At 56.0% G+C, this 115,343-nt stretch carries 96 protein-coding genes, 1 tRNA gene and 1 pseudogene (1 of these 98 cut by a window edge); 56 read left to right on the plus strand and 42 right to left on the minus strand.

Going from position 1 to position 115,343, the window contains the following annotated elements; all coding sequences use genetic code 11:
• The 9 genes from rpsT to ACFPDR_RS15285 form a co-directional block, all read right to left on the minus strand.
• Positions 1-248, minus strand: the 5' portion of a protein-coding gene (gene rpsT, locus ACFPDR_RS15245; protein ID WP_009455654.1) for a 30S ribosomal protein S20. Its footprint begins 16 nt before the window's first position; only the first 248 of its 264 coding nucleotides appear in the window; it begins with the start codon at positions 246-248; its stop codon lies off the left edge, out of view.
• A 56-nt stretch (positions 249-304) separates the two neighbouring features.
• Complete coding sequence (gene murJ / locus ACFPDR_RS15250) at positions 305-1,858, minus strand: murein biosynthesis integral membrane protein MurJ (protein ID WP_321386527.1); 1,554 nt, start codon at positions 1,856-1,858, stop codon at positions 305-307.
• An 18-nt stretch (positions 1,859-1,876) separates the two neighbouring features.
• The gene (locus ACFPDR_RS15255; RefSeq protein ID WP_060186008.1) at positions 1,877-2,641 is read right to left on the minus strand and encodes a 3-hydroxyacyl-CoA dehydrogenase; all 765 of its coding nucleotides are present in this window, start codon (positions 2,639-2,641) and stop codon (positions 1,877-1,879) included.
• Positions 2,642-2,704: 63 nt separating this feature from the next.
• Positions 2,705-3,361 (minus strand): adenylate kinase, encoded by a 657-nt coding sequence (adk, locus tag ACFPDR_RS15260; RefSeq protein WP_035268201.1) that lies wholly within the window; start codon positions 3,359-3,361, stop codon positions 2,705-2,707.
• A 102-nt stretch (positions 3,362-3,463) separates the two neighbouring features.
• Positions 3,464-4,228 carry a 3-deoxy-manno-octulosonate cytidylyltransferase gene (kdsB, locus tag ACFPDR_RS15265; protein ID WP_321386529.1) on the minus strand — a complete coding sequence of 255 codons (765 nt, stop codon included), beginning with the start codon at positions 4,226-4,228 and terminating at the stop codon, positions 3,464-3,466.
• A gap of 1 nt (position 4,229) precedes the next feature.
• Positions 4,230-4,415, minus strand: a complete 186-nt coding sequence (locus ACFPDR_RS15270; protein WP_009455665.1) for a Trm112 family protein — start codon at positions 4,413-4,415, stop codon at positions 4,230-4,232.
• Complete coding sequence (gene lpxK, locus ACFPDR_RS15275; RefSeq protein ID WP_060186005.1) at positions 4,415-5,494, minus strand: tetraacyldisaccharide 4'-kinase; 1,080 nt, start codon at positions 5,492-5,494, stop codon at positions 4,415-4,417. Before lpxK ends, ACFPDR_RS15270 begins: the two co-directional genes overlap by 1 nt.
• A complete protein-coding gene (locus ACFPDR_RS15280; RefSeq protein ID WP_026482901.1) occupies positions 5,491-5,895 on the minus strand; it encodes an ExbD/TolR family protein in 405 nt (134 codons plus the stop codon). Before ACFPDR_RS15280 ends, lpxK begins: the two co-directional genes overlap by 4 nt.
• Positions 5,895-6,500, minus strand: a complete 606-nt coding sequence (locus tag ACFPDR_RS15285; RefSeq protein WP_376911392.1) for a MotA/TolQ/ExbB proton channel family protein — start codon at positions 6,498-6,500, stop codon at positions 5,895-5,897. The genes ACFPDR_RS15280 and ACFPDR_RS15285 overlap by 1 nt, the downstream gene beginning before the upstream one ends.
• A gap of 425 nt (positions 6,501-6,925) precedes the next feature.
• Here ACFPDR_RS15285 and xseA point away from each other — a divergent pair, with 425 nt between their 5' ends.
• Positions 6,926-8,272, plus strand: a complete 1,347-nt coding sequence (gene xseA, locus ACFPDR_RS15290) for an exodeoxyribonuclease VII large subunit (RefSeq protein WP_239055459.1) — start codon at positions 6,926-6,928, stop codon at positions 8,270-8,272.
• Between the two features lie 54 nt (positions 8,273-8,326).
• Positions 8,327-8,905, plus strand: a complete 579-nt coding sequence (gene sodB, locus ACFPDR_RS15295) for a superoxide dismutase [Fe] (RefSeq protein WP_009455685.1) — start codon at positions 8,327-8,329, stop codon at positions 8,903-8,905.
• Between the two features lie 138 nt (positions 8,906-9,043).
• On the opposite strand, the gene bfr is transcribed toward sodB, so the two are convergent.
• The gene (bfr, locus tag ACFPDR_RS15300; RefSeq protein WP_035268187.1) at positions 9,044-9,508 is read right to left on the minus strand and encodes a bacterioferritin; all 465 of its coding nucleotides are present in this window, start codon (positions 9,506-9,508) and stop codon (positions 9,044-9,046) included.
• A gap of 254 nt (positions 9,509-9,762) precedes the next feature.
• Here bfr and ACFPDR_RS15305 point away from each other — a divergent pair, with 254 nt between their 5' ends.
• Both ACFPDR_RS15305 and pcaF read left to right on the plus strand, forming a co-directional pair.
• Positions 9,763-10,584, plus strand: a complete 822-nt coding sequence (locus ACFPDR_RS15305; RefSeq protein ID WP_115635103.1) for an acid phosphatase — start codon at positions 9,763-9,765, stop codon at positions 10,582-10,584.
• A gap of 383 nt (positions 10,585-10,967) precedes the next feature.
• A complete protein-coding gene (gene pcaF, locus ACFPDR_RS15310) occupies positions 10,968-12,173 on the plus strand; it encodes a 3-oxoadipyl-CoA thiolase (protein ID WP_009455691.1) in 1,206 nt (401 codons plus the stop codon).
• Here pcaF and ACFPDR_RS15315 read toward each other — a convergent pair whose 3' ends face one another.
• A complete protein-coding gene (locus tag ACFPDR_RS15315; RefSeq protein WP_115635105.1) occupies positions 12,174-12,644 on the minus strand; it encodes a DUF192 domain-containing protein in 471 nt (156 codons plus the stop codon). It lies immediately after the preceding gene.
• Between the two features lie 46 nt (positions 12,645-12,690).
• A complete protein-coding gene (locus tag ACFPDR_RS15320) occupies positions 12,691-12,936 on the minus strand; it encodes a cold-shock protein (RefSeq protein ID WP_003801483.1) in 246 nt (81 codons plus the stop codon).
• A gap of 166 nt (positions 12,937-13,102) precedes the next feature.
• Here ACFPDR_RS15320 and clpS point away from each other — a divergent pair, with 166 nt between their 5' ends.
• The 11 genes from clpS to ACFPDR_RS15375 all read left to right on the plus strand — a co-directional run bounded on the left by clpS (position 13,103) and on the right by ACFPDR_RS15375 (position 28,311).
• Entirely contained in the window at positions 13,103-13,426 is a 324-nt protein-coding gene (gene clpS, locus ACFPDR_RS15325; protein WP_026482895.1) for an ATP-dependent Clp protease adapter ClpS, read from the plus strand.
• Positions 13,427-13,519: 93 nt separating this feature from the next.
• The gene (gene clpA, locus ACFPDR_RS15330) at positions 13,520-15,841 is read left to right on the plus strand and encodes an ATP-dependent Clp protease ATP-binding subunit ClpA (protein ID WP_035268183.1); all 2,322 of its coding nucleotides are present in this window, start codon (positions 13,520-13,522) and stop codon (positions 15,839-15,841) included.
• Positions 15,842-15,934: 93 nt separating this feature from the next.
• Complete coding sequence (locus ACFPDR_RS15335) at positions 15,935-17,134, plus strand: paraquat-inducible protein A (RefSeq protein WP_115635107.1); 1,200 nt, start codon at positions 15,935-15,937, stop codon at positions 17,132-17,134.
• A 10-nt stretch (positions 17,135-17,144) separates the two neighbouring features.
• Positions 17,145-18,797 carry an intermembrane transport protein PqiB gene (locus tag ACFPDR_RS15340; protein ID WP_115635109.1) on the plus strand — a complete coding sequence of 551 codons (1,653 nt, stop codon included), beginning with the start codon at positions 17,145-17,147 and terminating at the stop codon, positions 18,795-18,797.
• Positions 18,794-19,408 carry a PqiC family protein gene (locus tag ACFPDR_RS15345; protein ID WP_088452572.1) on the plus strand — a complete coding sequence of 205 codons (615 nt, stop codon included), beginning with the start codon at positions 18,794-18,796 and terminating at the stop codon, positions 19,406-19,408. Before ACFPDR_RS15340 ends, ACFPDR_RS15345 begins: the two co-directional genes overlap by 4 nt.
• 111 nt (positions 19,409-19,519) lie before the next feature.
• Entirely contained in the window at positions 19,520-23,293 is a 3,774-nt protein-coding gene (gene putA, locus ACFPDR_RS15350) for a trifunctional transcriptional regulator/proline dehydrogenase/L-glutamate gamma-semialdehyde dehydrogenase (protein ID WP_302356430.1), read from the plus strand.
• A 129-nt stretch (positions 23,294-23,422) separates the two neighbouring features.
• Positions 23,423-24,580, plus strand: a complete 1,158-nt coding sequence (locus ACFPDR_RS15355) for a branched-chain amino acid ABC transporter substrate-binding protein (protein WP_009455707.1) — start codon at positions 23,423-23,425, stop codon at positions 24,578-24,580.
• 128 nt (positions 24,581-24,708) lie between these two features.
• Positions 24,709-25,641 carry a branched-chain amino acid ABC transporter permease gene (locus tag ACFPDR_RS15360; protein WP_021446749.1) on the plus strand — a complete coding sequence of 311 codons (933 nt, stop codon included), beginning with the start codon at positions 24,709-24,711 and terminating at the stop codon, positions 25,639-25,641.
• Positions 25,638-26,744: an ABC transporter permease subunit gene (locus ACFPDR_RS15365; protein ID WP_021446748.1), complete on the plus strand. Its 1,107-nt coding sequence runs from the start codon at positions 25,638-25,640 to the stop codon at positions 26,742-26,744. Before ACFPDR_RS15360 ends, ACFPDR_RS15365 begins: the two co-directional genes overlap by 4 nt.
• A complete protein-coding gene (locus tag ACFPDR_RS15370) occupies positions 26,741-27,577 on the plus strand; it encodes an ABC transporter ATP-binding protein (RefSeq protein ID WP_009455710.1) in 837 nt (278 codons plus the stop codon). The genes ACFPDR_RS15365 and ACFPDR_RS15370 overlap by 4 nt, the downstream gene beginning before the upstream one ends.
• The gene (locus ACFPDR_RS15375; RefSeq protein WP_021446747.1) at positions 27,574-28,311 is read left to right on the plus strand and encodes an ABC transporter ATP-binding protein; all 738 of its coding nucleotides are present in this window, start codon (positions 27,574-27,576) and stop codon (positions 28,309-28,311) included. The genes ACFPDR_RS15370 and ACFPDR_RS15375 overlap by 4 nt, the downstream gene beginning before the upstream one ends.
• A 261-nt stretch (positions 28,312-28,572) precedes the next feature.
• On the opposite strand, the gene ACFPDR_RS15380 is transcribed toward ACFPDR_RS15375, so the two are convergent.
• A complete protein-coding gene (locus tag ACFPDR_RS15380) occupies positions 28,573-31,293 on the minus strand; it encodes an AAA family ATPase (RefSeq protein WP_376911394.1) in 2,721 nt (906 codons plus the stop codon).
• A gap of 504 nt (positions 31,294-31,797) precedes the next feature.
• Here ACFPDR_RS15380 and ACFPDR_RS15385 point away from each other — a divergent pair.
• From ACFPDR_RS15385 to ACFPDR_RS15395, 3 genes are all read left to right on the plus strand, one after another.
• A complete protein-coding gene (locus tag ACFPDR_RS15385; protein ID WP_376911396.1) occupies positions 31,798-32,115 on the plus strand; it encodes an SDR family NAD(P)-dependent oxidoreductase in 318 nt (105 codons plus the stop codon).
• Positions 32,116-32,420: 305 nt separating this feature from the next.
• Positions 32,421-32,498, plus strand: coding sequence for a hypothetical protein (locus tag ACFPDR_RS15390; protein WP_376911541.1), 78 nt, complete (start codon positions 32,421-32,423; stop codon positions 32,496-32,498).
• 32 nt (positions 32,499-32,530) lie between these two features.
• A complete protein-coding gene (locus ACFPDR_RS15395) occupies positions 32,531-33,175 on the plus strand; it encodes a DJ-1/PfpI family protein (RefSeq protein WP_376911397.1) in 645 nt (214 codons plus the stop codon).
• Between the two features lie 119 nt (positions 33,176-33,294).
• Here the strand turns inward: ACFPDR_RS15395 and rlmF are convergent, their stop codons facing one another.
• From rlmF to ACFPDR_RS15425, 6 genes are all read right to left on the minus strand, one after another.
• Complete coding sequence (rlmF, locus tag ACFPDR_RS15400; RefSeq protein ID WP_376911398.1) at positions 33,295-34,290, minus strand: 23S rRNA (adenine(1618)-N(6))-methyltransferase RlmF; 996 nt, start codon at positions 34,288-34,290, stop codon at positions 33,295-33,297.
• Between the two features lie 134 nt (positions 34,291-34,424).
• A complete protein-coding gene (gene dut / locus ACFPDR_RS15405; RefSeq protein WP_376911399.1) occupies positions 34,425-34,886 on the minus strand; it encodes a dUTP diphosphatase in 462 nt (153 codons plus the stop codon).
• A gap of 73 nt (positions 34,887-34,959) precedes the next feature.
• Positions 34,960-36,144, minus strand: coding sequence for a bifunctional phosphopantothenoylcysteine decarboxylase/phosphopantothenate--cysteine ligase CoaBC (gene coaBC / locus ACFPDR_RS15410; RefSeq protein WP_376911401.1), 1,185 nt, complete (start codon positions 36,142-36,144; stop codon positions 34,960-34,962).
• Between the two features lie 20 nt (positions 36,145-36,164).
• On the minus strand, positions 36,165-36,698 hold the full coding sequence (gene lspA, locus ACFPDR_RS15415) for a signal peptidase II (protein WP_035268158.1): 534 nt from the start codon (positions 36,696-36,698) through the stop codon (positions 36,165-36,167).
• A complete protein-coding gene (gene ileS, locus ACFPDR_RS15420; RefSeq protein ID WP_376911403.1) occupies positions 36,691-39,531 on the minus strand; it encodes an isoleucine--tRNA ligase in 2,841 nt (946 codons plus the stop codon). Before ileS ends, lspA begins: the two co-directional genes overlap by 8 nt.
• On the minus strand, positions 39,521-40,486 hold the full coding sequence (locus ACFPDR_RS15425) for a bifunctional riboflavin kinase/FAD synthetase (RefSeq protein WP_083053755.1): 966 nt from the start codon (positions 40,484-40,486) through the stop codon (positions 39,521-39,523). The genes ileS and ACFPDR_RS15425 overlap by 11 nt, the downstream gene beginning before the upstream one ends.
• Before the next feature lie 49 nt (positions 40,487-40,535).
• Here ACFPDR_RS15425 and purN point away from each other — a divergent pair, with 49 nt between their 5' ends.
• The 6 genes from purN (at position 40,536) to ACFPDR_RS15455 (ending at position 48,224) form a co-directional block, all read left to right on the plus strand.
• A complete protein-coding gene (gene purN, locus ACFPDR_RS15430) occupies positions 40,536-41,192 on the plus strand; it encodes a phosphoribosylglycinamide formyltransferase (protein WP_026482878.1) in 657 nt (218 codons plus the stop codon).
• A 173-nt stretch (positions 41,193-41,365) separates the two neighbouring features.
• The gene (locus ACFPDR_RS15435) at positions 41,366-42,631 is read left to right on the plus strand and encodes an RsmB/NOP family class I SAM-dependent RNA methyltransferase (RefSeq protein ID WP_045931823.1); all 1,266 of its coding nucleotides are present in this window, start codon (positions 41,366-41,368) and stop codon (positions 42,629-42,631) included.
• Positions 42,632-42,732: 101 nt separating this feature from the next.
• Positions 42,733-43,959 carry a fatty acid desaturase gene (locus ACFPDR_RS15440; RefSeq protein ID WP_026482877.1) on the plus strand — a complete coding sequence of 409 codons (1,227 nt, stop codon included), beginning with the start codon at positions 42,733-42,735 and terminating at the stop codon, positions 43,957-43,959.
• Entirely contained in the window at positions 43,956-46,250 is a 2,295-nt protein-coding gene (locus ACFPDR_RS15445; protein WP_060185991.1) for a UvrD-helicase domain-containing protein, read from the plus strand. The genes ACFPDR_RS15440 and ACFPDR_RS15445 overlap by 4 nt, the downstream gene beginning before the upstream one ends.
• A gap of 391 nt (positions 46,251-46,641) precedes the next feature.
• Positions 46,642-47,862 (plus strand): sulfite oxidase, encoded by a 1,221-nt coding sequence (locus tag ACFPDR_RS15450; RefSeq protein ID WP_170978564.1) that lies wholly within the window; start codon positions 46,642-46,644, stop codon positions 47,860-47,862.
• A gap of 53 nt (positions 47,863-47,915) precedes the next feature.
• Positions 47,916-48,224 (plus strand): c-type cytochrome, encoded by a 309-nt coding sequence (locus ACFPDR_RS15455; protein WP_052159170.1) that lies wholly within the window; start codon positions 47,916-47,918, stop codon positions 48,222-48,224.
• Positions 48,225-48,247: 23 nt separating this feature from the next.
• Here the strand turns inward: ACFPDR_RS15455 and ACFPDR_RS15460 are convergent, their stop codons facing one another.
• The 3 genes from ACFPDR_RS15460 to ACFPDR_RS15470 form a co-directional block, all read right to left on the minus strand.
• Complete coding sequence (locus ACFPDR_RS15460) at positions 48,248-50,149, minus strand: alkaline phosphatase family protein (protein ID WP_376911404.1); 1,902 nt, start codon at positions 50,147-50,149, stop codon at positions 48,248-48,250.
• 123 nt (positions 50,150-50,272) lie between these two features.
• Positions 50,273-50,650 carry a hypothetical protein gene (locus tag ACFPDR_RS15465; protein ID WP_321291441.1) on the minus strand — a complete coding sequence of 126 codons (378 nt, stop codon included), beginning with the start codon at positions 50,648-50,650 and terminating at the stop codon, positions 50,273-50,275.
• A 23-nt stretch (positions 50,651-50,673) separates the two neighbouring features.
• Entirely contained in the window at positions 50,674-51,321 is a 648-nt protein-coding gene (locus tag ACFPDR_RS15470) for a TetR/AcrR family transcriptional regulator C-terminal domain-containing protein (protein WP_376911405.1), read from the minus strand.
• A gap of 98 nt (positions 51,322-51,419) precedes the next feature.
• On the opposite strand from ACFPDR_RS15470, the gene ACFPDR_RS15475 reads away from it, so the two are divergent.
• Genes ACFPDR_RS15475 through ACFPDR_RS15485 form a run of 3 tightly spaced genes read left to right on the plus strand, consistent with a single transcriptional unit; the run spans position 51,420 to position 54,517 of the window.
• Entirely contained in the window at positions 51,420-52,562 is a 1,143-nt protein-coding gene (locus ACFPDR_RS15475; RefSeq protein ID WP_060185989.1) for an HlyD family secretion protein, read from the plus strand.
• 2 nt (positions 52,563-52,564) lie between these two features.
• Complete coding sequence (locus tag ACFPDR_RS15480) at positions 52,565-54,091, plus strand: MFS transporter (RefSeq protein ID WP_376911406.1); 1,527 nt, start codon at positions 52,565-52,567, stop codon at positions 54,089-54,091.
• A gap of 42 nt (positions 54,092-54,133) precedes the next feature.
• Positions 54,134-54,517 carry a DUF4148 domain-containing protein gene (locus tag ACFPDR_RS15485; RefSeq protein WP_251196247.1) on the plus strand — a complete coding sequence of 128 codons (384 nt, stop codon included), beginning with the start codon at positions 54,134-54,136 and terminating at the stop codon, positions 54,515-54,517.
• 117 nt (positions 54,518-54,634) lie between these two features.
• On the opposite strand, the gene ACFPDR_RS15490 is transcribed toward ACFPDR_RS15485, so the two are convergent.
• Complete coding sequence (locus ACFPDR_RS15490; protein ID WP_203144852.1) at positions 54,635-55,849, minus strand: arabinose transporter; 1,215 nt, start codon at positions 55,847-55,849, stop codon at positions 54,635-54,637.
• 85 nt (positions 55,850-55,934) lie between these two features.
• On the opposite strand from ACFPDR_RS15490, the gene ACFPDR_RS15495 reads away from it, so the two are divergent.
• The gene (locus ACFPDR_RS15495; RefSeq protein WP_137430897.1) at positions 55,935-56,576 is read left to right on the plus strand and encodes a TetR/AcrR family transcriptional regulator; all 642 of its coding nucleotides are present in this window, start codon (positions 55,935-55,937) and stop codon (positions 56,574-56,576) included.
• 343 nt (positions 56,577-56,919) lie between these two features.
• Here ACFPDR_RS15495 and ACFPDR_RS15500 read toward each other — a convergent pair whose 3' ends face one another.
• The 4 genes from ACFPDR_RS15500 to dapD are packed head-to-tail and all read right to left on the minus strand — an operon-like array spanning position 56,920 to position 61,716.
• Positions 56,920-58,845, minus strand: a complete 1,926-nt coding sequence (locus ACFPDR_RS15500; protein ID WP_374697995.1) for an ABC-F family ATP-binding cassette domain-containing protein — start codon at positions 58,843-58,845, stop codon at positions 56,920-56,922.
• A complete protein-coding gene (gene prmB / locus ACFPDR_RS15505) occupies positions 58,842-59,765 on the minus strand; it encodes a 50S ribosomal protein L3 N(5)-glutamine methyltransferase (protein ID WP_060185985.1) in 924 nt (307 codons plus the stop codon). Before prmB ends, ACFPDR_RS15500 begins: the two co-directional genes overlap by 4 nt.
• Positions 59,759-60,895 (minus strand): succinyl-diaminopimelate desuccinylase, encoded by a 1,137-nt coding sequence (dapE, locus tag ACFPDR_RS15510; RefSeq protein WP_035268144.1) that lies wholly within the window; start codon positions 60,893-60,895, stop codon positions 59,759-59,761. The genes prmB and dapE overlap by 7 nt, the downstream gene beginning before the upstream one ends.
• A 2-nt stretch (positions 60,896-60,897) precedes the next feature.
• The gene (dapD, locus tag ACFPDR_RS15515) at positions 60,898-61,716 is read right to left on the minus strand and encodes a 2,3,4,5-tetrahydropyridine-2,6-dicarboxylate N-succinyltransferase (RefSeq protein ID WP_026482863.1); all 819 of its coding nucleotides are present in this window, start codon (positions 61,714-61,716) and stop codon (positions 60,898-60,900) included.
• Positions 61,717-62,584: 868 nt separating this feature from the next.
• Between dapD and ACFPDR_RS15520 the strand changes: the two genes are divergently transcribed.
• Positions 62,585-63,490: a hypothetical protein gene (locus tag ACFPDR_RS15520; protein WP_009455739.1), complete on the plus strand. Its 906-nt coding sequence runs from the start codon at positions 62,585-62,587 to the stop codon at positions 63,488-63,490.
• Between the two features lie 120 nt (positions 63,491-63,610).
• On the opposite strand, the gene ACFPDR_RS15525 is transcribed toward ACFPDR_RS15520, so the two are convergent.
• Positions 63,611-64,378: an AraC family transcriptional regulator gene (locus ACFPDR_RS15525; RefSeq protein ID WP_376911407.1), complete on the minus strand. Its 768-nt coding sequence runs from the start codon at positions 64,376-64,378 to the stop codon at positions 63,611-63,613.
• 106 nt (positions 64,379-64,484) lie between these two features.
• Between ACFPDR_RS15525 and ACFPDR_RS15530 the strand changes: the two genes are divergently transcribed.
• The 3 genes and pseudogenes from ACFPDR_RS15530 to ACFPDR_RS15540 all read left to right on the plus strand — a co-directional run bounded on the left by ACFPDR_RS15530 (position 64,485) and on the right by ACFPDR_RS15540 (position 67,232).
• On the plus strand, positions 64,485-65,291 hold the full coding sequence (locus ACFPDR_RS15530) for a sulfite exporter TauE/SafE family protein (protein WP_376911408.1): 807 nt from the start codon (positions 64,485-64,487) through the stop codon (positions 65,289-65,291).
• Between the two features lie 153 nt (positions 65,292-65,444).
• A pseudogene (locus ACFPDR_RS15535) lies at positions 65,445-66,299 on the plus strand (SLC13 family permease); the annotation flags it as partial.
• A 90-nt stretch (positions 66,300-66,389) separates the two neighbouring features.
• Entirely contained in the window at positions 66,390-67,232 is an 843-nt protein-coding gene (locus tag ACFPDR_RS15540) for an SLC13 family permease (RefSeq protein ID WP_376911543.1), read from the plus strand.
• A 96-nt stretch (positions 67,233-67,328) separates the two neighbouring features.
• Here the strand turns inward: ACFPDR_RS15540 and ACFPDR_RS15545 are convergent, their stop codons facing one another.
• Positions 67,329-67,667 (minus strand): DUF202 domain-containing protein, encoded by a 339-nt coding sequence (locus tag ACFPDR_RS15545; RefSeq protein ID WP_230940604.1) that lies wholly within the window; start codon positions 67,665-67,667, stop codon positions 67,329-67,331.
• A gap of 350 nt (positions 67,668-68,017) precedes the next feature.
• On the opposite strand from ACFPDR_RS15545, the gene ACFPDR_RS15550 reads away from it, so the two are divergent.
• Positions 68,018-68,416, plus strand: a complete 399-nt coding sequence (locus tag ACFPDR_RS15550) for a DUF1090 domain-containing protein (protein WP_009455758.1) — start codon at positions 68,018-68,020, stop codon at positions 68,414-68,416.
• 186 nt (positions 68,417-68,602) lie between these two features.
• Positions 68,603-69,526, plus strand: coding sequence for a DNA/RNA non-specific endonuclease (locus tag ACFPDR_RS15555; RefSeq protein WP_376911410.1), 924 nt, complete (start codon positions 68,603-68,605; stop codon positions 69,524-69,526).
• A 34-nt stretch (positions 69,527-69,560) separates the two neighbouring features.
• On the opposite strand, the gene ACFPDR_RS15560 is transcribed toward ACFPDR_RS15555, so the two are convergent.
• Positions 69,561-69,986, minus strand: coding sequence for a hypothetical protein (locus tag ACFPDR_RS15560; RefSeq protein ID WP_376911411.1), 426 nt, complete (start codon positions 69,984-69,986; stop codon positions 69,561-69,563).
• A gap of 131 nt (positions 69,987-70,117) precedes the next feature.
• Here ACFPDR_RS15560 and ACFPDR_RS15565 point away from each other — a divergent pair, with 131 nt between their 5' ends.
• The 3 genes from ACFPDR_RS15565 to ACFPDR_RS15575 all read left to right on the plus strand — a co-directional run bounded on the left by ACFPDR_RS15565 (position 70,118) and on the right by ACFPDR_RS15575 (position 72,289).
• A complete protein-coding gene (locus ACFPDR_RS15565; protein WP_009455761.1) occupies positions 70,118-70,360 on the plus strand; it encodes a hypothetical protein in 243 nt (80 codons plus the stop codon).
• Between the two features lie 104 nt (positions 70,361-70,464).
• Positions 70,465-71,373, plus strand: a complete 909-nt coding sequence (locus tag ACFPDR_RS15570; protein WP_376911545.1) for an arsenic resistance protein — start codon at positions 70,465-70,467, stop codon at positions 71,371-71,373.
• 379 nt (positions 71,374-71,752) lie between these two features.
• Positions 71,753-72,289 (plus strand): AmiS/UreI family transporter, encoded by a 537-nt coding sequence (locus tag ACFPDR_RS15575; RefSeq protein ID WP_026482851.1) that lies wholly within the window; start codon positions 71,753-71,755, stop codon positions 72,287-72,289.
• Between the two features lie 161 nt (positions 72,290-72,450).
• On the opposite strand, the gene soxR is transcribed toward ACFPDR_RS15575, so the two are convergent.
• The gene (gene soxR / locus ACFPDR_RS15580; protein ID WP_035268132.1) at positions 72,451-72,939 is read right to left on the minus strand and encodes a redox-sensitive transcriptional activator SoxR; all 489 of its coding nucleotides are present in this window, start codon (positions 72,937-72,939) and stop codon (positions 72,451-72,453) included.
• 113 nt (positions 72,940-73,052) lie between these two features.
• Between soxR and ACFPDR_RS15585 the strand changes: the two genes are divergently transcribed.
• Both ACFPDR_RS15585 and ACFPDR_RS15590 read left to right on the plus strand, forming a co-directional pair.
• A complete protein-coding gene (locus tag ACFPDR_RS15585; protein ID WP_376911412.1) occupies positions 73,053-74,486 on the plus strand; it encodes an MFS transporter in 1,434 nt (477 codons plus the stop codon).
• Between the two features lie 808 nt (positions 74,487-75,294).
• Positions 75,295-75,423: a hypothetical protein gene (locus ACFPDR_RS15590; RefSeq protein ID WP_268380419.1), complete on the plus strand. Its 129-nt coding sequence runs from the start codon at positions 75,295-75,297 to the stop codon at positions 75,421-75,423.
• Between the two features lie 527 nt (positions 75,424-75,950).
• On the opposite strand, the gene ACFPDR_RS15595 is transcribed toward ACFPDR_RS15590, so the two are convergent.
• Both ACFPDR_RS15595 and ACFPDR_RS15600 read right to left on the minus strand, forming a co-directional pair.
• Positions 75,951-76,035 (minus strand) — tRNA-Leu (locus tag ACFPDR_RS15595).
• A gap of 123 nt (positions 76,036-76,158) precedes the next feature.
• On the minus strand, positions 76,159-77,370 hold the full coding sequence (locus ACFPDR_RS15600) for a CaiB/BaiF CoA transferase family protein (RefSeq protein WP_376911414.1): 1,212 nt from the start codon (positions 77,368-77,370) through the stop codon (positions 76,159-76,161).
• Between the two features lie 173 nt (positions 77,371-77,543).
• Between ACFPDR_RS15600 and tig the strand changes: the two genes are divergently transcribed.
• The 4 genes from tig (at position 77,544) to lon (ending at position 83,648) form a co-directional block, all read left to right on the plus strand.
• Positions 77,544-78,854: a trigger factor gene (gene tig, locus ACFPDR_RS15605; RefSeq protein WP_009459092.1), complete on the plus strand. Its 1,311-nt coding sequence runs from the start codon at positions 77,544-77,546 to the stop codon at positions 78,852-78,854.
• The gene (gene clpP, locus ACFPDR_RS15610; RefSeq protein ID WP_021446711.1) at positions 78,854-79,507 is read left to right on the plus strand and encodes an ATP-dependent Clp endopeptidase proteolytic subunit ClpP; all 654 of its coding nucleotides are present in this window, start codon (positions 78,854-78,856) and stop codon (positions 79,505-79,507) included. Before tig ends, clpP begins: the two co-directional genes overlap by 1 nt.
• A 100-nt stretch (positions 79,508-79,607) precedes the next feature.
• Positions 79,608-80,909: an ATP-dependent Clp protease ATP-binding subunit ClpX gene (gene clpX, locus ACFPDR_RS15615; protein ID WP_009459099.1), complete on the plus strand. Its 1,302-nt coding sequence runs from the start codon at positions 79,608-79,610 to the stop codon at positions 80,907-80,909.
• A 273-nt stretch (positions 80,910-81,182) separates the two neighbouring features.
• Positions 81,183-83,648 (plus strand): endopeptidase La, encoded by a 2,466-nt coding sequence (gene lon, locus ACFPDR_RS15620; protein WP_009459101.1) that lies wholly within the window; start codon positions 81,183-81,185, stop codon positions 83,646-83,648.
• Positions 83,649-83,961: 313 nt separating this feature from the next.
• Here the strand turns inward: lon and lexA are convergent, their stop codons facing one another.
• From lexA to ACFPDR_RS15635, 3 genes are all read right to left on the minus strand, one after another.
• Entirely contained in the window at positions 83,962-84,621 is a 660-nt protein-coding gene (lexA, locus tag ACFPDR_RS15625) for a transcriptional repressor LexA (RefSeq protein WP_376911417.1), read from the minus strand.
• A 105-nt stretch (positions 84,622-84,726) separates the two neighbouring features.
• Positions 84,727-85,287: a GNAT family N-acetyltransferase gene (locus tag ACFPDR_RS15630; protein WP_371477278.1), complete on the minus strand. Its 561-nt coding sequence runs from the start codon at positions 85,285-85,287 to the stop codon at positions 84,727-84,729.
• A 71-nt stretch (positions 85,288-85,358) separates the two neighbouring features.
• Positions 85,359-86,561, minus strand: coding sequence for an amino acid aminotransferase (locus ACFPDR_RS15635; RefSeq protein WP_009459106.1), 1,203 nt, complete (start codon positions 86,559-86,561; stop codon positions 85,359-85,361).
• An 84-nt stretch (positions 86,562-86,645) separates the two neighbouring features.
• Here ACFPDR_RS15635 and uvrB point away from each other — a divergent pair, with 84 nt between their 5' ends.
• From uvrB to ACFPDR_RS15675, 8 genes are all read left to right on the plus strand, one after another.
• Positions 86,646-88,667, plus strand: coding sequence for an excinuclease ABC subunit UvrB (uvrB, locus tag ACFPDR_RS15640; RefSeq protein ID WP_371477275.1), 2,022 nt, complete (start codon positions 86,646-86,648; stop codon positions 88,665-88,667).
• Positions 88,668-88,964: 297 nt separating this feature from the next.
• Entirely contained in the window at positions 88,965-89,456 is a 492-nt protein-coding gene (locus tag ACFPDR_RS15645) for a low molecular weight protein-tyrosine-phosphatase (protein ID WP_026482840.1), read from the plus strand.
• 141 nt (positions 89,457-89,597) lie between these two features.
• Complete coding sequence (gene iscR / locus ACFPDR_RS15650; RefSeq protein ID WP_021446710.1) at positions 89,598-90,074, plus strand: Fe-S cluster assembly transcriptional regulator IscR; 477 nt, start codon at positions 89,598-89,600, stop codon at positions 90,072-90,074.
• A gap of 33 nt (positions 90,075-90,107) precedes the next feature.
• On the plus strand, positions 90,108-91,301 hold the full coding sequence (locus ACFPDR_RS15655; RefSeq protein ID WP_035268115.1) for an IscS subfamily cysteine desulfurase: 1,194 nt from the start codon (positions 90,108-90,110) through the stop codon (positions 91,299-91,301).
• Positions 91,298-91,681 carry an iron-sulfur cluster assembly scaffold protein gene (locus ACFPDR_RS15660; protein WP_371477273.1) on the plus strand — a complete coding sequence of 128 codons (384 nt, stop codon included), beginning with the start codon at positions 91,298-91,300 and terminating at the stop codon, positions 91,679-91,681. Before ACFPDR_RS15655 ends, ACFPDR_RS15660 begins: the two co-directional genes overlap by 4 nt.
• A gap of 54 nt (positions 91,682-91,735) precedes the next feature.
• Entirely contained in the window at positions 91,736-92,059 is a 324-nt protein-coding gene (locus ACFPDR_RS15665; protein ID WP_003801383.1) for a HesB/IscA family protein, read from the plus strand.
• Positions 92,060-92,065: 6 nt separating this feature from the next.
• Entirely contained in the window at positions 92,066-92,944 is an 879-nt protein-coding gene (locus tag ACFPDR_RS15670) for a methylglyoxal synthase (protein WP_026482837.1), read from the plus strand.
• A 289-nt stretch (positions 92,945-93,233) separates the two neighbouring features.
• Positions 93,234-94,250 carry a Bug family tripartite tricarboxylate transporter substrate binding protein gene (locus ACFPDR_RS15675; RefSeq protein ID WP_376911422.1) on the plus strand — a complete coding sequence of 339 codons (1,017 nt, stop codon included), beginning with the start codon at positions 93,234-93,236 and terminating at the stop codon, positions 94,248-94,250.
• Positions 94,251-94,453: 203 nt separating this feature from the next.
• Here ACFPDR_RS15675 and lysS read toward each other — a convergent pair whose 3' ends face one another.
• From lysS to infA, 5 genes are all read right to left on the minus strand, one after another.
• Positions 94,454-95,977, minus strand: coding sequence for a lysine--tRNA ligase (gene lysS, locus ACFPDR_RS15680; RefSeq protein ID WP_035268111.1), 1,524 nt, complete (start codon positions 95,975-95,977; stop codon positions 94,454-94,456).
• 11 nt (positions 95,978-95,988) lie between these two features.
• Entirely contained in the window at positions 95,989-96,726 is a 738-nt protein-coding gene (locus tag ACFPDR_RS15685) for an SDR family NAD(P)-dependent oxidoreductase (protein WP_026482834.1), read from the minus strand.
• Position 96,727: 1 nt separating this feature from the next.
• A protein-coding gene (prfB, locus tag ACFPDR_RS15690) for a peptide chain release factor 2 (RefSeq protein WP_115635138.1) occupies positions 96,728-97,832 on the minus strand; the annotation gives its coding sequence in 2 pieces (ribosomal slippage) (positions 96,728-97,750 and positions 97,752-97,832; 1,104 coding nt in all).
• A gap of 111 nt (positions 97,833-97,943) precedes the next feature.
• The gene (locus ACFPDR_RS15695) at positions 97,944-99,653 is read right to left on the minus strand and encodes a methyl-accepting chemotaxis protein (protein ID WP_376911425.1); all 1,710 of its coding nucleotides are present in this window, start codon (positions 99,651-99,653) and stop codon (positions 97,944-97,946) included.
• A gap of 111 nt (positions 99,654-99,764) precedes the next feature.
• Entirely contained in the window at positions 99,765-100,037 is a 273-nt protein-coding gene (gene infA / locus ACFPDR_RS15700) for a translation initiation factor IF-1 (RefSeq protein WP_009458008.1), read from the minus strand.
• A 694-nt stretch (positions 100,038-100,731) separates the two neighbouring features.
• Between infA and ACFPDR_RS15705 the strand changes: the two genes are divergently transcribed.
• Positions 100,732-101,643, plus strand: coding sequence for a DMT family transporter (locus ACFPDR_RS15705; protein ID WP_021446707.1), 912 nt, complete (start codon positions 100,732-100,734; stop codon positions 101,641-101,643).
• Between the two features lie 120 nt (positions 101,644-101,763).
• Here ACFPDR_RS15705 and ACFPDR_RS15710 read toward each other — a convergent pair whose 3' ends face one another.
• A complete protein-coding gene (locus ACFPDR_RS15710) occupies positions 101,764-102,696 on the minus strand; it encodes a bile acid:sodium symporter family protein (RefSeq protein ID WP_376911427.1) in 933 nt (310 codons plus the stop codon).
• A 347-nt stretch (positions 102,697-103,043) separates the two neighbouring features.
• On the opposite strand from ACFPDR_RS15710, the gene ACFPDR_RS15715 reads away from it, so the two are divergent.
• The 4 genes from ACFPDR_RS15715 (at position 103,044) to ACFPDR_RS15730 (ending at position 115,091) form a co-directional block, all read left to right on the plus strand.
• Entirely contained in the window at positions 103,044-103,967 is a 924-nt protein-coding gene (locus ACFPDR_RS15715) for a DMT family transporter (RefSeq protein WP_060185972.1), read from the plus strand.
• Between the two features lie 149 nt (positions 103,968-104,116).
• On the plus strand, positions 104,117-105,820 hold the full coding sequence (locus ACFPDR_RS15720) for a ShlB/FhaC/HecB family hemolysin secretion/activation protein (RefSeq protein WP_060185971.1): 1,704 nt from the start codon (positions 104,117-104,119) through the stop codon (positions 105,818-105,820).
• A 47-nt stretch (positions 105,821-105,867) separates the two neighbouring features.
• Positions 105,868-114,663: a hemagglutinin repeat-containing protein gene (locus tag ACFPDR_RS15725; RefSeq protein ID WP_239055491.1), complete on the plus strand. Its 8,796-nt coding sequence runs from the start codon at positions 105,868-105,870 to the stop codon at positions 114,661-114,663.
• Complete coding sequence (locus tag ACFPDR_RS15730; RefSeq protein WP_060185969.1) at positions 114,660-115,091, plus strand: hypothetical protein; 432 nt, start codon at positions 114,660-114,662, stop codon at positions 115,089-115,091. Before ACFPDR_RS15725 ends, ACFPDR_RS15730 begins: the two co-directional genes overlap by 4 nt.
• The last annotated feature ends 252 nt before the right edge of the window (positions 115,092-115,343 follow it).

Consider the following 115,343-nt stretch of genomic DNA (forward strand, 5'->3'; position numbering starts at 1 on the left):
ATAGCAGCAGACAGGCGGCTCTTGTGGCGGGCAGCCTTGTTCTTGTGAATGATGTTCTTGTCGGCAACGCGATCAATGATGCTGGTCGCTTTGCGGAATACTTCGTTAGCAGCGGTTTTGTCACCGGCTTCGATAGCCTGGCGAACGCGCTTGATAGCGGTACGCAGCATGGAACGGATGCTGGCGTTGTGTTTGTTGCGAGCCACTGCTTGGCGGGCGCGCTTGCGTGCTTGTGCGGAATTAGCCATTTTTAATAAAGCCTAAGTTTTAAAGTTTAATCGGCAAAGACAATTATTCTAGGATACTAAGCCCGCTTTGTAAAGTAAGAGGGGCGAATGCCTACGATAAACAACATGCCGAAATAGGAAATGCCGCTGGCAAGCAACACGCCGCCCAGATACAGCACACGCAGCAGGGGCGTGGCTCCCAGGCTGATCCAGTCGATATAACGGTCAGCCAGCAAGAGGACGGCGGCCAGAGCAGCCAGGGCAGGAATAATCTTCAGGAAAAAACGTAACCAGTCATGATTGGGCTGGTAAATGCCGCGCTTTCGCAGCATGACCAGCAAGGTCAGCGCATTGACGGTGGCACCCAGGCCAATCGACAAGGCCAGCCCGGCATGGGCAAACGTGGGCACCAGTACCAGGTTAAAGAGCTGGGTAATGATCAGGACGGCAATGGCAATGCGCACCGGTGTACGAATATCCTGGCGGGCGTAAAAGCCGGGGGCCAGAATCTTGATGGCCAGCAGGCCCACCAGGCCAACCGAATAGGCACCGACTGCCAATTTGGTCTGGGCAACATCAGCGGCAGCAAACGCACCGTAGTGAAACAGGGTGGCGACCAGGCCGTCGGACAGCAAGGCCATGCCCAGGGCGGCAGGCAGGCCCAGCAGCAGGACCAGGCGCAGGCCCCAGTCCAGCAAGCCGCTGTAATTCTTGTCGTCCTTGCCGGCATGGGCGGCCGACAGCTTGGGCAGCAAGACCGTGCCCAGTGCCACACCTAGCAGGGCAGTGGGGAACTCCATAAGACGGTCGGCAAAGGACAGCCAGGTCACGCTGCCGGACTGCAACCAGGTGGCGATATTGGTATTGATCAGCAGGGAAATCTGCGCAACAGAAACGCCCAGAATGGCGGGCAGCATCTGTTTAAGAATGCGCTGCACGATAGGGTCGCGGCGCGCTTCACCCAGTCGTAGCGAGAATCGTGGCAACAGGCCCAGACGGGCCAATGCGCTCCATTGCACCAGCAATTGGGCCAGACCGCCCACCATCACCCCAACGGCCAGGGCGTAAATGGGTGTTTCCATATGCTGGGCCAGAAACAGGCTGGCGCCAATCATGGACAGATTCAGCAGGATGGGAGTGAAAGCCGGAACCGCAAAGCGGCTCCAGGTGTTCAGTACCGCAGAGGCAAAAGCCACCAGCGACATGCAGATGATGTAGGGGAACATCATGCGCGTCATGGTGATGGCGGCACCAAATTCGGTTTGTCGTTCGGGGGCGGTCAGGCCACTGGCCATGGCACTGACGACCCAGGGGGCTGCCAGAATACCGATGGCGGTGACCAGCATGACAGCAAAGGTCAGCAGCAGGGCGACGCGGTCCAGCAATTGCTGAACCTTGTCCTGCTCGTGTTCCTTGCGCACCTGCCCCAGGATAGGCACAAAGGCTTGTGAAAACGCTCCTTCTGCAAACAGGCGTCGCAGCAGATTGGGAATGCGAAATGCCACCCAGAAAGCGTCGGTGAGCGGGCCCGCCCCAAAGGCACGGGCAATCAGAATATCGCGTGCCAGTCCGGTGATACGAGACAGCAGCGTCAGGCCACTAATTGTGGCCGCCGAGCGAAACAAACCCATTGGAGCCGATACAGAAAGTTATTTTGGTGCCATACGAATAGCGCCATCCAGACGGATGGTTTCGCCATTGAGCATTTCATTATTGATGATGCTCTGCACCAGTTGGGAGAAATCTTCAGGGCGACCCAGGCGCGATGGGAAAGGAATGCTGGCCGCCAGGGAGTCCTGAACTTCCTGAGGCATGGCAAACATCATGGGGGTGCCGAAGATGCCGGGAGCGATCGTCATGACACGGATGCCGGTCTGGGCCAGGTCGCGGGCCAGAGGCAGGGTCAAACCGACTACACCGGCTTTGGAAGCACCGTAAGCGGCTTGGCCAATCTGGCCATCATAGGCGGCTACCGAAGCGGTGTTGATCAGCACGCCACGCTCGCCCGAGGCTTCGGGGGTGTTGCTGCCCATGGCCGCAGCGGCCAGACGACACATATTGAAGGTGCCGACCAGGTTGATCATGACGGTTTTCTGGAACAGGTCCAGCGTGTGCGGGCCATTGCGTCCTACCGTGCGCGAGGCGGGAGCCACGCCGGCACAGTTGATCAGTCCGAACAGGGGGCGGGCGCTGTCCTGGCAAGCCAGATCCACGACGGCCTGGGCATCTTGCTCGGAAGTAACATCACAGCGCTGATAAAGTTGGCCCAGCTCTTTGGCCAGAGCCTCACCGGCCTCGTCCTGAATATCGGCGATCACCACGCGGGCGCCGTTTTCAACCAGCATACGTACGGTGCCTGCGCCCAGACCCGATGCGCCGCCGGTGACAATAAAAGTCTTGTTATTGATTTGCATGAGCTTGTCTCCCTTGGATAATAAACAACCGGCCCTTTTGGGGCCGGCTGAATCTTGACTTACTTAGCTTGCCAGGGCGTCCACAATGCGCTGGCGGATCTCATCGACGCTGCCCACGCCGGAAATCTTGCGATAGGCCGGAGCTTGTGGGTCGCCGGTGGCTGACCATTGCGAGTAGTAATCGACCAGAGGGCGGGTCTGCTCGCGATAGACAGACAAGCGGTGGCGTACGGTTTCCTCGCGGTCATCGTCGCGCTGGAGCAAGGGTTCGCCTGTTACGTCGTCCACACCGGGGGTTTTGGGTGGATTGAAGGTGACGTGGTAGCTACGACCGCTGGCTGCGTGGATACGGCGGCCGCTCATGCGTTCGATAATGCTTTCTTCAGGAACGTCGATCTCGATCACGAAGTCCAGTTTGACCTGGGCATCCTTCAAGGCATCGGCCTGGGGAATCGTGCGTGGGAAACCGTCGAACAGGTAGCCGGGCTCACAGTCGGCTGCTTGCAGGCGATCGCGTACCAGGCCGATGATCAGGTCATCCGAAACCAGGCCGCCGGCGTCCATGATTTTTTTGGCTTCTACACCCAGCGGGGTTTGGGCTTTGACAGCGGCACGCAGCATATCGCCCGTGGAAATTTGTGGAATACCAAATTTCTCGGTGATGAAAGCAGCTTGAGTGCCTTTGCCGGCACCAGGGGGCCCGAGCAGTATGAGTCGCATGAATTCCTCCAGGAAATGCGTCGATCCGATTCTCGCTTCAGTATGATGCGTTGCAGCATATTTAGCGCATTTTTTATTCGGATAGAGCAGAAAAAAGATCTTTTATAACCGATTTGCGAAGTGAGCGCGTACTCTTTCCAGGTCTTGTTCGGTGTCTACCCCGGCTGCAGGAATCTCCTGGAGGCGGTGAACCATAATCTGGAAGCCGTTTTCCATGGCTCGCAGCTGCTCCAAAGACTCGAAGTGCTCCAGTGGCCCACGCGGTAGCTGGGCGTACCGCTGCAGGAAGCGATTTCGGTAGGCATAAAGGCCAATATGGTGCAATGCGGGAAGCCCGTCGGCCAGTACCTGTTCGCCACCGGCCAGCGCGTCGCGGGCCCAGGGCATGGGGGCGCGGGAAAAGTACAGGGCGCGACCTTGCAGGTCGCAAACCACTTTGACGGCATTGGGGTTAAAGAGTGTCTCGGCGTTCTTGATGGGCGCGGCCAGCGTGGCAATGTCGGCTTGTTCGCTGCGGGCCAATAGTTCGGCAGCAGCATTGATGTGCTCGGGCTGAATCAGGGGTTCGTCACCTTGCACATTGACCACGATCTCGTCCTCGGGTAGCTCCAGCAGGCGAGCGGCCTGGGCCAGACGGTCAGTGCCGGTCGGGTGTTCTGCATCGGTCAGCAAGGCATTGAAACCATGCGCCTGGACAGCCTCCAGCACTTGCGGTGAGTCCGTCGCCACCCAGACCTGACGCGCCCCGCTTTGCGCGGCTTGTTGAGCGCAACGCACGATCATGGGTTGGCCTGCAATGTCGGCCAGCGGTTTGTTGGGCAGACGGGTGGAACCCAGGCGGGCAGGGATGATGACGGAAAAAGTCATATCAGTTGCTGGAAGGTTCCTGCGCGTCCAGTTGACGTGCTTCGTTGATCAGCATGGTAGGGATGCCGTCCACAATGGGGAAGGCCAGTTTGTCGGCCTTGCAGACCAATTCTTGCTGTTCGCGGTCGTGGCGCAGCGGGCCTTTGCACAAGGGGCAGACCAGCACTTCGAGTAGGCGAGCTTCCATTATTGAACTCCGGGTAATGTGGGTAAGGTTGAGCGCCGTTCGCGCAGCAGGCTATCCAGTTCAGCAATCCAGTCCGGGCGTGAAAACACGGGCTGGACATCCACAACCCACAGACGTGGGTCGTTCAGGTGCTGGCATTTTACGGCGTCTTTACGGGTAATGAGTACCGGCCCCTCATGCAGGGCCTGAAAGTCCTGAGCTTGCAAGGCGGCATGGTCGGGCAGGGGGAAAGTCTGGCTCAGATGCAGACCACAAGCGCGCAGCATCGTGAAAAAACGGGTGGGCTGGCCAATGGCGGCCAGCGCCTGCAGTTCTTGCTGGCCGTATTCCTGATACCAGTCCGACCAGCTCAGGCGACGGCCCGAACTCAGGTGTTCCAGCTGATAAGGACGCAGGCTCATGCTCAGGGCGCGGCCAGGCTCGGTGGGTTGAGGGGTGGAAGGCGGCGTTTGGTCGGCCACAATCTGGCTGATCAGCCAGTCCACGCGACGCAGGCGTTCGGGGCTTTCACGCAATGGTCCCGCTGGCAGCAGCAAGCCATTTCCTACACCGCGAGCATCCTGTACCACGACTTCCATATCGCGTTGCAGGGCCAGATGTTGAAGGCCGTCATCCGAAATAATCAGGTCGACTGCCGGATATTTCTCGAGCAAAGCCTGGGCCGCCAGTGCACGGCGAGGGTGAACGGCGATGGGGGCCCGGGTTTGGGCGGCAATCAGGGCGGGTTCATCGCCAAATTGTTCGGCGGCTAATTGGCCCTGGCCTACGCGCGGGCTGGGGCCGATCTCTACCCCGTAACCTCGGCTGACAATGCCGGGTGTCCATCCCAGGGCGCGCAATTGCTCGGTCAGAGCCAGGACGACGGGGGTTTTGCCTGCGCCACCCACGATGATATTGCCCACCACGATCACCGGCACCGGGCTGCGGTAGGATGCGGCGGGATCTTGCTCGTAGCGTTGCTGCTTGCGCTGTACGAAGAGCGCAGCCAGCGCTGAAAGCGGGCGCATCACAAGGCTGAACCAGCCTTTTTTCTGCCACTGCTGGTGAAGCCAATGAGTCAGGCGGACGCGCACGCTCATGGGGCCTGGGTTGCAAAGTGAATGCGATGAATGCCAACCTGACGGGCGGCCTCCATAGCCTGTACCACCGCGAAGTGGGGGGCTTGGGCATCGGCCAGAATCAGCAGGCTGCTGTTTTCGTCAGTCTTTTCGCTCGACAAGGCTTGGCTAAGGGGAGAGCCACTGCTGGCATCCAGCCACATGCCGTTCAAGGCGTAGCGCCCGTCCTGGCTGATAGCCAGTAACAGTTCAGTGGTCTGGGCGGCCTGGGCCTGAGCCTGGGGCAAGGAAACATCCAACTGGCGATAGCGCACGAAGGTGCTGCTGGCAGCCAGAAAAATCAGCACCACCAGCAAAACATCTATCAAGGGCACCAGATTCAGTTCCAGCGTGTCCTGGTCTTGGGCTCGGCGAAAGCGCATCAGACGGCCCTCTGAGCCAACAGACGATCCAGCGCACCCGCTTCCGTTTCCAGGCAGTGCAGCAGGTAGTCGGCACGGCTGCGAAAGTAGCGGTGAAAGATCATGGCCGGGACGGCAATCAGAATCCCCAGGGCGGTGTTGTACAGGGCCACGGAAATGCCACGGGCAATCAGGCTGGGGTCGCCACCGGCGGGGTCGTAGACGGCAAAAATGTCGATCATGCCAATAACCGTACCAAACAGGCCCAGCAAAGGGGCGATCACGGCAATGGTGCCCAGTGCCGGAATGTACTTGTTCAATTGGTAGCTGATGTCTTTGCCTTCTGCCTCGACCGCAGACTCACGCACGGCGGAAGTTTGGTGGCGGTTTTTCAGTACGGTGGCTAATACTCGACCCAGAGGGGAGTTATCGTACAGGCGGGGCAGGGACTCGTCCTGAATCCGGTTCTGGGCCGTCAGCTCGCTGATCTGGCGTGCCAGTCCGGCCGGTAGAATTCGTTTGCTGCGCAGGGCTAAAAGACGCTCCAGGATCAAACCCAGAGCAAGAATGGAGCAGGCCAGCAGGAACCAGACAGGCCAGCCAGCGGCATGGATCAAAGTAAGCACGAGTCTATTATCCGGTCACGAAATAAATCAGCGCTTATTGTAGAGCCCCTGTCCGCATTGCGGGAATGTTCCGGCGCGAGCGCGGTACACTTTACGGTCTTTTCCCACAAAGCACGGCCAAACCCCTGATGTATTTGAAGTAATAGGTGTAGTGCTAAAACTATCCACAAAAACTGTGGATAATTCTGTGTATAAAACATCCCATAGTGGCTCGGGCGGTGGTTTAGAGGTTCTCTGGCTAATTTTCGACCATCTTGGTGTTTTTATAAATAGTCTTTAATTTCAATGGCTTATCCGGTTTCGATAAAGTGCTGCATCAGGTGTTCAACGGAAGCCATTGTCTTGGCGTCTATTTGACAAAAGCATGACAGTTGTGGATACGGAGCGGTGGAAAACTCGTTCGGGGCGAGTCAAAAACAAAGAATATGATGCATTATCAAGAATCTAGAGCACCTGCGGTATGGACCGTGGCACAGTTGAATCGCCGTGTCAGCCAGTTGCTGGACGAGCACATGCCCGTCGTTTGGGTTAGCGGTGAAGTGTCCAACTTTACCCAGGCCGCTTCCGGGCATTGGTACTTTTCCATCAAGGACGATAAGGCCGCGGTTCGTGCCGTCATGTTTCGGGGGCGTGCCCAGGCCGTCGGCTTTGTGCCGCGTGCGGGCGAGCGCTTCGAGTTTCGCTGCTCGGTCACCTTGTACGAGGCACGTGGCGACTTTCAGGTTCAGGTCGAAGGCATGCGCCGCGCTGGCCTGGGGGATTTGCACGAAGCGTTTCTGCGTCTGAAGGGGCAGTTGCAAAGCGAAGGCCTGTTCGAGCCGGAACGCAAGCGTCCTATTGCCACCTTGCCGCGCAGCATCGGCATTATCACGTCTCTGGCCGCCGCTGCATTGCGTGATGTGCTCACTGCCATGGAACGGCGCGCCCCCCATGTTCGCCTTATTATTTACCCGGCTCCGGTTCAGGGTGCTGAGGCACCGCCGCGACTGCGGCAAGCCTTGGAAACCGCGATTGAGCGGGCCGAGGTTGATACGCTCTTGCTGGTGCGTGGGGGCGGAAGTCTGGAAGATCTCTGGGCTTTTAACGACGAAGGTCTGGCGCGTCTGATCGCGTCCAGTCCTATCCCTATTATTAGTGGGGTGGGGCACGAGACAGACTTCACCATTGCTGATTTTGTAGCTGACTTGCGCGCACCCACGCCAACCGCCGCCGCCGAACTGGCCTGTCTGGGGCGCGATCAGTTACTGGAACAGGTGTTTGCGCGCATGGGCGCGTTGAGCCACGGTGTGCAGCGTCATCTGGATCGGGCCTCTCTGCGTCTGGATCGGGCGGTAGCCAAATTGGTCTCTCCGCATCAACGCCTGGCCCAGCAGCAGCAACGTCTGGATCATCTCACCCAAAGACTGCAACGTGTGGCTCGCAGCGTCCCCGATACTGCTGCGTTGCGCCTGACTACCTTGAGGGCGCGTTTGGAGCGCAGCATTCCTCAGCTGACGTCAAGACAGCAAAATCTGAATATGCTTTTCCAACGGCTGGAAAAAGGTCTGGATCATGCGCTGGTTTTGCGTCGCCAGCGCCTGGCCGCGGCCCAGCAAACGCTGCAAGCCTTGTCCCCGCGCCTTATCATCAATCGTGGATATGCCATAGTCAGGGATAGCGAGGGGAAAGTTGTAAAAAATGCGTTAGACTTAAAGATTGGTGAACGACTCGATGTCGAGTTGAGTCGCGGTCATGTGTCGGTGGATGTGGTGCGCACGCACGATCTGCTCTAGGCTGCGTCGTCCTTGTTGGATACCAAACACGGTTTTTTTTTAGAAGGAATTGAAATGGCATTCACTCTTCCAGCTCTTCCATACGAACTCAACGCCCTTGAGCCACATATCTCCAAGGAAACTTTGGAGTTTCACTACGGTAAGCATCACCAGGCTTACGTCACCAACCTGAACAATCTGGTTGCTGGCACCGAATTTGAAAACGCTTCCCTGGAAGATGTGGTCAAGAAATCCTCCGGTGGCGTGTTCAACAACGCTGCTCAGGTTTGGAACCACACTTTCTACTGGAACAGCCTGTCCCCTAACGGCGGCGGCGCTCCTACCGGCAAAGTGGCTGATGCCATCAACGCCAAATGGGGCAGCTTTGACGCCTTCAAAGAAGCCTTCACCAAGTCTGCCGTTGGCAACTTCGGTTCGGGCTGGACCTGGTTGGTCAAAAAGGCCGACGGTTCCCTGGACATCGTCAACACCAGCAACGCTGGCACGACGCTGACTTCCGACGACGTCGCCCTGATCACCTGTGATGTGTGGGAACACGCCTACTACATCGACTACCGCAATGCCCGTCCCAAGTACCTGGAAATTTTCTGGAACCTGGTGAACTGGGACTTTGCCGCCAAGAACCTGGGTTAATCATCCTGGTTGAGGGTAGCGCTCATCGGAGGGCTACCCGGCAATAAAAAAACCGCCATGCGCATGCTGGCGGTTTTTTTTGGCTTCAATGAAAACAAGTCATAGGGCGTGTGCTGCCGTGCCTTGTTTTTGAAGACCTTACATCTGGGATTGCTGGTAGTTTTCCAGGCCCACTTTTTCGATCAGGCCCAATTGCTTCTCCAGCCAGTAGGTGTGGTCTTCTTCCGTGTCGCGCAACTGGGCCAGAATGATGTCGCGTGTCACGAAATCGCTGGCGGATTCTGCCAGTGCTATGCCTTTTTGCAGAGCCGCGCGAACTTCATATTCCAGTTCCAGATCCTTGCGCAACATGCCGACCACGTCCTTGCCGGGTTCAAACGCATTGGGGCGCATGTCGGGAATGCCGTCGAGCATCAGGATGCGGCGTATCAGGGCGTCAGCGTGCTGTGTTTCTTCTTCCATTTCGTGGTTCATACGCTCGTAAAGCTGCGTGAAACCCAGATGCTCGTAAAAGCGGGAATGGATAAAGTACTGGTCGCGCGCTGCGAGTTCGCCGCGCAGCAGTTGATTTAGATAGTCGAGGACTTCGGGGTTGCCTTGCATGGTGATGAGCCTGTAGAGGATGTCAACGGGGGAAGTATGCCATGAGCAGGCCATGAGGGTGCTTGATCTGTGGCACCAAATGGCAAGCACGCTATTCAGTTTGGCGGCTGCAATGGCAAGATCGCGGATTGCCTTCCAATCGTGCCGGGGTGCAGCTTCAGTGTTTACCGATCTTAGCCGGGTCAAGAGCTCCACACGCGGCCGTTGGCGTTTTCCGAAACCGGGGCTTTTTGCTCCTTTAGTCGAGGTCTGCTATGTCTGCTGCTTTGCGTGTTCGTCCTGCCTTGTTGGGCCTGGTGGGCAGTGTCTTGGTTTTGTCGGCGGGTCAGTTGAGCGCTCAGCCTTCTACACATTTGGAAGTCAAGGAAAGTCACTCTTCCGTCAAGCGGGTGGCTGGTTACTTGGACCAAACTGAACTGCCGGATAGTGTGATGCTCCTCGATCCGCCGCCGGCTGCAGATAGTGCGGCCTTTGCCCGGGATGAAGAAGCGCGTCGGGCTGCCGGGCAGCTAAAAGGGTCAGCTCGCTGGGCACTGGCTAAACAAGATGCAGACTTGGTATTTCCACGGCCCGCTCAGAATTATTCGTGCGCATTGGGAGTTCAAATCGACCAAGAGAGCACGCCGGTTATTTATCAGATGATGCGTCGCTTGTTGCCTGATGCGGGTCTATCCACTTACGGAGCCAAAAACAAGTATCAGCGGGTGCGTCCTTTCGATCTTCATAATGAAGATACACGCACGCCAGCGGATGAGGAGTTTTTGCGCAATGATGGTTCCTATCCCTCGGGCCATGCGGCTGCTGGCTGGGCATGGGCACTAGTGTTGGCGCAGATCAGCCCCGAACGAAGTAATGAGTTGCTGGCTCGTGGCCTGTCTTTCGGTCAAAGCCGTGTCATTTGCAATGTACATTGGCAAAGTGATGTGGAGGCGGGGCGTGTGATAGGCGCCGCCGCGGTGGCTCGTGTGCAGAGTGAGGAGGCCTTCCAGGCTGACATCCTGGCCGCCCGACTAGAATTGGCACAAGCGAAAGTTGCTTCAAGTGGTCAAGCGCTTAATTGCGCCGAACCGTTCTAGCGCTGCTTTGAGTGGGTCGTTCGGCTGGCGATTGTAAAAACGAGCGTCCTCATATTGGTTTGAGTGCAGGAAAGAGGGCTTCCGTCTGCTTTCCTGTGCGAGCGCGTCTTGTTTTCTTAATGCCGTGATTACCTGGCGTTGCGGGTATGAGAGTTGAATAAGCTTTTCCTGCTGCGGATTCGGCTTGTCACTGTGCCAGGCGCTTTGGCGCATAGACCGCCGGATCGTTCGGGACTGGATGCGCTAAACTGACCGCACTGCGGACATGCTGAATCACCAGAAAAAACCCGGCTGTACTCAAGCGCTACTATCAAAACAGTAGATTTCGAGCGCTCTTCATAGTGCTCTCGCGTGATTTTATTCAAGATATCAGGGTGAATTTCATGAGTCAGGACGCCTTTATTTGTGACGCAATTCGTACGCCTTTCGGACGTTATGGCGGTTCGCTGTCCGCTGTGAGGGCGGATGACCTGGGTGCGGTGCCTATTGCCGCGCTGATGAAGCGCAACCCCCAAGTCGATTGGAGCAAGCTGGATGATGTGATGTACGGCTGCGCCAACCAGGCGGGTGAAGACAACCGCAACGTGGCGCGGATGTCCGCTCTGCTGGCCGGTTTGCCCGTGGACGTGCCTGGCGTGACCTTGAACCGTCTGTGCGGTTCGGGCCTGGACGCGATTGGTTCGGCTGCTCGTGCCATTCGCGCTGGCGATGCCTCTTTCATCCTGGCCGGTGGTGTGGAAAGCATGAGCCGCGCTCCCTTCGTCATGGGCAAGGCTGAAACGGCGTTCTCCCGCAGCGCAGGTATTTATGACACCACGATTGGCTGGCGCTTCATCAACAAAGCCATGAAAGAGCAGTACGGTGTGGATTCCATGCCCGAAACGGCTGAAAACGTGGCTCAGCAGTTCAATGTGTCCCGTGAAGACCAGGACGTGTTTGCCCTGAATAGCCAGCTGCGTGCGGCCGCTGCCCAGGAAGCCGGCATTCTGGCTGAAGAAATTACCCCTGTGATCATTCCCCAGCGCAAGGGCGACCCCATTGTGGTGGATAAGGACGAACACCCACGTGCCACGACTCTGGAGTCCCTGACTCGCTTGAAGCCTGTCGTGCGTGCCGATGGCACCGTGACCGCGGGCAATGCCTCGGGTGTGAACGATGGTGCTTGCGCGCTGCTGGTTGCCAACAAAGCAACCGTCGAAGCCCAAGGCCTGACTCCGCGCGCTCGTGTGGTGGCCATGGCGTTTGCTGGTGTGGAGCCACGCATCATGGGTATTGGCCCGGCACCTGCCAGCCAGAAGGTGCTGGCTTTGGCGGGTCTGACTCTGGATCAAATGGATGTGATCGAGCTGAACGAGGCCTTTGCCGCTCAAGGTCTGGCGGTGACTCGCATGCTGGGTCTGGCTGATAACGATCCTCGCGTGAACCCGAACGGGGGCGCGATTGCGCTGGGTCACCCTCTGGGTGCCAGTGGTGCGCGTCTGGCGATTGCGGCTATCAACCAATTGCATCGCACAGGCGGACGCTACGCCCTGTGCACCATGTGTATTGGTGTCGGCCAGGGCGTGGCTTTGATTCTTGAGCGCGTCTAACTAAGGTTGCAGGGCAGGCAGGCCGGTGATTGTCTCACCGGCCTTTTTGTCTGCTTGCTTGAACCAGCCTTGTTCCATCTCCAAGGCATAGCGCACAGGTCGCACCGGGCAGTGGGATTGAAGATCAAAGGGTTGCATGGCCTCGATATTGGTAATCGTGCCTTCTTCGGTAATAAAGGCAATATCCAGCGGCAGAGGCGTATTCTTCATCCAGAAGCAAGGCATTCCGCTTTGCTCGAATACGAATAACATGCCGTGATCGGGGGCCAGGCTTTCTCGATGCATCAAACCTTGTGCACGAGTCTCGTCGCGATCGGCCACTTCCGCCTGGATTTGTTTGGAACCCAGGGATAGTGTCAGGGTGGGAAGAGTCTCATCCGCCTGGACCGGGGCGCTAATACAAAGCGCTGCCAGAAGACAGGCAAAAAAAACAGGGCGCGCAGGCCCCGTAGTCGTAGTGCGATACTGCATGTGTGTTGCGAACCTGCTTTTGTTAGAATCGAGAGCGCAAGAGATCTTAAGGCGAAGTAATATTAAGTGCCTGCTTGCCTTTGGGGCCTTGGGCGACTTCATACAGAACTTTCTGGCCTTCTTTCAAAGTCTTGAACCCGTTCATCTGAATGGATGAAAAATGAGCGAAGAGATCTTCGCCGCCGTTATCGGGTGTAATAAACCCAAAGCCTTTGGCATCATTGAACCACTTAACGGTCCCGGATAGTTTTTGATTGTCTCCAGTGCCTGCGGTGGTGGTAGTTTCCGACATGCTTGCTGCCTCTCAACTTAGTGTATGGTTGATACTTTTTTCGGCCCCTCCCTGGGCCTGTGATCGCGGCACCTCACTTTTTTATTGTGAAGTTGACACGATCAGTCGGATGATGCTGAATTTTGTTCCCCCCAGTCAACCTATGGAAAGCACCTAGTTCTGTATTATGGCCATTGAGATCGATAAGCAAGGCGCCACAACGGTAGAGCGCCAATCCGCGCGGCTTGCCCCACCACCCATGTATCAGGTCATCTTGCTCAATGATGACTACACACCCATGGAGTTCGTGGTGAATATACTGGAGCGGGTATTTGCCAAGACCCCGGAGCAGGCCGAACAGCTTATGCTTAAAGTACATTACGAGGGTCGGGCGGTCTGTGGTGTGTATCCACGCGACATTGCCGCCACCAAGGTGGAAATTGTGCGACAACTGGCGCAGTCGCGACAGCACCCTTTGCAGTGTGTGATGGAGCCGGTGCCTGATGCTTGACCATTTAATGGTTTACCGTATTGTTCAGATCAGGCAAATTAGTCATAGAATAGCTTTAACCCCTAGTTTTACTCTTGCCGTGTAGGAGGAAGCATGATCTCCGAAGAACTTGAAGTCAGTCTACACATGGCCTTTGTCGAGGCTCGTGCCGCGCGCCATGAATTCATCACGGTAGAGCATCTGCTGTTGTCCCTGCTCGATAACGCCTCCACGCTGGAAGTGTTGAAAGCATGTGCTGCCGATATTGATGCACTGCGCCAGAATCTGCGTAAATTCATTAATGAAAATACGCCCACTTTTCCTGGTGAAGGCGAGGTCGATACCCAACCCACGCTGGGCTTTCAGCGTGTGATACAGCGTGCCATCATGCACGTATCGTCCAGCAACTCCGGTAAAAATGTGGTTTCCGGTGCCAATGTGCTGGTGGCGATGTACGGGGAAAAAGACTCGCATGCGGTGTATTACCTGCAGCAACAAGGTGTCTCGCGTCTGGATGTTGTCAATTTCCTCTCGCACGGTATCACCAAGGCCAATCCGGAACCTGCTGCCCCCGAGCCACCCAAGGCCGCCGCTGCTGCGGAAGCCGACACGCGCTCGGACGCCCAGAAGTCCCCTCTGGATCTGTACGCTACAGACCTGAATACCGAAGCCAGCCTGGGTCGCATTGATCCCTTGATTGGCCGTGAAAAGGAAGTGGAGCGTGTCATCCAGGTGCTGTGCCGCCGCCGCAAGAACAACCCCTTGCTGGTCGGGGAGGCTGGCGTGGGTAAAACCGCGATTGCCGAAGGCTTGGCGCTGCGCATTCAGCGTGGTGACGTCCCGGATATTCTTAGCGAAGCGCGTGTTTACGCGCTGGATATGGGTGCCTTGCTGGCCGGTACCAAGTATCGGGGCGACTTCGAACAACGTCTGAAGGCGGTGCTCAAGCAGCTCAAGGAAACGGCACAGTCCATTTTGTTTATTGACGAAATTCACACACTGATCGGAGCCGGCTCGGCTTCGGGCGGTACGCTGGATGCGTCCAACCTGCTCAAACCTGCGCTGTCCTCCGGTCAGCTCAAGTGTCTGGGTGCGACCACCTACTCGGAATACCGCGGAATTTTCGAAAAAGACCACGCCTTGTCGCGTCGCTTTCAGAAAATCGATGTGGCAGAGCCGACGGTGGAGCAAACCATCCAGATTCTGCGTGGTTTGAAGTCCAATTTTGAAGAGCACCACGGTGTACGTTACTCGGCGGCGGCCCTGACGGCGGCAGCGGAGTTGTCCGCCCGTTATATCAACGACCGCTTTTTGCCGGACAAGGCCATCGACGTGATCGACGAGGCTGGTGCAGCGCAGCGCTTGCTGCCACGTTCCAAACAGAAAAAGGTTATCGGCAAGGCCGACATCCAGGCAACGGTTTCGCGTATTGCACGCATTCCGCCCCAGACGGTCTCCAGCGATGATCGCAACAAGCTGGCAACCCTGGCCCGCGATCTGAAATCGGTGGTGTTTGGTCAGGATGTAGCCATTGACGCCTTGGCAGCTGCCATCAAGATGGCGCGCTCTGGCCTGGGTCTGCCTGACAAGCCTATTGGTTCCTTCCTGTTCTCCGGTCCGACCGGCGTGGGTAAAACCGAAGTGGCGCGTCAGTTGGCCTTTGTGCTGGGCGTAGAGCTGCTGCGCTTTGACATGTCCGAATACATGGAGCGTCACACCGTGTCGCGCCTGATCGGTGCTCCTCCTGGTTACGTCGGTTTCGATCAGGGTGGTTTGCTGACCGAAGCCGTTACCAAACAGCCGCACTGCGTGCTGCTGCTGGACGAAATCGAGAAAGCGCACCCGGACGTCTACAACATCCTGCTGCAGGTGATGGATCACGGCACGCTGACGGATAACAACGGTCGCAAGGCTGACTTCCGCAACGTTATCCTGATCATGACCACGAACGCAGGAGCCGAAGCGCTGAACAAGACCAGCATTGGCTTTACCCAGCCCCAGCGCTCGGGTGATGAAATGCAGGATATCAAGCGTCACTTCTCGCCAGAGTTCCGTAACCGCCTGGATGCGATCATTGGCTTCAAGCCTTTGTCGCGCGACATTATCCTGCGCGTGGTGGACAAGTTCCTGATGCAGCTGGAAAACCAGCTGCACGAGAAACGCGTCGAAGTGTCCTTCTCGGACGCCTTGCGCGAACATCTGGCTGCCAAGGGCTTCGACCCAGCCATGGGTGCCCGCCCCATGCACAGGCTTATTCAGGACACCATTCGCCGTGCCCTGGCCGACGAGCTGCTGTTTGGTCGTCTGGTCGATGGTGGTCAGGTCGAGGTGGATCTGGACGAGAACGGCGAGGTGGTACTGGAATATCCTTCTTCAGGACCTGATGAGCCCGGTAGCAAGGCCTCTTCGCGTCCCGAGCCGGAATTAGTCGACTAAGCCGTGAGGGCATCGCGCCCCTTAATCGTCTGTACGCACTGTGACACCGTACACGAGCGAGTCCCCGTTCAAGGAGCGGGGCTCGCTCGTTGTGTGCGTTGCGATACTGAACTTTACCGCCACAGCCGCTTTTCACCACGTGAATGGCAAGCGCTGGTCTTGGCGGTTTTTATCCTTTTTCTGATTGCCAATCTGTTTCCCGTCGTCTATCTGAGCATGGCGGGTAAAACAGTGTCGCCCACGTTTCCCAAAGCCCTGTTGCTGATCTGGCAGCAGGGGTATTGGGGCTTGTCCGTCATGGCGGGGTTGGTGGGATTCTGGCTGCCGCTGTTTCAACTGATTTTCCAGTTCTGGGCCTTGGGCCTGATTGCCCGAGAGAAACCCTTGCCGGGCGATTTCGGTATTGGGCTGCGGGCCTTGAGCCATCTGGAGCATTGGTCCATGACGGCTGTGCTGTTCCTGGGCTTGATTGTGGCCATGGTGAAATTTGCCGGGATCGGGCATTTGACGATTGCGCCAGGTCTGTACGCCTTTTTTGCTCTGACCTTCCTGCTGACCGGCTTGAGCCGTATTACGGCGGGGCGCTTGTGGCGCTGGGCAGAGGATCGTGATCTGGTGCCGGTTTCGACCCGGCAGGTCTTGAAAGAGTATCCAACCTGGAGTGCCTGTACCCACTGTGGCTTCGTGCAGTCCAGTCAGAAACCGGACTGTGATCGTTGTGGTGCAACTGTGCATAAACGCAAGCCCAATAGCCGCACACGAGTGGCCGCTCTGGTGTTGACGGCCTGCGTGTTCTATATTCCCGCCAATGTCCTGCCTGTCATGGAGCTGCGCAGCATTTTAGGCAGTAGCGCGCATACGATTCTGGGTGGGGTCATTGAACTCTGGCAACTGGGTTCCTGGGACTTGGCATTGATTGTGTTCATTGCCAGTATTGTGGTCCCCATCACCAAACTTCTGGCTTTGATGATTCTTTTGTTGGGGCGTCGTTGGCGTGGCAATGCTGTACAGCGTCAACGCAATCGCATTTACGACATGGTCGAGCTGATTGGGCAATGGTCCATGCTGGACGTATTCGTGGTGGTCCTGATGGCAGCACTGGCCAACTTCCCCGGCTTGTCGCAGATTATTCCTGGAGCGGGGGCCTTGAGCTTTGGCATGGTGGTGGTTTTGACCATGCTGGCCGCGCTTAGCTACGACCCTCGCCAAGGCTGGGATCAGGATACCCACGAAGAACCAATAATAGAACCGCAAACTACGCCGTCTCCGCCTGCCTCACAGGCGACTTCCTGAAGGAAACAAGGTGCACGATCCTACAACTAATCAGCCTGACGGTCAGACCGAGCCCGCGCAGCCTAGACTGATTCCTGCCAAGCGATCCCGATTCTCCTGGATCTGGATTTTGCCCATAGCCGCCGCCGTGGTGGGGGCGTCTTTGGTGCTGCGAAACTGGATGTTGACCGGACCGCGTATCACGATCAGCTTTGATTCAGCCGAGGGCTTGGCTGTGGACCAAACCAAGCTACGTTATCGCGAAGTGGATGTGGGTACGATTTCGGACATTCAGGTGTCTCCGGATCGAAAAGGGGTTTTGGTTACGGCGCAGCTCGAGCGTGATGGCTCCGAGTTCATTACTCAAAAAGACACGCGGTTCTGGGTGGTGCGCCCGCGTTTGGGTTTAAGTGGGGTATCCGGTCTGGGCACCTTGTTGTCGGGTGTTTATATCGGTGTGGACGCGCCTTTTGAAGTGAATAAAAAAGGTGAGCAGCTGGACTTTGTGGGCCTGGAAAGTCCGCCGGAAGTAACCAGTGGCCGTGCTGGTAAGCGTTACGTGTTGACTGCGCCCGAATTGGGCTCGCTGGATCTGGGTTCGCCCTTGTACTACAAGGGCATACAGGTTGGGCAAGTCAGCAGTTATGAGCTGAACGAAGAAGGTAATGGCGTGCGTGTGCAGGTGTTTGTCGATGCTCCTAACGACAAATTCGTGACGCAGGGCTCGCGCTTCTGGAACGTCAGCGGCGTCAATATGTCGCTGGATTCCACCGGATTTAATGTGCGTACGCATTCCTTGGTCTCTGCCTTGGCAGGAGGTCTGGCCTTTGATCAGATGGAAGGCGAGCCTACGGATGTTGCTCAGGCCGATTCGCAATACGAACTGTTCCCCACACAAGAGCGCGCGATGGCTGAGCCGGATGGTCCCGCGGTTGAATTGCGCTTCCATTTCCATCAATCCGTGCGTGGCCTGGTGCCAGGCTCCAAGGTGGAGTTCCGGGGCCTGGAGCTGGGGCAGGTCTACGATGTGGATCTGGAGTTTGATTTTGAGCGCAAGCGCTTCTTTGCCCTGGTGAAGGCACGTATCTACCCGCAGCGTTTTGGTCGCCTGTACGAGCGGGTGGTGGAGGCTAGACCGGACGAGAAAGATCCAATGAGCGCCTTGTTCAAACCGATGGTTGAGCGTGGTCTGCGTGGTCAATTGCGTCCTGCCAGCCTGATTACGGGCCAGCAGTACATTGCTTTGGAATTCTTCGACAAGGCCCCTGAAGCCGAGTTCGACGAGACCGCCAAACCTTTGGTGGTGCCTGTGATCGCCGGGGATTTTGATCGTTTGCAGGAGCAGGTCAGCGATATCGTTACCAAGATTGCTGCTATCCCGTTCGATCAGATCGGCAAGAATCTGCAAAGCGGGCTGACGGAGCTGGGTCAGGTGCTCAAGCAATTGGACAAGACGACGGTGCCTCAACTGAATGGTGCGCTCAAGTCCATGGATGCCGCTGTTCAGAAACTGGGTGCCATGCTGGATTCGGATTCTTCCTTCAATACCTCTGTGGATCAAACCCTGAGCGAACTGAAACGCTCCTTGCGATCCCTGCGTGATTTAAGCGATACCTTGCAAAGCCAGCCCTCGGCGGTCCTGCGAGGTCGTTCCCCTGACGTGCTGCCGGAGCCTGCGCCATGATGTCTCGTTTTCTGATTCCCGTGGCGTTCGCCGGTTTGCTGACGGCTTGCACTTCGACCACGCCCACTTACTACACCTTGCAAGCGTCCAATGCCGCTCCGGCGGCTGCGGCTCCTTCCACGCAAGTGTGGAAGGGCTTTCAGCTGCGACGCATGGATGTGCCTGCTCAATTGGATCGCCGCTCCTTTGTACTGACGCAGACTGCGGGCGGGCAGGTCAACCTGCTCAACGATAGCCAGTGGGCCTCACCTTTACCTGATGAAATGTCCCTGGCTTTGGCGTCTGGTTTGCAGGATCGCCTGGGCGTTCCCCAGTTGGCCAGCGCCGCTCCGAAAACACCGCTGTGGCAGATCGATGTGCTGGTACAGCGCTTCGAATCTGTCTATGGCGAACGCGCTACCCTGGAGTTGAGCTGGACACTGACGCCAGTTGGCTTTGAGGGGGAGGCCCAGCAATGCCGCTGGCTGGACTCCGAGCCTGCGTCCTCTGTGCCAGAACTGGTGCAGGCGCATCGCCAATTGCAGCAGCGCTGGGCGGATGCACTGGCCGCACAAATGCAAGGTAAACCTGTCCCGGTTAACCTGAGCAAAGCCATGCTCTGCGTTAGTTAACCTTGTTGGTTAACTTTTTTCTGTGCGGGTTAACCTGAATACGAATTTGGGTTAACCGTCAGTATTATTTCGGCTTATCGCAGTCAACAAAGCGTAACCGGGATAAGAAGCATGGCGAGCACAACCTTAGGGATTAAAGTCGATATAGAACTGCGCGAGCGCCTGCGGCGTGCGGCGGATCAGTTGCAGTGCACCCCGCATTGGCTGCATAAGCAGGCCTTGCTGTCCTATATCGAAGGAATCGAGCGCGGTGTGTTGCCCAGCGAATTGGCGCTGCTAAGCGGGGGAGATTCCGAAGCCGCCGAAGAAGGTGTACTCATGCCTTCCATCCCGTTTTACGGCTTTGCGCAGGATGTGCAACCGCAAAGTGTGTTGCGCGCTGCCATTACCGCCGCCTACCGCCGTCCAGAAACCGACTGTCTGCCCTTGCTGTTAAGTGCAGCGCGTTCTTCTCAAAGTGCGCGTGCCCAGGAGTTGGCCGCTCGTCTGGTTAAAGCCTTGCGCGCCAAGCGCCGTGGTGGCGGCGTAGAAGGCTTGATCCAGGAATTCTCCTTGTCCAGCCAGGAAGGCGTTGCCCTGATGTGTCTGGCCGAAGCCTTGTTGCGTATCCCTGACCGCGCGACACGCGATGCCTTGATTCGCGACAAAATCAGCCACGGCGACTGGCGTGCACACATGGGTGAGTCCCCCTCGCTATTTGTGAATGCCGCCACCTGGGGCCTGATGCTGACGGGGCGCCTGGTCAGTGTAAATAGTGAAAAGAATTTGTCCTCCGCCTTGACCCGCATGATCGGCAAGGGCGGCGAGCCCTTGATCCGCAAAGGCGTGGACGTTGCCATGCGCATGATGGGCGAACAGTTCGTGACTGGCCAAACCATTGCCTCGGCACTGGCCAATAGCCGCAAGTTTGAAGAGCAGGGCTTCCGTTATTCCTACGACATGTTAGGCGAGGCCGCGACGACAGCGGAAGACGCGCAACGTTACTACCAGGCTTACGAGCAGGCCATCCACGCGATTGGTCGTGCCAGCCAGGGGCGTGGGATTTACGAAGGCCCCGGCATTTCCATCAAGCTGTCCGCGCTGCACCCACGCTACAGCCGTTCCCAGCGTGATCGCGTCATGCGGGAGTTGTTCCCGCGCTTGTTGTCCTTGGCACAATTAGCGCATCACTACGATGTGGGCCTGAATATTGACGCCGAAGAAGCAGACCGCCTGGAAGTGTCCCTGGATCTGCTGGACAAGCTGTGCTTTGATCCGTCTTTGGCAGGTTGGAACGGCATTGGTTTTGTGGTGCAGGCCTATCAAAAGCGCGCGCCTTTTGTCATTGATTATCTGATTGATCTGGCCCGTCGCAGCGGTCACCGCTTGATGCTGCGCCTGGTGAAAGGCGCGTACTGGGATTCGGAAATCAAACGTGCTCAGGTTGATGGTCTGGAAGACTATCCCGTCTACACGCGCAAAGTACACACGGACGTGTCTTACCTGGCTTGCGCTCGCAAGCTTTTGCAGGCCCCAGAAGCCGTCTACCCGCAGTTTGCGACACACAATGCGCAAACCCTGGCTGCTATTTATGTGATGGCTGGCCAGAACTACTACACCGGCCAATATGAGTTCCAGTGCCTGCACGGCATGGGCGAGGACCTGTACGACGAGGTAGTCGGCCCGATCAAGGACGGCAAGCTGAACCGTCCTTGCCGTATCTATGCACCCGTTGGTTCTCACGAAACCTTGCTGGCGTATCTGGTGCGTCGTCTCCTGGAAAACGGTGCCAACACCTCTTTCGTGAATCAAATTGGCGATGCCGATGTGAACATGGAGCAGCTGATTGCCGACCCCGTGGCTCAGGCCCTGAGCCTGCAACCCTTGGGTCGACCACATGACAAGATTCCGTTGCCGCGCCAGTTGTACTGGGAGGCGGAGCAGCGCTTGAACTCGGCTGGCCTGGATTTAAGCAACGAGCACCGCCTGGGTTCTTTGGCCGCCACCTTGATGCAAACCGCTGCCTTGCCACGTCAGGCTCAGCCTATCCTGGGGCAGGGCAATCCGGTCTGGGACGAGTCCAAGGCAACGATTGTGCGTAATCCAGCCAATCATCAGGACGTAGTGGGGCAGGTCATGTTTGCCACTGCACAGGATGTGGAGCAGGCTTTGGACGCCGCCAGCCACTATGCACCGATCTGGCAGGCTACGCCGGTAGAAGAGCGTGCCGCTGCCCTGCAGCAAGCCGCCCAACTGCTTGAAGATAATATGCAGGACTTGATGGGCCTGCTGGTGCGTGAAGCTGGCAAGTCCTATGCGAATGCGATTGCCGAAGTGCGTGAAGCCGTGGACTTCCTGCGTTATTACGCCGGACAGGTTCTGCGCGACTTTGATAATGACGAATATCGTCCCGTCGGTGTGGTGCTGTGTATCAGCCCCTGGAACTTCCCCTTGGCTATTTTCCTGGGTCAGGTCTCGGCGGCTCTGGCTGCAGGCAACGTCGTCCTGGCCAAGCCTGCTGAACAAACCTGCCTGATTGCGGCGGCCGCCGTCGAGCTGCTGCACAAGGCAGGGATTGCTCCCGGTGCCTTGCAGCTCCTGCCTGGTGATGGCCCATCCGTGGGCGCGCCTTTGGCGGCCAGTGAGAAGGTTAATGCTGTGATGTTTACCGGCTCGACCGCCGTTGCCATGGGCTTGAATCGTCAATTGGCTAAACGCCTGACGGCAGACGGTCAGGCCGTCCCGCTGATTGCAGAAACTGGTGGCTTGAATGCCATGGTGGTCGACAGCTCGGCCTTGCCTGAGCAGGTGGTGTTTGATGTGCTGAATTCTGCTTTCGACTCGGCCGGTCAGCGTTGTTCCGCCTTGCGGCTGCTGTGCATTCAGGAAGATGTGGCCGAGCGTGTGCTGAACATGCTCAACGGTGCCATGCAGGAGCTGAGCGTGGGCAATCCCGACCTGCTCAGCACGGATGTAGGTCCGGTGATTGATGAAGAAGCCCGCTCCGGTATCGAAGAGCACATCAGCGCCATGCGCGAGGCTGGTTTCCGTATCACGCAAAGTGAACAAAGCCGCAGCCTGACAGGTACCTTTGTCTTGCCGACCATTATCGAGATCGAGCAGGTCAAGGACCTGGAACGCGAAATTTTCGGCCCCGTTCTGCACGTGATGCGTTTCAAGCGTAGCGAGCTGGATAGCCTGATCAATCAGATCAACGAACGTGGTTACGGACTGACCTTTGGCGTTCACACCCGTCTGGATGAAACCGTGGAGCGTGTCGTTTCCCGCATTCACGCCGGCAACGTCTATGTGAATCGCAATATGGTGGGCGCGGTGGTGGGTGTACAGCCTTTCGGTGGTGAGGGCTTGTCGGGTACAGGCCCCAAAGCAGGCGGCCCCTTGTACTTGCGCCGACTGCTTAGCCGTTGCCCGCAGAACCTGCCTTTGCAAGCTTGGCAGGAGCAGGGCGCGGTCTTGCCTGGTCCGACGGGCGAGTCCAATATTTATCAGTTGCACCCACGAGGTCGCGTTCTGTGCATGCCTGTCAGCGTGCACGGCTGGCAAGCTCAGCGCGAGGCCTGCGCACGCAGCGGCAATCAGGCCATCCTACTGGACCGTTTGGGTCTGGGAGGCTGGCAGGACGCGCCTGCCGAGCAAATTGCCATGTCCGATTTGGGTGAGGCAGATTATGATGCTGTTTTGTTTGAAGGCGACAGCGACGAACTCCGGCACGTACTGGGACAAGTGGCTGAACGCCGCGGACCCATTGTTGGGGTTCAAGGGCTGTTGACGCAGGAATTGGAGGGGGGCGCGACTTACCTCATCGAGCGTTTGTTGCGCGAAGTCTCGGTCAGTACCAATACAGCGGCAGCTGGGGGCAATGCCAGTTTGATGATGGTCGGTTGACATCAGATGGCACCCATTTCTATGCACACGTTTGGTCGCACATTTCACCTGGAGCGGCGGCCCTGCGTTCATTCTCACGGCACGGGCCGACATGTAGCGCGGCTATATTAAAAAACGAAGGAGAACAATATGCAGTCCATCACGAGCTTTAAATTGGCCTTGGTTTCGACCGCGGTTTTTGGTGCATTGGCAGCCAGTCCTGCTTTTGCCGCTGACAAGGTAATCAAGCTGGGTTTTTCCGCCCCCTTGACCGGCCCGCAGGCTCACTACGGTGAAGACATGCGCAATGGCCTGGTGCTGGCTCTGGAAGAGGCCAACGCCCAGAAAATTGAAATTGATGGCGCAACCGCCCGTTTTGAACTGGTGGCCAAGGATGACCAGGCTGACCCGCGTACGGCGGTTCAGGTGGCTCAGCAAATTGTGGACGACGGTGTTGATGGCGTATTGGGCCACTTCAACTCGGGCACCACGATTCCTGCTTCGCGTGTGTACAACGACGCGGGCATCCCCCAGATCGCCATGGCAACCTCGCCTGAGTACACCCAGCAAGGTTACGACAACACCTTCCGCATGATGACCAGCGACACCCAGCAAGGTGCCGCTGTGGGTCAGTTCATCGTCAAGGATCTGGCAGCCAAGAAAGTAGCCCTGATCGACGATCGTACCGCTTACGGCCAAGGTCTGACTGACCAGGTTGCCCGTGCGGTAGAAAAAGCAGGTGGTCAGATTGTGGCCCGTGAATACACCACGGACAAAGCCAATGACTTCACCTCCATTCTGACCAACATCAAGTCCAAGGCACCCGATGCCATCTTCTTTGGTGGTCTGGATGCGCAGTCCGGCCCGATGAAGCGTCAAATGCAGACGCTGGACATCAAGGCCCCGCTGGTTTCGGGCGAAATGACGCGCAGCGACACCTTCCTGCGTCTGGCCGGTGCAGCCGCTGACGGCACCTACGCCTCCCTGGCAGGTGTTCCTCTGTCCACCATGGCGGCTGGCGAGAAATTCGCCAAAGACTACCAGGCACGCTTCAAGGCGGAACCCGGTGTTTACGCTCCGTATGCCTACGACGGCGCCTGGAACATGATCACCGCCATGAAGGAAGCCGGTTCTTCCAAGGCAGAAGACTACCTGCCCAAACTGGCCGCATTGAAACGCAACGGCGCCACCAGCAGCAACATTGCCTACGACCAGAACGGCGATCTGAAAGAAATCGCCGTCACCATCTACGAAGTTAAAGATGGCAAGTGGACGATGGTTAAAACCATGGTCAGCCAGGCTAACTAAGCATCTCTGATCCTGCAGTTTGAGCCCTTCGGGGCTCATCTTTACCGTGGCCTGTGTTTGGCAGGCCCACGCTCCCTGTTCTATCGCCGTGCGCCGGGGCAGGGAGCAATGACCACGAGTCCCAATCTATGGAAATCCTGATACAACAACTAATAAATGGCCTGACCGTGGGCAGTGTCTACGCCTTGGTGGCGCTGGGCTACACCATGGTGTATGGAATTATTGGCCTGATTAATTTTGCGCATGGTGATGTAGTCATGGTTGGGGCGATGCTGGCCACGACAGTGGTGTTATCGCTGGTCGGCGCGGACCCGGCAGGCCTGTCCGCCTGGTTGATGGTGGGGCTGGCCCTTTTGGCCGCTATCCCCGTCTGCATGGGCATAGGCTGGACTGCCGAGCGTTATGCGTATCGTCCCTTGCGTCGTGCGCCTCGTCTGGCCGCCTTGATTACCGCCATTGGTGTGTCTTTTATTGTGCAGAACCTGGCCATGATGATCTGGGGGCGCAATTACCTGAGCTTCCCGCACATTATTGAACCCATGGTGTTCCAGCTGGGTGACGCGCGCATCAGCTTGCTGCAAATTCTGATTATCGGTGGTGCCGCTGCGATCATGTCTGGCCTGATGGTACTGGTGCACCGCACCCGTCTGGGCACCGCCATGCGTGCAACCGCCCAGAACCGCGAAGTAGCTGGCTTGATGGGGGTGAATATCAATACCGTGATTTCCGCCGCTTTTGTCATTGGCTCGGCCCTGGCTGCCGTCGCAGGCGTGATGATCGTGACTTACTACGGCGTTGCCCAATACACGATGGGCTTCATGCTGGGTCTCAAAGCATTTACCGCCGCCGTTCTGGGGGGCATTGGTAATTTGGGTGGTGCCATGCTGGGTGGCTTGTTGCTGGGCTTGATAGAAGCTCTGGGAGCAGGCTATATCGGCGACCTGACCAATGGGGTTTTTGGCAGTAACTATCAGGATGTGTTCTCTTTTATCGTGCTGATCTTGGTGCTGATTTTCCGTCCCTCGGGCCTGTTGGGTGAACGTGTGGGAGATCGCGCATGAGTCTGAATCAAACATTAAGTGGCGCTGGCTCCAAGCAGCGCCCCGCAACGCCCGCCAAAGTCTGGGTCGGTGCGCTGCTGATTGGTGTGGTGCTGGCTATTCTGCCCTTCGTGCTGGGTATGGCGGGGCAAAGCTGGATCCGCACCCTGAACTTTGCCTTGCTGTACGTGATGCTGGCCCTGGGCCTGAACATCGTGGTGGGTTTTGCCGGTCTGCTGGACTTGGGCTATATCGCTTTCTATGCCGTAGGGGCTTATGTCTGGGCTATGTTGGCATCGCCGCATTTTGGTCTGCACCTGCCGTTCTGGATGGTGCTGCCAGCCGGTATCGCTCTGGCTGCCGTATTCGGTGTGCTGCTAGGCTTTCCGGTCCTGCGTTTGCGGGGCGACTATCTGGCCATTGTGACCCTGGGTTTCGGTGAAATTATCCGCATCTTCATGAACAACCTGGATGCGCCGGTCAACATCACCAACGGTCCGCAAGGGATCAACCGGGTCGATACCTTCAAGATTGGCGACTTCATCTTCGGCAAGGCGGAAACTCTTTTTGGCATACGAATAACCGGGCCAGAAAAGTACTATTACCTGCTCCTGCTTATCACACTGCTGATTGTGTTCATCTGCGTGCGTCTGCAGCACTCCCGCATTGGGCGCGCCTGGGAAGCGATCCGCGAAGATGAAATCGCTGCCAAGGCCATGGGCATCAATACCCGTAATGTCAAACTGCTGGCCTTTGCCATGGGTGCAACTTTTGGTGGTGTGGCTGGGGGCTTGTTTGCTTCCATGCAAGGCTTCGTCAGCCCGGAGAGTTTCAGCCTGACCGAATCCATCTCCGTGCTGTGCATGGTGGTGCTGGGTGGCATGGGCCATATCCCCGGTGTGATCGTGGGTGCCTTGCTGCTATCTGTCTTCCCCGAACTGCTGCGCTCCGTCGTCGTACCTCTGCAGCAAAGCGTGTTTGGTGACGTGATTCTGGACCCGGATGGCATTCGTATGCTGTTGTTCGGCTTTGCCCTGGTACTGGTCATGATTTATCGCCCTGAAGGCCTGTGGCCCTCGGCAGTGCGCCGTCGTGAACGCAAAATGAAGCAGGTGCAAGCATGAGTCTGAGCATGAACCAACAAGTAAAAGACGGCGAGGTGCTGTTGCAGGCAGAAGGCTTGTCCAAACGCTTCGGCGGTTTGCAGGCCTTGTCTGAAGTCAGCTTCAGCATCCGAAAAGGCGATATCTACGGTCTGATCGGCCCGAACGGCGCGGGTAAAACCACGCTGTTCAACGTGATGACAGGCTTGTACATTCCCGAGTCGGGCCGCTGCACCTTTGCAGGTCGCAACCTGACTGATTGCAAACCCCATCAAATCGCTGAATCCGGTTTCGCGCGTACCTTCCAGAACATCCGCTTGTTCGGTAGCCTGTCTGCCCTGGAAAACGTCATGATCGGCCGCCACGTCCGCACCCGTGCAGGCGTGCTGGGGGCGGTGCTGCGTAACCGCGCTACCCGTCAGGAAGAAGAACAGATCGAGGCCCGCGCCTACGAGCTGCTGGATTACGTAGGCATTGCCCAGCACGCTAATGAGATTGCTCGGTCCTTGTCTTACGGTGACCAGCGTCGCCTGGAAATCGCCCGTGCATTGGCAACCGATCCTATGCTCTTGGCTCTGGACGAACCCGCTGCCGGTATGAACCCGTCCGAGACAGTAGTCCTGCGCCAGCTGATAGAAAAAATCCGTGGCGACGGCATTACCGTCCTGCTGATCGAACACGACATGAAGCTGGTCATGGGCCTGTGTGATCGAGTTCTGGTGCTGGAATACGGCAAAGTCCTGGCCGAAGGCAAACCCGCCGAAGTCCAACATAACCCACGCGTGATCGAAGCCTATCTGGGCGCAGGTGCAGCCAAAGAGCTGGGCATTACCGTTGAAGAGGAAAAGGCATGAGCACAGAACCGTTGATGCTGGATATTCGGGGTCTGGATGTAGCTTATGGCGGCATCCGGGCGGTACGCGGTCTGGACCTGCGAGTGGGCAAGGGCGAGCTGGTTTGCCTGATCGGTGCTAACGGCGCTGGTAAAAGCACGACGTTGAGAGCCATCACAGGTCTGGTGCCTGCGGCTGCGGGGCAGATTGAACATCAAGGCGAAAGCATCGTCGGCCTGCCGTCGCACCAACTGGTGCGCCGTGGCGTGGTCATGGTGCCGGAAGGGCGGGGGATTTTTCCGCAACTGACGATTGAAGAAAATCTGGCCATGGGGGCGTATACCCGCAAGGACCACCACGAAGTGCGCCAGGATATCGAGCGTATCTATACCTTGTTCCCGCGTCTGGCTGAGCGTAAAAAACAATCGGCAGGGACTTTGTCCGGTGGGGAACAACAGATGGTGGCAATGGGACGGGCGATGATTTCCCGGCCTTCATTGCTGCTGCTGGATGAGCCTTCAATGGGCTTGGCTCCCATTATGGTCGAACGGATTTTTGAGCTGATCCAGACGATTGCTAAAGAAGGTGTGACGATTTTGCTGATTGAGCAGAATGCGCGACTGGCTTTAGAGCTGGGAGATCGGGGATATGTGATGGAGTCGGGGCGGATTATCCTGGAAGGCCCGGCTGCGCAGTTGCTGCATGACCCGAAGGTGAGAGCGGCGTATCTGGGAGAAGAGGATTTTGCGGCGTAGGTAAGGTTCAGGTTTGGAGGAAAAGCCAATCAGCTTTGGGCTGATTGGCTTTTTTGCTTTTCGTGTTAAGCCTGATTAAATAGTGCAGATTATTAACGTATTGGTGTTTGTCTTTGGCCCATCACAGATAGCTAAACTACTAACACAAATGTGCGCTAGTTGACCGACTTGTTGAGCTCTCGCGGCTAGCGATCCCAAACTAACTAAATCGACCAGCTTTTTACAAACAACATTTGACCAATATTAGTAAGCCGTACGCAGCTACCGGCGAGTGGGATTTGCTGATTCGGCGACCGCTTGAGTAACAGCCGCTTGTGCGGCTCCAGCGAGACTAATAGGCATTGATCCAAGCCGTAACTGATTCATACTTTCAAGGTTCTCCACAATAGTGCGGACAAGATTCGGATCGTAGTCGTCTCTGTCAGCCTCTTCATGGATACCTTTGTTTAGATATGTCCATACGTTTGATTGAACCGGAACACCTATGACGTTTCCAAGCCCCTGAATGACGGCAGGTTTGTCCTGATGCACGAATGTTCTAACATCATCCAGCCGTTTTTTCAAAGCCTCGCAGAGATTTCTCAGATTTGGCTCTGCCCCGCGGCCGGCTAATGGCAGTGTTATTACACCGAGGTCGTGTTTGCCGAGCCACTTCCAGATCTTATCCGTGAGCATCTCCAGAGCCTGCCTCGAGGCAGCTAAAGCATTGCGCCAGTCACCAATGTCCAAGGCGGTACGGGCCTGCTCCAGGTAGTTGAACGTGACTTCGTTGCCTTTTACCCTAGGCCGGTGGTCCCCTATATGAGGCATCAAGTAGTAAGCAGTCCATTGACTTCTCTCTACGTGATTCTGCAGATCCTTGATAAATTCGCTACTGTGGCATGTGACAATGATTTGAGTTGCTGCGAAGCGATCACTCTGGAATATCGCCTCTCTGATGCCTTCACGGTGCTCTGTATCAATCGCGTTGATAGCGTCGTCAAAGATGATCGTCGGTGCCTGAATATGGAGTGCCTTTGCGAGAAGGATGGCAACGCCTAGACAACGAACATGCCCTTCGCTGAGGACATGCAACGCATCCACCCTAGTGCCTGGAGCAGAGCGAAATGCTAGCTCGATACGCTCGTCTTCGCTGGTAGGCAGATAAAGCGCTGCTAGCTTGTCGCCGTCATGGTCACGCCTATTGAATTCATTGTAGATATCCAGAGCAACAGTGTTGAGCCCTGCTATAAGCGTGCCAGGTAGCTCCGCTCTGAAATGTCTAAGTAGCCTCAAGAATTCGTCATAGGCCGCTTTAATGCGTCGACTGAGATCTAATTGCACAGTCTCTTGCTTAACAGCATTGATGAGCACCGCATTTTCTTGGTCAAAATTGGCAATTGCCTGTTTCGCTATACCGACGAGTCGGGCCACCTCCGCTCTACGTGTTTGGAAACCAGCTACGACTTGCGCTGCCTGAACGAGCCGAGTTCGTTCTTGTGCCAGTGCTGCGCGATCTGACAGTGCTTGGTTTGTCTGAATATCAAGTCTTTCGCACTCAACTGCGAGGTCGACGATCCCCCGAGCCAACGAAGGCGTATCGCCTTGTATAGCGTAGCTCGCTTTCCACCAGGCGGTAGAGTGGTCTACATTGGGAGTGGCAAGATATCGCACCCTCTCATCGATATGATCAGGCTGAGCGCTAACCCGCTGGCCGAAGGCTGTTAAAAGGCTTTCCAAACCTCGGGAAGCACGCTCCCATTCGCCTTGAACAGCTTTTTTCTCAGTCTGTAGGTTAGCAAGTTCTTGAAGTTGAGCCAGACCGTCACGCGCTTGCATGTATGGGTCACGTGCAACGTGAAGTTCACCACTGATCGGCGTCCCGCAAGCAGGGCAGTTGTCGGGGGACAGGGCTTGTAAACCGAGAACGGCGTTGTACAGATTTTGGAAGGAAGTCTCACCAGTCTTTGCTGTGAGCCTTTTGTCCACATCCTCGAGCCGCTCCTGTGCGCGATCCGCAACCTGATATGCCGTGATTAACGCGCTGCTGCTGACGCCATAAAGCCCTGGTGTTGGCCCATCGAGTTGCGTATTTAGATAATGCAGTCGACCTGGAGCAGCATCGCTACCGATGAGTTCAAGAAGCTGTTGATACGAGAGGTCGACAGCATAAGCCCTAGCATAAGCTTCCTCCTCCTGCTCGATTGCCTGCAATGCTTGGCGCTCGTCATTTATTGTTGCTTGGTCGCGCTGCAACGCTGCACGCTGCGTTTCCAACTGTTGCTGTTGGATTGCAACTAGGTCGAGCTGTGGATCCATCGATTCGTTGAAGTTAGTGACGAAGTCATGAAACTGCTCCATACCAAATAGGGACGCTATCAGGTCCTTCTTTTCGCCTGCGCTCTTAGCCGCTATCCGTGAAAAGTTATCTATGCGGTTTTTCTCAATGAAGCAGAAGCGATAGGCCTCTGGGTCCGTTTGTACTACTGACACCAGGCCTTCCGCTCCTCGAACAGCAAGGGTGGGAGGGACATACCTATTTTCGTGAAGGTTCGCAAAGTAGCGCTGAGGAGGTATTCGCTTAGCCGAGGCCTCGTCAACGGAACCTAACAAAGCCAGTTCTAATGCTTCGCAGAGGCTTGTTTTGCCGCTGCCGTTAGGGCCGTAGAACATGGTAATTCGTTGAGGGAAATTGAACGTTTCAGTCGTTCGGAAGCCACGGAAAGGTCCGACATTGAGACTATGTAGTGCGTTCCATGACCACTCCCCAACACTAACTGCCCCCGCAACCGCAGGCGGGGTGGGGGCTGTCAGAAGCAGAGAGTCCTTAGCCTTGGCAGCCAATAGTACCGATCGGCGGCTCATAGCGCGCGATTGTGCGGCAACAGCGTCGAAGTTCTGATTGACAAGATTCGCAAATCGCTTAGTGTCTTCGGCGGCACCGAGTGCTGGACGATGAAGCCAAGCTAGAAATTGTTGGTAATCATGCCGAGCCGAGCTCATATCGTCTATCTCCTGTAAACGAATTGTGGTTAGTGCAGACCCTAGTTAACCGTTCCGCTACTTCTGGCGAAAAATGGAAATTACCACAGTGGCTCAATAGTCAATTCCTAATAGCCGGTCTAAGCAAGAGGATGTCTGTGATTAATTTACCTATTACCAATGTTTGTTTTTGGCTGGTAGCAGACAGCATGGTAGCGTACAAAAATAAATGTGTCTCTACATCTGATAAATGAAATAGTAGAAAGGGTAATTTAGTGATTTTTTATATTTAATAGGTTATTAACTGCAGAAAAAAATTAAAAATATTTAAAGAAAATAATACAGATGATTTTAATAAACCGGTAACGCATAAATAATGTTTTATTTTCTTGTGGAGAAAGTTATGGTGGCTTGCAAGCTGGTAGGTATATGTGATGCCAATAATAGTTACGGGTTTTGAACACACTCTGGGTGAATGGAAATCTCTACCATAGCAACTACAGGGTCTAGCCGACAGTTTGCGAGGTGGTTTTAGCTGGCTTCTGTCATCCAAAAAGATATTGGGTCGAGAATGTATTCACAGACGGACGCCCCCGTTGTACAGACCTGCCAAGGAGAACAAAAAATGAATCTAGGAATACCGGGCGACATGCGTTGATCTGTGGAGCGTCGAGTAGTTTAGGTTTGGCGTGCGCTGATACTCTCGCCGCAGAAGGCGTACAAGTCACCCTTGTACCCCGCAGCAAACACAAGCTACAAGAAGCCGCTAGGCAGATTGAAGCATCTACCGGCATTGTAGTTAAATGGATTGCTGCCGATCTTTCTCAGGCAATAGACAGATAACCGCGTGCTCAGATATCGACATTCTGGTGACTAACGCAGGGGGGCCTCCGTCTATGCCTAGTTGGAAACCTCTCACTGGCAACCCGCATTGGAGCAAAATTTCCTAGCAGAGGTGGAGTTAATTCAGGTTGTGCTGCCTGGCATGGTGAACCGTCGCTTTGGTCGTATCGTCAATATCACTTCGGTTTCTCTCCGCTTCGCCTGTGCTAAACCTGGAGTTGGGGGCTGTGGCAGAGACGTTGATTGCCTCAGTACCAGCCGGGTGAGCTGGAACGCCGAGCGAATTTGGTGCTGCGTGTGCCTTCTTGTGTAGCGAGGCCGCAGGTTTTATCGTGGGTCAGAATTTATCTATTGATGGTGGTTTGGTACGAGCTACGATCTAAGTTATTAAGTTTCAACCATGAAGGGGCACACCATGAGCGGTAAGGCTGTATCGGCTACATCCACCAGCACAGCAGGGAACACAGCAAAAAAACAAATCGGCATTGTGCTGTTTGATCAGTTTGAAACTCTCGATGTATTCGGGCCTGTCGAAATGTGGGGTGGGATGCCGGATTACGAGATGGTCATGGTGTCTCAGCAGGGTGGGCTGGTTCGCTCGTCGCAGGGGATAGAGACACAGGCCGCTTATAGTTTCGAGACGGCTCCGCAGTTCGACATTCTGATGGTTCCCGGCGGTATGGGAACGCGTAGTGAAATTAATAACCCTGCCATGCTGGCTTTCATTCGGAAGCAGGACAAGGCAACGCAGTGGACGGTTTCTGTGTGTACGGGGGCGGCTTTATTGGCCAAGGCGGGTGTTCTGAAGCAGCGGCGGGCTACGTCCAACAAGCTGGCGTTTGATTTTGCGGTGGCTCAGGATGGGGATGTGCTTTGGCAAAAGCAGGCCCGCTGGGTGTTTGATGGCAAGTACGTCACATCCTCGGGGGTATCGGCGGGGACGGATATGGCTTTGGCCCTGGTCGAGAAGCTTTACAACCGTGAGCAAGCTGAAAGCATCGCGCATTGGACCGAGTATGTCTGGAACAGTGATCCGACGATTGATCCGTTTGCGCGCTAAGGCTGGTGTTCACTGGGCGTAGTTGTTGGGTGAAAGCTTTTAGGAGTCGGGGGCTTGGAGTATGTAGCTGATTGCAGCTAGTGCCATCAGCGTATCGAGCATCCCGACTTGATACGAGCCTATTTCCAGCGCTCCTTGCGCCAAGCCTCTTGTGCCGCAGCGTCCAGAAAAGTCCAGGCGACGAAGCGGCTTTGCTTTTGTCCCTGCGTCATTTCTACGGTTTTGACCTTAACCGCCTTGGCCTTCTTTAAGGCATTCAACACACCGGCTACATTCGACGCTTTGGACACCAAGGTGCTGAACCAAAGCACTTGCCCACCTACAGTTATGCTTTCTTCGATCATGCGGCGGATGAAAAGCGCCTCGCCGCCTTCGCACCAGAGTTCCGTATTCTGTCCACCAAAGTTCAGCACGGGAGCATTCTGCTTGGGCGCGGCCTTACCCAAACCACGCCATTTACGTTGACTGCCGCTTTCAGCCTCTTCCTGCGACGAATGGAAGGGCGGGTTGCACAGCGTCAGGTCAAAGTAATCGTTTGCGCCCAGCAGGCCCTTGAAAATATGCCTGGGTGATTTCTGCTGGCGCAATTTGATTGCAGCCGACAAGCCCGGGTTCGCGTGAATAATAGTTCGTGCAGAAGTCAGCGCATCGGCGTCTATGTCTGACCCTAGAAACTGCCACCCATATTCGGTATGGCCAATCAATGGGTAGATCGCATTTGCGCCTACACCAATATCCAGGACACGCACTGCCTCACCACGGGGAATGGTCCCCTTATTGCTGTTGGCCAGCAAATCGGCCAGGTAGTGCACGTAGTCGGCCCGGCCCGGAATAGGAGGGCAGAGGTAATCGGCAGGAATATCCCAATGCGCTATGCCGTAAAAGCTCTTCAGAAGAGCACGATTCAGGGTTTTGACGGCATTCGGATCGGCGAAGTTGATGCTTTGATCACCGTAGGGATTCACAAAAACGAAAGCAGCCAGCTCGGGCGTGTCTTTGATGAGGGTATCAAAGTCGTAACGGCCCTGATGGCGGTTACGCGGATGGAGTTGAGCCGCCGTTTTGTTTGAAGTGGGTAATTCAGCGTTGGAATTACCTTTTTTGGGAGAGGGCATTGAAATCCGAAATTGGCTTGGGTAAGTCTGAATCGTGGTGCTGGGACGTTTTTAAAGCAAAGCATTAGGATTAAAGAGGAGCGATGCTTACTGTACCAAGACACCCAGCATCGCATCCTTTCCTAGCTTTAGACTTAGTTCTTGCCCGTGCTACCAAAGCCACCGGTACCGCGCTTGGTCTCGGTAGAGAACTCGTTCACAAACTGCAGCGCCACTTGCACCACAGGTTGGAACATCAGCTGAGCAATACGCTCGCCGGGCTGGATCACGTAGTCCTGATCGCTGTCGTTGGCCAAAATCACGCCAATTTCGCCGTGGTAGTCGGCATCAATGACGCCAATGCCTTGTGCTACACGCAGGCCGTGCTTCAGGGACAGGCCCGAACGCGAGGCGACGATGGCGACCAGGCCAGGGTCCATCATATTGATGGCCAGGCCTGTTTTAACCAGCGTACGGCCGCCTGCAGGCAGGGTAACGGCTTCGCTCAGGCAAGCGCGCAGGTCCATGGCGGCGGAGCCGTCCGTGGCATAGCTGGGGGCTTCAATAGTGCTGCCCAACAAGTCATTGACGATGCGAGCTTCAATACGGCGGTGCATAGACGGTATCCTGAAAAAAAAGAGGCAGCGCACCTGCTTTAGCGCTGCCCGTCATCATAAAAGAGAAAAGGGATTAAAGCCGCTGGGCGATGTTTTGCACCAGCTGGCGTGCGGCCAGCAGTTTGTCCTGAGCGGGCCATTGCATATGGCCTTGCTCGTCGAACAGCACCAGCTCGGTATCGTCGGCGTTCATGGCGCGCTGGGCCAGGTTGGCGACCAGCAAGGGTACGTTCTTGCGTTGACGTTTGGCTTGGGCGTGCTCGATCAAGTTGTCTGTCTCGGCGGCAAAGCCTACACAGAAAGGACCGTTCGTCAGTGCGGCAACCTCGGCCAGAATGTCGGGGTTGGGGCTGAATTGCAGGTCCGGCGTGGCTTGTTCGGACGTCTTCTTGATCTTGATGTCGCTGGCATTGCTGACGTACCAGTCCGCTACCGCTGCAACGCTGATAAAAATATCGGCATCATCCACTTGGGACATGACAGTGGCGTGCATCTGACGGGCGGTTTCTACATTGATGCGACGCACCTGATAGGGCGTTTCCAGTGCAACGGGGCCGGAGACAAGAGTCACTTGTGCACCCGCTTCTTGAGCCGCACGGGCAATGGCATAACCCATCTTGCCGGAGGAGCGGTTGCTGATGACGCGCACTGGGTCAATCGGCTCGCTGGTCGGGCCAGCGGTGATCAGGACGCGTTTGCCTGCCAGCAGTTTGGGCTGAAAGAATGACGTCAGTTCTGCCAGCAATTGGGCAGGCTCCAGCATGCGGCCATCGCCGGTTTCACCACAGGCTTGGTCGCCACTGCCGGGGCCAAGAATGTGTACACCATCGCGGCGCAGTTGTTCGACATTGCGTTGGGTGGCCGGGTGCAGCCACATTTCCCGGTTCATGGCTGGGGCGATCAACAGGGGGCAATGGCCCCGAGCAATACACAAGGTGCTGAGCAGGTCGTCGGCCAGACCATTGGCCAGCTTGGCCATGAAGTTGGTGCTGGCGGGGGCGATCAAGATGGCGTCCGCATCCCGGCTCAGCTGGATGTGGGCCATATTGTTGGGAACACGCGCATCCCACAGGTCGGTGTAGACGGTACGGCCAGATAAGGCCTGGAAGGTGACCGGGCTGATGAAGCGCGTGGCCGATTCAGTCATGACCACATCAATCCGGGCACCCTGGTCCTGGCTGCGACGCAAGAGTTCGGCGGTTTTATAAGCAGCGATGCCGCCGGTGATGCCAAACACCAGTTTTTTATTGCTAAGCATAGGACATGATCCTTACAGACTCAGGAGCGCTGTCGTTTGTTGCGGCGCATGCGCATGAACTCGTCCAGCACCAACAGGGCAGCGCCGCAGCTGATGGCGACGTCGGCAATATTGAAGGCCGGAAAGTAGGATTGATTCCAGTAGAACAGCAGAAAATCTACCACGTGCCCGTGCATCAGGCGATCCACCACATTGCCGATGGCACCGCCCAGAATCAGGCTGAGCGACAGGCAAAACAAGGGTTGCTTGGCCGAGCGGCGCAGCATGGTCACGATAAAGACCGTGGCAACGGCTGCAATGCCGACAAAGAACCAGCGCTGCCAACCCTGACCACCGGCCAGAAAGCTGAACGCCGCGCCGGGGTTGTAGAGCAGGGTGAAATCAAAAAAGGGCAGGATATTCCAACGTTCCTGATAGAACAGGTTGCTGTCGAAATACTGTTTGGTCCATTGGTCCAGGCCGACAATAAAGGCGGCCAGACCAATCCAGGCCCAGAACTGCCGCGAGGGCAGTCGGGCCTGGCCGGGAGAAGGGGCCATGTCCTTATCAGGCATGGTGACGTACTTCGCCTTCGCCAAACAGATTGTCCTCGCAACGACCACACAAGGTGGGGTGCTCGGCGCTCTGGCCTACGTCTGGGCGGTGGTGCCAGCAACGCTCGCACTTAGCCTGCTCGGTAGGGGTAACGTCGATGCGCAAGTCGCCTTCGCCAGCGTGCACGTCAGCACGCGAGACGATCAGCATGAAGCGCAAGTCCTGTCCCAAGGATTGCAGGAATTCCAGATCCTGCCCGGTAGCGTAGATGTCGATTTCGGCCGCCAGCGAGGAACCGATGGCACCGGTGCTACGTACATCTTCAATACGGCGCATCACGTCGGCACGGATGGCGCGCAGGCGTTGCCATTTGGTGCTCAGTGCAGCTTGTTCGCCTTGCTCCGGCAGGGCATGGAACAGCTCGGTGAAGATGGTGCCGCTAGGAACTGAGCCGCCGTGCATGTCGCGCCAGGCTTCTTCTGCCGTGAAAGACAGGATAGGAGCCATCAGCTTGAGCAGGGTCTGTGTCAGGTGATACAGCGCGGTTTGAGCCGAGCGGCGTGGCTGGCCATCTTTAGCCGTGGTGTACAGACGGTCTTTCAGAATATCCAGGTAGAACGCGCCCAGGTCTTCGGAGCAGAAGGTCTGCAAGCGAGCCACGATGGGGTGGAACTCGTAGCGCTTGTAGTTCTCCAGCAACTCGGCCTGCATGTCGGCGGTCATTTGCAGGGCGTAGCGGTCGATTTCGGTCAGTTGATCAACAGGCACAGCATGTTGGGTGACATCGAAGTCGGCCAGGTTACCCAGCAGGAACTTCAAGGTATTGCGGATACGGCGGTAGCCTTCCACAACACGCTTCAGAATTTCGTCGGAGATGGACAGCTCGCCCGAGTAATCGGTAGAGGCGGCCCACAGGCGCATGATCTCGGCACCCATCTTGTCGGCAATTTCTTGCGGCTTGATGATGTTGCCCAGCGATTTGCTCATCTTGCGGCCATTGCCGTCCACCACGAAACCGTGGGTCAGCAGGGCTTTGTAGGGTGCGCGGCCGTACAGCATGCAGCCCGTCAGCAAGGACGAGTGGAACCAGCCACGGTGTTGGTCCGAGCCTTCCAGGTACAGGTCGGCAGGCCATTGCAGCTTGTCAGCGTGCGAGCCGTGAGTCGTGTGGTCCTTGCCGCCCAGCACGGTGGCGTGTGTGGTGCCCGAGTCAAACCACACGTCCAGCGTGTCACGGTTTTTCTCGTACAGATCGGCCTCGTCACCCAGCAGGTCGCGTGGGTCCAGGTTTTGCCAGGCTTCGATACCGCTCTTTTCGATACGCTCGGCTACTTGTTCCATCAGCTCGGGCGTGCGGGGGTGCAGTTCACCCGTTTCCTTGTGCACAAAGAAAGCCATGGGCACACCCCATTGGCGCTGACGCGACAAAGTCCAGTCCGGGCGGTTGGCGATCATGGCGTGCAGGCGGGCACGACCCCAGGAGGGGTAGAACTCGGTGTTATCAATGGCTTCCAGCGCCATTTCACGCAAGCTACGGCCGCTGCTGTTTTCCTTGTCCATACCGGCAAACCATTGGCTGGTGGCACGGTAGATGATGGGCGTCTTGTGACGCCAGCAGTGCATGTAGCTGTGCGGGTGCTGTTCGGTTTTCAGCAAGGTGCCGGCGTTCTGCAAGGCTTCCACGATTTGCGGGTTGGCTTTCCAGATCATCTGGCCGCCAAACAGAGGCAGATTTTCGGCGTAATGCCCATTGCCCATCACGGGCGTGAGCATATCGTCGTCCTTCATGCCGTGGGCTTTGCAGGAGATAAAGTCTTCAATACCGTAGGCCGGGGCCGAGTGCACCACGCCCGTACCGCTGTCCAGGGTGACATAGTCGCCCAGGTACACGGGGGAGCGGCGTTGGTAGCCTGCGTCCACGTGAGCCAGAGGGTGGTTGAATTCGATCAGGTTCAGGGCTTCGCCGGTAGCGGTGGCCACGACCTGGCCGCTCAGACCCCATTGCTCCAGGCAGGACTTCACCAGCTCTTCGGCCACGATCAGCATGGAGCCGGTGGCGCGTGGGCTGTCCAGCTTGACCAGGGCGTAGCTGATTTCAGGGTGTACGTTCAGTGCCTGGTTGGCAGGGATGGTCCAGGGGGTGGTGGTCCAGATAACGATGGCGCCATCGTCCACGCTGTCCACGCCAAAGGCGGCGGCCAGCTTGTCTTTTTGCGCGAAGGGGAAGGCCACGTGCACGGACGGGTCGGTGCGATCGGCGTACTCAACCTCGGCTTCTGCCAGGGCGGAACCACAGTCAAAACACCAGTTCACGGGCTTCAGGCCACGGAACACGAAACCCTTTTGCATGATCTTGGACAGTACGCGCAGCTCGTCGGCTTCGTTACTGAAATTCATGGTCAGGTAAGGGTTCTCCCAGTCGGCCAGCACGCCCAGGCGTTTGAAGTCCTTGCGCTGGCTGTCGATCTGTTCCAGCGCGTAGGCGCGCGCCTTGGCCTGAACTTCAGCCACAGGCAGGTTCTTGCCGTATTTCTTTTCGATCTGAACTTCAATGGGCATGCCGTGGCAGTCCCAGCCGGGCACGTATTGCGCGTCAAAGCCAGCCATATTGCGGCTTTTGACGATGATGTCTTTCAGAACTTTGTTGACCGCGTGGCCAATGTGAATGTCGCCGTTCGCATAGGGAGGGCCGTCGTGCAAAATAAATTTGGGACGACCGGCACTGGCTTGCCGAATTGCTGCATAGACTTTGTTTTCTTCCCACTGGCTAATCCAGCCCGGCTCACGTTTGGCGAGGTCACCACGCATGGGAAAGGGAGTGTCGGGCAAATTGAGAGAGTTTTTATAGTCCATTTGAAGCAAAGTAGTCGCGAGCGCGTTGTGCATCGTTGTCGATGGCGGCGATCATTGTGATGAGGTCCGGGAATTTTTCCTCGTCCCTGACAAATTCCAGAAATTCTATACGGGCAAGTTTACCGTAAGCATCCAGGCGTTGGTCCAGTAAATGCACCTCTAACAGCAGCCGTCCCTGGTCTATGACGGTTGGGCGTACCCCCAAGGAGGCAATGCCGGGCAGAGCCTGTCCGGTCAGTCCGTGCACCCGGACCACGTACACACCGGAGCGGGCGGCACAGTGTTCAGGAACACGCACGTTCAGGGTCGGGTAGCCAATGTCCCGGCCCAGTTTCTGGCCATGAATGACATGACCACTAATATGAAAGGGCTTGCCCAGCAGGGCACGGGCGCGGTCCAGCTGGCCCACGGCCAGGGCGGTGCGCACTTCCGAGCTGGAGATGCGGCGGCCATCGGCATCGGCCACATCGTGCAGGGTTTCGACGCTAAAGCCATGGCGCTGGCCCGCTTCGCGCAACATTTCAATGTCGCCGGCGCGTTTGTGACCGTAGCGGAAATCCTCGCCCACCAGCAGCCAGCCAGTGTTCAGACCCTGGACCAGAATCTCGTCAATAAAGGTAGCGGCAGACATATCGGCCATGGCCTGATTGAAGCGGGCCAGATAAATTTGTTCAATGCCGCATTGATGCAGGGCTTCGACCTTGTCACGCAGGCCGCTGATCTGCGTGGGGATCAGTTCGGGCCGTTGGCCGCGCTGCGCAAAAAAGGCGCGCGGGTGGGGCGTAAAGGTCATTACACAGGAGCTCAGGTCCTGCTGACGCGCCATTTCATTGACGCGATGCAAGATGGCCTGATGGCCCAGATGGACCCCGTCAAAATTGCCAATGGTGACAGCGCTGCGGGCCGTGCTGTTGCGCCGCGGCAGAGAGCGATAGAGTTTTAGATCAGATTTCACAAGCGAGAGTTTACAATTTTGGATTCGTTATTTCTCGGGAAACAGGATTTTGACCGATTCCACCCTACCTTGTCGCCTTGTTGTGCTTATTTCAGGCCGGGGCTCCAACTTGCAGGCCATAGGCGAACTGATCAAGACAGCGGGCTTAAATGGCCGTATCGAGGCGGTCATCTCTAACAAGGGCGATGCGCCCGGACTGGAATGGGCGCAGCGTCAAGGGCTGCCTACCGAGACGGTTTCGCATCGCGAATTTGCAACACGTGAAGCCTTTGACCAGGCTTTGGCACGCGTGATTGACCGCTACCAGCCAGATTATGTTCTACTTGCGGGATTCATGCGCATCCTGAGCACCGATTTTGTTCAGCACTATGCAGGCAAGCTCATCAATATACACCCATCCTTGCTTCCTAGCTTTCCCGGTTTGAATACCCATCAACAGGCACTTGACGCGGGCGTGCAGTTTCACGGCTGCTCGGTGCACTTTGTGACCCCTGTGCTCGATGATGGTCCCATCATTGCCCAAAGTATCGTGCCCGTCCTGCACGACGATGATGCACAGACTCTGGCAGAGCGCGTTTTGGCAACCGAACACCACGTCTATACCGAGGCCGTACGCTGGCTGATCGAGGGACGGGTGCGTTTGCAGGCTGATGGCCGTGTCGAGGTTGCCGGACTTGCGCATCGCGGCTTTTATTTCCCCGCCTGATTGAGCGGGCTATTTGGAATTTTTGAATATTCATGTCTGATCACCAACAATCCCGCGGCCGCTCGGACCGCAAGCGCCCGTCCTCGTCTGCCCAACGTAACGAGTCCGGAGCGCGTGGTCGCCCTTATGCAGCACGCCGCGACAAACCCTCGGGTCCACCCGAGCCGGGCGCGATGGCACAGCGCCGTCTGGAGCAGGTCTCCAGCGCCCTGGGTGAAGTTTTGCAGTGGAAGCACCCCGCCGACCTGGCCTTGACACGCTGGGCGCGTACACGCCCCAAAATGGGCTCGCGTGACCGTGCCGAGATCCGTGAGGCCGTGTTTGATGTGCTGCGCCACCTGCGTCAGTACCGTAACTGGGCGGAAAGCGGCGTAGGCCCATCTACCCGTCGTCTGGCCATTCTGGGCCTTTCTACGGCTATCGGTCAGGAATCCCTGTCTTTGGGGCTGACGGAAGAAGAGCGCCAGTGGCTGGGCCATATCCGCGCCCTGAATGTGGACGGTCTGCCGGTTGGCGTGCGTCTGAGCCTGCCCGAGTGGCTGGAAGAGCGTCTGAAAGAGATTCCCGATTCCTACAAGTTGATGGCCGCCATGAACGAGCAGGCCTTGCTGGATCTGCGCGTCAACCCCATGAAAGCCGAGCGCGATACTGTGTTGCGTCAGCTGCAAAACGGCCCCATGGCTCGTTTCAAGCCGGTTGCCATGCCGTTTTCGCCCTGGGGTATCCGTATTGAAGGCCGCCCATCTGTCGCAGTATGGCCACAGTATGAGAAGGGCGAGCTGGAAATTCAGGAAGAGGGCAGCCAGTTGCTGACCGCCTTGCTGGAGCCTCGCCGTGGCGAGATGGTTATTGACTACTGCGCCGGTGCCGGTGGCAAATCCCTGCTGCTGGGCGCCTTGATGCGCTCCACAGGCCGTTTGTACGCCTTTGACGTGTCGGCCACCCGCTTGAACAAGGCCAAACCGCGCTTTGCCCGTGCTGGTCTGTCCAATGTGGTGCCTGTCGTGATTCAGGAAGCGGGCGACCAGCGAGTTCGCCGCCTGCATGGCAAGGCACAGCGTGTATTGGTAGACGCTCCGTGCAGTGGATTGGGAACTTTGCGTCGGAATCCTGATCTTAAGTGGCGTCAACACCCCCAAGCTCTGGAGCAGTACACTCAGATGCAGGCCGACATTCTGGAGCAAGCCGCGGCTTGTGTCGCACCAGGAGGTCGTTTGGTTTATGCAACATGTAGTTTCTTGCCTGAAGAAAACGAGCAGCAAGTGCAGGCATTCTTGGACAAACATCCCGAATTCAAACTGCTGGACGCCCGGGAAATCTTGAAGGACAAATGTCCGGCCCTCGCGCTAGAGGGGCCTTATTTGAATCTGCGCACGGACCGTCACCAAACCGACTGTTTCTTTGGTGCGGCACTTGAACGAATCACGGAAAGTGCTTGATTTAAAGCAAGTTCGTCCTTAAATAGTGTTATTGTTAACTGGTTAGGTGGGCTACACTTTTCCGGTTTCCCTTAACACAAAGATCAGGTCTAAAAGGGTCTATGCAATCGTTTCTTTCTTTTCTTGCTGACGGATGGCTGCAACTGTCTTGGTGGCAGCTCACTCTTGTCATTCTGGCGGTGACGCATGTCACTATTGTGTCAGTTACCGTATTTCTCCACCGCAGTCAGGCGCACCGCGGGCTGGACCTGCACCCTGCGCTGATGCATTTCTTCCGTTTCTGGCTCTGGATGACCACCGGTATGGTCACAAAAGAATGGGTTGCGATTCACCGCAAGCACCACGCCAAATGCGAACGTGAAGGCGATCCCCATTCCCCTGTGGTCTTTGGTCTGGGCCAGGTGTTCTTCCGTGGTGCAGAACTGTACCGTCAGGAAGCCACCAACCCTGAAACCTTGAAGCGTTTCGGTCACGGCACGCCCGATGACTGGCTCGAGCGCAACCTGTACAGCAAATACAGCATGTTAGGTATTACCATCATGTTGGGTATTGATCTGTTCCTGTTCGGTCTGCTGGGTCTGACTGTCTGGGCTATCCAGATGGCCTGGATTCCTTTCTGGGCAGCCGGTGTGGTGAACGGTCTGGGTCACGCTATCGGTTACCGCAACTTTGCCAGCCCTGATACCAGCACCAACGTGTTCCCTTGGGGCATCATCATTGGTGGTGAAGAGCTGCACAACAATCACCACGCTTACGGTACGTCCGCCAAGTTCTCCAGCAAATGGTACGAATTTGACTTGGGCTGGTGCTACATCTCGGTGTTCAAGGCACTGGGTCTGGCCAAGGTCAAGAAGGTCGCTCCCAAGCTGCGTCTGGAGCCTAGCGTGCCTTCGAATGCTCCGCTGGAAGGCATCAGCCTGGCCACCTTGCAGGGCGTGATTACTCACCGCTACGAAATTCTGGCCCGCTATGCTGACATCATCAAAACCACGGCCTCGGAAGAAATCGCTCGTCTGAAGCCACAAGTGAACAAGGACAACCCGAATTGCTCCTGGTCCCTGCTGGAAAGCTGCAACGACTGGATTGGTCGCGGCGACGACGTTCTGGCTCCCGAGCAGCGCGCTGAACTGGAAACCGTAGCGGCTGGCGATTCCCGCCTGTCCATCCTGGTTCGCATGCAGCGTGAACTGGCTGGTATCTGGGAAAGCTCCAGTGCCTCCAGCGAGCAGTTGCTGTCCGACCTGCGCACTTGGTGCCAGCGCGCTCAGCAAAGTGGTATTGAAAGTCTTGAGCAGTTCGCCTTGCGTCTGCGCCGCTACGCGGCATGATGGATCGCTTAAACCCGGAACAGCGAGCCGCCGTTACTTTACCCTCTGGCCATGCCCTGGTGCTGGCCGGAGCGGGTAGCGGAAAAACTAGTGTACTGACCTCCCGAATGGCCTGGTTAATCCAGACCGGGCAGGTCAGCCCACATGGCCTTGCTGCTGTTACCTTCACCAATAAAGCCGCGCGCGAAATGCTGACGCGGCTTACTTCTTTATTGCCTATCGATACCCGCGGAATGTGGGTCGGGACCTTTCACGGCCTGTGCAATCGCCTGTTGCGCATGCATTACCGTGATGCCGGTCTGGTGCAGACGTTCCAGATTCTGGATACGGCAGATCAGTTGGCCTCCATCAAGCGTATGGTCAAGGCCAATAATGTGGATGACGAGAAATTTCCGCCCAAGGAAATTCAGAAGTTCATCAACGCCTGTAAAGAAGATGGCCAACGTCCTGGCGACCTGGAAGCGCACGACCCTCACCGCCGCCGCCTGATCGAGCTTTATCAGCTTTATCAAGAGCAGTGCGAACGTGAAGGAGTAGTGGACTTTGGCGAGCTGCTGCTGCGTGCCTACGAGCTGTTGTCCCGCAATGCCCCGATTCGCGAGCATTATCAGCGCCGTTTCAAACACATTCTGGTCGACGAGTTCCAGGACACCAACGTGCTGCAGTATCGCTGGTTGCGTCTTTTGGCCGGCGATCAGGCCTGCATGTTTGCCGTGGGCGACGATGACCAGTCCATCTACGCATTCCGTGGCGCGAACGTGGGCAATATGGCCGACTTCGAGCGCGACTATGCCCGTGGCAATGTGATACGCCTGGAGCAGAACTACCGTTCCTGCGGCCATATTCTGGATTCGGCCAACGCGCTGATCGAAAACAATAGCGGCCGTCTGGGCAAGAATTTATGGACCGATAGTGGCGAAGGCGAGCTGGTACGCATCAGCGAACTGGCCTCGGATGCCCTGGAAGCGCAGTGGATTGTGGACGAAGTCCGCGCCCTGATCGCCGAAGGCAAGCCACGCCGTGAAATTGCCATCCTGTATCGCAGCAACGCCCAGTCCCGAGTGATCGAGCACAGACTGTTTTCCCAAGGCTTGCCCTACAAAGTGTATGGCGGCCACCGCTTTTTCGAGCGTCAGGAAATCAAGCACGTACTGGCTTACTTGCGGTTGATGGATAACGCGGATGATGACACCGCTTTCTTGCGCGTCGTGAACTTCCCGACTCGTGGGATTGGTGCTCGCTCTGTGGAGCAGCTGGCTGATCTGGCGCGTGAGCGTGGTACCAGCTTGCTGCGTGCCATTCCTTACCTGCAAGGACGTGCGGCTGCCAGCCTGATGCGTTTCTCGAACCTGATTCAGGATATGGCCAGCCAGGCGCAGATCCTGTCCTTGCCCGAGCTGATTGAGCACGTTGTCCACGACAGTACCTTGCTGGCCCATTACCAGGCCGACCGCGAAGGTGCCGAACGGCTGGAAAACTTGCAGGAGTTGGTCAACGCGGCCACGGTTTTTGTGGGTGAAGAAGGCTTTGCCGAGCTGCCCGCAGGTCGAGTCCCCGAAGCAGTGGCGGGCGAGTCCGAGCAGGCCATGCAGAACCCGGATCAACCGGCTGCCTCTGTGCTGGCCCCCATGTCGCCTTTGGGCTCTTTCCTGACTCATGCTTCTCTGGAAGCAGGGGACAATCAGGCCCAGGCTGGCCAGGACGCCATTCAGTTGATGACGATCCACGCAGCCAAAGGCCTGGAGTTCGATGCCGTCTTCATTACCGGTCTGGAAGAGGGCTTGTTCCCGCATGAGAACAGCTTGTTCGACCCCGGTGGGATCGAGGAAGAGCGTCGTTTGATGTACGTGGCGATTACGCGGGCGCGTCAGCGTTTGTACATCACTCTGGCGCAAAGCCGCATGTTGCATGGCCAGACGCGTTACGCCATGCGTTCGCGCTTTCTGGAAGAGCTGCCGGAGCAACACATCAAATGGTTGTCGGCCCGCTATACCAGTACACCCGTGCAGTCAGAGGCCAGTTCGGGGGCCTTCCGTCGTGGTCAAAGCTGGGAGTCCAAGGACAAGAGCTATTCAGCCCAGCCTTACGGCGGTCGCAGTCACACCAGCGTGCTGGAAGTGAATGGCCAGACTTTCCGGGTGGGGCAGGGGGTGCATCACAACCGCTTTGGTGAAGGCACCATTATTAATCTGACGGGTCAGGGTGACGATGCCCAGGCCTTGATTCAGTTTCGTGAAGTCGGCAGCAAGACTCTGGCCTTGGCCATTGCCAAACTGGATCCTGTTAGCTAAAAAGCGAAGCAACGACTGAATCAGTCAATCGCAGTTTGAATGCCCCCGGAAACTCCGGGGGCTTTTTTATGGCCTGCCCTATGTCATGGAAATTTTCAAACAGCCGCAGTTTTTACAGCCGTTTTATTTCAAGCCCTTCATTTTTACTCTTCATCGTGCTCGACGCGGATGCCTCCCAGGAAAAATTTCTCACCTTATTTCACGTTTTGGATAAACACAGAGATTGCAGGGAAACCCTTGTTTCAAGCGACTTTCCCGTTTTTGTTTTCCTTCTTTAAAGCTCTATATGATCGTTATATATAAGGGTTATAGATTCTAGTTATAAAGCTGGTGCCCCCATAAAATCGAAGCCTAAATTAATTACAGATAACAAACACACATGGAGGCGATCATGGAACCTAGCAATCTCTCACGCCGGCGTATGCTTTTGTCGACGGGCGGGGTGATGGCCCTGGCCGGTACAGCAAGCTTGACTCCTTTGTCAGCGGCACTGGCTCAGGAAAAGGCAAAAACGCAGGCCAAGGCCTTGCCAGCCTATGCATCCTGGAAACATGCCGACAGCTTGATCGTGCACAGTGCCAACACTATTGAAACCAAACGCAGCGCTTTTGGCTCGGGTTTGATCACGCCGCTGGATCGCTTGTTCGTGCGTAATAACGTGGCCCCCCCATCCGAGCAGATCGTGGCTGATCCGGACGCCTGGGTGCTGTCGATCAAGGGCGTGAAGAACCCGAAAGACATGAGCGTCGCCGAGCTGAAACGCCTGGGTCTGGTGGCTGTGCCCATGGTGCTGCAGTGTTCGGGTAATGGTCGTGCTTTTTTCCCTGAAAAACCCAGTGGTACTCAGTGGACGGTAGGTGCCGCTGGCTGTGTGGTCTTTACCGGCGTGCCGATCAAGGCCGTGCTGGAGGCTGTGGGCGGCATGGAGGAGGGCGCCAAGTACATGACCGGTCAGGGCGGCGAGGAAATTCCTCAAGGGCTGGACCCGAACACCATTATGGTAGAGCGTTCGATTCCCCTGGAAGCCATTGATGACGCTATCCTGGCCTGGGAGATCAATGGTCAGCCCATCCCCTTGGCTCACGGCGGCCCCTTGCGCTTGATCGTGCCGGGTTACACCGGGGTCAATAACGTCAAGTACATCAAGCAACTGGCGTTTACCAAAGAGCAGTCTGCTGCCAACATTCAGCAAAACAGCTACCGTTTGGCGCCTGTGGGTGAGAAGTCCAACCCCAATCAGGAGTCGGTTTGGGAAATGCCTGTCAAGTCCTGGGTGACCAGCCCTAGTGGTGAGCCTGGCGAAGAACTCAAGGCCGGCAAGGTACAGATCCAGGGCTTGGCTTTTGGAGGCATGTCGGCAGCCAAAGAAGTGGAAGTGTCCGTGGATGGTGGCAAGAACTGGGTGAAAGCGACGTTTGTAGGCCCTGATCTGGGCAAGTATGCGTGGCGTCAGTTCGTTGCAGGCGTGGATTTGAAACCAGGCAAGTATGAGATTGCCAGTCGCGCGACCAGCGAAGCAGGCACGGTACAGCCTGAAGAGCGCGTACCTAATAACCGTGGCTATCTGAACAATAGCTGGCGCGACCACATGCTGGCTGTCACGGTCGTTTAAGTCTTGAATGTTGTACCCGCCCCGTCAGCTCGGGGCGGCTATGGAAGGGAATCATGAAGAAATATCTAGTTGCTGCAGTATCTGTATTTGTTTTTAGTACTCAAGCCTACGCTCAGGAGCAAGGCAAGGAACTGTTTCTGACAGGTGCCAAACCCATTGCCTGTGCGGTCTGTCATACCTTGGCTGATGCTGGTTCAGCCGGGGCCATTGGTCCGGATCTGGATGAACTCAAGCCAGGCAAGGAACAGATCCTGAAGGTCATGAAAGAAGGCATGGGCGCCATGCCTTCTTTTGCACAAACCATGAGTGACGAAGAGCGTGATGCTGTCGCCACTTATGTCAGCTCTGTAGCAGGTCAGTAAGTTCTACCTGCTGTAGCCAGACGCTAGCCGCCTTCCCCTTTCTTCTCCTGATCCGGAGGCAGAAATTCGGTAGGCGGCTTTTTGTTGGCATTGTGATGCAGGATGCGGGCGGGGCGACCTTCCTCATCCAGCCAGATCTGGCCGATTCCGGAACCATTCCATACCCGTTCCCCCTGTTTGCGCTGATCCGGCAGATGCGGGCTGATGCTCAGGTCACGGCGTTGCGTAAACCAGTTCAGAGGGGATCGCGGCGAGTAGAGCCAGCGGTTCAGCCGATCCAGCCAGTTCAATAAAGCTTCCGGAAATTCGTTCTTGATGCCGCTGCTGGTGACTTGCCAGATATGTGGAATGTGCCCGCTATGGCGCACCTGTACATCGTAGACAAAGGAATAGTGCACATCGCCGGACAGAATCACGTAGTTTCCGGGTGTGCGTGAGTGCCTGAAGATGTTCAGCATGGTGTTGGCAGCCCCTCTGTGGGCCATCCAGTTCTCGGCGTCCACCGTCAGGGCAAAACCCGCGTACGTGCAAATGCTTTGTATGACTTCGATCAGCTTGACGCCAAACATGGGCGTGGGCGACACAATGATGGCGGCGCGCTCATCCAGCAATTCGTGTTGAAGCTCGGTCAAGGATTCCCAATCCATCAGTCCGGACGGGCGACTGGGCAAACGGCGTTTATGCCAGCGGCGCGTGCGTGTATCCAGCACGATCAGCGTAGGCTGGGTGCGCAGCACATAGTCCCATTGGCGAAACTCCAGCAGTTCCTTGATCAGCGCATCTTGAGCTTCATGTTCAAGACGCTGATGTTCATCCGGCTGGCTGGTCCAGGCGGTCACCGTATTCAGCACCGACTCAAACACCTCGGGCCGGTTGCCCCAACCCTGACACAACATATAGGCGATCAGGGCATTGCCTACGATCTGCCGTGAAAAAGGATGGCCATAGGCGACGCTTTCCCATTTGGCGGACAAATTCCAGTCATCGGTGATGTCGTGGTCGTCAAAAATCATCAAGGTTTGCACGTGGGCCAGAAGGCGTGCTGCTTGGGGCAGGTCCTGACGGAAACCTTCCAATGCCAGTGCCTCGCGTTGCCAGCGTTGCTGATGCTTGGGCTCCAATTGGGGAGGATCAGGCTCTGGAATGATTTGCCATGGGATGGGGGACCAAACCAGCAAATACATGGCCATGACTTCGGCCAGCGTGACCAAGTGATTGTGTGCGTTGGCAGTGGTGAAAATCGGTTTTTCCACACCACCAAAAAAGCGCTCGCGCAGATCTTCGTTGGATTTGAAGGCAGGCAGCAAATCCGCACGTCGGTAGTAGCTGGCGGGGTGCCGGTAAAGCGATTCGCTATCCGAGACGACGGCGCCTTCCAGATATTCCCCATACAAGCCTAGCCGCTCAATCAAGGCATGAATGGCCGCCAGCATGGGACCGGCCACATCGTCGGCGTAAACCTGATCTCCGGACAGCATCAGCAAGGCAGGCCGGGCATGGGCCTGGGTAATGTGCTCGCTCAAGACTGTGTCTGCCTGAGCCAAACCATCGCGTGCGGCGTGATGAGGCTTGCGGCAGGAACCAAACATCAGATTGTCAGCGCGGCTGGCCAGCACAAAGCTGGGCCGGGTTTGACCCTGGTGCAGCAGATGGGGAGCCCAATCAGCAATCCCTTGCTCCGGTCCACCTTCGATTGAGGCGAGCAAATCGTAGTGAACAAGCGTGTCTTGGGGTAGGGCTGTGGTCAGCTGTACATCCAGGAAATGGATAAAGGCATGCTTGCCCAGTTGTACGATGCGGCAGTGCTCACTACTGAGTGGAATACGCTGGGGAGCGGCACCCTCTGCTTCCAGAAGCAGGTCCAGGGTCAAGACCGAGCTGCCAACCAGCCATAGCACCAGGCGCCGGGAATCGAGGCGACGCAAAATAGGGCCTGCCAGTACAGGCGGCAGTGTGGGGAGATGTGGGGAGAGACTCAAACGGGTGACAGCCAAAATCAGAAAAGATAATGGACAGTGTAGGGCCTATAAAGTTGCAACTCGTACTGCTTAGCTGTCTGCGACTTCCGGGCTGGCAGCCAGAAAAGCGGTAACTTGCGCGTCCAGATCGTCCTCATGCACTACGCGGACTGGAAAGCCGAATTTTTCGCTCAAAGGGGCGACAAAGGCATTCAAGGAAAAGGCCATCAAGGCATTGCTGACAACTACCAGGCTGGCGGCACAGGACACGCTCAGACGGCTGCGGTTGGCCTTGATCCATTGCGAGAATTCCTCCTTGTCCGTGCCTTCCTCTGCACCAGGCAGCTCGCGGGTCAGCAAGACAAAGCGTTGTCCTTGCTCCAGCAAGGCTTCCAGTTCCGCTTTCCAATTGGATGGGGCGCTGTTCGAGATCCAGATAAGGGGGAATTCCTGTGTAGCAACGTGCATGTGCGGGTCCTGAGAATGTCTGTTTATGATTTGTTTTGAATGCGCTGCTTTGTACCATCAATCAACAGGTTCAGGCCAGTGATAAAACGGCCCGTAAAGTCATCGGAAAAAATCGCCTCACGTGCCTGCCAGTTGCTGGGGTACTTTTCTTGAGCCAATTCTAAAAAAGCCTGTTTGCGTAAAGACAGGTCCAATGTGCTGCCAGGCCCCAGAGCCTGTTCTTCCATGACAAAACCCAGAATGTAGTAAATCAGGCTAAAGCTGGCCTCGGCAGCAAATTGGCTGTCTGCGCCTGCCTGCATGAAAGCGGACAAAAAGGCTTCGCTGGTGCGCAGCACATTGTCGGTGACTACATAGGTACCCGCAAAGACTCGAGCGCCGTCTCGTCTTTGCAACAGGGCCTGCCGGAACTCCAGACCCAGATGCCGAACTTGTTCATCCCAGGCTTGGTTGCTTGGGCTGTGTCGCGCCATGTTTTCTACCAACGCGTCAGCCATGCCATCAATCAAGGCTTGCTTGGCATTGAAATGCCAATACAGCGAGGGGGCCTGGATATTCAGGGCCTGAGCCAGTTTGCGCAAAGTCAGGCCTTCCAGCCCCTCCTGGTCCAGCAAGTCCAGCGCTGTCTGGATGATGTGTTCACGTTGAATACGGGGCGCTTTTGTTGCCATGTTCTCTCCGATATTTGCAACCTAACGCTGTTAGTGTATCATTCGCTCATAGACTAACGGTGTTAGGTTGTGATTTTTGATTGAGCAGGGATACGGTTATGAGCACCTCAACAACTTCAACGGAACGCAAAGCGCTGGGCCTGCGGCTGGCTCCTTGGCTGGGCTGCCTGGCCATGATTGGGCTGCTGATTCTGGCGACCACGCAGTGGAACGAGTGGACCAGTAGCCGCCGTATACAGAGCACTCAGAATGCTTACGTGAAATCCGACTTTGCGGTGCTCAGTGCCAAGGTTTCGGGCTACGTGAAAGCCTTGCCCTTGGGGGATTATGAGCAGGTCAAGGCGGGGGATCTGATTGCGCAGATTGATCCGGCCGATTACGAGCTGGCCGTGGCGGCAGCGCGGGCGGAACAGTCCAAGGCGCAGGCCCATCTGGACAATCTGGACGGTGAAATTGCACAGCAACAGGCGCGTATTAAAGAGGCGCAAGCCAAGCTGCGCTCCGTGCAGGTGCGCGTGCGGCAATATCGTAATAATCCTTCTCGTCAGGCAAGGCTGGTCAAGGAAGGTGCCTTGTCACGGCAAGGCTATGAAAACGCCCAGGCCGATCTGGATGAGGCAATCAGCCAAGGGGAGGCCGCTACCGCGCAAGTGGAGCTGGCGAAAAACTCCCTGAAGGTTCTGCAGGGGCAGCGTGCGATTCGTACCGCTGATTTGAAATCGGCTGAAGCTGCCTTGGAGTCTGCTCGTCGCAATTTGGGCTATACGCGGATTGTGGCCCCTTTTGACGGGGTCTTGAACAAGCGTCATGTGCAAGTAGGCAGCTTGTTGAACCAGGGCACGCAGATTGTTTCCATCGTCCCCCTGGAGCAGGCCTACGTCATTGCAAACTACAAGGAAACGCAGCTTGCGCATGTGCAGCCTGGGCAGCCTGTGGAGTTGACCGTGGATGGCTTGCCCGGTGGCAGCTGGCGGGGGCGCGTAGTAGAGATTGCACCCATGAGCGGGGCTGAGTCTTCCTTATTGCCTGCCGATAACGCCTCCGGGAATTTCACCAAAGTGGTGCAGCGCATACCGGTGCGTATTGAGTTGGAGCCGGGCCAGGCACAGTTGGAGCGTCTGCGCCCCGGTATGTCGGCACAGGCCAGAATCGACACGGCGGGTTCCCACGTTGCGGCTTATGACATGCCGGGTTTGAAACAGACTCGTCAACTGGCCGTCGTTCGGGCTCAGGAGGGCTGACCATGACGTTCTCCAGGCTGATGGCTAATACGCAAACCGCACGCCCCATCCTGACCGTGATGGCGATCTTCCTGGGCGCGGTCTTGACCACCGTGCAAGGGCGTCTGTTTTCCGCTGCCTTGCCGGACTTGCGCGGCCAGTTTGGCTTGGATGTGCTGGAGGCGGCCTGGTTGGGAACGGCCTTGAATGCGGCGCAGTTGATCTCCATGCCGATTGCGCCGTGGCTGGCAACCGTAATCGGGCCGACCCGGGTACTGCTGGTGCCCAGCCTGCTGTTGGGCTTGGCCGCCTTTTTGATCCCTTTCTTTGCCCATCATTACCCCGTCTTGTTGAGCCTGCACGGACTGGCCGGACTTTGTCTGGGGATTTACCTGCCACTGACGATGTCCCTGGCTTTGCGCAGCGTGCACCCTCGGCTTTGGCTGGCTGTCATGGCAGCGTACAGCTTGCGTGTTTCAACCGGCATGGATGCGGGCTATGGCACGTCCGGTTTTTTACTGGAGGAGTTCAGTTGGCATTGGGTGTATTGGCCCACTGCTTTTGTGGGGCCAGTGATTGCGTTTCTGGCCTGGAAAGCCATGCCGTTGACGCCTATAGATCGCGACCAATTGCAAAACGCCGATTGGGGCGGGATGGCCTTGTTTTGTACGGGTTTGGTGCTGGCCTTTGTCGGGATAGAGTCCGCGGAACGGCTGGGCTGGACTGATTCCGGTCTGGTTGTTTCTGCTCTGCTCGGTGGCGTGGTGCTTGTGGCGGCCGCCATAGGACGTGGCATGCGCAGGCAGAACTCCTTTGCCAGCCTGATGGCTTTGAGCAATCGAAATATCCGTGTGTGCCTGATTATTGCCTGCCTGTTCGGCGTGCTGATGACACCGACGTCTTTGCTGATCCCCAGCTTTCTGACCCAGATGGGGGACTTGAAGCCCCTGCAAGCGGGTGCTGCCACCTGGATTGCGTTTGGGGCTTACCTGGCCTCGACTCCGCTGGCGATCTATCTGGCTCGACGTCTTGAGCCACGCCTGATGATGATTCTCGGCCTAAGCATCATCGCCTTCACCGCCTGGCTGGGAACTCATATTAGCCACGACTGGCGTGTGGAGCAGTTTGTTTCGATCCTGATTTTGCAGTCTGTGGGCGAGAGCACCATGTTGATCGGGTTGATTGCTGCTTTTGTGACCAATCTGAATCCTCAACATGGAGTGGCTTTGGGTGTGTATGTCCCCATTGCTCGTGTCTTTACGCCTGTTGCCGCCGCCACGCTGGTGTCTACCTGGCTGCGCATGGCAGGCGATATCAGCCGCAGCAGTCTGAGTAGCCATCTTGTAGAGGGTGACCCTCTGGTTATGGAGCGGGCTTCGGACGGCGTGGCCGCCTTGGCTCGCGTTCTGGCTCGTGAATCACAGGTCGCTGCACAGATCAGCGCCTACAACCTGGTGTTTTGGTGCAGCTTGCTGGCCTTGTGTCTGGCCGTGCTGCTGCGTTCTTCACCCCCCAATCCCATTGCGCCTCCCTTTGCTCGACCTGTTTAGGTCCTGGCGGAGAGGCGGTTTTTTTAATCAAGGAGATTCATTATGAAATTAGGTTTATGGACAGTGGCTTGCACGGTTTTGATCGCTTCAAACTCTGCTTGGGCGGCTGACGGAACTGCACAGGTGCAGGGTCAGAGCTACAGCAAAAGTCGCGCCCAGGTTGTGCAGGAACTGGAGCAAGCTCGGGAACAGGGGCTGATCAGCGTGGCTGCGCATGGTTACCCCAAAGTTCCACAAGGCCCGGCTAAAACGCGCGCTCAGGTGGTTCAGGAGTTGCAAGAGGCCCAACAAGCCGGTTTGCTGGATTTTGCAGACGATGAATATCCAGTCCTGCCTGCGGGCAGTGTTCATAAGACGCGTCAGCAGGTTGTGCAGGAGCTGGAACAAGCCAGAAAACAGGGCCGCCTTTTGTATGTAGCCCCATAAGGCTGTCTTGAGCTGCCTTTGCGGTATTTTGTTTAAGGTTTAAAAAGGGACTGAGACTGCCTAACGGCAAGCTCAGTCCCTTTTGCTTTTATGAAATTGCTTTTGCGGGAACGGGTTTCAAACCTGGGCTATAGGATGACGCATCAAACGCAGCGCCACCAGTACAGACAAGCTAACGACCACTGCACTGAACAGATAAATCGCTTCCAGCCCCCAGGTTCCTGCGACTGCGCCCAGGGCAGGGCCGGTGATGCCCAAAGAAATGTCCAGAAAGGCGACATAGGCGCCCATGGCGACACCTCGGCTTTCGGGTGGTGCGCGGCGTACGGCCTCGACACCAAAACCAGGAAAGGCCAGGGAATAGCCCCATCCGGTCAAGGCTGCTCCCAGGTACGCAATCGCAGGGCTGTGGGCACCCCAGATCAGCAAGAGACCCACTGCTTCCACCAGCACGCACAGCAAAGCGACGCGTGCCCCGCCCAGCTTGTCAGGCAGATGACCAAAGAACATGCGCGCAGCAATGAAGGCAAGCCCAAAGGCAGTGAATGCCAGCGAAGCATTGCCCCAGTTGCGATCAGCAAAGAGCAGGGCAATAAAGGCGGTCAGACTGCCAAAACCAACACTGCACAGCAACAAGCCCATACCGGCGCCCCAGACCAATCCCAGGACTTGGTAGAAAGGGGTACGACGCAGCGCAGTGGGGGCGGTGGCGCGGGTCTTAAGCAGCATCACCAGGGAAATCAAAGGCAACAGCGTGACGGCGACGGCGATACCGTTAAAACCGTACTCCTGGTTCACCACAACACCCAGAGGGGCGCCGACGGCGTAGGCGCCGTACATGGCCACACCCACCCAGGCCATGACTTTGCCTGCATTTTGCGGGCCAACCAGGCCGATGCCCCAGCTCAAGGCACCCGTCACAATCAGGCTTTCACCGCAACCCAGCAAGATACGGCCAATCACCAGCACCCAGACCGATAGGGTTGGTGTGCTGACAAAGCTCAACGAAGCCAGATAGGCCAGGCCGGACAAGCACATCACCATCAAACCCAGCATGACGGCGTGCTTGGAGCCTTGTGTATCAGCCAGATTCCCGGCCCAGGCACGGGAGAGCAAAGCGGCTGCGAATTGAACACCGATAACCAGGCCCACGACCAGCGTACTCATCGCCAGCACATTGTGTACATGCAAGGGCAGTACGGGCAGGGGCAGCCCGATACTTAGAAAACTGACGAACACGGCCAGCGTGATAGGGAGTAGCGTTAGAAAAACATGGGCGGCAGGTGGCGACTGCGCCTTCGAGGTGGCTTGCGCCGAATTGGGTACAGACATGAAACACTCCAAACATGAGTAATTGCTCGATATTTGAGATAATATGAATAATTGCTCACATCGAAAACTCGCATTCGGAGTCCTTATGCAAACGCTCCCTCAAGCCCGTCGTATCCCGCGTCAAAGCCGTTCCCGGGCTTTGGTGGAGGCGATTTTGGAGGCAACGGCTCGCGTTTTGTCCGAGCGTGGCTATGCCGGTACCAATACCAATGTGGTCGCGGAGGTGGCTGGAGTCAGCGTGGGGTCGGTGTATCAGTACTTCCCGAATAAGGACTCACTGATTGCCGCCTTGCATGAACGCCATGCTTTGCAAATGAACCAGGCTATGGAAAGCAGTCTGGCCGATACGCAGTCCCTGGGGTTGCGGGGGCGTTTGAGTGATCTGGTTAAAGCCTGGTTGGCCGCGCATCGGGTGGACCCGGAACTGCATCGGGTACTGGAAAAGGATTTTCCTTTCTTTGATGCGCCAGCCAGCGAGAGCCAGGCTGATCAAAGTATTCGTGACCGCATTCGTCAACTGCTGGAAGAGCACCGTAGCGAGGTTGCCCCGCAGGATCTGGATTTAGCCACCTGGGTAGTAATGCAAAGTCTGGAGTCCCTGATCCATGGTGCGATCATTCCGCCCGGTGTGCCGTATCCACCGGAGCAGGTGGAAGAGGCCATTGTGGATTTGCTGTGTGGATATTTGGGCTGTGCGGGCTGTGGGAATGGGGGTGAAGGGAGCTGAGTTGTCGAGCCGGTTCTCGAGTGAGTTTTGGCTCACATGAGTTTGTTGTTGTTGTTGTTGTTGTTGTTGTTGTTGTTGTTGTTTGCTGGCCGGACTCACCTTGGCTAAACGTATGTGCTGAATGGCATACAGCAAAACGAAGAACGAGATGACATAGCCAAGTTTACGAGTGTATAGATCCTCTGCTCATAGTCCTGGCTCAGATACCCAGGAGTCAGCAAACTCGTAAGGCTTCGATGTGCGTTTTACAGACCATCAAGAGCTTCCAACAAAAAGGCGCCAATCTTTGTAGATATGGCGCCTTTTTTCTCAGGAGTTCACGAGCAGAACGGAGTCGATAGGCCTAGACCTGTCGCCCAATCTCTTCCATCGCTTCCTGAATTTCCAACCATTCTTCTTCCAGCGTTTGATGCGTTTTGGTGAGCTCACCATGTTCGGTCATCAAGGCAGGACGTTGGTCCTTGTAGCTGTCCGAGTAAAAGTCTGGGTCCTGCATCAAGGTATCCAGCTCCTGCAAACGCAGCTGAGCTTTCTCCATGGCTGACTCCACTTTCTTCAAGCGGCTTTCCAGTGGCTTGCGTTGTTGGGCCTGCCGTTGACGCAGCTCGGCTTCCTGACGGCGTTGAGTCTTTCGGTCTGTGCCTTCAGCACCTGTATCCGCACGCGCTTCCTGGCGAGCTTCCGAGCGCGATTGCGCGCTGCGGGCCAGTAGCCAGTCGCGGTAGTCTTCCAGGTCGCCGTCAAACTCCTGAACCTGTCCATCGGCCACAATCCAGAAAGAATCAACGGTAGAACGCAACAAATGGCGATCGTGCGATACCAGCAGCACGCTGCCACCGTAATCAGCCAAGGCTGTCGCCAGGGCCTCACGGGTATCCACGTCCAAGTGGTTGGTTGGCTCGTCCAGCAGGAGCAGGTTGGGCTTTTGCCAGACAATCAGGGACAGGGCCAGACGTGCCTTTTCGCCACCGGAGAAGGGAGCGGTCAGGCTGGTGACCATATCACCGCTAAAACCGAAAGAGCCGAGGTAATTGCGCAGTTCCTGCTCGCGCACATCCGGAGCCAGACGGGCCAGATGTTGCAGGGGTGTGGAGTCCGGGTCAATGGAGTCCAGCTGGTGCTGGGCAAAGTAGCCGATCACCAGACCTTTGGATTCCAGGCGCTCGCCCCTGATAGGTTCCAGCTTGCCAGCCAGGGTTTTGACCAGTGTGGATTTACCCGCACCGTTCATCCCCAAAATACCCACACGGGCACCGCCGCGTACCATCAGACGGACCTGGCTCAAAATCGCCTTGTCCTGACCGGGGTAACCCAGATCGGCTTGATCCAATGTCAGCAAGGGATCGGGTGTGTATTCGGGCGAGGGCAGGCGAATGGAAACGCTTGAGTCGTCGCGCAAGAGCGTCACGGTCTGCATGCGGGCTAAAGCCTTGACGCGGCTCTGTGCCTGCTTGGCCTTGGTGGCCTGGGCCTTGAAGCGGTCAATAAAACTTTGCAGACGCGCGGCTTCACGGGTTTGACGCTCGTAGGCGATCTGGCTTTGTTGCACGCGCTCGGCACGCTGCACCAGAAAGTCGTTGTAGCCGCCTTTGTAGCGAACCAGTTTGCCTTGATCCACGTGCAGAATCGAACGGGCCACCGCATCCAGAAACTCGGTGTCGTGCGAAATCAGCAGGACCGTGCCGGGGTAGGAGCCCAACCAGCGTTCCAGCCAGAGCATGGCGTCCAAGTCCAGGTGGTTGGTGGGTTCGTCCAGCAAGAGCAGGTCAGAAGGTGCCATCAGGGCGCGGGCCAGGGACAGGCGCATTTGCCAGCCACCGGAGAACTCGCGCACGGGCAGCATCCACTGATCGGGGCGGAAACCCAGACCGGCCAGCAGTTGCTCGGCACGCGAGGGGGCGGACCAGGCATCGGCTTCGATCAGGGCGTTTTCCAGTTCGGCAATGGCTTGGCCATCGCTGTCGGGCGTATTAGCACGTTTTTCCTGCAAGGCACGCAAGCGCTCGTCGCCATCGATAACAAATTCGCGGGCAGGGCGGTCACGGTCTGGAATGGTTTGGCGCACACTGGCCACTTCCCAGACTTCGGGGATGCTCAGGTCACCCCCGTCCAGATCCAGCTCGCCTTGCAGCAAGGCAAACAGCGAGGATTTACCCGCACCGTTCTTGCCCACAATGCCCAGGCGCTCGCCCGGGTTGACGATGAAATCAGTATTGTCCAGCAGGACTTTGACGCCGCGACGCAGCGTAATTCCAGTTGCGCGTATCACAGAGCCAGTTGCTCCCGGCTTAACAAGAGAATCTGGTCTTCAGCGGTTTCCGTGCTCAGCCAGATCGGCTCCAGCTCCGGGAAAGCGGCGATGAAATTGTCGTACTCATTGCCGATTTCCAATACCAGCACACCTTCGGGTGCCAGGAAGTTGGGGGCCGCTTCCAGAATGCGACGCACCAGATCCATACCATCGTCGCCGCCAGCCAGGGCCAGTTGTGGCTCGTGCTGGTATTCCTTGGGCAGGTTTTGCATGGACTGCTCATTCACATACGGTGGGTTGCAAATGATCAGGTCGTAAGCGGTTGGCGGCAATTGATCCAGCAGATCGCTCTTGTACAAGCTCATGCGATCGTTCAGCTCGAAGGCATCGATGTTTGACTGGGCCACTTCCAGCGCGGCGTCGGACAGATCCACGGCATCGACCTGGGCTTGCGGGAAGGCCAGTGCCGTCAAAATAGCCAGACAGCCCGAGCCAGTGCACAAATCCAGGGCGTTGTAGATGGCATCGGGGTCCGCAATCCAGGGTTGCAACTGCTCTGCCAGCAATTCAGCAATGGGAGAGCGCGGCACGATGGTGTCGGCGGTGACGCGGAAGCGATGGCCTTGCAGCCAGGCTTCGCCAGTCAGGTAGGCGGCGGGCACGCGCTCGTTGCAGCGTCGTGCGACCAGGGCCAGATAGGCAGCGCGCTCGGACTCCAGCACGGTGGCATCCAGATACGGGTCCAGCGTGTCCAGGGGCAAATGCAGGGTGTGCAGCAGCAGATAGGCGGCCTCGTCCCAGGCATTGTCACTGCCATGGCCAAAGGCCAGCTGACAGCGGTTGAACTGGCTGACAGACCAGCGCAACAAGTCGCGCACGGTGCGCAGTTCCTGCTGGGCTTCCAGCAGGGAGGAATGATCGATGCAAGGGCTTAACAAAGCAGGGATTCCAATGTACGGCGATAAATGTTTTTAAGAGGCTCAAGATCAGCCACAGCAACGTGTTCATTGATTTGATGGATGCTGGCGTTGAGCGGGCCAAATTCGACCACTTGAGGGCAGATTTTAGCGATAAAGCGGCCATCCGAGGTGCCGCCTGTCGTGGACAGATCGGTTTCCACGCCGGTTTCGGTTTCAATGGCCTTGGCAAGAGCCTGGCTTAGGGGTCCGGCCTCAGTCAGGAAGGGTTCGCCACCCAGTGTCCATTCCAGTTGGAAATCCACACCATGGCGGCGCAGGATGGACTCCACTTCGGCTTGCAGACCGGCAGGTGTCTGCTCGGTGGAGAAGCGGAAGTTGAAATGCACATCCAGCTGACCGGGGATCACATTACCCGCGCCGGTGCCGGCATGAATATTGGAAATCTGAAAGCTGGTGGGCGGGAAATCGATATTGCCGGCGTCCCACATGCGGTCTGTCAGTTCGTGCAGCGCAGGGGCGAATACATGCAGCGGGTTGATGGCCAATTGCGGGTACGCCACATGGCCTTGGCGACCCTTTACGATCAAGTGGCCGGACAGGGAGCCGCGACGGCCATTTTTAATGGTGTCACCTAATTGGCGCGAGCAGGTAGGTTCGCCCACGATGCAGTAGTCCAGCTGTTCGCCACGTTCTTTCAGCACTCGGCAAACATGCACCGTGCCGTCGGTGGCCGGGCCTTCTTCATCCGACGTCAGCAGCAGGGCAATCGAGCCTTTGTGTTCAGGATGGGCCTGGGTAAATTCCTCAACTGCGTGGATGAAGGCCGCAATTGAGGCTTTCATATCCGCCGCACCACGGCCATACAGCTGACCGTCGCGCACGGTGGGTTCAAACGGGGGCGAGTCCCAGGCCGCTTCCGGCCCGGTAGGAACCACGTCTGTGTGACCGGCAAAAACAAACAAGGGCGCCTGGGTGCCACGGCGGGCCCACAGATTGGACACCGGGCCGCTGGGCAGATGTTCCAGGCTAAAGCCCGCTTGCTCCAGCCTTGCGCCCAGCCATTGCTGGCAGTGGGCGTCCTCAGGGGTGACCGAGGGGCGGGCAATCAGGGCTTTGAGGGTGTCTAGTACAGAATTGTCAGTGCTCATGTTCAGGCGCGAAGTAAATCATTAATACTGGTCTTGGCGCGGGTACGGGCATCCACACGTTTGACGATGATGGCGCAGGCCAGGCTGTACAGCCCATCGGCCGAAGGCAGGGAACCAGGGACCACTACCGAACCGGCAGGGACACGGCCCTGGTAAATCTTGCCTGTTTCGCGCTCGTAAATTTTGGTGCTTTGCGACAGGAAGACGCCCATGGCCAGCACCGAGTTCTCTTCTACGATGACCCCTTCCACCACTTCGGAACGGGCACCGATGAAACAGTTGTCCTCAATGATAGTGGGGTTGGCCTGCAGAGGCTCCAATACCCCGCCAATACCGACGCCACCCGACAGGTGAACATGCTTGCCGATCTGGGCGCAGGAACCAACGGTGGCCCAGGTATCCACCATGGTGCCTTCACCGACATAAGCGCCGATGTTCACAAACGAGGGCATCAGCACGACATCGGGTGCTACATAGGCGCCTTGGCGTACCACAGCACCGGGAACGGCGCGAAAGCCTGCCTGGGCAAACGCAGCCTGGTCGTGCTGCTCGAATTTCAGAGGCACCTTGTCATAGAAGGGAGCGGGCTCGCTGGCCATGACGCGGTTTTCGTTGATCCTGAAGGACAGAAGAATCGCTTTCTTGACCCAGTCGTTGACCTGCCACTGTCCGTCGATTTTTTCCGCCACACGCAGGGAACCGTAATCCAGCTTTTCGATCACGGTATGGATGGCCGTGCGCAGTTCAATGCTGTGTTCTTGGGGGGAGAGGGAAGCTCGCTGTTCCCACGCCGATTCGATCAGACTTTGGAGGTCGCTCATAGGCTAGGCTCTGTGAATGCAGGCCGTCTTTGGCAGTATCGGGATACAGAAGGCGCATGATGCGCGGTTTACCACCGCAGCGGCCGAGCTTGAATGGAGGCAACAGGATAACCGAGTCTGCCCCTTCCATGCACGGTTTTGTGGCTTTCTTTGTCGCTTTTGAGGACAGATGCGTGTGGGATGCAGTCTGTCAGCAAGGCCAGGAAGGTGGTGTGTTGGCCAAGTGAACTTCATGTGCAGATGTGAATGCGGAGGTCTGCAATATCTGTATTGGATTTTTCTGTTTACTTTATTTCTGAAGTTTTTTTCTTTTTTCTTGTGGTTCGATAATTATTTTTCTACTTACCCTTGTTTTTCTTATCGCAGCTATTTTGTTTATTTATTATTGCTGCTGCTCAATTCAATCAGCTACGTAATCAAGCATTTCAAGATAATAAAAAATAAGCATGTATTGCCATACAAGCTTTGTGTGAAATTCTTGGGCGAGGCCTGATTTGCGGGTGTGTGCTGCCTGATCGTATAGCCTGCTTCTTTCTCGCTTGTCTCTGTAGGGCTTATGTAAAAAGGGTTTAACCCTTTTTCGTCCAGGGTCATGAGTCTATCCATGTTGAGAATGAGGTGGCCTGCAGCCATGCGCTTTGATTCGGTTTCTCTTTTTACATTTTATAAAATTTATCGATTTTTTATCTGCCTAGAATGATCGTGAAGTGTTTTTTTGCTGCATTCAGTTCTTGTTTTTCATTCAAACGGAGGGCTTATGCGATCGATCCTTTTATGGCTTCTGGGTGTTCCTATCCCTATCATCATTTTGCTGGCTCTGTTTTGGCACTAAGGTGCGTGCGATCACAATCTGAAATAAGGAATCATCATGGCTACAACGCAATTTGGTTCGGATGCAGGTTTGGGGACGCAAGCCGTGGCGGAGTCTTCGCACTCCGCTGTGTCTTGGGGCGCTGTCATCGGGGGCGCGGTTATTGCCGCTGCCATGACGGTGACCTTGCTGGTAGGTGGGACCGGCCTGGGTTTCATGGCAATCTCCCCGTGGAGTAATGACGGGGCCTCAGGCACCACGATGGCTATCGGGACGATTATCTGGCTTTTTGTCACGCAGATCATTGCCTACGGTATTGCGGGCTATGTCACTGGACGTCTGCGTACCAATTGGACAGGTGTTCACGGTGACGAAGTTCATTTCCGCGATACGGCACATGGTTTTCTGGTCTGGGCCGTGAGTGCGGTTGTCAGCGTCTTCTTGCTGGGCTCGGGTGTCGCCTCGCTGGTCTCGGGTACGGCTCAGGCGGGGGCGAATCTGGCCGGGGCTGGAGTGGGAGCGGCATCGGCCATCGTAGGCCAGGCAGGCAAGGATCAGGCGCAAGGCCCTGGTTTGGGCTATTTCACCGACACCTTGTTACGTCCGGCAGATCCTGCCAATGCACCTGCTCAGACTGGCAACCCGGAACGTGAGGTCAGCCGGATTCTGGCTCGCAGCCTCAAAGAAGGGGAGGTGTCCCAGCAGGATCAGGATTACTTGCTGCGTTTGGTGGCCAACCGTACCGGCTTGACGCCCGAGCAAGCCAAGGAGCGCCTGGACTCCGTGCAAAAGCAAGCCAAGGAAACAGCCGACAAGCTGGAGCAGCAAGCTCGTGAAGCGGCTGACACCGCTCGCAAGGCAGCCGCTGCTTTCGCGCTGTGGGCATTTGCGTCCTTGCTGGTAGGTGCCTTCGTGGCAAGTCTGGCTGCAACGATTGGTGGACGGGCGCGTATCACGCGTTAAGCCCCAGTCATAATGCCAGGCCGCTTATAAGTTGAGGCGGGCAGTGCAGGCCCCTGGATGTCAGAGCTCCGGGGGCCTTTTTGTTTCTGCTTCCATCAAGTTGCTGTCTGGTCAGTTCCTTCAAGGAACACGAATAAAGTTGCTGGGTGCTTGCCCCAAGCGGCGCCGAAACATGGTGGAAAAGGCACTGGAGCTGTCGTAACCCAGATCCAGTGCAATCTGTGTGACGGATTGGCCTGCAGACAGCTTGGCCAGAGCCGCCAGCAGACAGGCTTGTTGACGCCATTCACTAAAACTCATGCCAGTTTGTTGCCGGAACAGGCGCGTAAAACTGCGCAGGCTTTTATTGATTTGCCCGGCCCACTGTTCTGGCGTGCTTTGAATATTGGGCTGACTTAAAAAGTCTTTGCAGAGCTGGGCCAGGGATGGGTCTTGAGGGATGGGGGCAAAGAGCGGCATGGTTTGCGCCAAACCGACTTCATGCAGAAGCAGTTGAGCCAAGGCGCCGTCGCGGCCATCTTCCTCGTACAGAGCGGGCAAGGCCAGGGAGGCCAGCAACAAGTGATGCAGCAAGGGCGTAATGACCAGCACTTCGCAGTGTGTGCTGCTGTGAGGTGCTGCTTCCGGCTCTATATATAAGCTTCGGGTGCTGGCGCTTTGCATGCGAACGCGATGGCGTTTGCCAGCTGGAATCCACACGCCGCTATAAGGTGGAATTACCCAGGCGCCATCGTCGGTTTCGACTTCCATCAGCCCGGTCATGGCATAGAGCATTTGCGCCCGTCGGTGCACATGAAAGTCCAGCAGCGTGCCCGGCGCGTAGTCCGTGCCAATCGCCAGCAAGGGGCGAGGGGTGGCATCTACGCTATCCAGTCGTACATTGTGCATAAGCAAGCCTCTGGCCGAAACGAAAGTATTGTTGACCGGTTTTAGCATGCCAGCCAAAACAGGGCGACCTATTCTTGGGTTTTGTCATCTGTGTTGATGGGCGGCTATGTATTTTCTATTGCTGTTTTTTGGTTTGCTGGCTGGCGTGACCACCGTGCTGTTTGGCTTCGGTGGTGGTTTTGTGGTGGTTCCCGTGCTGTATTCGGTGCTGATTGGCATGTATGGCGTGGATAGTCAGATGGGGCAGGCCGCCATGCATATTGCGGTGGCCACTTCCACCTGCGTCATGATTTTTGGTGCTGGCCTGTCTACCTGGCGTCACCACAAGGCGGGCACTGTGCCTTGGGGGCAAGTGCGTCCTTTGCTCCTGTTCATCGCCTTGGGGGCGATTCCCGGTGCGGCAGCAGCCATGGCCTTGAGCGGGTCCTGGGTACGTTGGGTTTTTGTGGTGTATCTGGGCCTGACGATTCTGGATAGCCTGTTTCGTTCCGGCTTCACCCAAGAGTCCAGCAATACCATGCGCCCTTTAAGCAAGGCCAGTAGCGCTGGGGCCGGGGTAATTATTGGTGCGATTGCCGCCTTTTTGGGCGTCGGTGGTAGCGTGATCACCGTCCCCCTGATGCGTCGACGCGGTGCCAGCATGACCGCTGCCACGGCCGCAGCCAATCCCTTGTCCTTGCCGATGGCGGTGGTGGGGAGCCTGACCTACGCCATGCTGGCCTGGAATGCCGATTCCTTGGGGGCCTGGCATGCAGGTTATATCGACTTGCGGGCATGTCTGGTGCTGGTGATTGGCTCTTGGCTGGGGATTCGCTTCACCTCGCGCTGGATCGGCAAGATCCCGGACAGCATTCATGCCAAAGTCTATATCGCCTTGTTGGGGCTGGTGTTTTTGGTGATGCTGCTAGTTTAAGCGTTGCAGGGGTCGCTTTGCGCCACCGATCCTTCCAAGCTTGAAGGCTTCACTTTTCCTGTTTTGAAAACGTGTGTTTTTTGTTGAGTGCGGCGACATGCAGTGCTTGCTGTGCTGCATTTTTCCCTATACTGAGCAGCACAGCACAAACAGGAGTGGGGCAACATGACAACAGAGATTGCAGTGGTCTTGGGTCTGGCTTTAATCGCGATTGTCTTGTTTGCTACAGAAAAACTCCGAATAGATGCTATCGCCTTGCTGGTGCTCAGCACCTTGGCGGTTCTGGGTTTGGTGACTCCCGAGCAGGCCGTGGGTGGTTTCAGCAATCCGGCCACGGTTACCGTCGCGGCCATGTTTGTGCTGGCTGCCGGGCTGCAAAATAGCGGGGCGCTGTCCGGGATTGGGGATTTGCTGAGCAAGGCACGCTCCCCTGTGCAGTTTCTGCTGCTGTTGTTTCTGGTTCTGGCGGTGATTGCTCCTTTCGTGAACAACACGGCGGTGGTAGCGGTATTCATTCCCATCGTCATGGCCGCCTGCGCACGGATAGGCATGTCGGCCTCCAAAGCGCTTATCCCCTTGTCCTATGTCTCGCAAATGGCCGGGGTCTGTACCTTGGTCGGGACCTCTACCAACCTGCTGGTCAATGCCATTGCCCGCGATCTGGGCCATCCCGGTTTCACCATGTTCGAGTTCACCGCCTTGGGGGTGATCTGTATGGCTGTGGGGTGTCTTTATTTGCTGACGATAGGGCGCTGGTTACTGCCCGATGCCCGTGGCGGCGAGTTGGTCGAGCAATATGAGCTGGGAAAATACATTACCGAGCTGCGGGTGATGCCCGATTCTTCCCTGATTGGCCAATCGGTGGGCGATGCCAAGCTGGGCGAGCAATACGGGGTGTTTGTGTTGGAGCTGTTGCGCGGCGATACCAAAGTGTGGGGCCCGCGAGAGCAGAAGATCGAGCAGGACGACGTGCTGTTGGCGCGCGGAGACTGGACCAAGCTGGACGAGCTGCGCAAAGAAGCGGGTCTGGAAGTAGACCCCCAGTTCAAGCTGGAACAGCAGTCTTTCGAGCAGGTTGATCAGGTCTTGACCGAGGTCATGATTGCGCCGCGTTCGCGTATCAGTGGTCGTACTTTGGGCAGTTTGGGGGCGGGCTGGCACAAGAGCGCCACCGTGCTGGGCATTCATCGCCGTGGTCAGGTCTTGCGTGAGCAATTGCGTGCTGTGCGTTTGCAGGTGGGCGATATCTTGTTGATGTTGACTCCGGCCGCAGAGGCGGCCGATTTGCGGGCTGACAGCAATATCATCGTGTTGTCCGAGCGCGAGGCCGAAAAGGAAATGGGCTGGCGTGCGCCGTTTGCACTGGTCACCATGGCCCTGGTGATTTTGCTGCCTGCCTTGGGCTGGGTGCCTATCAGCATCACCTCCTTGTTCGGTGCCGTGGCCATGACACTGGCCGGTTGTCTGAAAGCAGATGATGTGTACGACGCCATAGACTGGCGCATCATCATCTTGATGGCGGGTTTGCTGCCTTTGGGTATGGCCATGAGCGAGACCGGCGCGGCCCAGTTTCTGGTCGAAAATACCGTTGGTCTGGTGAAGTCCTTTGGACCTTTGACCGTGTTGGCCGTGGTCTACCTGATGGCCCTGATGCTGACGGAGTTCATGAGCAATGCCGCTGCTGCTGTCTTGCTGACACCGATAGGAATGTCCACGGCGAAAATGATGGGCGTCGATCCCACTCCATTCCTGATTGCCGTTACCTTCGCGGCTTCCACCAGTTTTGCCACGCCTGTGGGTTATCAGACCAACACCATGGTTTATGGCGCAGGCGGCTATCGATTTGTGGATTTCCTGAAAGTGGGTTTGCCCTTGAATCTGATTTTCTGGGTGTTGGGCGTGTTGTTGATCCCCGTTTTCTGGCCCTTCAATCCGGCTTGAAGCCGCTATTTATACGGCAAGAATAAAGGAGACCCTGCTCATGGCCTCACTCGCCCCGCAGACCATCCGGATGATGCAGGGACGAGAGGAGCTTGATTACAGGCTTGCGTCACCCGAGGGGCCGGATTGTTCCTTGGGACCTTTCCAGCGATAGCTCAGCAGCAGCACCCACAGGGTGGCCATGCCCAGTCCGTACAACATGGCTCCATAGGAAACAGAAATATCAATACCGCAGACCCGCGAGAAGCGGTCCGCGGTATCGCAGATATTCTTGATCGCCAGTACAAACAAGACGGTGTTGACCGCCATGGCCAGACAAGCGGACACCGCCCGTTCTGCCCAGATCAGACTGGCAACGGCCAGAATGGACAAGGGCATCAAGGAGTTGAGCACACTGGTATGCCAGGCTGAATACGCCTGGGAGGAGTTGAGCAAACTTTCGTTGACGTGCGCAAAGGGAAAGAGCCACAACACAATCAAAGCAGCGCACAGGAAAAAAATCAGTTTCCTGGTGGTGATGTTGAACACGATTAAAAGTAAAAGTTTGCTTTATGAGGATTTCGAGTGTAACTGAACTGTTTTATGCTTAAAGACAAGTTGTGTAAATTTATCGGCACAATTTGCGACAATTTTGTTACTTGAATATGACATAAACAGAAGAATTTTCGAATTTAATCACGTTTTCGTGACAAATTGACGAAGTCTATTCCAATCGTCCACCTGAGGTAAATTGGAGTCTGGATTGTATGATGGCTATCTGGATGAACACTGCAGGAGTAACAAGGATGAAACGTTCCGTATGGTGCTTGAGTGCTGTATTAAGTGTGATGGCCTTGCCCGCCTGGGCTGATAACCCGGCTTGCCAGTATCGGGCTGCCGAAATTCAGAACCAGATCAACTATGCTCGCCAGCATGGCAATGTTCATCGAGAGCGTGGCCTGGAGCGCGCCTTGGCCAATGTGCAGATGCATTGCCGGGACGCGGATTTGCTGCGTGATGTACAGGAAGATATCCGCGAGCAGGAAGAGGACATCCAGGAACGCCTGGATGAAATCGCCGAGAAACGGGCTGAAGGGCGACAAGACAAGGTGGAAAAGCTGGAGAAAAAACTGGAACGTGATCGTGCCAAATTGGAACAACTGCAAGATGAATTGAAAGAATTGCAGGCTCTGGGTGCTCAGTAAAAAGCGTCACCGCAAGTCCTGAGTCTGTTCCTGTTCTGGCGATTGATCGCGTTAAAAAAGCCGGAGTCAGAAATAAATACGTGCTCCCACTGGGGGCACGTTCTTTTGAATCTGAAAGGACTGCTTATAATCACAGGTGCAGTCGGCGCAATGATGTAAGCCGACCAAGCATAAAACAAGAGTGGTATGAGCAGAAAAAGTACAGGTCGTAGCGTTAAAAAAACCAGTAGTAGAAAAAAGACAGGGCAGGCAAACCCGTCCCGATTTCTGAAGTCCGTCCTTGCCGCGGCCCTGACCAGTTTCGGGATTGCAACCGCCTGGCTTCATCCCCAAGGGCTGAACTGGCAAAGTCTTGAACCGTTTCTGGTGGCCTTGGGTTGGCCAGGTGCGACGCAGCAGGATAGTGTGCCTGTTCCGGCCTCGGTCGAGGGGTATGTTCAAACCTCTTTTGCACATTGCCCCCAGTTCTTTCCCGGCTCGCGACCTGTCGTGCCCATGGCTTACACGCAAAGAGAGTTGTGCTTCAGCTCTTTTGCGATTTTGCATAGCGGCCAAACCAAGACGCCGGTGTTTGTCGTCCAGCGTCTGAGTCGTCAGCAGATTCAGTCCGCCAAAGGCTTGAAGCGCACGGATCGTTTTTATGCTGAAGGCCGTTTGCCGCAGGCAGAGCGAGCCGAGCTGAATGACTATCGAGGCTCGGGCTTTTCGCGCGGGCATATGGCTCCGGCAGGGGATATGGCGTCGGAGCAGAGCATGGCCCAGAGCTTTTCTCTGGCTAATATGGTGCCGCAAAATCAGGTCCACAACGCCGGCCCCTGGAACAAGATCGAAGCCGATACCCGTAAATATGTGGCGCGTGCCGCAGGCAATGTGTATGTGTTCACCGGACCAGTGTACGAGCGCAATGCCGCGACGATAGGTTCCAGCCAGGTTGCCGTTCCCAGTCATTTGTTCAAGCTGGTGTATGACGCCACCACAGGACGCTCCTGGGTACATTGGCAGGCTAACCAGGCTTCCACTCGTGTTGGACCACCCATCAGCTACGAGGAGTTTGTAAGACGGACAGGCTTGCACTTGCTGCCTGACACCAGTCTTAAAAGATCGGGTTGAAGCAGACACCTTGGCGTGTGGGCACTAGCCCGTTTTATTTATTGAGTATGGCGTGGACTTGATCTTCAGAAAAAGACACGCTGTCCCCGACCTCGAAAACGTGGTAACTGATGTTCTGCTCGCTGACGACGCCCCTGAAATACGCCTTGGGGGTGGCTGGCAGTTGGGTGATACGAACACTGATGTAGCGCTCGCTGGTGTAAGAAACCAGCTGTACATGCATACCTTGCTTCAAATCCAGGGCGCCTGGGAAACGGTCCAGATCGTCATGGCTGACTACAACTCGGAATGCAGTGGGCCTGTGAATGACATAGGCTTCCTTCAGCTGGAGATGTAGAGTCAGGATCTGTTGTGCTTGTGTGCTGATTTGCGCGCCCGGATGTCGGACTTCCTGCTCCAGTTTGGGATTGGGCGTCAGATTCAAGATTTGGGCCAATAGCAAAAATTGTTCGTGAGTCATAAATTGCAAATTATCAGGAAAGGGAATCGACGGGCTTTGGAGGCTCAGGGTACAGTGTTCCTATTGTCCGCGATCGGTTCTGATTTCGATTCGCGGTAATTGCAATAAAGATTTTTTGTAGGGAAAACACAATGATGGTTCGACGTCTGATTCAAAGTTGCGCGGTGCTCGGTCTGGCCGCTTTGATGGCAGCTTGTTCCTCCGCGAAGCCCGGTGGTGGCCCCGTGTCAAAACTCTTTAATGAATGCACCTGGGACCGTGAATCCTGCATGCACGAGGGCCGTTACGAAGCCGGAGAAAGCGAGTATGCCGAGCGTGAGGCTCGAGATTTGAACCGTCAGTCCGCCGCACGTTTGCGCCGTAGCGGTCTGTAAAAGGGAGTTCTCACGGCAGTGCCGGAGTTGTTCAGCCAAACGAGGTGCTGGCCGTGATTCGTGATGTGTTAGAGCGCCGGCAAACCGCTATTTATTGTGTGGCGATGTTGCTGGCCGCCTGGATGGCCAGTGTCTGGGTGATGCCAGCTAGTCTGGTCGACTGGATCAATCCAGCGCTGGCTTTCATGTTGTATGTCACCTTTGTGCAGGTGCCTATTGCCCAGTTAGGCAAAGCGCTGACCCAGCTGCGCTTTCTGGCCGTTTTGCTTCTGGCCAATTTTCTCCTGATACCTCTATTGGTCTTTGCGCTGGTGCCCTTGCTGCCAGACCACACCATGTTGCGCCTGGGCGTGCTGTTGGTCTTGCTGGCTCCTTGCATTGATTACGTCGTGACCTTTGCTCAATTAGGTCGTGCCGACGCCCGCGCACTTCTAGCCGCTACGCCGGTACTGCTGCTTGTGCAAATGCTGCTCCTGCCCTTGTTTTTGAAATTGGCCTTGGGGGAACAGTTCGGTTTGTACATCAAAGCCGGGCCGTTTCTGAATGCTTTCTTTTACCTGATTCTGATTCCGCTGCTGCTGGCGGGGGCCACCCAGTATCTCGCGGGTAAAAGTCATAGCTGGGCGCAGATAAAAACGGGTTTGGGCTTGGCCCCCGTTCCAGCCACTGCTTTGGTCTTGTTCATCGTCGTGGCGGCTGTTCTGCGACAACTGGAGCCTGCACTGGATGTCTTGTGGCGAGTGTTGCCGGTGTATGCGCTGTTTGCCATTCTGGCTCCTGTCATCGGCTGGGCGCTGGCACGGCAAGCGCGGCTGGCCGTCCCGTTGCGACGTGCGGTGGCTTTCAGCAGTGCAACTCGCAATTCTTTGGTGGTGCTGCCTCTGGCTTTGGCGATTCCGGGGGCTTTGCCGTTGTTGCCAGCCATCATTTTGACGCAGACTTTGGTGGAACTACTGGCACAGTTGGCCTATGTGCGTGTGCTGGCTCGCTGGGGCCAAAACGAAGAGGCTTGAGCGGGTTCTTGAGCAGGCACGCTGTTTATGGTTTGGTCAGTTGCCAGACCTCATTTGTAGCGGCCTTGCCCAGGCTTCGATAGTTTTTTAACTCATTGATTAAAAGGGACTTTGTTTGGTCCTGGGCTGAGTCTGCTTCCAAAATGGAGAAGGGGGCGTTTGTCTGCTAATGCCTGTGCAAACCGCTCGCTTTTCAGCAAGAATTTTCACTGGAAAACCGCCGCAAAATTGCGCGTTTTTTTCTTATAGAGCTTATAAAAAAAATCACATGGCAATTGTGTAGCCAAGCTCTATGATCTGCTCCGCCTCAGCCTTGAGTGCAACATCATGTTGCGGGCATGTTCTGTGTCCGCCTTCTATTACTTAGGATATCTTCAAAATGCTAGTTGCCGCTTTTCTGGCGTTTGCAGGCCTGTGCCTGTTCGTTAATGGTGTTCGTCTCTTTTACTCTGAAGGTCATCATGCTGGCAGGCTGGTGGATGCCAAAGATGCTGCTATCGTCAACTTGTTCACGGCCGTACTGGGATTCATCTGCATGTCCCATATCTTGAACCCTGCCAATAGCACCGTGTACTCTCCCTTGTCGGCCATTTATCTGGGCCTGTTTGCCTTGACCTATTTTTGGGTAGGGGTGAACGCGTTTACAGGAAGTGATGGGCGTGCCTTGGGCTGGTATTCCCTGGTGGTCGCCTGCATCGCTGTTCCCGCCGCACTTACAAATTTGAGCGTAGCCGAGCGGATTTTTGACTACTGGCAAGTCCTGAGCTGGTTGTCCTGGGCAGTGCTCTGGTTCATGTTCTTCTTGCTGCTGGTGCTGAATAAACCCATTGCCCGCCTGACTGGGCTGGTGTCTGCCGTGCAAGGGGTGCTGACAGCCTTGCTCCCCGCGCTGCTGTATTTCTGGGGAGTGATCTAAGAGAGCAGGACGTTTCTTGGAAAGTAAAAAAGGCCTGGTGTGAAAACTGGGCCTTTTTGCTGCCTGATGCCTTCTGGCATAGTGAAGTAAGAGTCGGTTTTCGCTGATTTCCAACCCTGATGCGCTGCGTGTTCAGCCTGGATTTCACACAAGCCGCGCGATCAGATTTCCCCCGCTCTTTTCTTCCGCTTCTGATTGTGTCGTCCGGCATCAAGCAGCACAGCACCCGCGCCTGACAGGGATAACTGATCCCCCGGGTTTCTAAGTGGGCAGTCCGTCATGGACAAACACCCACAGCCTATACAGCCATCCAGCTCATCGCGTAGCTGTGTCAGGCTGAGAATCCGCTCATTCAACATATCCCGCCAGCTCGTGGACAAGGTCGCCCAGTCCTTTGCGTTCAGTGGCCGGCCAGTAGGTAATTCATCCAAGGCTGTTTTGATGGTAGCCAGTGGAATGCCGGCGCGCTGCGCAATTTTGATGACCGCAATTTTCCGTAGAACATCCCGGTGATAGCGGCGCTGGTTACCATCGCTACGCCAGCCATGAATGAGACCTTTGGTTTCATAGTGATGCACGGTTGCAATGGTGACCCCGCTGCGGCGGGCGACTTCACCCACGGACAGAGGGATGCTGGTATCGATTCTCATGGTGTTTGGATCTCTTGACCTCATCTATACATGAGGTTTTATAAAAGACCACTCTTGCCTATGCAAGCTTTTCAAGCGGCAGGGCTACTTTTAAAAGAATGAGTCGAGATCTTATGAAGAATCAGCAAGCTTGCGCGAGTAGCGGGCAAGGGGTACAGACCGGGTGGGGCGCTTTGTTGTCGGGGGCCAATGCCATGCGTGCCCTCGTCCTGGCCGGTGGAGTGGTATTGCATGCCGTCAATGTCTACATTGTGACCACCATTTTGCCCACGGTTGTGCAGGATATTGGTGGGCTGGATTTATATGCCTGGAATACGACCCTGTTTGTCGTGGCGTCTATTCTGGGTTCGGCTCTGTCACCCAAGTTGCTGGCCTTGACGGGCCCTAAAGGCAGCTATGCCGTCGCAGCCTTGATCTTTGCGGTGGGGGCGCTTGTTTGCGCGCTGGCGCCGAATATGTCCCTTTTGCTGTTCGGGCGCTTCGTCCAGGGGATTGGCGGTGGTTTTCTCTTTGCCCTGGCGTACGCCATGATTCGTCTGGTTTTTGCAGAGCCCTTGTGGCCTCGAGCCATGGCGTTGGTATCAGCCATGTGGGGCGTGGCAACGTTGGCCGGGCCGGCAGTCGGTGGCGTGTTTGCGCAGTGGGGAATGTGGCGTGCGGCTTTTGGATCGGTCGCCTTGATTGCCGTACTTTTTGCCGCTTTGGCATTAGTAGTCCTCCCCAAACGCGAGCAACATGCCGCGGCGGTGAGCAAGGTGGCTATTCCTGTGGTTCAACTGCTGTTGTTGACGCTGGCAGTGTTGGCGATCTCTGCCGGTAGTACCTCGGCAGATGTACTGCAAAATGCGCTTGGCCTGGGCTTGGCGGGGGTGTTGGCTGTCGCTTTGCTGGTAGTGGAAAAACGTTCGTCTACCAAGTTGCTGCCATCGGGGGCGTTTCAGTTCAGATCTGCTATTGCCAAACTCTATGCCTTGATGTCCTTGTTAGTGCTGACGGTGACCAGTGGTGAAGTTTTTGCACCGCTTTTTCTGCAGGTCTTGCATCAACAGTCCCCGTTAGTAGCGGGGTACTTGACGGCGCTGATGGGGGCGGGCTGGACGGTAGGGGCAATTATCAGCTCGGGCCTGGGGGAAAAAGCCATTGCGCGGGCGATCATGGCTGGGCCTATCCTGGGACTGCTGGGTATGGTGGGGCTTGTTGTTTTACTGCCAGATACCAGTACGGGTTCCGTCCTGGCTCTGGCACCGATTTGTCTGGCTCTGGCCTTGATAGGCGTGGGAGTAGGGGTAGCTTGGCCCCATTTGCTGGTGCGGGTTTTCAAGGCAGTGCCAGCCCAAGAGCAGGAACTGGCGGGGGCATCGATTACAACCATTCAGCTCTTTGCAACGGCAAGCGGAGCAGCCTTGGCTGGAATGATTGCCAATGCGGGTGGACTTATTGATCCCGGTGGCGTGGAGGGAACGCGTCAAGCGGCTTATTATTTATTTGGAGTTTTTGCTGTGGCACCGCTGTTAGGGATAGGAGTGGCAAGGAACTGTCGGGCGTGAATGCTGTCTGATTAATTATGAGCCAGCTAATTTGTTCAGCATTCTGCTAGGGTTAATACTAGAGCGTCCATTAATTAGCTCTTATTGATAAAAGATTTAGTGCAATTGAAGCCTGGTTCTATATTTTTAATTTTCATGAAGGAGGTTGCCTTGTGAATAGTGCCCCCTTTACTAATCAGGTATCCAAACCCGATCCGCAGCCTAAGCCCATGCGCTGGCCTAGCGATTTTCCGGGTAAACACGATCGGCAGGAATAAGCTCCGGATTTAATCGGGAAGCCGCCTTCAAGGGCGGCTTTTTTGTGTCTGCGCTTCAAGGCTTTCTTTTGTGGGGCTCGGAAATGAGGGGGTGGGGGAATCTTTCGGGCTTGATAGTAGGAATATCAGGTGACGTGCCCGTTGCTCTTGCTGCTTCACTAAGCTGTTTGTTGTGGCCCAGCCATCTCTGTGCCGACTTTCTCTTTATGCAGGGCATGGTTTTTGTCTTGTCTGGCTGGCCGTGTTGAAGTCCTCCCCTGAGACTCCCTGACGACAAAATCCCTTCCTCTTGGGCTGGTTTCAAACCGGCTTTGACCTACGTCTATAGAACAATGTCCATACTCCCTTTCAGCTCATCAATGTAGTATAAGGTAACAAATATTCTTCGGTTTATTGGTCTTTCAGGCAAATTTATGACCTCTTTATGAATGAAAAATGTAGTTATCGAGTAAAAAATAGGAATAAATGTTATTTATTGTCAAATGTGACTAGGTAATATAATTACTTGCGAATGATTGTCATTATTGATTTTTTGTAAAGGAAAGATGGGGATGAATCGCAATCCAAAGCCAAGCCCAAATCCGGCTCCCAGCCCAAGTCCTGATCCGGCTCCCAAGCCCGAGCCGCAACCCATGCGCTGGCCCAGTGACTTTCCTGGAAAGCACGATCGCTACAACTGATGTTTAAGTAGAGGTGTTCAGGAGAAAAGCACAGTGCCCAGCGGGGGTCTTGCGATTCTGCCCCCCCGGCACGTGCTTTTTCTCAGCAGTCTCGAGGTCGATTTCAGTAAATACCGTTGGATTTATCAGATCTATATAGCGCAGCTTTGGTGGGCTGTTACCTGAAAATAACTTTATTAGCGCGGACAAGCTTTAACTAATGATTGTGAGAATGGGCTAGCTTTCGTACGCAACAATACAAGACGTGCAGCGAGTTGATTGAGTGGCAATTATTAGCGGCCAAACAATTACAAGGGAACCAAATCAATAGACGCACTCGCAGTCATGTGCATCGCTCACAGCATTGAACTGGACTCAATACCTAGGCGATGTGGCTATTTTTGTTTTTTTGAGGAATTCGTGGGGCCTTTATGGGGCCTACGATGTTGAATACTTGAAAACAGGCTATTAAAAGCTGTTAGGGTATGAAAGTTAAGCCGTTGATTTTGCTTAAAATTGATTTTTCTGAATCAACGGTTTTCATGCTCTGGTGCGAACGGAGAGACTCGAACTCTCACACCTCTCGGCGCCAGAACCTAAATCTGGTGCGTCTACCAATTCCGCCACGTTCGCAGCACGAAAGAAGTAGATTCTAGCTTGGATTTTCATCCTCGGCAAGTGCTTGCTCCGTATGAAAAACAAATAGATTAGGGGCCATCTTGTACTGGCCCCCAGGTTCTTTTGTACTGCTTTGTTTTACTTGCGTTTTGGGTTCTTGGCGATCAGGCCGCGTGCTTGCCAGTCGGCTTGTTGTTCGGCGCTGATCCCCAGATTATCCAGGATTTCCTGGGTGTCCTGGCCCAGGTGCGGAGCAGGGCGGTAGATGGCGCCAGGGGTGTGGCTCAGCTTGGGAACGATGCCGGGTACTTTAAGCGGTGTGCCGTCTGGCAGACTGCTGTCCAGCAGCATGTCACGGGCCTGATAGTGGGGATCTGCTGCGATATCGGCAATGTCATAAACCCGCCCTGCGGGAACGCCAGCCTGGTCCAGAATTTCCAGTACCTTGTTCAGTTCCAGAGCGCTGGCCCAGTGGCCAATGGCGGCATCGATCACGCCTGCATTTCGGGCGCGACCATCATTGTGCGCGTAGTCGGGATTGTCAGCCATATCAGCGCGCCCAATGGCGTTCATCAAGCGCTTGAAAATGCTGTCGCCATTGCCGGCGATCAAGGCGTACTTGCCATCCTTGCAGACGTAGGCATTGCTGGGCGTAATGCCGGGCAGGCTGCTGCCGGCAGGCTCCCGAATGGCGCCGAAGGCGGAGTATTCGGGCAGCAGGCTTTCCATCATGTTGAACACGGATTCATACAGGGCCACGTCAATATATTGACCTTCGCCCTTGTTCTGTTCACGCTGGCGCAGGGCCATCATGATGCCGATGACACCATGCAAGGCTGCCAGAGAGTCTCCAATGGACACGCCAACCCGTACCGGTGGCCGTCCGGCCTCACCGCTAAGGTGGCGCAAGCCGCCCATGGCCTCGCCAATCACGCCGAAACCGGGCTTGTCCTTGTAAGGGCCGGTCTGGCCGTAGCCCGATACACGCAACATGATCAGACCGGGGTTGATGGCTTTCAGGTCTTCCCAGCCTAGCCCCCATTCTTCCAGGGCGCCGGGGCGAAAGTTCTCGATCAGAATGTCACATTCTTTTACCAGTGTGCGCACCACGTCCTGACACTCCGCCTGTCGCAGGTCCAGGGCCAGAGACTTCTTGTTACGGGATTGCACCTCCCACCAGACCGAGTTACCGTCATGCAGCAAACGCCATTTACGCAAGGGGTCACCGCCTTTGGGGGATTCGATCTTGATGACGTCCGCGCCAAATTCGCCCAGGATCTTGGCGGCAAAGGGGCCGGCAATCAATTGGCCCAGTTCCAGGACCCGGATGCCGCCTAAAGGGGTGTTCATGTGCATATCAGTCTTGCGTAGGGAAGGTAAAGTAAGGGATCATAGTCCGGCACGGCTGTATTGTCTTGACAGGAAATTATGATTCAAAATACGTTTGTTTGGATTTACCGTGCCAGTTTCCGGTAAAATGCCGGATTACTCTTATCAATTACTCAATTTAATATAGGTCTTCAATGCAGCCCGAGGTTGAAATTCTGTCCGGCTTGGAGCGCCGAGTCGATGTGGTCGTTTCGGTGGCCGACGTAGAAAAACAAGTCCAGGCCCAGCTCAAGCGTGTGGCTCGTACGGCCAAGGTACAGGGCTTCCGTCCCGGTAAAGCGCCTTTGTCCGTTGTCGAGCGCAGCCACGGCCCTGGTATCCGTTACGACGCCATCAACGAAGAAATCGGCAAAGCCCTGGACAAAGTGATCCAGGACTCCAAATTGCGCGTAGCCGGCACTCCTAATCTGGAAGCCAAAGAAGGCGAGCCTGCTGAAGGCACCATGGCCTTTACCGCAACTTTCGAAGTTTACCCAGAAGTGGCCCTGCCTGATCTGTCCAAACTGGAAATCAAGCGTGCCAACACGCCTGTGACCGACGAAGACATCCAGCGCACCGTAGACGTGCTGCGCAAGCAACGCGCCAACTACGAATCCAGCGCTGATCGCCAAGCTCAGGAAGATGACCGCATCACTCTGGACTTTGTGGGCACCATTGACGGCGTCGCCTTTGAAGGCGGTAGCGCTGAAGGTTTCCAGTACCTGCAAGGTCGTGGCCGCATGCTGCCCGAGTTCGAGACTGCCGTTGCCGGCATGAAAGCAGGCGAAACCAAAACCTTCCCTCTGGAATTCCCTGCCGACTACACCGGCAAGGAAGTGGCTGGCAAAACTGCCGAATTCAAGATCACCGTGACAGACGTGGCCCAGCCTGTTCTGCCCGAACTGGATGCTGAATTTGCCAAGTCCCTGGGTCAGGCTGAAGGTGATGTGGACGCTTTGCTGGCCGACATTCGTGCCAACATCGAACGCGAAATCAAGGCTCGTGTGCACGCCCGCAACAAATCCGCTGTGATGGACGCCTTGCTGTCTGCCAGCGAATTTGACGTGCCTAACGCTCTGGTGGACAACGACGTGGAAGGTCGCATCGCTTCGGCTCGCGCCGAACTGAAAGAGCGCGGCGTGCCTGATGCAGACAAGATGCCTATCCCTGCCGAGGCCTTCAAGGAAGAATCCACTCGCCGCGTGCGTCTGGGTCTGCTGGTCTCCGAACTGGTCAAGGCTGCTGAACTGCAAGCCAAGCCCGAACAGGTTCGTGCCCGCATCGAAGAATTTGCCCAGAACTACGAACAGCCCGCCCAAGTGGTGGCCTACTACTTGTCCGATCGCCAGCGTCGCGCCGAGATTGAGGCAGTGGTACTCGAAGATAACGTCGTCGAGCACGTACTGTCCCAGGCCAAGGTGTCCGACGAGGAGGTGGCGTTCGACCAAATCATGGGAACCAACTAATGTCGTCAACCTTTGTCGACTTCTACGCCTCAATGCATGGGGGGCAATCCGTTGCCCCTACGGGTTTGGGCTACGTGCCTATCGTGATCGAGCAGTCCGGTCGTGGAGAGCGGTCTTACGACATCTACTCCCGCCTGCTGCGCGAGCGCATCATCTTTCTGGTGGGCCCGGTTCATGACAACTCGGCCAACCTGATTGTGGCCCAGCTGCTGTTTCTGGAGTCGGAAAATCCTGAAAAGGATATTTCGCTCTACATCAACTCGCCCGGTGGTTCGGTCTATGCAGGCCTGGCCATCTACGACACGATGCAGTTCGTCAAGCCGGAAGTCTCGACATTGTGTACCGGCATGGCTGCCAGCATGGGCGCTTTCTTGCTGTCTTCGGGCGTCAAGGGCAAGCGTCTTGCCTTGCCTAACTCGCGCATCATGATCCATCAGCCTTCGGGCGGTGCGCGAGGCCAGGCTTCCGATATCCAGATTCAGGCCAAGGAAATCCTGAGCCTGCGTGAACGCTTGAACAAGATCCTGGCCGAAAACTGCGGCCAGCCTGTCGAGCGTATCGAACTGGATACCGAGCGTGACAACTTCATGGCAGCTGAAGACGCTGTGGCCTATGGCCTGATCGACAAGGTGATGAACACTCGTGACGAGTAATCATCTGTCCCTACAGGGATCGATCTGACGCAGTACTATGGCTGTTCGGGGGCGGGACTTGTTCCCGTCCTTTTACCATCCTGAAGTGAAATTTAAATTTATGTCCGAAAAGAAATCGGCCGACGAGAAAGTTCTGCATTGCTCGTTTTGCAATAAAAGCCAGCATGAGGTCAAGAAACTGATCGCTGGACCTTCGTCCGTGTTCATCTGCGACGAATGTATTGATCTGTGTACCGATATCATTCGTGACGAAGCTGCGGGCGCCACTCCTGATGGTGAACGTAAAGAATTGCCCACCCCCCAGGAAATCAAGGAGTTTCTGGATGGGTATGTCATTGGCCAGGAAATGCCCAAGCGCACCTTGGCCGTAGCGGTGTACAACCACTACAAGCGAATTCGTAGCGGCAAGGCAGGCCGTGACGATGTGGAACTGTCCAAAAGTAATATTTTGCTGATCGGGCCTACGGGTTCGGGCAAAACGCTGCTGGCCCAAACACTGGCCCGCATGCTGGATGTGCCTTTTGTGATGGCAGACGCCACCACACTGACCGAAGCCGGTTACGTGGGTGAGGACGTCGAGAACATTGTTCAAAAACTGCTGCAAAACTGCGATTACGATGTGGAAAAAGCGCAGCGCGCCATTATCTACATCGATGAAATCGATAAAATTTCCCGCAAGTCGGATAACCCTTCGATCACCCGCGACGTGTCGGGCGAGGGCGTGCAGCAGGCACTGCTCAAGCTGATCGAAGGTACAGTCGCTTCGGTGCCTCCGCAAGGTGGTCGCAAGCACCCGAACCAGGACTTTGTGCAGGTGGATACCACCAGCATTCTGTTCATCGTGGGCGGTGCTTTTGATGGCCTTGAAAAGGTGATTCGCGACCGTACAGAAAAATCCGGTATCGGTTTTTCTGCTTCCGTGAAAGCCAAGTCCGAACGAGGCGTAGGCGAGCTATTCTCTGAGGCCGAGCCCGAGGATCTGATCAAGTTTGGTCTGATTCCCGAGCTGGTGGGGCGTTTGCCTGTGGTCGCCACTCTGGAAGAACTGCACGAAGACGCACTGATCCGCATTTTGACCGAGCCGCGCAATGCCTTGGTCAAGCAGTTCCAGAAGCTGCTGAGCATGGAAGGCGTAGAGCTTGAAGTTCAGCCCGAAGCCCTGCGTGCGGTGGCCCAGCGTGCCATCAAGCGTCGTACCGGCGCTCGCGGCCTGCGCAGTATTGTCGAGCAAGCGCTGCTGGACACCATGTACGAACTGCCTTCGCGTAAAGACGTCAGCAAAGTGGTGCTGACCGAGGACGCCATTGTCGGAAAGAGTAAACCCGAATTGATTTTGGGTCGTCCTTTGTCCGATAGTGAAGCCAGTGACACTGAGTCGCCCTTGAAAAACGCAGTAGCTTAGAGATATCTCCTCGTTTGTGCACTGTCTGGCTTTGGTCGGACAGGCGAAGGCGGGACAGGGCGACAGGCGAAGGTAAAGAGAAAGGAGTGGACCTATGAAGACCACCAGGCATAAGGGCTTGTCTCTCTTTAACTCTGTAAAGTTCTGTTCTAATGTTCGTTCGGCCTACTTGAAATATCAAAATTCGCCACAATCTGAGCTACAACAGGTTAAACCGTGAAAGGGAAGCCCAGGCTTCCCTTTTGCGTCTAAGGACATTTATAGGAAATGACTATGTCTGCGAGCCAGATTCTTTCTACGGAACCTATTGAGCTGCCGCTGCTTCCCTTGCGCGATGTAGTGGTGTTCCCTCACATGGTGATTCCGCTTTTTGTTGGCCGGCCTCGCTCGATCAAAGCCCTTGAGCTGGCAATGGAGTCCGGCAACAACATTATGTTGGTGGCGCAAAAGTCCGCAGGCAAGGACGATCCCGCTCCCGAGGATCTCTACGAAATTGCGTGTGCGGCCAGTATTTTGCAAATGCTCAAGCTGCCCGACGGCACGGTAAAAGTGCTGGTGGAAGGCTTGCAGCGCGCTCGAATCACCCAGGTACAGGATGCCGAAACCCACTTCATGGCCTCGGTGGTCGAAGTGCCCGGCGACTCCGGTGATGCTGCTGAAACCGAAGCCCTGCGTCGTGCGGTGCTGGGTCAGTTCGAGCAGTACGTCAAACTGAATAAAAAAATCCCTCAGGAAATTCTGACTTCCCTGACCGGGATTGACGATGCTGGCCGTCTGGCCGATACCATCGCCGCTCATTTGCCTTTGAAGCTGGAACAAAAGCAGGGCATGCTGGAAACGCCCAAGGCTTTGGAGCGTCTGGAAAGCCTGCTGTCGCAACTGGAAGGCGAAATTGACATCTTGCAGGTCGAGAAGCGCATTCGCGGCCGTGTGAAAAAGCAGATGGAAAAGAGCCAGCGCGACTACTATCTGAACGAGCAGGTCAAGGCGATTCAGAAAGAGCTGGGCGAAGGCGAAGACGGCGCTGATGTTGAAGAGCTGGAAAAACGCATCGAGCAGGCTCAATTGAGCAAGGAAGCGCTCAAGAAAGCCGAATCGGAAATGAAGAAGCTTAAGCTGATGTCGCCGATGTCAGCCGAAGCAACCGTGGTGCGTAACTACATTGAAACGCTGGTTGGCCTGCCTTGGCGCAAAAAGAGCCGTATCAACAACTCCTTGAGCAATGCCGAGGAAGTGTTGGATGCGGACCACTTTGGTCTGGAAAAGGTCAAGGAACGTATTGTCGAGTACCTGGCTGTTCAGCAACGTGTCGACAAACTGAAGGCTCCAATCCTGTGTTTGGTTGGCCCTCCAGGCGTGGGTAAAACTTCGCTGGGACAGTCCATTGCCAAGGCAACGAACCGCAAGTTCATTCGTATGGCTTTGGGTGGGGTGCGTGACGAGGCCGAGATTCGCGGTCACCGTCGTACCTACATCGGCTCCATGCCGGGCAAGGTGGTTCAGAACATGAGCAAGGTGGGTGTACGTAACCCGCTTTTCCTGCTGGACGAGATCGACAAGATGGGCGCGGATTTCCGTGGCGACCCATCCTCGGCACTGCTGGAAGTTCTGGACCCTGAACAAAACCACACCTTCCAGGATCACTACCTGGAAGTGGACTATGACTTGTCCGATGTGATGTTCGTGGCAACCAGCAACACCTTGAACATTCCACCGGCCCTGCTGGACCGTATGGAAGTGATTCGTCTGTCGGGTTACACCGAAGATGAGAAGGTGCGTATTGCTTTCGATTACCTCTTGCCCAAGCTGATGAAGAACAACGGCGTGCGCGATGGCGAGCTGGAAGTGACCGAAGATGCCGTGCGCGACATCGTGCGTTACTACACCCGTGAAGCGGGTGTACGTTCCCTGGAACGTGAAATCAGCAAGATCTGCCGCAAGGTTGTTCGCAAGCTGTTGGTGGCCAATCCACAAGCCGGTACGCGTGCAGCTCGCAACAAGACACTGACCCAGGAAACCTTGGTCGTGAATGCGGCGAATCTGAACGATTACCTGGGCGTACGTCGTTTCTCCTTCGGCCTGGCCGAAAAAGAGAACAAGGTTGGCCTGGTGACGGGTCTGGCCTGGACCGAGGTGGGCGGTGAATTGCTGACCATCGAAGTCGCGGATATGCCCGGTAAAGGCAATGTGCTGCGCACCGGCTCGATTGGCGATGTGATGAAAGAATCGGTCGAAGCGGCTCGTACGGTTGTGCGTTCGCGTGCTCAGAAGTGGGGCATTGCCAATAGCGTGTTCGAAAAGCGTGACCTGCACGTGCACTTTCCAGAAGGCGCTACGCCCAAGGATGGTCCATCGGCCGGTATCGCCATTACGACCGCTATCGTGTCCAGCCTGACGGGTATTCCGGTTCGTGCTGATGTGGCCATGACGGGTGAAATCACCTTGCGCGGCGAAGTTCTGCCTATCGGCGGCTTGAAAGAGAAGCTGTTGGCAGCGCAACGCGGCGGCATCAAAACCGTGATGATCCCGGAAGAAAACATCAAGGACCTGGCCGATATTCCAGATAACGTGAAAAACACGCTGGAGATCATCCCGGTGCGTTGGATTGACCGTGTACTGGAAGTGGCCCTGCAAGACGCTGTAACGCCCCTGAGCGACGAAGAAGTAGCTCGCCTGGCCGCTGAGGCCTTGGCAGCCACGCGTGCTGCTGGGGCGGGTTCTGAGTCTTTCAAGCACTAAGCATCAGCAGTAGTAAGCAAGCAGTGAAACAGGCTACCTTGGGTTCAAGGTAGCCTGTTTACATTTTGGTCAGGCTGATCGTGGCTTCGAGGTTAGTCATATTGATAGCAGTGGGAGCCAGATTTTTGGGCAACGATATTGAGGGAGTTGAAAGTCGCTAGCTTGCGCGAGGGGTTTACGGCTGCTCAAACCTGTATATCGGCATGCACTTCGACCAATAAAAAACCCCATGTACCAAACGGTATATGGGGTTTTTCTCTTGTCAGGAGCACCAAGCCTGTAAAACAGCTCTGGTGACCAAGAGAGAGGAAGCTTAATGCAGCGGGCTGGTACGAATCAGACCCACAGCAATGCCTTCCAAAGACAGGGAGTCCGGGTCGGTGATGATGATGGGTTCAAAGTCCGGGTTCTCGGGCAGGAGGACCACTTGATTGCTGGAGCGCGACAGGCGCTTGACGGTGACATCGTCGCCAATGCGCACCACCACAATCTGCCCATTACGCGCTTCACTGGCTTTCTTGACAGCCAGCAGGTCGCCGTCAAAAATGCCCGCGTCTTTCATGCTCAGGCCGCGTACGCGCAGCAGGTAATCAGGCGTTTGGGTGAATAGGGTAGGGGCGACGCCAATCTCACGCTCGATATGCTCGGTGGCCAAAATAGGGCTACCGGCAGCTACGCGACCAATAATGGGCAGCAAGAGGGCGTCAGCCAGATTGGCCAGTGCGCTGCTGCTGGGTGCCGCACTTTCTCGGGTATCCGTACCGAGCAGGCGTATGCCGCGCGAGGCGCCGGCAGTCAGCTCGATAGCGCCTTTGCGGGCCAGAGCTTTCAAATGATCTTCGGCCGCATTGGCGGATTTGAAACCCAGCACCTGAGCAATCTCTGCTCGAGTGGGAGGGAAACCCGTCCGTTCGATTTCAGAACGAATGATGTCCAGCACTTGTTGTTGGCGTGCGGTGAGCTTGGCGGTCATAGTATTGTCTGCTGAATATATATACAGTAAAGATTGTGCGTTACAGTTGGCGTTTTTGCAAGCGGTGAGGGCCCTAAAGGCTTAATTTTTGACCCTTCGGGCTGCTCAGGCAGACTGGGGCCAATCCTTGCGATCCAGGGTGTACAGCACATGGGGGACGAGTTTGTGGCCCGCCGCTACACCGGGGTGATCAAAGGTACCAGCTTGCTCTGTCATGCCCAGGCGTTGCATGACGGTCTGCGAAGGCAAGTTCAATTGAGCGGTGTACGCCACAATTTGATCCAGGCCCAGTTCGTCAAAACCAAAGTCCATGCAGGCTCGTGCCGCTTCGGTGGCATAGCCCTTGCCCCAGTACTCAGGCAGCAAACGCCAAAGAACTTCCACGCAAGGCTGAAAGTACAGATCGGCGGTCGGGCGGTTCAAGCCCACCATGCCAATGAAGGCCCCGTTTTCTTTCAGCTCGACTGCCCAGGGGCCCCAGCCATGCTCGTCAATCAGGCTTTGGCTGCGGTGGGCGATGGCATCGCTTTGCTCACGGTCCAGGGTGGCCGGATAAAAACGCAGTGCGTGGGGATCGCTGTTCAAGCGGAAAAAGGGCTCCAGGTCGGAAGCTTTCCAGGGGCGCAAGATCAGGCGTTCGGTGTTCAGGGAAATCGTGTCTGTCATGGTAGTGCTCCAAGGGCTGGAACGACAACGCCCTTCCGAAGAAGGGCGTTGGGGCTGTACTGAGGGACAGCTTACTTCAGGACTTGAGCGATGGCCTTGGCCACGACGTCAATATTCTGGCTGTTCAATGCAGCAACGCAAATACGGCCGCTGCTGACAGCGTAAATGCCGTGTTCCTGGCGCAGGCGTTCGACTTGCTCGGCAGTCAGGCCGGAGTAGGAGAACATGCCGCGCTGTTGCAGCACGAAGTCAAAGTTTTGGGTAGCGCCGTGCTCTTTCAGCTTGGCAACCAGTTGGGCGCGCATTTCGCGGATGCGATCACGCATGCCGGCCAGTTCAGTCGCCCAGGTCTGGAACAGTTCAGGCGAGTTCAGTACCGTGGCCACAACCTTGCCACCGTGTGTGGGTGGGTTGGAGTAGTTGGTGCGAATCACACGCTTGACCTGGCTCAGTACGCGGGAAGTTTCGTCCTTGCTGGAAGTAACCAGGGTCAGGGCGCCAACGCGCTCGCCGTACAGCGAGAAGGACTTGGAGAACGAGGAACTGATGAACATGGACAGGCCTAGCTTGGCAAACAGACGCACTACGCTGGCGTCTTCTTCCAGACCGGCGCCAAAGCCTTGGTAAGCGATGTCCAGGAAAGGAACCAGTTGACGTTCTTTGATCAGCTCGGCGATCTGGGCCCATTGTTCCATGCTGGGGTCCACGCCGGTCGGGTTGTGGCAGCAAGCGTGCAGGACCACGATGGACTGGGCCGGCATGGCGCGCAGCGAGGCGATCATGCCGTCAAAGTTCAGGCCATGCGTAGCGGCATCGTAGTAAGCGTAGGTGTTGACCTTGAAGCCGGCGCGCTCGAACAGGGCGCGGTGGTTTTCCCAGCTTGGATCGCTGATGTAAACCTCGGACTGGGGCAGCAGTTGCTGCAGGAAGTCAGCACCGATTTTCAGCGCACCGGTACCGCCCAGGGATTGCACGGTCAAGGCGCGGCCTTCGGCAATGATGGGGGAGTCGGCACCCAGCAACAGGGTTTGAGCACCCAGATTGTAGGTATTGATCCCTTCAATAGGCAGGTAGCTGCGCGCGGCGGCTTTGCTCATCATGGCTTCCTCAGCCTTTTGAACAGCCTGCAAAATCGGGATACGCCCTTGATCGTCGTAGTAAACACCGACCCCCAGATTAACTTTGCCGCTGCGTTCGTCGGCATTGTATTGTTCGTTCAAACCCAAAATAGGGTCGCGTGGAGCCAGTTCGACGGTTTCGAAGAGCGATGTCATGATGATATGGGGGCGTTAGTGCAGAAAGGTAGAAAAACAAAGCATTAATGTGATAATACGGGCTTACCCTAAAGTGTGTCTAGCATGAAATTTGAGCCTGCCTTTCAAGAATTTCCGGGGAGTTCCTTCAAACTTTTCCAACCTTATTTGCCTGCTGGCGACCAGCCTGCGGCGATTGAGCAGTTGGTTGAGGGGATTGATGATGGCTTGATGTACCAGACCCTTTTGGGGGTAACGGGCTCGGGCAAGACCTATACGATGGCGAACATTATTGCTCGCACCGGGCGTCCGGCCATTGTTCTGGCGCCCAATAAAACCCTGGCGGCGCAGTTGTACGCCGAGATGCGCGAGTTCTTTCCACGCAACGCCGTGGAGTACTTCGTGTCTTACTACGATTACTACCAGCCCGAGGCCTATGTGCCATCGCGCGATCTGTTTATTGAAAAGGACTCGTCCATCAATGAACACATCGAGCAGATGCGTTTGTCGGCCACCAAAAGCCTGCTGGAGCGGCCGGACACCATTATTGTGGGCACTGTGTCCTGCATTTACGGTATCGGTAATCCCGGCGACTACCATGCGATGGTGCTGACCTTGCGCAAGGGTGACCGTATCGCCCGCCAGGAGCTGCTGGCGCGTCTGGTCGCCATGCAGTACGAGCGTAACGATCTGGATTTTCAGCGTGGGATATTCCGCGCTCGTGGTGAAGTGGTCGATATCTTCCCGGCAGAAAACGCGGAGCTGGCCTTGCGAGTCAGCCTGTTTGATGACGAGATTGAAGAGCTGGAGTTGTTCGATCCGCTGACAGGCAAGGTCGTGCAGAAGCTGAACCGCTTTACCGTGTTCCCTAGCTCGCATTATGTGACGCCACGCGAAACCGTGTTGAGGGCGATTGAAACCATCAAGCTCGAACTGCGGGAGCGTCTGGAATTTCTGACACGGGAAGGGCATTTGGTTGAAGCTCAACGCCTGGAGCAGCGCACCCGTTTTGATCTGGAAATGCTGCAGGAGCTGGGCTTTTGCAAAGGCATCGAGAACTACTCTCGCCACTTGTCAGGTGCTGCGCCCGGCGATCCGCCGCCGACACTGATCGACTACCTGCCACGTAACTCCCTGATGTTTATCGACGAAAGCCACGTCACCATCGGGCAGTTGGGCGCCATGTATCGCGGTGACCGTTCGCGTAAAGAAACCCTGGTGCAGTTCGGTTTCCGCCTGCCTTCGGCCATGGATAACCGGCCTTTGAAACTGGAAGAGTTCGAACGCCGTATGCCGCAAACCGTGTTCGTGTCGGCTACACCCGCTGCCTACGAGCAAGAGCATGCAGACAATGTGGTTGAACAGGTGGTGCGACCTACCGGACTGGTGGACCCGGAAATCGAGGTGCGCCCGGCTACCACGCAGGTCGATGACTTGCTGGGTGAAATCAAGCTGCGTACTGCGCAGGAAGACCGTGTATTGGTGACGACGCTGACCAAGCGCATGTCAGAGGATCTGACCGAATACTTGTCAGAGAACGGTATTCGCGTGCGCTACTTGCACTCGGACATTGATACGGTGGAACGGGCCGAGATCATCCGGGATCTGCGTCTGGGCGCCTTCGATGTGCTGGTCGGGATCAACCTGCTGCGTGAGGGGCTGGATTTGCCCGAAGTGTCTCTGGTGGCGATTCTTGATGCGGACAAGGAAGGCTTCCTGCGTTCGGAGCGCAGCCTGATTCAAACCATAGGTCGGGCAGCGCGTAACCTGAACGGTAAAGCCATTCTGTATGCCGACAGAATGACGGACTCCATGCACCGCGCTATCGAAGAAACCGAGCGCCGTCGTGCCAAGCAGATCGCCTTTAACGAAGAGCACGGTATTACGCCGCGCGGCGTGAACAAGGCCGTCCGTGAGTTGATTGATGGTGTTGTTGCCTCGGATCCAACTGCCAGCTTGCGCGAGGATGTGCCGGACGAGTTGATTCGCGACGAGAAGGCCGCTGCACGCGAGATCAAGCGTCTGGAAAAAGAGATGATGGACCACGCCCGCAACCTGGAGTTCGAACAAGCGGCAGCTGCGCGCGACAAGTTGCAAAGACTGAAGGCCAAACTGCTGATGGCTTGATGGTTGTTGTGTATTTGCAACTAAAGCTGGACGAAAGCTCAGAAAAAACACCGTTCCGCTACCGGCTTTCGTCACGCGGGTGTATTGCTTGATTTATCTCATCCCAAGAAAGCGGCGTATCCGCTAAGCAAACGGTGCTGCGCCTTTGGTTTATTCCAGACTTTAAGCAGCTGCGACCTGTTCTTATTGGCAGCCCCCAAACGATACGGATTTGCTGTTTTCAAGGCGATTTCCGGGGCCGGTTTTGGCTCCTGTTTCGTCTTGCCTTATTTGGGGTTTTCCCGCAGACTTTGACGCATTATGAGTAAGGTTCTGTTTGTCTGTACAGGGAATATTTGCCGCTCCCCCAGCGCCGAAGGTGTCTTGCGCCAACTGGTCGACCAGGCCAGTTTGTCGGAGGCTATTTTGGTGGATTCAGCCGCCACGCATGGCTTTCATGTTGGCGAGCATCCTGACACACGCGCACAGATAGCCGCTCGTAAACGCGGTTATGACATCTCTACCTATCAGGCCCGACAGGTCCAGCGCGAGGACTTTCGCAACTTCGACCTTATCTTGAGCATGGACTGGGAAAACCACGCTGCCTTGCAGCAAATGTGTCCTCCCATTTATCGTCACAAGCTCATGCTGCTGATGCGCTTTGCCACTGACTATGAAGCGGCTACCGTGCCCGATCCTTATTATGGCGGCCAGGATGGCTTTAATAAGGTCATGGACTATATCGAAGATGCCTGCCAGGGCGTGTTCGAACTGGTTCGCAAGCGCGTCCCCAATTACCGTGCTGCCTGAGTGGCTACATAACACTTCAGTATAAGTGTAAAAACACACGCTCAAGCACGGTAGTTTCCCCTGTATTTGCTATACTGGACCAAATTGGTCGGATTTGCCGTTGGCAGTCCGGCCGCTTTCGCCTTTGGCAAGGAAACTATCATGCGTTTGACGACAAAAGGGCGTTTCGCCGTAACCGCGATGATCGATCTTGCGCTGCGCCAGCAAAGTGGACCGGTGACGCTCGCAGGCATCAGCCAGCGACAGGGTATCTCGCTCTCGTATCTTGAACAGTTGTTTGGCAAGTTGCGCCGCCATGAACTGGTCGATAGTGTGCGTGGTCCGGGTGGTGGCTATACGCTTGCGCGTCTGGCTCGCCACATCACCGTTGCTGACATTGTGTTTGCGGTCGATGAGCCCGTTGATGCCACCCAATGCGGTGGCAAGGGTAATTGCAAGCAGGGCACAAACGGGCAGAAAGGCGAGTGCATGACTCACGAGCTTTGGGCGACGCTTAGTCGTAAAATGGTCGATTATCTGGATTCTGTCTCGCTACAGGACTTGGTTGATCAGCAGCGTCTGCGTCAGCTCAAGTTGGCCGCTCAGGAAGCCGGCCAGCCAGAAGAATGTACTTTGTAGTGGGCAAGATCCGCTACTGACCCGGAGTTTTGTATGAGTCGCGCTCAGCGTATCTATATGGATTATGCCGCCACTACACCGGTAGACCCGCGTGTGGCCGACAGCATGATTCCCTGGTTGACGGAACGATTTGGCAATCCGGCCTCCAGCAGCCATCCCTATGGGTGGGATGCGGAGGAGGCCGTAGACCAGGCGCGCCGTCAGGTTGCCGCTTTGGTAGGGGCAGAGCCGCGTGAAATTGTCTGGACCTCCGGTGCTACCGAAGCCATCAATCTGGCGTTAAAAGGTGCCGCGCAGTTTTATCAGTCCAAGGGCCGCCATATTATTACCGTCCGTACGGAACACAAGGCCGTGCTGGATACCTGTCTGGCCTTGCAGGACGAAGGGTTTGAAGTCACCTTTCTGGATGTCCTGCCCAGTGGTCTGATTGATCCTCAGGCGTTTGAACAAGCCATTCGCCCCGACACCATCCTGGCCTCGGTCATGTTGGTGAATAACGAAATTGGCGTGATTCAAGATGTGCAGGCCCTGGGGGCAATGTGCCGGGAGCACAAGGTGCTGTTCCATGTGGACGCCGCCCAGGCCACCGGCAAGGTGGCGATCAATCTGCAGGAGTGGCCGGTGGATTTGATGTCCATGTCTGCCCACAAGACTTACGGTCCCAAAGGAATCGGTGCCTTGTATATCCGTCGTAAACCGGCGGTGCGCCTGAAAGCGCAGATTCACGGTGGCGGCCACGAACGCGGGTTTCGCTCCGGTACGCTGGCCACTCATCAGATCGTGGGCATGGGGCGTGCTTTTGAACTGGCTGCGCAGGAAATGGACCTAGACAATCAGCGCATCACCGCGCTGCGAGATCGTCTATGGGCCGGCCTGCAGTCTATCCCTGATCTGTTCCTGAATGGCACCTTGGATCAGCGCGTGCCCCACAACCTGAACATCAGCGTGGATCACATCGAGGGCGAAGCTCTGATGATGGCTCTGACAGATTTGGCAGTGTCCAGTGGCTCGGCCTGTACCTCGGCCAGCCTGGAACCGTCCTACGTATTGACGGCTCTGGGTCGTAGTGATCAGTTGGCGCACAGTTCCCTGCGCTTGAGTCTGGGCCGTTTCACGACCGAGCAGGATATTGATGACACGATTGCGGCCATCCGTCGTGTGGTTGAACAATTGCGGGCCATCTCTCCCTTGTGGAGCGAGCCTGCTTCGGAGCAGTTCGCGCAATGATATATAGTGACGCTGTCATGGAGCATTTCCTGCACCCGCGTCATGTGGGTGTCATGAACAGCAGTGATGCTGACGTAGGTACAGGGGAAGCGGGAAGTCACGAAACCGGGGCCTTGATTCGCATCCAGCTCAAGGTATCGGAGCAGGGCCAGATTCAGGATAGCTGTTTTCAGGCTTATGGCTGTGGCTGTACCATCGCTTCCGCCTCGTTTGCGACACAGTGGCTGCAAGGTCGCAGTCTGGAGCAGGCAGCTCAGTTCTCGTCTACAGATGTGCAGCAAGCGCTGGAATTGCCGCCGGTCAAAGTGCATTGTGCTTTGTTGGCCCAGGAGGCGGTTCAGGCCGCTATTGCCTCGGTACAGAACAAAGGCGCGTTTTAGTTGTCCAAGCCTGAAGGCTGAATATTCTTTCAGGTTTATAGAAAGGAAAAGATTATGTCTATTTCTCTTACTCAGCCCGCCGCAGAACATATCCAGCGTCATTTGAAAAAACGCGGGGGCGGTTTGGGGCTACGTTTGGGTGTACGTCTGACCGGTTGCTCGGGTCTGGCCTACAAGCTGGATTTTGTTGATGAGCCGGTTGAAGGCGATCAACTGTTTGAAGAGCACGGCGTTAAACTGTTTGTTGATCCTAAAAGCCTGCCCTTTATTGACGGCACGCGTCTGGATTATGGCCGTGATGGCCTCAATGAAGGTTTCAAGTTCATCAATCCAAACGAGAAAGCCTCCTGCGGGTGTGGCGAATCGTTTACCGTGTAGGAACTCATGTCATTACGTTTCGGTTTGGCGGCCAATCAATTGCACCATGATTCGGCAGATGCGGCTTTGTTTCAGTGGTTGCGGCGCTCAGCCAGCGGTATTCGCGAATTGGAAGTTGAGCTTTACACGGTCGGTCGTACCTGTAATGCCATCGAGCGGTCGGGCCTGCTGGAAGGCTATGGCGGCCTGGTTCGCTATCCCTATGGTCGTGATGGCGGCTTGATGAAGCTGGTGGCCCGGGTCACGCAAAGCCCGGATGGTACACCGCCTTTTGATGGCGCCATTTACCTGATTGACCCGGTAGACCCTTCCTCCATTTTTCCGGAAGCACTGGCGCTCAAGCGCCAATGCATCACGCATGGCCGTCCTTTCATTTCTACCTTGATGGGTGCAATTGAATGGATTGAAGTGGAGCGTGTCAGCCGCGGTTTGTGGCCCGATTCCAGCTGCAAACGTATTTTTGACTTCCCTAATCAAACCTTGGCCATGATTGCGCACGATGCACTCAAGGACAAGATGATTGAGTTTGCCGACAAGCACTTTGATCTGCTGTCTCGCTTTGGTCAACGCGTGGGAACCGGGACGACAAGCCGCTTGTTGAATGAGCTGGCCTGGTCTAAAGGCTGGCCCAAGGACACACCCTGGATTCAGTCTTACCTGAGTGGTCCTTTGGGTGGCGATGCGCAAATTGCCGAGCTGGTGCTGGAAAATCGTTGTCAACGCGTCATTTTCTTTGAAGACCCGCACGTTGCGCGTCAGCATGAGGCTGACATCCAGCTGCTGGAGCGTGCGGTGCGTGTGGTGGCAGACAAGGCTTCGTGTTTTTCTTCGCCTGAAGTGGCTCATAAATGGGCACAGGCGGTGATGCGTTTGCCAGTGGATTAATTGCCTGCAAATCGTACTCGCAGCACAGGTGCAACACCATGAGTCTATGAGCTTGTATTCGCAATAAAAAGAGGACGCTTTCGAGCGTCCTTTTTTGTTCCCGTATGATGTGTCGCCGAGCAAGTTTTCAGGCTGCGCTAAAGCCGCTGATAGCCGCTTTAGCAATGGCCGGGACGAGGGCTGCTTGATTCGCGGATGGAGGCTCTCTAGACTACAGATCGTGATTGGCAAGCACCGCAACACAATGTCGCCCGATCAATGGGGCAGTCTGTGGATATTGGAGGTAGGCTTGAATCGACGCGCGATCTTGAAAGCGACCGGCGTGGGTATCGCCGTCCGGCTTGGAGTCCCTGCTTCCTCTCTGGGGGCTGTGTTTGGCACGGCTCCGGCACGTGCGCAGCAGGCTAATACCTTTCCTTCGGGACCTGTGCATATCGTGGTTCCGGTGAATCCGGGCGGCAATGCTGACCATATTGCGCGAATGCTAGCGCAAAATCTTGCCAAATTGTGGCAAAAAACAGTGATTGTGGATAATGTGCCGGGCGCTCATACCAGCCTTGGTGTCAACCGGGTGGTTCGTGCTGCGCCAACGGGCCATACTCTGCTGTCTAGCGGAGATCAGCTTGCGATCAACGCTGCTCTCGGTCGCAAGTTGCCCTATAGCGAGACTGATGTTCGTGGGGTGACTCGCACCCTTATTAATTCGCAGGTGCTGGTAGTGCGTCCCGGTCTGGGCGTTAAGCACTTTGATGACTACGTGGCACTACTTAAACGTCAGCCTGGCGAAGTATCAGCAGCGCTGCCGATTGGTTATGGCAGTATTTATCATCTGGCTGTCGAGATGCTTAATCAGCGTTTGGGTACGCAAACCAATAACATCCCCTACGCGGGAGGAGCCCCCGCTGTTCTGGACATACTGGGCGGGCACGTTGACGGCGCGCTTATTGATATCTCTGGAGCAACCCAGAACATTCAGAGGCGTGAGCTTATCCCTCTGGCTGTGACCTCGCTGGAGCGTTCGAAGGTTTTGCCGGATGTTCCCACTTTTCATGAGTTGGATGTATCTGATTTCGTGATCGAAAGTTGGCAGGGCATCTTTGTGCCACGTGCTACGCCCGATGAGGTGCTTGCAGTGCTGAATCGCGATATTACGGCTGTACTGCGTTCGCGCGAATTTGCTGAGCCGTTGGAGGAGCAGGGCTTTGTGATCGCGCCTGGTTCGGCTGAGTCGCTAGATAAGATCGTGGCGCGTGATATTGCCTTGTTTCGTAAAGTGGCGGCAACTGCTGGCATCAAGCCCGAATGAAGTCTGCCCTTACAGGTGTAGGGCTGGCTAATGATGAGATTGGAGTGGGAGTTTGTTCCGGGACCGGGCAGAATAGTTGCGTATCTGCGTATCTGCGTATCTGCGTATCTGCGTATCTGCGTATCTGCGTATGTGTATGCGGGGGCGAGGATGCATAGAAAAACGCGCGGTCAAGACCGCGCGTTTTTCTGTCTTGAGACTGATTAGTCCTCGCGACGCAGGTGCGGGAACAGGATCACGTCACGGATAGCAGGGCTATCGGTCAGCAACATGACCAGTCGGTCGATACCGATACCGCAGCCGCCTGTAGGGGGCATGCCGTATTCCAACGCACGGATGTAGTCCGCGTCGTAGAACATGGCTTCTTCGTCGCCAGCGTCCTTGGCCTGAACCTGGGCCTGGAAACGTGCGGCTTGATCTTCAGGATCGTTCAACTCCGAGAAACCATTGGCAATTTCGCGACCAGTAATGAACAGCTCAAAGCGCTCGGTAATGCCTTCCTGGGTGTCCGAAGCGCGTGCCAGTGGCGACACTTCCACGGGGTAGTCCACGATGAAGGTAGGGTGCCACAGCTTGGATTCTGCAGTTTCTTCAAACAGAGCCAGTTGCAAGGCACCCAGGCCGGCATCACGCAGTGGCGGCGAGTTCACGTCCACTTTCAGGCGAGCCAGTTCGGTACGCAAGAACTGGATGTCTTCCAGTTGCTCGATCTGGTAGGAAGGAGCGTACTTCATGATGGCGCCGGTAATGGTCAGGCGATCAAAAGGCAGGCTCAGATCCAGTTCGCGTTCCTGGTACTGCAGGGTAGCGGTACCACGGGCGCTGATCGCGGCTTCGCGTATCAGGTTTTCGGTGAAGTCCATCAGCCACTGGTAATCCGTGTAGGCTGCGTAGAACTCCATCATGGTGAATTCGGGGTTGTGACGAGGGCTGACGCCTTCGTTACGGAAGTTGCGGTTGATCTCGAACACGCGCTCGAAACCGCCCACGATCAAACGCTTCAGGTACAGCTCGGGAGCAATACGCAGGTACATTTCCATGTCCAGCGCATTGTGGTGGGTCACAAAGGGTTTGGCCGATGCGCCACCCGGAATGGGGTGCAGCATGGGGGTTTCCACTTCCAGGAAGTTGGCTTGGGCCATGTGCTGGCGCAGGCTGCTCATGACCTTGCTGCGGGCCAGGAAGGTTTGACGGGTGTCTTCACCCATGATCAGGTCTACGTAGCGCTGACGGTACTTCAATTCCTGGTCAGCCAGACCGTGGAATTTGTCGGGCAGGGGGCGCAGGGACTTGGCCAGCAGGCGCACGCTGGAAGCATGTACGGACAGCTCGCCCTTATTGGTTTTGAAGACTGTGCCTTCCACGGCCAGGATGTCACCGATATCCCAGCCCTTGAATTCCGCGTAGTTTTCTTCGCCCAGTGCGGCTTTGTCCAGGTAGATCTGGATGCGGCCGGAAGCATCTTGCAGTGTGGCAAAACTGGCTTTACCCATGACACGCTTGAGCATCATGCGGCCAGCTACTTTCACGACTTTATTGGTTGCAGCCAGGGCATCCTTGTCCTGCTCGCCGTACTGGCTGTGCAGCTCGGCAGCGTGGGCGTCAGGGCGGAAATCGTTGGGGTAGGCGATGCCGTTTTCGCGCAGGCGGTCCAGTTTGGAACGACGCTCGGCGATCAGGCGGTTTTCGTCTACGACGGGTGCGGAAGTGTCTAGCGGTTCAGTCATTGTGTCAGTACTTATTCGTAGTGGCGGATGTCATCCAGGACGTGCTGGCCAAAATCCGGGCTGTTCAGGTGGCGCAAAATGCGCTCGGCCGTATCGTCCGGGCTGCTTAGCTGACCTTGTTGATGCAGGTCGATAAAGCGGCTCAGGTTCGGGAACTGGTCGCGGGATTGGCTACGGATATGGCCTTGCATATCGGTATCGACCACGCCAGGGGCCAGAGAGCAAACGGCCAGCTCGGGATTCTCCAGCTTCAGGGTTTGCGTATAAAAATCCAGCGCTGCCTTGCTGCAGCCGTACACGGCCCAGCCCGAGACGGGTTTGCGGCCAGCACCAGAGGATATATTGAGCACCTGGCGTTGGGCATCCTTGGGGGCGCCTTGCAAGAAGGCGGCGGTCAGGCTCATGACACTGGCGACATTCAATTGCAGCGCCTGTGTAATGGCCTGGGCATCGAGCAGGTGGCTGGCCTGCCCAACGGGATCAACCGTGCCCGCATTATTAATGAGGACGTAGCGTTGAGCCTGTGTCTGGCTGATCAAGGCTTGCAGAGCCTTGGCAGCCTGTTGTGCGCCTTCCGCGCTGGCCAGATCCACTTGCAGATGTTGATGAGCCCCTTGGGGCGCATCCAGTTGCAGTTCGCTGCGGGCCAAAGTGATCAACTGATGGCCAGCGGCCAGTGCCTGACGTGCCAGGGACAAGCCCAGACCGCGAGAGGCACCGCTTAGAACAGTCAGCGTGGAAGTGTGCATATTAAATACCTTGTTTCAGGCTGGCTTGAATAAAGGCATCCAGGTCGCCATCCAGAATCTTCTGGGTATTGGAGCTTTCGTAGTTGGTACGCAAGTCCTTGATGCGGCTTTGGTCCAGCACGTAGGAACGGATCTGGTGACCCCAACCCACATCGCTCTTGGAGTCTTCCAGTTTCTGCTGCTCGGCCATGCGGTTGCGCATTTCCAGCTCGTACAGGCGGGACTTCAGCATTTGCATGGCTTCGGCACGGTTACGGTGCTGCGAGCGGTCGTTCTGACACTGCACCACAATGCCGCTGGGCTCGTGCGTAATACGAACGGCCGAGTCGGTTTTGTTAATGTGCTGACCACCGGCACCACTGGCGCGGTAAGTGTCGATACGCAAGTCGGCCGGGTTGATTTCGACTTCAAAGGAGTCGTCGATTTCCGGGTAGACGAACACGCTGGTGAAAGACGTGTGGCGGCCGTTGGAGGAGTCAAAGGGACTTTTGCGAACCAGACGGTGCACGCCGGTTTCAGTGCGCAGAAACCCGTAGGCGTAATCGCCTTCAATCTTGATGGAGGCCGATTTGATACCCGCCACGTCGCCGTCAGACTGTTCCAGGATCTCAGCCTTGAAGCCCTTGTGTTCGGCATAACGCACATACATGCGCAGCAGCATGGAGGCCCAGTCCTGGGCTTCGGTACCACCCGCACCGGCCTGAATATCCATAAAGCAATTCAGCGGGTCGGCAGGGTTGGAGAACATGCGGCGGAATTCCAGCTCTTCAATACGGCTGGCCATGGCGGCACAATCTTCTTCGATGGCGGCGATAGTGGCATCGTCATCGTCCATCGCGGCAAGCTCAAACAGGTCCTGCGAATCTTTCAAACCCGTGTGCAAGGCGTCCAGCACATGCACCACGTTTTCCAGACTTTTCTTTTCGCGGCCCAGATCCTGAGCGTGTTGAGGATCGTTCCAGACGTTGGGGTCCTCGAGTTCGGCATTGACTACGTGCAAACGATGAGCTTTATCATCGTAGTCAAAGATACCTCCGTAAGGCATTTTCCCGCTCCGAATAATCGGCAAGGCGGGCTTCCAGTTGATTAAGTCGTTCCGATTCCATGATTCAGCGGCTTTCCTATATTTGATGTGCCACCCACGCCAGCCAGCAAGGCGGCGCGCGGCAAACTTCCGATTTTACCCTTATCGGAGGTCTATGGCACGTATTGGCCGCTCAGGAACCGGACATTGTGCACGTGGCTGTGCGATAGGCGGGCACGGATCGGTAAGAAGGCTGCTTGGGGGCGGCGGGCAGGGCGGGAGCATCGGGCCCGGAAAGATCGCTATCCAGGCTGAAATGCGCCACCACCTGGGCCAGCAAAGTGGTTTGCTCCAGCTGCTCCTGAGCGGTGTGGGCGCTGTGTTCAAGCAGTTGGCGGTTGGACTGGCCTTGCTGGTCCAGGCGCGTCATGACCTGGTTCACGTAGTCGATATGCGTCGCCTGTTCCTGAGAGGCTTGGGCAATATCGGCCACAATGCTGCGCATTTCATTGACCTTGTGTTGTGTGTTGGCCATGACTTGCGCCATACCTCGGGCGGCAGCCGAGCTTTGCTCGGTTTGTTCGACTGAGCTGGAAATCAGGGTGGAAATCTGTTGCAAGGCATCGGTGGAGCGCAAAGCCAGGTTACGCACTTCGGCAGCAACAACCGCAAAGCCATGACCATGGACTCCGGCGCGGGCGGCTTCCACCGCGGCATTCAGGGCCAGGATATTGGTCTGGAAGGCAATGTTGCGGATCAGTTTGGTGATCTCGCTCATTTTGTTCGAGCTGTCGGCAATTGCGTCGATGGTATCGAGCAGGCTGTGTACAGCTTGATTGCCCCGGGCCACCTGGCTGGAGGTGTCTTGCGCCAGATGATCGGCGGTTTGGGCCTGCTCCGCGTTCTGGCGCACGGTGTCAGCCAGTTGATTCATGGCCTTGACGGTCTGATTCAGTTCGGCGGATTGATCCAGAATTTGCTCGCTCAGGTTTTGACTGCCCAGCACAATCGCATGCGAGCCGTCGCGTATCAGGCCGGTTTGTTCGCGGATCTGATGCACTACGGTTTGTACGCCCTGGCCGATGCCATTGAGTGCTGTAAGCAAGGTCCCGAACTCATCATGGCGACGCACGCTGAGCTGCGCATTGAGCTTGCCCTGGGCCAGTTCCTTGGCCAGATTAGCCCCTTGATCCAGCGGCTGCTTGATGGAGCGATACAAGAGGCGTAGAGCAATGGTGCTGGCCATGAAGAACAGGGCCAGTGCCGCTAATGCCAGGCTGAACGCACGGTCGCTGCTACGACCAGCCAGATCCAGGGAACTGTCCAGGCGCCCGCTGAACTGGTGCTCGAACTGATCCAGTGTGTTGGTGATCTGGGCGGAGGCTTGAATGTATTGCTGGCTGAACACCAGCACTTTGGCCATCAAGGCATTGGGCAGGGCAATGCGGATGGCGCCGTTACCATCTTCAAACTGGCCGCTGGCGGTTTGAATGGCTTCGGACTGAACCTGGCTGAGTGCCAGGGTCTGTTCATAAGCAGAGCGCAGCAGGTCCTGTTCAGCCGGCTCCAGCTCCAGATCCCTGAAGCGGTCCAGCATCGCCAGGGCGACGCCGTCCTGATCCGGCTGGACACCGGTAAACACCGCCAGGAGGTGGCGGAAGTTTTCCTGAAATTCGATCTGCTCGCTGGAGACAAACGCGATGGCCTGACGGCTGAGCAATTCGCTGATGCGTTTGAAGTCTTTGCTAAGCGCCGTCGTTTGATGGCGCTGGGCTTCCAGATGCTTGCGCTGTTCGATGCTGCTGCTCAAATGTTGCAGGGCAATCAGCATCAGGATTAGAAACAGGCTCAGAATTGCAAAATAGGCGATGAAGCCAGTTTTGAGCGTCAGTAGTTTTTTCAAGGCGACTCCCACAAGATGTGGGGTGCGCCCGAGCGCTGATGGCTCTTGTCGCACCCCTGTCAGGCGCGCCTATCTTTGCATCTAATTGTGACAGGGGTGTGGCGATATGTCTTAACGGCGGTGGGGAGTGCGACGAGGGGCAGAGGTCGGCGCGCCAATACGCTTGGGCAGGTGGCGGAAGATAATGCGACCTTTGCTCAGGTCGTAGGGCGACATTTCCAGGGTGACGCTGTCGCCAGCCAGAATACGGATGTGGTGCTTGCGCATTTTACCGCCGGTGTAGGCGATAACGGCGTGACCGTTGTCCAGGGTGACACGAAAGCGCGAGTCAGGCAGGATTTCGGTGACGGAACCTTGCATTTCAAGTAGCTCTTCTTTGGCCATAAATCGGGACTCCTTTAAAAATAATAATTCCCGTCTGGCCTTGCTGGGCGGGACGGGGACGGGCTTGGAAACAAGGCAGACCGACAAACCGGACAAGCGGTGTCTGGAGTCCAGCCTTGCACTAGGCCCATAAAAATCGGGGTGAATCTGTGTCTGTCAGGAATGGTTGGTTCCAGACAGGGTCAGGTGGATCAAATTGAAAACACGCCCGCCGTTCATAGGGGGATCCAGCCGGGGCAGACAAGGTCTGCCTACCTGAAAAACGGGCAAAAACACGAATACTTGCCAGGAACAGAGACCTGCATAACGACGCGGGGGACAGGCCCTTGCGGTTAAAGGTGCTGGTTGTGGTGCCAAGTAATGCACTTGGGGCGCTTGATCGGGTCAAGCTTTATTCCCAAAAGTGGGGGTGTTTCAAGGTCGATTTACCCTGGGTAGCTGCATCTGATGTTGCTAAAGTCAGACGAGCGTGGATGGGATGGGCCAATAAAATTCAATCAGCGCCATGACGTGACAATTGTATGATTATAAATAATATTTATGGATTGGTCAAAGATTGACCAGTTCTCATCGTCACAAGCAGGCAGGTAAAGGCGTAGAGGGCAGAGCATGCTTGCCTATATACTAGGCCAATCGTAACGGCGCAGAGTTGACCTGAGGAGGGATCACATGCGCCGTTGCCGTTTTTTAGGACATGCTTGTGAGCACTCAGAAACTGACCCCTGGCACGACGGCTTTACTGGTTTTACCCACGATCTTGTGGGCAAGTAATGCTATTGTGGGGCGCCTGATTCATGATCAGGTTCCGCCCATTACCCTGAATTTCTTCCGTTGGCTGGTAGCTTTCACCATTCTGCTTTTTGTAGGACGGCAAGTGCTGCGACGCGGCAGTAATTTGTGGACCAACTGGAAGCGCTACTCGATTCTGGGTTTGCTGGGCATAGGGATCTATAACGCTTTGCAATACCTGGCACTACAAAGCTCGTCCCCCATTAACGTGACTTTGGTCAACGCCAGCTTGCCGTTCTGGATGCTGGTCATTGGACGCCTGTTCTTCAAATCTACCGTCAATGGGCGTCAGTTGGTGGGGGGCTTGATGTCCTTGCTGGGTGTGGTGCTGGTGCTGACGCGTGCGGACTGGCAGGAGTTGATGGCCTTCCGTTTTGTGCCGGGTGATGTGTACATGGTGATTGCCACTATCGCCTGGGCGATCTATAGCTGGATGCTCAGTACGCGCCGCCATGAGGGTGCAATCGCGGAAACCTGGGCCACGGTAGTGATGGCACAAGTGTTTTTCGGTTTGATCTGGTCGGGTGCTTTTGCCGCCATGGAGTGGCAATTTACCGATTGGCATATCGACTGGTCCTGGGGATTGCTGCTGGCCATTTTGTACGTGGGCACTGGTCCGGCCTTGATCGCTTTGCGATGCTGGGGGGTGGCTGTCCAGCGAGTGGGCGCTGCCACTGCCGGTTTCTTCGTCAATCTGATGCCCGTATTTGCCGCCTTGATGTCGGTTTTTATTCTGGGCGATACCCCCAAGCTTTACCACGGAGCGGCTTTCTTGCTGATCGTAGGCGGGATTTATGTGTCTTCGCGTAAAAGCTGAGGCGTGAGCGGATGCGGGTGTCTTGCGACACGCTGGATGCAAAAAAAGGGACGCCCGGTAGAGCGTCCCTTTTTACTTTGTGGACTTTGGGTTCAAGTCCTTGCACATGGCTGCAGGTGTTTACTTGCCATCACCCATGCGACGGAAAATCGTCGCGACCAAAGGACCGGAAATATTGTGCCAGACGCTGAAAATAGCGCTGGGCACGGCGGCCAATGGCGAGAAGTGGGCGCTGGCCAGAGCCACGCCCAGGCCGGAGTTTTGCATACCCACTTCAATGGCCAGCGTCTTGCGCTGTGCCAAAGGCATGCCGGTCAGGCGTGCCAGCATATAGCCCAGGAAGTAGCCCAGCATGTTGTGCAGAACCACGACGGAGAACACCAGCAAACCGCTGGTCGCAATCTTGGACTGGTTACCTGCCACCACAGCAGCCACGATAGCCACAATGGCCACCACAGATACCAGGGGCAGGGCCGCCACACCGGCTTTGATCTTTTCACCCATCAGGGATTGCACAATAATGCCCAGGGCAATTGGCAGAATCACTACCTGAACAATGGACCAGAACATGGCCGAGGCGCTGACTTCCAGCCATTGGCTGGCCAGGAAGTAAATCAGGGCAGGGGTGACGATAGGAGCCAGCAAGGTGGTGACCGACGTAATGGCAACCGACAGGGCCAGGTCGCCACGGGCCAGAAAAGTCATCACGTTCGACGAGGTGCCACCGGGGCAGCAGCCCACCAGAATCACGCCAATGGCCAATTCGGGTGGCAGGGAAAAGGCGTAGGTCAGAAACCAGGCCAGACCGGGCATGATGATGAATTGTCCCAATACACCAATAGCCACACGGCCAGGGCGTACAAACACCTCCGCAAAGTCCTGGCGCGACAAGGTCAGTCCCATACCGAACATGATGATGCCCAGAAGTGGAACAATATAAGCGCCTAACCAGCGGTAGTGGTCGGGAAAGTAATAGGCCAGAACGGCAAACAGTAGAACCCAGATGGCAAAGGTATTGCCAACAAAACGGCTCAGGCGGGCGATAGCCTGCATGATGAAATATCCTTCAAGGAGCACGGCTGGCCGGTGGGCCGGCGCGGTGCGGATTAGTCTGTTACGGGGAGCAGCATGGGTCGGGCCGGGTGTAGGGCCGTCCATCGCAGACCTGCTTAAGGGCTGGCGACGCGACTTTCCGATGGGGTGGGATAAAGCGCTGGCAACACGGGGCCGTACGGGCAGATCTGGGTAAGGTCAGGGGTACAGGCGGTGGTGAGCGAAACGGACAACATGGCAGGCCATGTTTTTTATCCTGGAAGGCCGAGCTCGGGCGTATTGTAGACCTTGGCCGCCGTGGTATTTTGATTAGTTGCCTTGCAAATGTGTGTATTAGGAGAGGGTGGGTGAATAGAGCGGGATCACGTCTGGCGGCATACGCCTGTTTGGCCTTGTCCATGTCTTTGGTGGGCAGTTATATCGCCTTGACACGGCCTTTGGTGGCGGCGCTGCCGGTGTTTCTGTTGGCCTGGCTGCGCTTTGGTATTGGCGGGATAGCCATGCTGCGCTGGCTACGTAAACCAGCGACTGAACCCGTGCTGGACCTGCGTACCCGTGGCCTGATTTTTCTGGAATCCTTTTTGGGCAATTTCCTGTTCACGCTGTGCATGGTGACGGGCATCAGCATGACCAGTGCGGTATCTGCAGGCGTCATTTTGTCTGCCATCCCCGGCATGGTGGCTTTGTTCAGTTGGTACTTCCTGAAAGAAAGCATAGGGCCGCGCACCTGGGTGTCACTGGCCCTGGGGATGGGCGGGATTGCCTTATTGGCCTTGGTACAGGCGGATGATCACGGTGTGGGTCAACTGGACCCAGGAAAAATGTGGCTGGGCAATGCGCTGATCTTTTGTGCCGTCCTGTGCGAGTCGGCTTATGCGGTCATAGGCAAGCGCCTGACCGCCGTGCTTAGTCCCAAGCGCATCAGCGCGATTATCAATCTGTGTAGCCTGGTGCTGATTACGCCCCTAGGTTTATACGCCGCCTGGGATTTCGATTTCACGGCACCGGCAGGCTGGATCTGGCCTTTGCTGGTGTTTTATTCCTTGGCTGCAAGTGTCTGGACGGTCTGGCTGTGGATGACGGGAGTGCGTTCCGTACCTGCTTCGCAAGCCGCGGTGTTTATGGTCTTGATGCCCCTGGGCACCGCAGCAGTAGGTGTGCTGGTGCTGGGTGAGAGCTTTACGACCGTGCATATTTACGCCTTCATCCTGGCCTTGGCGGGTTTGCTGTTGGCGACGTTGCCGCAGCGTTCAGGAGCCAAATCGCCCTGACTTATACCCACACAACTTGTCCGCATCCGTAAATGGTTCTACAAAGTATTACTGCTGTGCTCACCCTTTGTTTACTTGGGTATCATTAGTCCCGCCAGTTTATAGGTATTAGAAAAAACTATTGATGCTTACGCAAAAGGATATAGGTGATGAGGGGCACGGTTTGGCCCAAGAGGTGGCCTTTGTTGGTTTTGTTTGCACCGTTTATTCCTGCATTGGCGCAGACACAAAATGGTATGGCGCAGGAATTGCTGCGGCAGCAGGAACGGGAACGTATCCTGCGTGAACAGCAAGAAACCTTGCCCGATGTGCGTTTGCCGCCTGTGCAGACCCCTGCTCCTGAGCAATTGCCTGATAAGGAAAGTCCTTGCTTTCCTATTTCACAAATACGGTTGGAGGGGGACCAGTCCCCGCGTTTTACCTGGGCCTTGAGGGCAGCCGACCCGGCCCATGATCCCGCTACGGGGCGTTGCCTGGGTACGGACGGGATCAACGTGGTGATGGCCCGTATTCAGAATGCGATTATCGCGCGTGGTTATGTCACAACGCGTGTGTTGGCGCCTGCACAAGATTTGCGTGCGGGCCAACTGACCTTAACGCTGGTTCCAGGTCGTGTGCGTGACGTACGTTTTACCGAAGAAACATCCTTGAAGGCGACAGCCTGGAACGCGGTTCCTATCCGACGGGGCGATTTACTGAATTTGCGCGATATTGAACAGGCTTTGGAGAATTTCAAGCGTGTTCCCACCGTAGAGGCAGATATTCAGATTGTTCCCGCTGAAGGCGACGATGCCCGGCCTGGCGACAGTGATCTATTAATCGCATGGCAGCAACGCTCGCCGCCGATCCGTTTATCGGCCCATTTAGATGACTCTGGCAGTAAGTCAACAGGCAAGCTGCAAGGGGGCGTGACCGTCTCGCTGGATGACCTGTTGATGCTGAACGACTTGTTTTACGTCAACCTTAACTACGACCTGTTCAGCAGCCGTGGCAAAGGTAACCGGGCACAGACCTTTCATTACAGTGTGCCCTATGGTTACTGGACGCTGGGCGCGACCATCAGTAGCTATAAATATCATCAAACGATTGCGGGCTACAACCAAGGCTATGTGTACAGCGGCACCAGTGACAATGCAGAGTTACGCTTGTCACGTTTGGTTTACCGTGACGCAACACGAAAAACAGCCTTGTTTGGCCGAGCCTGGACACGTCGCTCGAGTAACTTTATTGACGATGTGGAAATCGAGGTCCAGAACCGTCGCACGGGTGGCTGGGAGCTGGGGGTGACCCATCGTGAGTATTTGGGTAACAGTACCTTGGATGCGAGTGTGGCTTATCGCCGTGGCACGGGAGCCTTTAAAGCGAAAAGTGCGCCTGAGGAGCCCTTCGGAGAAGGCACCTCACGGATGAAGTTGATTACTGCCGATGTGCAGTTGATGGCGCCGTTCTCGCTGGGAACTCAGCGCGCCCGCTACATCAGTAGTTGGCGAGCGCAATGGAATCGTACGCCTCTGGTCCCGCAGGATCGCTTCTCTATTGGCGGCCGTTACTCGGTGCGTGGCTTTGATGGTGAGCTGATGCTCATGGGTGAGCGCGGTTGGGTCTGGCGCAATGAAATCGGTGTAGCGGTTGGTGCCGGCCAGGAACTGTACTTGGGTGCCGACTATGGTCATGTAGGTGGGCCATCCACACGCTGGCTTCAGGGACGCAACTTAGCGGGTTCCGTGATTGGGCTGCGAGGAGGGGCCAAGGGGTTTTACTGGGATCTGTACGCCGGTGTGCCTCTTCATAAGCCTGAAGGATTCAAGACCGATTCGGTCACGACGGGCTTTACCCTGAGCTGGTCCTACTGAACTGAACTTTTCTTTCTTATTTCGCGCCAGATCCAGAGTGTGATGATATGAACAAGAATTTATATCGTATTGTTTTTAACCGTACGTTGGGCTTATTCCAGGTTGTAGCGGAAATTGTGCGCCGCAATGGACCCGGTGGGCGTGCTGGTACGAGCACCACCGCGCATAGTCGCTTCCTGGCCGTTGTCAATCCTGTCTACTTTGCCTTGGCGATGGCACTTGGTCAGGTTTTTATGGTGCCGGTAGCCCATGCTCAGCTTGTAGCCGATCCGAATGCTCCGGGCAATCAGCAGCCAACGGTGCTGGAAGCAGCCAATGGGGTGCCGTTGGTTAACATCCAAACGCCTAGCGCTGCGGGTGTCTCGCGCAATACTTATCAGCAGTTTGATGTCGATACGCAAGGTGCGATTCTTAACAATTCCCGTACAAGTGTGCAGTCCCAATTGGGAGGCTGGGTGCAAGGCAACCCCTGGCTGGCGCAAGGGACGGCGCGCGTTATCTTAAATGAGGTCAACTCCAACGATCCCAGCCTGTTGCGGGGCTATGTGGAAGTGGCGGGTGATCGTGCGCAACTGATCATTGCCAACCCTGCGGGTATCTCGTGTGATGGTTGTGGTTTTATCAATGCTGACCGTAGCACGCTGACCACCGGCAAACCGATTATCAATGGTGGGGCGCTGGAGGGCTACCGTGTGCAAGGCGGCAGCATTTCGGTTTTGGGTCAAGGTTTGGATGCCAGTGCCGCTGACTATACGGATTTAATCGCCCGCTCGGTGCAAGTCAATGCAGGCATCTGGGCACAGCAATTACAGGTCACTACGGGTGCCAATGAAGTCAGTGCCGACCACAGCAAGGTGCAAGCCGTCGATACCGATAGCGGGGCGCCTGCATTTGCCTTGGATGTCGGCGCCTTGGGGGGCATGTACAGCCAGAAAATTGTTCTCGTGGGGACCGAGCGTGGGGTCGGGGTGCGTAACGCTGGTGCGATTGGTGCTCATGTGGGGCAGGTGGTGGTGACTGCCGATGGTCGTTTGGAAAATAGTGGCACGATACAGGCCAAGGCAGATACGCAGATACAGGCAAATGATGGCCTGGCAAACACCGGCGTCATTAGTGCGGGCCGTGAGCTGTCCATAGACAGTGTCAAGGATATTGATAACCGCCAGGGGACGCTGAACGCGCGGCGGGTGGCGATTAAAGCCCAGTCTTTGGATAATCAGGCAGGCACCATTGAGCAGGCTGGAACCCAGAGTTTGTCATTGTCAGCCGCTCAAATCAGCAACCGGGAGGGCGGTCGTATTGGTTTGATTGCTCAGGACTCATCGTCAGGAGAGCCCCCTCCTTCGGGGACCGGTGTGGATGGGGAAACGGGCGGTACGGGCGCTAATCCGGCGCCGGGCACTGGCCAGGAAGGCACGGGCGTTGGTAGCGTTGCGCCGCTGGAGCCGGGACAGCTTGATATTGCGACTAGCTTGGACAATACGGGTGGCCGTATTGTGGCTGGTGGCAATATCAATATGCTTGCCAAAGCGGGGCTGAATAATGATGGGGGACACCTGGGCCTAGGGCGGCTTGAGGTTAGCGGCGGCGACTTGAGTAACCGTCAGGGGGAAATCAAGCTTGCCGATCAGGCCCAAATTGCCGTCGGGCAGTTCCGTAATGACAAGGGCCTGTTGCAATCGGCCGGTTCGCTTGATCTGAGCGCACAGGAACTGTCCAATCGTGGCGGCCAGCTTGTCGCTACAGGCGATCAATCGACTCGTGTGCAGGTGGTGGGCACACTTGATAACCGTGACGGGGGAAAACTGGCCAGTAATGCTGATCTGAACATTCGAGCCGGTGTCTTGGAAAACAAGGAAGGTGAGGTTTTGCACGCAGGCAGTGGGCACCTTGACCTGTATGCCGCCAACTTGCAGGGGCAGCAAGGCCATATTGCCAGTAATGGCACCTTGAATCTTCGCGGTACAACGACAGACTTGCAACAGGCCACGACGCAGGCACAGACAATCAGCGTTGAGACTGGCACGCTCAATACCGCCAGAGGCACTTTGCTGGCCACGGGCGGGGATGCCCTGGTACTGAAGGCGCAGGACTCAATCGATAACCGTGACGGAATGATCATCGGCAATGGTCACGTGCAAGTGCAAGCGGGCGCGCTTCACAACCAGGGCGGTACGGTATCGTCCGCACAGACATTGAGCATGGATGTTCAAGAGTCGCTCAATAATCAAGGTGGCAAGGTATTGGGTGTGGCCGATGTGTTTATTGACGCCGGAACCGTCGATAACCGTGAAGGCGGTCTGCTTGTGTCCACGGACGGTGGCATGGAGGTACGGACACAGGGCCGTACCGAGAACGCCAACGGCATAGTACAAGGTGCTGCGGCTACCCGCCTGATGAATGCTGGGTTGGGCAATGCGGGGGGCATCGTGCTGGGCTCTCGTGTTGATGTTCATACCCAAGGGGCCTCGCTGGACAATGCCGGCGGCACCATTGCTAGCACGGATGGCACGTTGAATCTGGACAGTGGAGCATTGAATAATGCCGGCGGCTTGCTGCAATCGAACAAAGCGTTGCGTCTGGATACCCATGGGCAGGAACTGATCAACACAGGCTCGGGCAGTGCGGGCGGGATCGTGAGCGGCCAGGCCCTGACGCTGACCAGTGCGAATGTGGATAACCGTGAAGGGGTGATCTACAGCCAAGGTGATGCCAATCTGGAGCTGTCGGGCGTGGCGAACAATAGGGCTGGGCTGATAGCGGCAGGTAAGGCGCTACACCTTCAAGCGGAGCAGATTCTTAATCAGCATACTCAAGGCACAGATGCCAGCCCCTCTCGGGGCATACAAGGCAAACAGGTCACGTTGACGGCGGGTCATGTTGATAACACCAAGGGTGCGTTGGCTGCGGATGACTCCCTGGTGATTCGTGGAAGCGGTACGGCCAGTGTGGTGGATAACACGGCAGGCCAGTTGTATTCGGATGGCCGTATTGAACTGGCTGCCCATCGGGTGCTTAACCAGTCAGGTACGATGCTTGCCGGCCAATCCTTAGCGCTTGCCGCAGACACGGTAGGAGGTGATGGCAGCCTGCATTCAAAAGGCGATCTGAGCCTGTCTGTTCAGCAGAATTTCACTAACCTGAATGATATTCGGGCTAACGGCCAAGCAGTGATTCACTCGGCTGCACAGTTGAACAATCAGGGCGTGATTCAGGCGGGTACGCTTGAACTGCGTGGCGAACACGTCAATAACACGGTTACGGGGGAGATCAGCGGGGGGCGCACCACCGTTGTTGCCAAGGGAACGTTAAGTAATCGTGGCCTTATCGATGGCGCTCGAACTCATATTGATGTGGGCACGCTGGATAATGCGGGTACGGGTCGCCTATATGGGGATCATCTAAGCATTCAGGCCGATACTGTTAATAACCGGGAAGAGGGTGATCGTGCTGCTGTCATCGCCGCACGAGAGCGCTTGGACATCGGTGCCAAGCTTATTAATAATCGGGAGCAAGCGCTGATATTCAGTGCTGGCCCAGGTGCTGATGCTCTTAATGTCGGTGGTGCACTGGATGGGCAGGGGCAGGCGACCGGTCGCGCGGACCTGGTTCTGAATGACAGCGCCGTCATCGAATCTTTGGGTGGCATAAGCATCGATGCCAACCGTTTGCTCAATCGCAATCTGCATTTCAATACCGAATTGGTCCGGGTAGGTGAACCGACACAGCATACTTATATTCAGCCCTCGGGGGATCCGAACAAGCATGATATCAGTGAGTATCGGTGGGAAGGCTGGAGCCGCGCTGGACGCTATCGTCACCGGGAAACGGGTGCCGAGGTGCGCAACTGGACTCAGTATGAGATTACCCGCAGCGAATATGAAACCCAGGTGACCGAAAGTGCTCCATCCCTGATTCGCGCCGGTGGTAATCTCACTTTACATGGCAATGAGCTGCTGAACGACAAGAGTCAGATCATTGCTGGTGGCGTTCTTCAGGGTGATTTGGATAAGCTAAAGAATGAAGCGGTCTTTGGGCAGCATGTCATTCGCCAGGCTGGAACCAGCCAATACACCTACAGCCGGTGGCGGGGTGGTTTCAAGCGTTATCACCAGCGCAAATGGCATTCGAAAATTGCCTATAACCCGGCTGATAGCGTCACTACATTCAGCCTGGATGTATCTAAGCTTATCGAGAATGCGGCGGGACAAGGCAGTGGCTTTGCCATTGATGATCGACAGACGGCTCAGGTGGGGGGGCAACTGGAGCGCAATGGCGCCGTGGAGCGCAAGCCAATAAGTGAAGTTCAGGCTCAGGCCCCTGGCTTCAATGGTGATACGCTCGAGCACATCCGGATGGTTCAGGTCGATACCGAGATCCCCACTAACAGTTTGTTCCGCACCAGCCCCGATGCTGGTACTTATCTGGTTGAGGCCGACCCGCGATTTACCGACTATCGCCAATGGCTCAGCTCGGATTATATGTTGACCCGGCTTGGCTATGATCCTGTCACGATGCTCAAGCGTCTGGGCGATGGGTTTTATGAGCAAAAGCTGGTTCGTGACCAGATCAATCAATTAACGGGACGCCGTTTTTTGGAAGGCTACGTCAATGATGAGGAGCAGTATCGTGCTTTGCTGGAGGCGGGCAGCTCCTATGCCAAGAAATGGAATTTGCGCCCTGGAGTCGCGCTCAGTACAGAGCAAATGGCTCAACTGACCAGCGATATGGTTTGGCTGGTCGAGCGTGATGTCACCTTACCGGATGGCAGCAAGGCCCGTGCTTTAGTGCCGCAAGTCTATGTTCGCGTCAGACCGGATGATCTTGATGGGAGCGGCACCTTAGTGGCGGCCAACGCGATCGATCTTGCTATCAAGGATGATGTGCTTAATTCCGGAATGATTGCCGGGCGTACAGCCGTCCGGATCACGGGACAGAACCTGCGTAATCTGGGAGGGCGTATTGCCAGTGACGCAGTGGTCCTTAGTGCCCGTGAGGATATTGACAATGTGGGTGGCACGATCCAGGCCAAGAGCGCCTTGCTGCTTGATGCCGGACGCGACCTTAACGTGGTCAGCACGACCCACAGTGATGTCAAGCAGGCAGGGAAAAGTGACTTTAGCCGGACCAACCTAGACCGGGTGGCGAGCCTTTACGTGACCAATTCTGATGGCATTCTGTTGGCGGCAGCCGGTCGTGACCTCACACTGAATGCAGCACAAGTGATCAATAGCGGCAAGGACGGCCAGACTGCGCTGGTGGCCGGTCGTGATGTCAGTCTGGGGACCGTCGCCATTGCAGAACAAGAGAATAATGTTCTTGATGCCAACAACTACCTGAAGCAAGGTTATGAGCGGGAGGTAGGCACCAGTATCACGACCGCGGGGGACGTACGGGTACAAGCAGGTCGAGACTTGACAGCGCTTGCCGCGACCGTGACCAGTGAGCAAGGCGCTGTGGTCGCTGTTGCGCAAGGCGAGGCCCAGATTTTGGCCGGACAAGATAGTCGTAACTGGAGTGAAGGCCGGCAAATCAAAAGTCGTGGTCTGCTCAGTTCCAAGAAAATGACCACCCGCGACAGTCTGGAGGAAACAACGGCCGTATCCAGTACCTTCAGTGGTAAGACCGTGGCTGTGCAAGGGGAAAATGTCACGGTCACTGGCAGCAATCTGGTGTCTGATGCGGGTACCGTTATTGCGGCCCGCAATGATCTGACCATTCAGGCCGCAACAGATACCAAGCAGGAAAGCCATTTCAAGCGGGTCGACAAATCCGGTTTCATGACTGGCGGCGGTTTGAGTTTCACGATTGGCAAGCAGATGCAAAGTGCTGACCAACAGGATGCCAGCACACGGGCAGCGGCCTCGACAATCGGCTCGACGGATGGGGATGTCATGTTGGCAGCGGGTAATCGCTATCAGCAGACAGGTAGCCATGTTCTGGCACCCAAAGGCGATATCGACATTCATGCTAAGCGGGTGGATATTCTTGAGGCTCGTGAAACCGGCATAAACATTCAGGAAAGTAAGTTTCGCCAGTCGGGCCTGACAGTGGCTTTGACCTCGCCGGTCATTTCCGCTATTCAGACAGGTCAGCAGATGAAGCGGGCCTCCAGCGATACCTCTGATACCCGAATGAAAGCCTTAGCGGCCGCCACGACGGGGCTGGCGGCCGTCAATGCCTACGATGCGGTCAGCGCTGACCCTACAACGGCCGGGGGGATCAACCTCTCGATTACGGTCGGTTCCAGTAAAAGCGACAGTAAGTCCAAGACCTCCTACGACACAGCCGCCGACTCTACGGTGGCAGCAGGTGGAAATGTCCGTATTAGTGCGACGGGTGCGGGCCAGGATTCCGACCTGACGGCGCGTGGCAGTACGGTCAGCGCAGGGGGCGATGTTCATCTGAAGGCTGATGGCGACATCAACTTGCTGGCGGCAGAAAACACGGTCCAGACTGACCGCAGCAGCAGTAGTTCCAGTGCTGGCGTGGGGGTGGCCGTTTCCTTGGGGTCCAATGGGATTGGCTTTGGTGTGACGGCTAACGCCAGTCGTGGCAAGGGCAAAGGCGAGGGTAAAGACCTGACCTGGAGTCATAGCTATGTCACCGCGGGAGACCGTCTGGTGCTGGAGTCCGGCGGTGATACGAATCTGCGCGGCGCGGTAGCCCGTGGTCAGCAAGTGGTGGCGGATGTGGGGGGCGATCTCAATATAGAGAGCCTGCAAGATACGAGCCGCTTTACCAGCAAGGACAGTAATGTTGGTGGCAGCGTGATGGTAGGAGTCGGTTTTTCGGCCAGTGCCAACGTTGGCAAGCAGAAGATCAATAGTGATTACGCCAGCGTTCACGAGCAGTCTCGTATTGAGGCTGGGGATGCGGGCTTCCAAATCACGGTCAAAGGGAATACGGACCTGAAAGGGGCCGTCATCACCGCTTCAGAGCAAGCCGTCAAGGACGGGCTTAACACCTTGACGACGGGTACGCTGACCGCAAGCGATATAGACAATTACGCCCATTACAAAGCCAGCAGTATGAGTCTGGGGGTTGGGTATAGTTCAGGCGGCAGTGATACCTCATCGGGTGTAGGTACGGACCAGCAAGGCCAAGCTGCCACGGGCGAGCAGGTGCCTGGCACCACCTTGCCCAACACGGGCGGCTTTAGCGCCAGCCCGCCAATGGTCATGGCGGCCAGCGGCAAGAGCAGCAGCACCACGTATAGCGGCATTAGTGGCGCCCAAATCACGATTACGGATCAAGCTAAACAACAGCTTCTCACCGGGGAAACACTGGATGAGCGTCTGGCCAGTTTGAACCGTGACGTATTGACGGGCCAGGACGGCAGCAATGCCCTCAAGCCGATTTTCAACGAGCGAGAAATCCAGGCGGGCTTTGAGATTGTCGGAGCGTTGCAACGCGAGACCGGCGTATTCCTGAATAATCGGGCCAACGAAGCCACTGCCGCTAAGAAGGCATTGGATCGTGAACGAAGCAAACCGGAAGGTGAGCGTGATCCTGCACGTTTGGCAGCGCTTGAGCAACAGCTAAAAGCCACGGCAATCTGGGCCCCGGGTGGTACGGGTCGTCAGGTGTTAACGGCCTTGGCGGCAGCTGCGGGCGGCAACGTGACTGGTGCTTCATCCCAGTTTGCCCAGAATCTGGTGGTCAATTACCTGCAACAGCAAGGGGCAGGGTATATCGGCGGCTTAGTTAAAGACGGCACACTGACCGAAGGCAGTGCCTTGCATGCCGCCTTGCACGGTGTGCTGGCGTGTGCGGGAGCGGCGGCCAGTAATCAAGGTTGTGCCGACGGTGCGTTAGGCGCTGCAAGCAGTAGCTTGTTGACCAATTTGTTCTTGGATCAACCGGGAGAGACGGCGCAGGCAAAAGAAGCGAAGCGCAATCTGATTGCAACGCTGGTGGCCGGCATCAGTGCGACCGGTGGCCTGGAGGCGGCTACCGCCACCAACAGCGCTATTGCTGCCCTTGATAACAACTATCTGACGCAATCGGCTGTCGATAAAGTGAAAGCCTGCCTGAGCGGCAAGACCTGCTCGTCCGAGGAGCAAAAGAGGGTCAGTAAGGAAGAGGCTGAACGTCTCAGTCAGTTGCTTGATCGAGAAATGAATGCGCTGTGCGCGGCCAATCCGGTGGGGGATGCATGTCGTACTGCGGTCAATACGGCTACGCAGTACATAGCCATGCAAGATGCCTGGGCCTTATTGAATGGAGACGTGACCCGTTCGTCCAAAAACACCTTTGATTATGTCTACAACAGCCTCGGGGCCGAATCACGCTTTGCGCTGTACTACAACACCATTGATAACCGGGCGGACTTCTTTGGTGCATCGGACCGCTATGAGCAACATGTCGGTTCGGGGGCGAAGTGGTATGGGGGTGCGGAAGATGTATCGCGTGCAGCCTTAACAGGCCTGGGTGCGGACGGAAAGGGTTCAGGATATTCATTCCTGTTCGGTTCGCTTCTCGCGGGGGTAAATGCAGACACAATTTATGATTGGAGGCAAGAAGCTGGTAATTCGCTAATGAGCGCCGGGTTCTCAAATTTCAAGGACTTGTATAACCAAGATCTTGACCCAGTGCAGTGGGATATCAATCAACTACGAAGTGAACAACAAACCTTGCAGCCTATCCATCAAAAATACTTGAAGGACCGCGTAGTGTTTACATGGGTATCTAAAACGATGACCAATAGTGATGGTCTGGGCGCAATACTGCCAGATAGACAAACCGCACCCGGCGGGATCGATATTCTGGACTATAACTCGCGGATAAATTACGGATGTAAGCTGCTAGGTTATAGCCAGGAACAGGGGTGCAAACCATGAGTCCATACCCACGCTGGCGTGTATTTTTGAGTTTCTTGCTTTGTCCCGTGCTGGCCGGCCCATTTATTGGGGTGTGGCTGGCCTTGTCGGGGTCACAGCCCGGGGATGAGGCATGGGTGGTACTGGTAGGCAGTATGGCAGGTGCTTTGCTGGCCGCACTCAATGCGCTTGTTTTCTATGGTGTTCCAGCGCTGCTATTAGCCTTGCTCTATAGCGTAGTGAAACCTACAAAAACAGGGCTTAGTGTCTTATTGATTACCATTCTGGGGGCGCTGACTGCGTTGTTTTGGAATATGTTTGTGTTTCCCGGTCTTAAGGATTGGGCGAGCGCGTTGTTGGGGGGGGGCACGTCACTATTCATGGCCCTATGGGCCTTACCTAAGCAGTCCCCAAATTCGCACCTGAAAGGCACGATGTCGGACACGTAGCACAGCCTGGGGACGTAAGTGACATAACCTAGGCATGCTGAGCTTGTGTTATGAACTCTTCAACTAAGGTGGAGGCTAGTACATATAGCCTCCACCTACGCGTTTCTACTCAGAGGATTTTTCTTTGCAAGTTTCACGGCAAGGAAAAGGGCTTGAGCATCAGTGGCAATTTGCAATAGGTGATAAGCACTGAGTTTTTGTGTTCATGCTTGATTAACGTGCTGAGATGATTATGTGGTCCGACTATAAAAG

It is taken from the genome of Alcaligenes sp. GCM10023179 (assembly GCF_042653705.1).
Classification (GTDB): Bacteria; Pseudomonadota; Gammaproteobacteria; order Burkholderiales; family Burkholderiaceae_B; genus Alcaligenes; species Alcaligenes phenolicus.

Coding starts and splice junctions, on each gene's coding strand:
- murJ (WP_321386527.1), bottom strand. CDS start 1,858: ATGGGTTTGTTTCGCTCGGCGGCCACAATTAGTGGCCTGACGCTGCTG.
- ACFPDR_RS15255 (WP_060186008.1), bottom strand. CDS start 2,641: ATGCAAATCAATAACAAGACTTTTATTGTCACCGGCGGCGCATCGGGT.
- adk (WP_035268201.1), bottom strand. CDS start 3,361: ATGCGACTCATACTGCTCGGGCCCCCTGGTGCCGGCAAAGGCACTCAA.
- kdsB (WP_321386529.1), bottom strand. CDS start 4,228: ATGACTTTTTCCGTCATCATCCCTGCCCGCCTGGGTTCCACCCGTCTG.
- ACFPDR_RS15270 (WP_009455665.1), bottom strand. CDS start 4,415: ATGGAAGCTCGCCTACTCGAAGTGCTGGTCTGCCCCTTGTGCAAAGGC.
- lpxK (WP_060186005.1), bottom strand. CDS start 5,494: ATGAGCGTGCGCGTCCGCCTGACTCATTGGCTTCACCAGCAGTGGCAG.
- ACFPDR_RS15280 (WP_026482901.1), bottom strand. CDS start 5,895: ATGCGCTTTCGCCGAGCCCAAGACCAGGACACGCTGGAACTGAATCTG.
- xseA (WP_239055459.1), top strand. CDS start 6,926: ATGATGCATTATCAAGAATCTAGAGCACCTGCGGTATGGACCGTGGCA.
- sodB (WP_009455685.1), top strand. CDS start 8,327: ATGGCATTCACTCTTCCAGCTCTTCCATACGAACTCAACGCCCTTGAG.
- bfr (WP_035268187.1), bottom strand. CDS start 9,508: ATGCAAGGCAACCCCGAAGTCCTCGACTATCTAAATCAACTGCTGCGC.
- ACFPDR_RS15305 (WP_115635103.1), top strand. CDS start 9,763: ATGTCTGCTGCTTTGCGTGTTCGTCCTGCCTTGTTGGGCCTGGTGGGC.
- pcaF (WP_009455691.1), top strand. CDS start 10,968: ATGAGTCAGGACGCCTTTATTTGTGACGCAATTCGTACGCCTTTCGGA.
- ACFPDR_RS15315 (WP_115635105.1), bottom strand. CDS start 12,644: ATGCAGTATCGCACTACGACTACGGGGCCTGCGCGCCCTGTTTTTTTT.
- ACFPDR_RS15320 (WP_003801483.1), bottom strand. CDS start 12,936: ATGTCGGAAACTACCACCACCGCAGGCACTGGAGACAATCAAAAACTA.
- clpS (WP_026482895.1), top strand. CDS start 13,103: ATGGCCATTGAGATCGATAAGCAAGGCGCCACAACGGTAGAGCGCCAA.
- clpA (WP_035268183.1), top strand. CDS start 13,520: ATGATCTCCGAAGAACTTGAAGTCAGTCTACACATGGCCTTTGTCGAG.
- ACFPDR_RS15345 (WP_088452572.1), top strand. CDS start 18,794: ATGATGTCTCGTTTTCTGATTCCCGTGGCGTTCGCCGGTTTGCTGACG.
- putA (WP_302356430.1), top strand. CDS start 19,520: ATGGCGAGCACAACCTTAGGGATTAAAGTCGATATAGAACTGCGCGAG.
- ACFPDR_RS15355 (WP_009455707.1), top strand. CDS start 23,423: ATGCAGTCCATCACGAGCTTTAAATTGGCCTTGGTTTCGACCGCGGTT.
- ACFPDR_RS15360 (WP_021446749.1), top strand. CDS start 24,709: ATGGAAATCCTGATACAACAACTAATAAATGGCCTGACCGTGGGCAGT.
- ACFPDR_RS15365 (WP_021446748.1), top strand. CDS start 25,638: ATGAGTCTGAATCAAACATTAAGTGGCGCTGGCTCCAAGCAGCGCCCC.
- ACFPDR_RS15370 (WP_009455710.1), top strand. CDS start 26,741: ATGAGTCTGAGCATGAACCAACAAGTAAAAGACGGCGAGGTGCTGTTG.
- ACFPDR_RS15375 (WP_021446747.1), top strand. CDS start 27,574: ATGAGCACAGAACCGTTGATGCTGGATATTCGGGGTCTGGATGTAGCT.
- ACFPDR_RS15380 (WP_376911394.1), bottom strand. CDS start 31,293: ATGAGCTCGGCTCGGCATGATTACCAACAATTTCTAGCTTGGCTTCAT.
- ACFPDR_RS15395 (WP_376911397.1), top strand. CDS start 32,531: ATGAGCGGTAAGGCTGTATCGGCTACATCCACCAGCACAGCAGGGAAC.
- rlmF (WP_376911398.1), bottom strand. CDS start 34,290: ATGCCCTCTCCCAAAAAAGGTAATTCCAACGCTGAATTACCCACTTCA.
- dut (WP_376911399.1), bottom strand. CDS start 34,886: ATGCACCGCCGTATTGAAGCTCGCATCGTCAATGACTTGTTGGGCAGC.
- coaBC (WP_376911401.1), bottom strand. CDS start 36,144: ATGCTTAGCAATAAAAAACTGGTGTTTGGCATCACCGGCGGCATCGCT.
- lspA (WP_035268158.1), bottom strand. CDS start 36,698: ATGCCTGATAAGGACATGGCCCCTTCTCCCGGCCAGGCCCGACTGCCC.
- ileS (WP_376911403.1), bottom strand. CDS start 39,531: ATGGACTATAAAAACTCTCTCAATTTGCCCGACACTCCCTTTCCCATG.
- ACFPDR_RS15435 (WP_045931823.1), top strand. CDS start 41,366: ATGGCACAGCGCCGTCTGGAGCAGGTCTCCAGCGCCCTGGGTGAAGTT.
- ACFPDR_RS15440 (WP_026482877.1), top strand. CDS start 42,733: ATGCAATCGTTTCTTTCTTTTCTTGCTGACGGATGGCTGCAACTGTCT.
- ACFPDR_RS15445 (WP_060185991.1), top strand. CDS start 43,956: ATGATGGATCGCTTAAACCCGGAACAGCGAGCCGCCGTTACTTTACCC.
- ACFPDR_RS15450 (WP_170978564.1), top strand. CDS start 46,642: ATGGAACCTAGCAATCTCTCACGCCGGCGTATGCTTTTGTCGACGGGC.
- ACFPDR_RS15455 (WP_052159170.1), top strand. CDS start 47,916: ATGAAGAAATATCTAGTTGCTGCAGTATCTGTATTTGTTTTTAGTACT.
- ACFPDR_RS15465 (WP_321291441.1), bottom strand. CDS start 50,650: ATGCACGTTGCTACACAGGAATTCCCCCTTATCTGGATCTCGAACAGC.
- ACFPDR_RS15470 (WP_376911405.1), bottom strand. CDS start 51,321: ATGGCAACAAAAGCGCCCCGTATTCAACGTGAACACATCATCCAGACA.
- ACFPDR_RS15475 (WP_060185989.1), top strand. CDS start 51,420: ATGAGCACCTCAACAACTTCAACGGAACGCAAAGCGCTGGGCCTGCGG.
- ACFPDR_RS15480 (WP_376911406.1), top strand. CDS start 52,565: ATGACGTTCTCCAGGCTGATGGCTAATACGCAAACCGCACGCCCCATC.
- ACFPDR_RS15485 (WP_251196247.1), top strand. CDS start 54,134: ATGAAATTAGGTTTATGGACAGTGGCTTGCACGGTTTTGATCGCTTCA.
- ACFPDR_RS15490 (WP_203144852.1), bottom strand. CDS start 55,849: ATGTCTGTACCCAATTCGGCGCAAGCCACCTCGAAGGCGCAGTCGCCA.
- ACFPDR_RS15495 (WP_137430897.1), top strand. CDS start 55,935: ATGCAAACGCTCCCTCAAGCCCGTCGTATCCCGCGTCAAAGCCGTTCC.
- dapE (WP_035268144.1), bottom strand. CDS start 60,895: ATGAGCACTGACAATTCTGTACTAGACACCCTCAAAGCCCTGATTGCC.
- dapD (WP_026482863.1), bottom strand. CDS start 61,716: ATGAGCGACCTCCAAAGTCTGATCGAATCGGCGTGGGAACAGCGAGCT.
- ACFPDR_RS15520 (WP_009455739.1), top strand. CDS start 62,585: ATGGCTACAACGCAATTTGGTTCGGATGCAGGTTTGGGGACGCAAGCC.
- ACFPDR_RS15525 (WP_376911407.1), bottom strand. CDS start 64,378: ATGCACAATGTACGACTGGATAGCGTAGATGCCACCCCTCGCCCCTTG.
- ACFPDR_RS15530 (WP_376911408.1), top strand. CDS start 64,485: ATGTATTTTCTATTGCTGTTTTTTGGTTTGCTGGCTGGCGTGACCACC.
- ACFPDR_RS15540 (WP_376911543.1), top strand. CDS start 66,390: ATGATTGCGCCGCGTTCGCGTATCAGTGGTCGTACTTTGGGCAGTTTG.
- ACFPDR_RS15550 (WP_009455758.1), top strand. CDS start 68,018: ATGAAACGTTCCGTATGGTGCTTGAGTGCTGTATTAAGTGTGATGGCC.
- ACFPDR_RS15555 (WP_376911410.1), top strand. CDS start 68,603: ATGAGCAGAAAAAGTACAGGTCGTAGCGTTAAAAAAACCAGTAGTAGA.
- ACFPDR_RS15560 (WP_376911411.1), bottom strand. CDS start 69,986: ATGACTCACGAACAATTTTTGCTATTGGCCCAAATCTTGAATCTGACG.
- ACFPDR_RS15565 (WP_009455761.1), top strand. CDS start 70,118: ATGATGGTTCGACGTCTGATTCAAAGTTGCGCGGTGCTCGGTCTGGCC.
- ACFPDR_RS15570 (WP_376911545.1), top strand. CDS start 70,465: ATGTTGCTGGCCGCCTGGATGGCCAGTGTCTGGGTGATGCCAGCTAGT.
- ACFPDR_RS15575 (WP_026482851.1), top strand. CDS start 71,753: ATGCTAGTTGCCGCTTTTCTGGCGTTTGCAGGCCTGTGCCTGTTCGTT.
- soxR (WP_035268132.1), bottom strand. CDS start 72,939: ATGAGAATCGATACCAGCATCCCTCTGTCCGTGGGTGAAGTCGCCCGC.
- ACFPDR_RS15585 (WP_376911412.1), top strand. CDS start 73,053: ATGAAGAATCAGCAAGCTTGCGCGAGTAGCGGGCAAGGGGTACAGACC.
- ACFPDR_RS15590 (WP_268380419.1), top strand. CDS start 75,295: ATGAATCGCAATCCAAAGCCAAGCCCAAATCCGGCTCCCAGCCCAAGT.
- ACFPDR_RS15600 (WP_376911414.1), bottom strand. CDS start 77,370: ATGAACACCCCTTTAGGCGGCATCCGGGTCCTGGAACTGGGCCAATTG.
- tig (WP_009459092.1), top strand. CDS start 77,544: ATGCAGCCCGAGGTTGAAATTCTGTCCGGCTTGGAGCGCCGAGTCGAT.
- clpP (WP_021446711.1), top strand. CDS start 78,854: ATGTCGTCAACCTTTGTCGACTTCTACGCCTCAATGCATGGGGGGCAA.
- clpX (WP_009459099.1), top strand. CDS start 79,608: ATGTCCGAAAAGAAATCGGCCGACGAGAAAGTTCTGCATTGCTCGTTT.
- lon (WP_009459101.1), top strand. CDS start 81,183: ATGTCTGCGAGCCAGATTCTTTCTACGGAACCTATTGAGCTGCCGCTG.
- lexA (WP_376911417.1), bottom strand. CDS start 84,621: ATGACCGCCAAGCTCACCGCACGCCAACAACAAGTGCTGGACATCATT.
- ACFPDR_RS15630 (WP_371477278.1), bottom strand. CDS start 85,287: ATGACAGACACGATTTCCCTGAACACCGAACGCCTGATCTTGCGCCCC.
- ACFPDR_RS15635 (WP_009459106.1), bottom strand. CDS start 86,561: ATGACATCGCTCTTCGAAACCGTCGAACTGGCTCCACGCGACCCTATT.
- uvrB (WP_371477275.1), top strand. CDS start 86,646: ATGAAATTTGAGCCTGCCTTTCAAGAATTTCCGGGGAGTTCCTTCAAA.
- iscR (WP_021446710.1), top strand. CDS start 89,598: ATGCGTTTGACGACAAAAGGGCGTTTCGCCGTAACCGCGATGATCGAT.
- ACFPDR_RS15655 (WP_035268115.1), top strand. CDS start 90,108: ATGAGTCGCGCTCAGCGTATCTATATGGATTATGCCGCCACTACACCG.
- ACFPDR_RS15660 (WP_371477273.1), top strand. CDS start 91,298: ATGATATATAGTGACGCTGTCATGGAGCATTTCCTGCACCCGCGTCAT.
- ACFPDR_RS15665 (WP_003801383.1), top strand. CDS start 91,736: ATGTCTATTTCTCTTACTCAGCCCGCCGCAGAACATATCCAGCGTCAT.
- ACFPDR_RS15670 (WP_026482837.1), top strand. CDS start 92,066: ATGTCATTACGTTTCGGTTTGGCGGCCAATCAATTGCACCATGATTCG.
- lysS (WP_035268111.1), bottom strand. CDS start 95,977: ATGACTGAACCGCTAGACACTTCCGCACCCGTCGTAGACGAAAACCGC.
- ACFPDR_RS15685 (WP_026482834.1), bottom strand. CDS start 96,726: ATGCACACTTCCACGCTGACTGTTCTAAGCGGTGCCTCTCGCGGTCTG.
- infA (WP_009458008.1), bottom strand. CDS start 100,037: ATGGCCAAAGAAGAGCTACTTGAAATGCAAGGTTCCGTCACCGAAATC.
- ACFPDR_RS15705 (WP_021446707.1), top strand. CDS start 100,732: ATGCTTGTGAGCACTCAGAAACTGACCCCTGGCACGACGGCTTTACTG.
- ACFPDR_RS15710 (WP_376911427.1), bottom strand. CDS start 102,696: ATGCAGGCTATCGCCCGCCTGAGCCGTTTTGTTGGCAATACCTTTGCC.
- ACFPDR_RS15720 (WP_060185971.1), top strand. CDS start 104,117: ATGAGGGGCACGGTTTGGCCCAAGAGGTGGCCTTTGTTGGTTTTGTTT.
- ACFPDR_RS15725 (WP_239055491.1), top strand. CDS start 105,868: ATGAACAAGAATTTATATCGTATTGTTTTTAACCGTACGTTGGGCTTA.
- ACFPDR_RS15730 (WP_060185969.1), top strand. CDS start 114,660: ATGAGTCCATACCCACGCTGGCGTGTATTTTTGAGTTTCTTGCTTTGT.